A 98613-nucleotide genomic window follows, 5' to 3' on the forward strand; every position below is an offset into this window, starting at 1 on the left:
ACCGGGCGCCCCGCCTCTTCGTTTGGGGGCTTTTGGCGCAATTTTGAGGCTAGTGCCCCAGTCCGCCGGCGGAGCCGACCGACCGGTTGCCGCTTGAACGACGCCCGCACGACTGACCACGCGGCGCACATGACAACCGGCCCAGCGGCGAAGCCGGCCGACCGGTTGCCGTGCGAGCGACGCCCGCACGACTGACCACGCGGCGCACACGACAACCGGCCCAGCGGCGAAGCCGGACGACCGGTTGACGTATGCGCCGCGTGGTCAGTAGTGGAGATGATTTTGCTGCCAGACTTCTATGCTGGCCCAGGCACCAAACCGGCCCGGCGTAGCGTTGTGCCCCCACCGCCGCCGAACTTTACTCTATGACCCAACGCTACCGTTTGTGCTTTGCCTTTGTGGCCCTGCTCGTAGCGGTGTTGAGTTTGGCTGTTGGTCCGGCCCGGGCGCAGCAAGCGGCGCGCCCGGTGGTGGCGGCGCCCACCGAGCCGCCCAACAACCGCCGCTGCCGCTACTTGCGTTTGGCGGCCGGCCGCGACACCACCAGCTTCGCTATTAGTGATACGCTGACCGTGGTGCCGTCGTCGGTGACGGCCAATGGGCAGTCGGTGCGCTACGACCCGCGCCTCGACCGCTACGAACTGGTGCAGCCGGCGCGGCGCGACAGCAGCGGCGCGGCCCTGCCCGATTCGGTGCTGCTGTGCTACCGGGTGCTGCCGCTACCGCTGCTGCGGGCCCGCTACCGCCGCCCGCGCCGCCTCATGGACAGCCTCGATTTCCGGGACCGGCCCATGCTGTGGCTCGAAGATTTTTCGCAGCAAGAGCAGATTCTCAGCACGCCGGGCATCAGCAAAACGGGTAATCTGAGCCGGGGGATTTCCTTTGGCAATACCCAGAACGTATTTGTGAACTCGGCGCTCAACTTGCAGCTCGAAGGGCAGCTGACGGAGAAGATTCGCCTCACGGCGGCTATTTCGGACCAGAACGTGCCTTTTCAGCCCGAGGGGAATACGCAGACGCTCCAGCAGTTCGATAAAATCTACATCACCCTCACCGGCCCGCAGTGGAACCTGACGGCCGGCGACGTGGTACTGCGCAACAAGCCCGATTACTTCCTGCGCTACTACAAAAACATCCAGGGCGCGGCCGTGGAGGTGAACCTGGGCGCGCCCGGCCCGCAGCCGCTGCAAGCCGGCACCACCAATAACAGCGTGAGCAACGCTCCGCCCTCGTCGTTCACGACCTACACCAACGGCGTGACCAACAACAGCGCCGCCCCGCCCGGCGCGGGCGGCGTGGCCCCGCTGCTGGCGCCCACCGCCGCCGTGCCGGGCGGCCAGCCGCTGCCGGGCGCGCCGGTGGCCGGCACCGGCAGCGTCACGGTGCTCGACAAGCTGGGGCAGGTGCGCTCCTCCACGCTGGTGGCGGGCGGCGTGGCCAAGGGCAAGTTTGCCAGCATCGATATTGCGCCGATTGATAACGTGCAGGGGCCCTACCGCCTCAAGGGGCCCAACGGCGAGCAGTTTATCATTGTGCTGGCGGGCTCCGAGCGCGTGTACCTCGATGGCCGCCTGCAAACGCGGGGCTTCGATTTTGACTACGTGGTGGATTATAACCTAGCCGAAATCACGTTTTCGCCCCGCCACCTCATCACCACTAATTCGCGCATTAAGGTCGATTTTGAGTATTCCGACCTCAACTACGCACGCTCGCTCTACACGGCCAGCCACTACCAGCAGGTGGGCAGGCTAAACCTGCGCGCCAACTACTACCAAGAGGCCGACAACCCCGACAACGCCGCTAACCTCACGCTGACGTTTGCCGAGCAGCAGCTGTTGCGGGGAGCCGGCAACGTGTCGGTGGTGCAGGCCCCGGGTGGGGCGCGGGCGGCCTTCAACCGCACCATTGTGCAGTACAACCGCGTGGGCCGGCTCAACCCGCTCACTGGCCGGCTCGACTCGGTATTTGTGTTTGCCCGCGACTCGCTCAGCACCGTGTACACGGTGCGCTTCACGGATGTGGGCCAGGGACTGGGTGATTATAACCTGAGCACCAGCGACATAAACTCCAACGGCCGGGTGTATATCTACGCTGGCCTGGGCCTGGGCCGCTATAAGGCGGTGCGCACCCTGCCCACGCCGCTGCTCAAGCAAATGGTGAGCGGCGGGGCCACCTACCAGCTCGACCCCACGGCCGCCGTGTTTGTGGACGTGGCCAGCTCGCAGCTGCAACGCAACCGCTTCGCACTGGGCACCGAGGACAAGGGCGGGGCCGTGCGCCTGGGCTACACCGTGCAAGACCGCGCCCTGCCCAAGTGGGCCCCCGGGGCCTTGCAGAGCTACCGCCTGCGCTCGGCGCTCGACTACGAGCACACGGCCCCCAAGTTTGCGCCCATCGACCGCTACCGCGACATCGAGTTTGACCGCAACTGGAGCGCCACCAGCACCGCCAACGCCACGGCCGCTACCCCGCGCGAAGACAATATCCTCAACTTCGCCATCGGCCTCACCCGCGATGCCACCCACGCCGTGAACTACCGCGTGAGCCGTCGCAACCGGCCCGGCGAGGTGAGCGGCGTGCAGCAGTGGCTCGACGTGGCCCAGCAGGTGGGCCGCGTCGAGCTGCGCGGCTCGCTGTTTGTGCTCAATTCGCAGGCCGGGCGCTACCAGTCGAGCTGGGCGCGGGGCGAGGCCAGCGTGCGCTACGGCGGCGGCCGGCTCATTCCGAGCTACACCTATCGCTTTGATAAAAACCGGGTTATCTCGCCCCGCGGCGACACCATCCGCTCGGCCAACTACTTCGACGAGCACAATTTTGCCCTGCAAAGCCCCGACACCGGCCGCACCCGCTACGGCCTGAGCTACGCCTTCCGGCAAGACCGCACGCCCACCGCCGAGCAGAACAACCTGCAGGTGCACAACCAGTCGCAGACCGTGCAGGGCAACCTCAGCACCCGCCTCAGCAAGTACCAGGACTTGCGCCTCATCGCCACCTACCGCGACGTAAACCTGGTGAGCCAGCCCGACAGCGCCCGCCAGCGCAATATCCTGGGCAAGCTCGACCACACCCTGGGTTTGCTCCAGAATCAGATTCGCTCCGAGCTGAGCTACAGCGTGCAAACCGGCCGCGAGCTGCGGCGCGATTTCTCCTTTTTGGCCGTGCCCGCCGGCCAGGGTACCCACTACTACGCCGGCGACCTCAACGGCAACAATGTGCAGGACAAGGATGAGTTTCTGGAAGCGCAAACGGCTGATGCGCAGTACCGTACGTTTATCAAAGTGTACCTGCCCACCGCCGACTACCTCACCGCCTACCAAAACCGCCTCAGCTACCGCCTCACCGTGAACGCGCCCCGCGGCTGGCGCGAAGCCGGGGCCTGGCGCGCCGTGCTGGCCCGCCTCAGCACCGTGAGCAGCGTAACCGTGGACCGCCGCACCACCAGCCCCAACGTGGCGGCCCGCCTCAGCCCGTTCAGCTTCAGTAAGGAAGATGATAAGCTGCTGGCTTTTAATCAGTTATTACGTAATACGTTGTACCTCAACCGCGCCAATCCCATCTTCGGGGCCGAGCTGACGGTGCAGCAAACCCAGCAGAAAACGCTGCTGGTGCAAGGCTTCGACCTGCGCAACCTCACCACCCAGAGCCTGCTGCTGCGACGCACGCTGGCGCAGTCGTTTACGGGCCGCTTCAACGTGGCCCGCGACGTGCGCGAGGCCCAGGCCACGTACTCGGAAACCCGCAATTTTCGGCTGCTCATCTACACCGCGCAGCCCGAAGTCAGCTACCAGCCCAGCCCGGCGCTGCGCCTCACCGGCACGCTGCTGCACACCAGCAAGGCCAACACCCTGGCCGCTCGCAAGGCCGACAGCAACGCCACCTTCGACGACCTGGGCCTTGAAGCCCGCGTGAGCCAGGTGAGCAAGCGCACCGTTACAGCCGCCACGCACGTCACGCGGGTAGCTTTCGAAGGTGATTTATCGTCGGTGGTGGGCCTCGAAATCCTGCAAGCCCTGCGCCCCGGCACCAACTACACCTGGAACCTCAACCTGGAGCAGCGCTTGGCTAACGGCCTCAATATCAACGTGGCGTACGATGGCCGCAAGGCCAGCGGCCTGGGCATTGTGCACACCGGGCGCATGCAGGTGGCGGTGTTGTTTTGAGAAAACCCCCGGCCCCGTTGCCCAAAGCCAGCGCCGGCAGTAACTTGGAAATCCCTTTACCACTTGGCTAACTGGGTTTTGCCGATGATAACCTTCTTCCTCAACGACCAGCCCATTCACACCACCGAGCCGGCGGCCAGCGCCCTGCTCGATTTTGTGCGCTACCACGAGCACCTGGTGGGCACCAAAATCGGCTGCCGCGAGGGCGATTGCGGGGCCTGCACCGTGCTGGTGGGCGAGCTGGCCAGCGGTGGCCAACGCATTGCCTACCAGAGCATGACGAGCTGCCTCACGCCCCTCGGCAACGTCCACGGCAAGCACGTGGTCACGGTCGAAGGCATCAACCAGGCCGGCGGCCAGCTCACGCCCGTGCAGCAGGCCATCGTGGATAATAACGGCTCGCAGTGCGGCTTCTGCACCCCTGGCTTTGTGATGTCGCTCACCGGCCACAGCCTCAGCGACAAGCCCGCCACCGCCCAAAGTACCCGCGCCGCTATGGATGGCAACATCTGCCGCTGCACTGGCTACAAATCCTTGGAGCGCGCCGCCGCTGCCCTCACCCCCGAGCTGGCCGCGCGCCCCAGCACCAATAGCGTGCAGTGGCTTACCGAGAAGCAGTTCGTGCCCGCCTATTTTGCCGGAATGCCCGCCCGCCTGGCTGCCCTGCGCGCCGAAACGGTCGCCACCGAAGTGCTGGCCGCCAGTAACAACGGCCACCGCCGCAGCGCCGTTTCAACCTCGCCCAACGGCCACGCGCAAAGCCAGAACGGCCACGATAGCAGCGCCTTCCCCTACGCCACCCACCCGCTGCTCAGCGGCGGTACTGACCTGCTGGTGCAGCGCCTCGACGAGCTGCGCGCCCAGCCCGTGCGCCTGCTGTTCGACCAAAATGGCCGGCGCGGCATCCGCCACGAAGCCGGGGCCGGCCGCGTAGTGCTGGGGGCCGCTACCACGGCCGGCCAATTACTCGAATCGGAGTTGATGCGCGGCTTGCTGCCCCGCCTGCCCGAGTACCTCAAGCTGGTATCGAGCACGCCCATTCGCAACATGGGCACGGTGGCCGGTAACTTCGTAAACGCCTCACCGATTGGTGATTTAACTATCATGTTCCTGGCGCTGGGGGCCGATGTTACGCTGGCCGACGCCAGCGGCACGGGTCGTGTTGTGCCCTTGGCCGAGCTGTATTTGAGCTATAAGAAGCTAGCCAAAGCGGCCGACGAGCAGGTAACCGAAATCAGTTTCCCGGCCCCGCAATCGGGCGATTTTTTCAACTTTGAAAAGGTGTCCAAGCGCATGCACCTCGACATTGCCAGCGTGAATACCGCCGCCTGGCTGCGGGTTGAAAATGGCGCAATTACCGCCGCCCGGCTCTCGGCCGGTGGGGTAGGGCCGGTGCCGCTGCTACTCGTCCGCACGGGTGCGTACCTAGTGGGCCGCGAGTTGAGCGCCGCCACGGTAGCTGGCGCCAATGAGGTGATGCAGGAAGAAATCAGTCCCATCGGCGACGTGCGCGGCACAGCGGCCTATAAGCGGCTGTTGCTAAGGCAGTTGCTATTTGCGCATTTTTTGCGCTTTGCGCCGGCCATCACGCTGGCCGAGCTGCTGTAAAACGGAGTGGTACTCCGTTTGTCGTTCGCGCCACCAGGGCGCAAATACCTATTCTACTGCTTCGCCCGGCGCTTACGGAAACGGAGTGCCACTCCGTTCTACAAGCCATGAACCATCTCGACCCCCAGCGCCACGTGCGCGGCGAATCGCAGTACCTCGACGATGTGCCCGTGCAGCAGGGCACGCTCTACGCGGCCGTGTACGAGTCGCCGCTGGCCCACGGCGTGCTTAACAGCCTCGACCTGAGCGCCGCCCAAAAAGCGCCCGGCGTGGTGCGCATCCTCACGGCCGCCGACATTCCGGGCCGCAACCAAATCGGCGGCATCGTGCCCGACGAGCCGCTGCTGGCCGAGGGCCACGTGCACTTTCGGGGGCAGCCGGTAGCGCTGGTGCTGGCCCGCACCGAGGCCCAGGCGCACGCGGCGCTCAAACTCATCGCGGCCGATAGTACACCGCTGCCCATCATTACCGACCCGCGCCAGGCGGCCGCGCAAGGCGAGCTGATTGTGCCGCCGCGCACCTTCCGCATCGGCGATTCGGCGGGGGCGTTTGCGGGCTGCGCGCACGTGTTTGCGGGCGTGGCCGAGAGCGGCGGGCAGGAGCATCTGTACATCGAAACGCAGGGCGCGTATGCTCTCCCGACCGAGCTGGGCGGGGTCAAAATCATCTCTTCGACGCAGGGGCCGACGGCCGTGCAGCGGCACTGCGCCGTGGTGCTGGGCATCGGCATGCACCAGATTGAGGTGGACGTGACGCGCCTTGGCGGCGGCTTTGGTGGCAAGGAGGACCAGGCTACGCCCTGGGGCTGCCTGGCCGCACTGGGCGCTTTTCTGACCAAAAAACCGGTGAAGCTGGTGCTCGACCGCATGGCCGACATGCGCATGACCGGCAAGCGCCACCCGTACTCGTCCGACTTCAAAATTGGCCTGAGCGCGGACCTGAAAATCATCGCTTACGAGGTCACGTACTACCAGAATGCGGGGGCCGCCGCCGACCTCTCGCCGGCCGTGCTGGAGCGCACGCTGTTCCACACCACCAACGCCTACTGCATCCCGAATGTGACGGCTACGGCCAACTCGTGCCGCACCAATTTGCCGCCCAATACGGCCTTCCGGGGCTTTGGGGGGCCGCAGGGTATGTTCGTGATGGAGGCGGCCATTACTAGGGCGGCCGAGGCGCTGGGCGTGCTGCCGAGCGAGATTCAGCGGCGCAATCTGCTGCGCGAGGGCGACCTGTTTCCCTATCGCCAGCCAGCCCAGCTATGCCACGCCGAGCAGGCCTGGGACACGGCCGCCGCGCTGTTTGACCTGGCCGCCCAACGGGCGGCGGTGGCGGCGTTTAATCAACATAACCAGCTCTTTAAGAAGGGATTGGCGCTGATGCCCATCTGCTTCGGCATCTCGTTTACCAAGACGTTTATGAACCAGACGCGGGCGCTGGTGCACATCTACACCGATGGCTCGGTGGGCATCAGCACCGGCGCGGTGGAGATGGGGCAGGGCGTGAACACCAAAATTGCGCAGGTGGCGGCCCGCACGCTGGGCATTTCGATTAATCGCATCAAAATCGAAACTACCAACACCACCCGCGTGGCCAACACTTCGCCCAGTGCCGCCAGCGCCACCGCCGACCTCAACGGCAAGGCCACCGAGCTGGCCTGCCTGGCCCTGCGCGAGCGCCTGCTGCGCCACGCCAGCACCGAGTTTGCCACTGACTACGAAGGTATTACCATCGAAAACGAGCAGGTGCTGGCCGCCGGTATCCCGGCCGAAACCACTTGGGAGAAGCTGGTGAGCAGCGCCTTCGTGCGGCGCGTGGCCCTCACCGAAAACGCCCACTACGCTACGCCCGGTGTGCACTTTGATGCTGGCACCGAGAGCGGCCACCCCTTCGCCTACCACGTGTATGGCACGGCCCTCACCACGGCCACTGTCGATTGCCTGCGCGGCACCTACACCATCGACAGCCTGCAAATTGCCCACGATTTCGGCCAGAGCTTCAGCCCCGCCATCGACCGGGGCCAGGTGGAGGGCGGCGCGGTGCAGGGCATCGGCTGGATGACGCTCGAAGAAGTAAGCTACAGCGACGAAGGCCGCCTGCTCAGCAACTCGCTGAACAGCTACAAGATACCCGACCTGTATTCGGTGCCCGCCGTGCTCGACGTGCATTTTCTCAACACGCCCGGCCACCCCAACGCCATCCTGCGCGCCAAGGCCGTGGGCGAGCCGCCGCTCATGTACGGCATCGGCGCCTACTTCGCCCTGCGCGCCGCAGTGCGGGCCTTCCGCCCCGGCGTAGCCCTGCCGCTGGTGGCCCCCATGACCCCGGAAAGGGTGCTTGGCGGACTGTACCCGGCGTTTGTGGAGGCGGGGGCGGAAGTAGCAGCTTCGTGAGCAGCTTTCGAAGCTGGGTTTTACGTATTGTAAATAATCGTTTACAATACGTAAAAAGCTCCACTTAAAAGGTATTATTGAACTTGCTTCTACACGTAGAACAACTTTATATAATCTTGGCAGATAGGCACTATAGCTTGCCAGTCACTAGCTGCTGCCTGAACGAGCGCTAAGTCTTCAGTGAGGGTAGCCGTGATGGGCTGTCCCTGTCGATAGATAAATTCATAGCCTTGTTCTTCCAAGTCGAGAAAAGCGGCTGTAGCGTTTAAGCGGCTGCTCAGGTGTAAAAACCAGCCTCTAATACTAGGCGAAGCCTGAAAGAGCCTGCTCATAGTAGAACTTGCAGCCGTGAACTTGGCATACATGTATGGAGTAGCGGGCATTTGCTTCTTATCTAGATAAATACAGCCGATTCGCCCGGTGATATCGTCCGGAAAATACTCTCGGTGTTCACTTTTATGGAGCGGCAACCTACTTTTTAAACTATCTCCATTTATAGTCTCTGCCAGGTCTTCCAGGTAGGCCAATATCAACTCATCAAGTGGGAAGTCGAGAACAAGACAGGTACCTATTCCAGGTAACTCGTCGATTCTGCCAGCCTGAGAAAGGTGTTCAAATAGTGCCTGTTCCTCAGATTGTGGCAGGAGTAAAACAAAGCTATAAGTAAGTCCCATAAAGCAAAAGGGGTAAGAATAAATAAGGTAGCTCCTTATAATATATTATATTAATAGTCAATTTACAATGCATAGAAAACAGTTGCTTTTCCAAGCCTTGGGTTATAACACTTGTTGTGTTAAAGGGCCTTTATGAAGTTATGTGCTTTTTGAATGAGCACTACCCCAGCCCTTCACCAGCTTCTTACTTAGGTTTCTTCTTGGGTGCGGCGGGGGGCGGGCCCATCATACCGCTCAATAGCTTTTTCAGCTCGTCGGGGGTGGGGGGCTGCCTGACCAGTTGGGGCCGGGCGGCCAACTGCTGCTGGTACGCTTCGATAGAGGCGTTTTCGTCGGCCACGACGAGGGCGAGCTGGGCCAGGTTTTCGTTCACAATGTCCAGCTCGGGTGCGTCGGGGTCGTACTTGCCGAGGCCGGCGAAGTGACTGGGCATGCGCTTGCGGGTGCCGGCGGCTTTTTCGGCCAGGGCGGCGAGCAGCATTTCGTAGCCGGGGATGCTGCCGATGTCTTCGGGCGGGCCAGCGCGGCGGCCGTCGGGGCAGTGCACGGGGGGCAGGGGCGCGTTGGGGGCGAGCGGCGCGATTTTTTCGACCACCAGCTGGTGCTCCCAGTGGTCGCCCATGTCGTAGACGTAGCTGATTTTATCCTGCGGGGCGCGCAGAATTTCGGCCAGCGCTACCTGGCGCGGGTCGTGCCACCACTCGGGCAGGTAGTCGGCTTCGTCGGGCTGCATGGGGGGCGAGCCGGTGAGGAAATCGCCGGGGCTGCCCCGGCCGGTGCTAAACTCGAAGAGGTGCGCGTTTTCCCAGCCAAAAGCCAGCTGCAAGGCAAAGTGTAAGTCCCAGAACGTAAGCGTGTCGGGCAGCACCAGCCGCCGCCACACAGCTGGCTGCGTGTAGCGCAGCGTAGCCTTGAGGGTGAGTATGTTAGCCATGCGACGAAGGTAGGCCAGCGGGCACGCTATTCTGGGGTAAGGATAATGCCAAACAGGAACGTAATGCAGGCCGCAGGGCAGCATGACGTTCCTGTTTGGCCGTAAATAAAAGCCTTGTACCCAGCCAACCCGGCCGCCCGGCCCCGCGCCTAGCGTTGCCGCCAGCGGGCCACGTCGAGGCCCAGCGTCACGAGCAGCGCGTGGGGTAGCGTGACCACCGAGGCCACCAGCAAAGCCAGGCTGATGAGCGCCGGGCCGCTCGCCGCCCGCGCCCAGGCCAGGCCGTAGAGCACCGCCAGCGCCCCCACGCTAATGGCCAGCAGCGGGGCCGAGCGCCGCAAAAAGAAGCCCAGCTCGGCCCACAAGGCCCGCCCGTTGCTGGCGAAAGGCCGGCCCATTACGGCATTCATGCGCAGCACGTGCTGCAAGCTGTGCCAGAACACAAAGTACACGCTCGCCGACAGCACCGGCGGCAGCGCCACCAACAAGCAGCTGAGCAGCAGCGCTTCCAGCATGTCGGTAAGAGCCAGGGCGCTTTGCCGGGTCAGGCAATAGCTCGCCCACAGCAGCGCGTGGCCGGCCAGCACCAGCGGCCCCAGCCACTGCGCAGCTGCCTGCATAGCCGCCGTACTCACCGGCGCGGCCCCGGCTAGGGCGAGCAGGTCGTTGGTGAGGGCGCGTGTTTCGGCGGGCCAAAACCAGAGCGGCAGCGCAAAGATGAGCCCGCCGCGCAAGAGGCTGTGCGCCAGCCACTGCGCCCGGTAGCGGGCCGCGGCCGGCGCATCGCCCGAGCCCCAGTGCCAGGCCGACAGCCCGAAGAAAAAGGCCACCGCCAGCGCTGGCCACCACCACCACAGCAGCCCCACTGCCGCCGCCAGCCCCAGGTAGCCACCCAGGAAAATTACCCAGTAGCGCGCCCTATTGCGGGCCAGCGCCGGGTGGGTAGCCGGCACGACGTATTGGTCGCAGGCGCCGTGGGCCACGCCCAGCAGCACCAGCCCCAGCAGCAGCGCCGGCCCCAGCACCCAGGCGGCCCAGCCGGGCAGCAGCCAGCCCACGGCCGCAGCCGCCAGCACCACCCCGTAGGAGTAGCGCTGGGGCCGCGCCGTGGGCTGGCGCAGGCTGGGTGGCGGGCTAAGCCGTAGTGTAGCCATCGAGTACTTTCTGCTCGTCCAGGCGCTGGTCGAGCAGGCGCTTGCCTACCAGGTAGGCCACCACCGAGATGCCCACTTTATTGAACACGTCGAAGATGCTGAACGTGATGTGGATGTAGTTCAGGTCGATGTTGGTCATGGTGAGCATGTAGCCCAGCGGGTACACGCCCCAGGTAGTTACCGTGGTGATACCGATGAACTTGAAGCCCCAACGCTCGATGTCATTGCCGCGCTCGGCGAACTTCTTATACAGCCCATACAGCGCCACGACGGCCACTACGTAGCCCACCGTCGAGATGCCGCCCCACAGCAGCTTGCCGCTGGTAATGATTTCGCCCGCCGCCGTCAATTGCTGCTCGCCGATGTAGCCGGTCACTACCATAAACAAGTCGGCCAGCATCATCACCGTAATGGCCGTGGCGGCCTCGCTGTAGCGGATGCGCAGCATGGATGCGGCCTTGAGCAGCAGCAGGGGCGTGGTTACTGCCCAATCCATGTAGCGGTACTGGCCAATGGCCTGGTAGCTGTGCCGAATGAGGGCCGCCCGCGCCTCGGCCGACTCTAAGTGGCTGAGGTCTTGCAGCATACCGTGGTAAAACCGTGTGATGAGGTAGTACGACACGCCCGCCACAATGGCGATAACGCCCCCATAGGCCCGCGAAATGCGGTGCTCGGGCGCTACGCTCTGGTTGGTGAGCACGCTGAAAAACACGTTGCCCAAAAAGCAGTAGGCCGCAAACGTCATGAAGAAATACGTCAGCATCGGCAGCATGCCGACTTCCCCGGCGGTGGGAACAAATTCAGTAGCGAAAGTCATCGTAGGAAAAGGAGAAAGTGGTTAAGCAGCAAATCAGTAGCTTCCCGTCGTCCTACGCGCAGTGCAAAATGTAGTTTATTCATAACAATTTCATTTTCTGACTGTTAAGGGTACTTGTTTAATCAGGTTGCAGAAATTAAGCAAAACCTTAGAAAGAGCATAAAATACTAATAATCAACTAAAAAAGCCTTTCGCAGCAGCCGGTGTTTCCGGGCAGGAAACGCTGGCTGCTACGAAAGGCTCAGGAATGCTAAGAAACGGAATTGTGCAAAAAATGCGTTGAAATCACGTTGGTTTGCCCGCGCTACGACTTGCGCCGCCCTTGCAGAATGCGGTAGAACGAGCGGGTTTCGATTTCCTCCACCGTGAGGCCGGTGGGCACGATGTCTTCTTCCGAAATAGCGCCGCAGTTCAGGGCCTTGAGGAAGAAGTTGAGCAGGCCCTGGCCAGTGGCGGCATCGTCGAAAATATCGCCCGTGAGGGTCGAGATAGCGGCGCGGTCCACGAAGGTTTTGAGGCGGTGCACGGCCCCTTCGTAGGCGCTGAGAAAGAAATTGTAGGTGGCCGCGTAGCGCATGGGCAGCTGCGCGGGGTTGAGGTCCCAGCCCTGGTAGAGGCCGCCAATGAGCGAGTGCGTGGTGTGGTGGTAGGCCTGGCGCCAGCCGCTGTGCACGGCCTCCTGGTTTTCGCGCAGTTGCGCAAACGTCAGGTTATCACCCCGGTGCGGGCCAATAGGCATCACGTTAGTAGCGCCGTCGCTCAGCCAGATGCCGGTGCCGCCGAGCGCCACCTTGGTCATGTGGTGGGCAAAATCGCAAACGGGGTGCGCCATGGTCTGGTACTTGGCCGTGATACCGGCCGAGGCCGTGTAGTCGTAGGTGCCAAAGTGCGCCGCAATGCAGCGCCCCTCGCCGGCCCGGATGATGCGCAGGAGCGGGTTGCGGCCCTCCTCATCCATCACAATCTGGGTGGCTTCCACCATGGTTTCCATCTTCAGGGTATTGGGAGCCAGGTTGTTGGTCGTTTCCAGCAGCTCCAGCAGGCGCACCATCGTGGTCATCTGCTCGGGGATGGTGACCTTGGGCAGCATGATGACGAAATTGGCCGGCAGCTGGCCGCCGGTGGCTTCGAGCAGCGTGCTCAAGAAGATGTCGAGCGTGCGCACGCCCCGCGCCTTCAGGTCTTCGGTGAAGGGCTTGATGCGGATGCCGATGAAGGGCGAGAGCGTGCCCTGGGCCATGCCCTTGGCTACCTCCTGGGCGGCCTGCACGGCAGTGGCATCTTCCTCGGCATCGGGCCGGTTGCCAAAGCCATCCTCAAAATCGATGCGGAAGTCTTCGACGCCCTCGGTCTTGAGCTTCTGCACAACCTTGTTGTACACGGTGTGGGCCAGCCAGGCGGGCTGCTGGCGGCGCTCGGCGGCAGGTAGCTTGTCGAGGTAGTCGGTGAGGGCGTGGATATCTTTCTCTAAAACAGGTAGTTGCTCGTGGCCAGCGAGTTGGAGCACGCGGGCCAGCTCCACAAAATTGGGGGCGTAGGTCTGGAGGTTGCGCAAAGCAATTTCGCCCATCCGCACGCAGGTATCGGCCTTGAAGAGGTTGGCCCCGCCGTACACCGTGTGCACGGGCTGGCGGTCGGGCCGGTCGCCGGGGTAGGTCTTTTGGAAGGCCAGGTTGGCCGTGCCGAGCTGGTCGAGCAGGGCGGTAGTATCGGTGTCTTGAAGGCTGAGTTTCATGAGGTGGGAAGGTATAGCTAGGGTGAATGGCAGGGCAGTAGCGCGAACTTTCCAGTTCGCGCTACTCTCACGAGCCGCGGTAGGTGCTGTAGCCGAAGGGGTTAAGCAGCAGCGGCACGTGGTAGTGCTCCCCATCGGCCACGGTAAAGCAGATTTCCACGAACGGGTAAAAGTGCGGCAGCCCATCGCGCTCAAAATATTCCTGGGTGAAAAATTTCAGCTTGTACACGCCCATAGCCAGGATTTTATCGGGTGGCAGCAGGTCGGGAATGCGGCCATCGGCGTTGGTGCTGCCGCGCGCCATTTCGCGCCAGTCGTCGCCGGCCGGCTCGTAGAGCGCGATGGCCACGCCCGCCGCCGGCCGGCCCTTGGTAGTATCGAGAATATGGGTGGTGAGCTGGCTCATGCGAGTAGCTTTTCGAGGCGCAGGCGCGTGATTTTGGCCTGCTCGCCCATGGCGACCTGGATTTCGCTGTGCGGCTCGTGCGGCAGTCGGGCTTGCAGCAGCGCCAGCATCTCGGCGGCCGATTTGCCGGTGGCGCACACAATGAAGATGTAGCCGAACTTCCGCTCGTAGGCGTCGTTGCCAGCCGCCAGGGCCGCCAGGGTTTCGTCCGAAGCCTGGCGCACGGCGCCCTGCTCACTAGCCGCCCAGGCGGCCGTGCTGGCAAACTTCTCTTTTAGCGCAGCTACGCTCCCGATTTTTGGATGATGCAAAAAGGCCTCGCGCCAGTCGGCCTCAGTGAGGTTGTACCACGTGCGCTCGGCCGCTTCATGAAGTGCCGCCGCCGAGGCGAAGGGAAATTGCTGGTTCAGGGTGGTGACCCAGGCAGTGGCCCCGCAGCAGGTGGCCAGGGCCGCGGCGCGGGCAGGGGAGGGGAGGGTGTTGAGGTCGGGAAGGGTCATAAATGGTAGCGTGGACTCTGCGAGTCCGCGCGTAAAACAGTGAAAAACGAGCGGCTCAAATCCATCCACGCGCGGACTCGCAGAGCCCACGCTACCTCACACCACCGTCGGAAACCGGTTCACGTTCTTATAATAGATGTACACCGACGGCTCCTTGCCAATGGACGCGGCCCACTGCTGGCAAAACGGCGCCATCCAGATGGAGTCACCTTTTTTTATCGGATACCACTGCTGGTCAAGCATATAAATGGCCTGGCCCTGCAAGTAGAGCAGGCCGTGCTCCATGATGTGGGTTTCCACCATCGGTAGCTGGCCGCCGGGCTGATAGGTGAAAATGTTGACGGCCATGTCGAAACCCAACTCATTGGGCAACAGCTCCTGGATGCGCAGCGCGTCGTCGCTCATATAAATGGGCGCCTTGCTGTCGTCCTTTTCGCCCCAGTGCACGCCCGGCGTGGCCTGGCCCACCAGCGGCTCGTACACCTTGTGAAAGGTGAGCACCTGCGTGCCGGCCGTGGGGTTTTTGAAGGTATAGCTTTGGCCAACAGGCACGTATACAAACTTGCCGGCTGTGAGAATCCGGCTATCGTCGCCGATGGTGGCCTGCACCTGGCCCTGCACCACGTAGAAAAAAATCTGGCTGGCCTCGGTGGCTCCCGTCAGCTGCCCGGCGTCGGTGAGCGTGACGAGCGTTTGGCAGAGGCGCGCCCCCATTTGCTCATTAATGAGGACGTTGGTAGTGCAGCCCGTCCAACCGGGCACGTTGCTGTTGATGTAGCCATCGGGCGCAATAATGGCGTGGTTGCGCCGCACAACGGAGCGGGTCAGGGAGCCGAGTTCCATAAGGTCAGGATAGGGAAAGGAATGGATGGGAAAGTCGTTTGCCCTTGCGCGCGCAAGGACGGATGGCTCAATTGTGCGCATTTTTTAATTCCAGCAGAAACCGCTCGGCCACCTCCAGCGCCGCCGCCACATCGGTGGCCTCCACGGCTTCCAACGGGTTGTGGCTGATGCCTTTGTAGCAGCGAATGAAGGCCATGGTGGCCGGGGCCACCGCCGAGGCGGGCACCGCGTCGTGGCCCGCGCCGCTCACCAAGCGCACCACGTCGTGGCCGCTGGCGGCGATGGCCTGGGCCAGCAGGTCGTTCAGGCCCGCGTCGCAGGCGGTAGGCGCGGTGGCCTGCACCAGCTGCCAACCCAGCGCCACGCCGCGCCGGGCGGCAATGGCAGCGGCCTGCGCCTGCAAGTCGGCGTAGGCCGCCGCCAGCGGCGCGGCAGCGGGGCTGCGCAGGTCGAGGCTGTGCACCACCTGGCCCGGAATGACATTGCTGGCCGCGTATGGAATGTGCAGCTGGCCCACCGTGGCCACCAGCCCGTGGCCGTGGGCCAGGGCAAAGGCCTCAGTGGCCAGCACAAACTCGGCGGCGGCGGCCAGCGCATCCTGGCGCATGGGCATGGGCACGGTACCGGCGTGGCCGGCCATCCCTTGCCAGGTCAGCTCCACGCGCTGCTGCCCGGCAATGGCCGTGACGAGCGCCACCGGCACGCCGCTCTCCCAGAGCACCGGCCCCTGCTCGATGTGCAGCTCGAAGTAGCCCAGCCACTCGGCGGCGGGCAGGGCATCGGCGGCCAGGGTGGCGGTGCTGCCGCCCATCTCGGCAATAGCCTGGGCCAGGGTAATGCCGTCGGCATCAGCGCGTTGCAAAAGCACTGGGTCAAACGCCCCCGTCACCACCTTGCTGCCCAGGTAGGTGGTGTGAAAGCGCACGCCTTCCTCATCGCTGAAGGCAATCAACTCCAGGTTAAATGGTAAGTCAATGTGCTGATTAATAATGTCTTCTACCAAATCGAGGCCCATCAGCACGCCCAGCGGGCCGTCGTACTTGCCGGCATTTACCACCGTGTCGATGTGCGAGGCCAGCACGAACGTCTTGGCCCCCGGGCGGGGGCTGGCCCAGCGCCCGCGCAGGTTGCCGATGCCATCGAGGCGCGTGGTGAGGCCAGCGGCTTCGAACCAACCTTGCACAAGGTCGCGGCCTTTCACAAAGGCGGGCGTGCCAAACCGGCGCGTTACGGTAGCGCCCGTTGCGTCTTCGCTGATGGCGGCCAGCTGCTCGATGCGGCTGAGAATACGGGCGGTACGAACTTGGTAATCAGACATGTAAAGAATGTAGCGTAAGCTTTAGCTTGCGAGCGAGCACCTAGCGTAAGGCGGACGTCGGCCAACGCAAATGCTCGCTGCGCTCACTCGCAAGCTAAAGCTTACGCTACGCAAAAGCCGAAACCGCAAACATACACGCTCAGCGCGTCAGCATTTGCCCCCGATTCAAGTGCAGAAAATCAGGATGGCGAAAAACCTCCTCGCCCGCCAGAAAAGTATGCGTGACTACGCCCGTCAGCTCGCGGCCCAGGTAGGGCGATACCTTGTGGCGGTGGTGCAGCAGCGCCTCGGTCACGGTGAAGGTGGTGTCGGGGGCCAGCACCAGCAGGTCGGCGTCGTAGCCCTTGGTAATCTGGCCTTTGCGGTGGCTTTGGCCGATGAGCCTGGCCGGATTAGTACTGAGCCAGCGGGCCAGGTCGGGCAGGGTGGCCCCGCGCGCGCGCGCGGCGGTCCAGAGCACGGGCAGCGCCAGTTGCAGCGAGGCAATGCCGCCCCAGGCGCTGGCAAAGTCGCCGCTGGCCAGCTGCTTGAGGCCGGGCGGGGCGGGCGAGTGGTCGGTGGCCACAAAGTCGATGAGGCCGCTTTGCAGCGCTTGCCACAGCTGCTCGTTGTTGGCCCGCTCCCGAATGGGCGGCGCGCACTTGAACTGCGTCTGGCCATCGGCAATATCCTCGGCGTTGAAAAACAGGTAGTGCTGGCCGGTTTCCACGGTGAGCGGCAGGCCCTGAGCCTTGGCTTCGGCAATGGCGGCCAGCGAGTTGGCCGACGATAGGTGCACGATGTGCACCGGGCCGCCGTACTCGGCGCACAGCCGAATCAGGAGCTTGATGGCCTCATCTTCCCAGCTTTTGGGGCGCGAAGCCAGGTAATTGCGGTACGAGCGGGTATCGCCTTTCTTCCACTCGTCGTTGCCCCGCGCTAGCTCGCAGTGCACCAGCAGCGGCCGGCCATGACTAGCCAAAATGGGCATCACGCGCCGCAAATCGGTCTCCGTGGCATTGGGAAAATCGTCGATGCCCGAGTGCGTCAAAAACGCCTTAAACCCCAGCACGCCGGCCGCAATAAGCGGCTCCACCTCGGCCGCATTGCCGGGTACGATGCCGCCCCAGAAGCCCACGTTGGTGTGCAGCTGGCCCTGGGTGGCGGCCTGCTTTATCCGTAAATTCTCAACCGAAGTTGTAACTGGTGAGGAGTTCAACGGCATGTCTACCAGCGTGGTAAGGCCGCCGGCCAGCGCGGCGCGGGTGCCGGTATCGAAGCCCTCCCACTCGGTGCGGCCGGGCTCGTTGAGGTGCACGTGCGGGTCGATAACGCCGGGCAGAATGGCCGCGTTGCCGCAGTTGTGCACGGGGCCGGCCACGGCTGCCTCGTAGGGCAGCACGTCGGCGATGCGGCCGCCTTGCAGCACCAGCAGGGCCGGGCGCTGGCCGGTGGGCAGCACCACGGCAGTGCTTTGCAGGAAAGTAGTGGTCATGAGGCAGATGGCGGCTATATTGCCGCCCCGCAAGCTACGCGCCAATGCCTGCTAAACTACAGGCAAACACTGCGCGCTGGCTCTCCAGTGGCCAACCCAACCCGAGCTAGCGTAATGACTACAAATCAGCAGACTATTAAGGTATTATTGCAAGAAATAGCCAGCCCGAATCCAGCCTATTACCCCTTGCAGCCGGCTAGCCAGCAGGCCCTTGCTACGTTTGAGCAGCGGGCCATTGCCCGGGGGGTGCCCACCGGGGTAACCCAGCAGCTGGTGGCGTTTTACCAGGTTGCCAACGCTTTTTTCTATGATTCTTGCCTGGGGTTTTTCACGTGCGACGACGAGCTGATTTTTGAATGGTGGGAGGCGAAAGAGCTGTGGCTAAGCTTGATGCACATGGACGTAATTCGGTGGTCAGGGGGTAAGTTTTGCGTGGGCGATGCCAGCAACGTGAGCTATTCCCCTGCCCACGAACACGATACGCTGCTGGCGCTGCTGACAGGTTGCCGCGACGAGATTAAAGAAATGGAAGCGGCAGAGCCTGAGCCCGGCGACGACTTTTAGCCCCGGGGTTTTGAACCCGATAATTACCTGAAGCACCCGTACTATGCCCATCAAACTCGCTGCCAACGCCTATGGCAAAAACGCCGTGAATCTGTCGCGCGTCATTCGCCACGCCGACCACCACGAGTTCCGGCAGGTGTCGGTGAGCGTGCAGCTGACGGGCGACTTCGACGCGGCCCACACGCTGGGTGACAACGCGTTAATTCTGCCCACCGATACCCAGAAGAACACCGTGTACGCCCTGGCCAGGGAGCATTTTACGGGTACCATCGAAGCCTACGCGCTGGTGCTGGCGCGGCATTTTATCGCCCGCAACCCGCAGCTGAGCCAGGCGCGCATCGAGATTCTGGAGCACGGCTGGCAGCGCATGAATTTTGATGGGAAGGCGCATTCGCACAGCTTCACGGGCGGCGGCTCCGAAAAGCGCCGCGCCGTGGTGGTGCTGACTGCCGAGGGCACCTGCACCGTGTGGGCCGGCCTGAAGGGCCTCCTACTGCTCAAAACCGCCGGCTCAGGCTTCGTGGGCTATCCCAAAGACGAGTTCACGGTGCTGCCCGAAACCACCGACCGCATCCTGGCCACCGAGTGCGAAGCCGAGTGGGAATACACCAGCGCCGACCTCGACTTTGAGCCGCTGTACCAGAAAATCAGGACCGGTTTGCTGCGCACGTTCTCCGAACACCAGAGCCTTTCGGTGCAGCACACGCTGTATGCTATTGGTGAAAACATGCTGGAGGAAAACGCTGAGGTGAAGGAGGTTAGCCTTGTTATGCCTAACAAGCATCACATTCCGTTCAACCTCACGCCCTTCGGCCAGGAGAACACGAACGAGGTATTTGTGGCGACCGATGCGCCGTTTGGCTACATCACCGGCACGCTGGTGCGGGGTTGAGCTATTTGTCTAAGACTTGAGTAAAAACGCCCGTCATTGCTTGATGCGCAACATGCTCGCAATGACAACGGCTGACAGGTCGATACTACTCTCTGCTTCCCATGCCCACCCCGCCCCGCGACCTCCCCGCCTGGACCCTCGCCGCCGCCGCCCTGCGCGCCGGCCGGCCGGCCGCCCTGCTGTGCGTGGTGCGCAGCGCGGGTAGCAGCCCCGGCCGCCAGGGCTTCAAAATGACGGTGACGGCCGAGGCGGTGGCCGGCTCCATTGGCGGCGGCATCATGGAGCACAAGTGGGTGGAATTGGCCCGCCAGCGCCTGCGCGCCGGCGACCACGCGCCGCTGCTACGCCCTCAGATTCATCGGCGCGAGGCCCCGGCCGACCGCTCGGGTATGATGTGCGCTGGTGAGCAGGAGGTGCTGCTGTGGCCCTTGCAACCCAGTGACTTGCGGGTGGTAGCGGCCATCGAAACGGCCTTGCAGCAGCTGAGCAGCGGGGCCTGGGAGGTGAGCGAAACTGCGGGCCTGCGGCTGGCAAGCGAGGGGCCGGCCAACTTTTATGCCTATCAGCCCGGCCCCGGCTGGCACTACGGCGAGCGGCTGGGTTTCCGTGACCAGCTCACCATTGTGGGGGCCGGGCACGTGAGCCTGGCTTTATCACAAGTAGCTAGTAATCTGGGGTTTGAAATAACTGTGCTCGACGACCGCGCCGACCTGCCCACGCTAGTCGCCAATCACTTTGCCCACCGCAAGCATCAAGTTGATTACGAGGCACTAAGCGTGCCGCCCGGCCCGCGCCGCTACGTGGTAGTCATGACCGTGGGCTACCGTACCGACGTCGTGGCCCTGCGCCGCTTGCTGGGCCACGAGTACCGCTACCTCGGCGTGATGGGCAGCGCTACCAAAGTAGCCGAGCTGCGCCGCGTGCTGCAAACCGAAGGGTTTGATGTAAGTGGTTTGCGCGGGCCGATTGGGGTGGCAATAAACAGCCGCCTGCCCGAGGAAATTGCCGTGAGCGTGGCCGCTGAGCTGATTGCGGTACGCAATGCGTAGCGCGAACTTTCTGGTTTGCGCTACAAGCCCACCAGCCGCCGGGCCGCGCTGATAATGGCCAGTTCGGCTTGGCCGGCGGGCTTTTGGGCGGCGTCTAGCTGCCCTTTGGCGGCGGCCTGCCAGGGTGGTAGCAGGGGCTGGCCTTGGGTTAGCTGCGCGAGGCGCTGGTCGAGCAAACTCACTACTACCCCGAGCTGGGCGGCCAGCGGCGCGTACTCGGCCAGGCTGGGGCTGAGCACAAGCAGCGGCGGCAGCTGCTCGATAGCGCGCTGCCAGCCAGCAATCTGGCTTTGCAGGCTGGCGAGCTGGCGCTTGGCGGCAGCCGACAAAACGGGCGGCACGGCCGGAAACGTGGGCATCCCGATGCGGAGGCTGGCCAGCAGGCTGTCGGCCGTGGCCCCGAAGCGGCGGGCGGCGTCCGACTCGGCCGGGGCGGCATCGACGAGGCGCGTTAGGGGCGTTTCGGTGGTGTAGATAAGGCCCTGGAAATGACGCTTATACTCTTTAACCGGCTCAAGGAGGCCGGCCAGGGTTTGCAGCGCGGGCAGAGCGGCGGGGTAGGGTGCGGCCAGCTGCGCCAGCAGGGCGGCCGGGGCGTGGCGGTGGCGCAGGCCCAGGGCCTCCAGCTCGGTGCTCACGAAGGCTAGGCGGCGGTACATATCGGGCACGTCCTGGCTCAGGGCGGCGGGGCTCCAAAGGCGCTCGGCCACGGCGGCGGCGCGGGGCCACACCCGGCTGTCGTAGATGACGCTGTCGGCAAACTCGCTCCACATGGCGGCCTCGCCGCCCAGCACGCGGCCGGCCAGCGAGTCGGGCACGCCTTGCAGCGGGTCGGCGGCGTAATGGCTGGCGGCCGAGTAGTTGAGGTCAAGGTAGTAGCCGTGGGCGCGCAGGGCGGGGTGGCCCTGGCGCACGGCGTCGAGCACGCCCTTGGGGCCGCGCCAGGTTTCGACTATGATGGGCGTGGGCAAGCCGGGGCCCAGGATTTCATCCCAACCCACCATCGTTTTGCCCAGCTTTTGTAAAATGCTGAGCATCCGGCGGTTGAAGTAATTTTGCAGCTGGTGCTTGTCGCCGTTGCCCTTGGCATTTACGAAGCCCTTGGCCTTCATAAACGCCACAATGCGCGGGCTGCGGCGCCACTGCCGGCCGTCGTTCTCATCGCCACCAATGTGGAAATACGGGTCGGGAAAGAGGCCGCTCATCTCGGTCAGCACCGAGTCGAGCATGGTGTAGGTGCCCTCGCGGGTGGGGTCGAGCAGGGCCCAGTTCTGGCTGGTGCCCCAGCGCGTGGGCACCGCTTTTATAGAGTCGTTGCTGCCCAGGCGCGGGTAGGCGGCCAGCAGCGCGCCGGTGTGGCCAGGCAGGTCGAACTCGGGCACCACCCGAATGCCGAGCCGGCCGGCGTAGCGCACTACCTCGCGCACCTCGGCCTGGGTGTAGTAGCCGGTGGCGCCGGCCACGGTGTGCAGGCGCGGAAACAGCCGGCTCTCCACGCGCCAGCCCTGGTCGTCGCTCAGGTGCCAGTGCAGCACGTTGAGCTTCACGGCGGCCATCCCGTCGAGGTTGCGCTTGATAATGGCCACCGGCAGGAAGTGCCGCGCCGGGTCAATTAGCAGCCCGCGCCAGGCAAAGCGCGGCCGGTCCTGGATGTCGCACAGCTGCGCCCGCCAGCCCCGCGGCGTGCTCTCCAGCACCTGCCGAAACGTGGCCAGCCCGCGCTGAATGCCCAGCGGCGACACGGCCGTGAGGCTGGCCCCGGCGGCCGTTACGCGCAGCCGGTAACTTTCATCGGCAGAGGTGGCCGGGCCCGTAATGTGCCGGCGCAGCGCCAGCAGCGGCGCGGTGGCAAAGCGGTAGTGGCCGGCCTGCCAGGTAGCCTGCGCGGGCACCGGCAGCAGCGGGCGCTGGGCGCTGGCGCTAAGGCTGAGTAAAAGCAGCAGTAAAATCTTCGCGCAGAGTTGCGCAGAGTTAGCGGAGTTTCGCAAAGGCGAAGGGTGAAAAACGTTGCGAAACTCGGCCAACTCTGCGAAACTCTGCATTATCATATCAATCCCCTGGCCTTGAATTCCAGGTACTTATTTAGCGTGTTCACCGTCAGCAGGTGCGGTGGAGTGAGCAGGGCCTGGATGCCGTAGCGCTGCAATTCGAGCACTATCTGGCGTTTTTCCTGTTGAAATTTTTCGGCGATGGTTTGGTTGTACACATCGGCCGTGGTGTCGGCCGGCGCGTCGAGGAAGGTGCGCAGCTCGGTGTTTTCGAAGAATACTACCAGCAGCAAATGCGCCTTGCCCAAGGCCCGCAGGTAAGGCAATTGCCGTTCCATTCCCTGCAAGGTTTCAAAATTGGTGAACAAAATTAGCAGGCTGCGCTGCTTAATCCTGGCGCGCACCGTGGCGTAGAGGCGCTCGTAGTCGGTTTCGAGGTACTGCGTTTTCTGGTGAAAAAGCACCTCTAGAATGGTGCGCAGGTGGCCTGGCCGGCGCTCGGCGGGCACCATTGCGCCGGGCTTGTTGGCAAACGTAATCAGCCCCGCTTTGTCGTGCTTGAGGAGCGCGATATTGCTCATCACCAGCGTGGCGTTGATGGCGTAGTCGAGCAGGCTGAGGCCCGCGAAGGGCATGCGCATCACGCGGCCCTTGTCGATGAGGCAATACACTTGCTGGGCGCGCTCGTCCTGAAAGTGGTTGACTACCAGCGTATCGCTGCCCCCGCCGGCGCGCCGGGCGCTGGCCTTCCAGTTGATGGTGCGCGGGTCGTCGCCGGCCGCGTAGGGCCTGATTTGCTCAAACTCCGTGCTCTGCCCCACCCGCCGAATGCGCTTGATGCCCACCTCCGTGAGGCGGTTGTGGATGGCCAGCAGCTCGTACTGCCGCATCTGCAAAAAGGAGGGGTACACGGGCACCGTCCGGCGCTGGTCGAAGCGGAAGCGCCGCCGCACCAGCCCCAACGGCGAGGCCGCGTACACGTTGAGGGCCCCAAACTCGTAATCGCCGCGCTTGGTGGGCCGCAGCTGGTAAGTGATTATTTGCGTTTGGCCCGGCTCAATACGTGCCTCGAACAGCACGTCGCGCCGCTGAAACTGGTGCGGAATCTCGTCAATCACTTCCACTTGAATACCAAACCGATAGCGGCTTTCCAAGAAGAGCTGTACCTCATTGTCGTCGCCGTTCGAGAGCTTATCGCCGAGCACGCGCCGGCCCAGCACCGGGCTGGCCCCGCTCGCCGCCGGCGCGTAAAGCAGCGCCGCGTCGAGCAGCGTCAGCAGCCCGGCTGCACCCAGCAGGATGGACATGGGGCCCAGCAGCCAGGGCAGGAAAAACGCCACTACAAAGCCGGCGATGAGCGCGGCGAACAGATAGAAGAAGCGAGTTGTTAGAAAGAGGCTCATGCGCTGTTGTTCGGGAAGTTTACGCTGAGGTTCGCTGAGAATCGTCCAAGCCGTTGACTTTGCGCACGATGCCTTCTTTTAGGCGGGGCACGTTGAAGTTGATAAGCAGCCCAAGCTTGTGGCCCGATAGCTTGAGGTAGGTAAGTAGTTGCATGTGATGTACTTCCAGAATGGTTTCGATGGACTTAATTTCCACGACTACCCGGTTTTCAACCAGCAAATCCATCCGAAAGCCCACATCCATTCCCACGCCCTTATATACCATTGGCAACGAAACCTGGGCCTTCACCAAAAGCCCTGCTTGCAGTAGCTCATACTGCAAAGCGGTTTCGTAAACCGACTCCAGCAGCCCCGGCCCCAATTCGGTGTGCACCTCAAAAGCGGCCTTCCGAATCAAATAAGAAATATCGTTTTCCTGCATAAAAAACTCAGCGAACCTCAGCGTTTTACCACTGCGAACCTCAGCGGTAACTTCCCGAACATACCCCCAAAAAACTCTACCGCGGTACCTCCACGCTCTGCACAATGGCTCGCACTACCTCATCGGCCGTGCCGCCCTCCATTTCGCGCTCGGGCGTGAGCATGATGCGGTGGCGCAGCACCGGCGCGGCCAGAAACTGCACATCCTCGGGCGTTACGAAGTCGCGGCCGCGCAGGGCGGCCAGGGCCTTGGCCCCGTTGAGCAGCGCGATGCTGGCGCGGGGCGACGCGCCCAGGTACAGCGCCTTGTGCGCCCGCGTCTGGCCCACGATTTTGGCGATGTATTCGAGCACGTTAGCCTCCACGCGCTGCTGGCCCACTTGCCGGCGCAGGGCGGCCAGGTCCTCGGCCGTGAGCACGGCCTGCACCTTATCAAGCGGCGTGCCGCCGAAGCCGGCGTGGTGGCCCTGGAGAATCTGGATTTCCTCAGCCAGCGTGGGGTAGCCCACGTTCAGTTTGAAGAGAAAGCGGTCGAGCTGGGCCTCGGGCAGGCGGTAGGTACCTTCCTGTTCGATAGGGTTTTGCGTGGCCAGCACCACGAAGGGCGTGGTCATGCGGTGGGTGGTGCCGTCCTGGGTTACGGTGCGCTCCTCCATCACCTCAAACAGGGCCGATTGGGTCTTGGCGGGGGCGCGGTTGATTTCGTCAATCAGCACCACGCTGGCGAAAATGGGGCCGGGCCGAAACTCGAAGTCGCCCTGCGCCGGCCGGAAGATGCTGGTGCCCAGCACATCGGCCGGCATGAGGTCGGGCGTGAACTGGATGCGGCTGAACGGCACGGCCAGCGTGCGGGCCAGTAGCTTGGCGGTGAGGGTTTTGGCCACGCCGGGCACGCCTTCGAGCAGCACGTGGCCATCGGCGAGCAGGGCGGTGAGCAGCAGCTCCAGCAAGTCTTGCTGGCCCACTATTACCTGGCCTATCTGCTGGCGCACGGCCTCGGTGCGGGCCGTGAGGTGCGAGAGGTCGGTGCGCGGGGCCAAGGCGGGCTCGGGGGCCGCCGCGGTGGCGGGCAGCTGGTTGTCCGACGGTGAAAAAGGCGTTTCGTTTTCCATTACTAAAAGGGCCGGGTGGGCCAGTAGGCTACTTAAAAAATTGGGGCGAAGCGACGAAACCAGTGTGCCAGTGGCCTAACTTGCCGGCCCGCCAACGGCTCAAACAAGCCGAAAAACAACGAAAAAAGCCCTTTTAAACATCATAAAGGCACTTTATTAGAAAAGTACAATTCACGAAAAAGGCCATTTCCCGGCACAGTGCAAAAGTTGATTTTCACCGTGATTCGTGCTTGAAATCCTGGATGGCGCGGCTCAAAATAAGCAGTTCGCGGTCGGTGACGGCGGGGGCGGTGCGGGCAAAATTGATGAGCCGCACCAGCTCATCGACGCGGGGCCGGGCCACGCCCGACTTCTGGCTGAGGCGCTCGCGGAAGTCCTCATCGGCTAGGTTGGGCGCGGGCTCGTGGAAGCGGGTGCGCAGGTAATCGAGGAACAGCGCCGTTTTCTTTTCGGCAATGCGCGCGTGGTTGCGCCCCTGCTGGTAGAGGCCCGCCACGGTGCGCGTAAAAAGCAGCGTAGTATTGGGCAACGGCTTGATAGTGGGGATGATGCGCTGGCGGCGGCGCGCCTCCACCAGCACGAATAGCAGCCCCGTGAGCAGTAGCAGGTAGTAGGCCGTGCGCAGGGCCGGGTGGGCCATTACCACGCGCAGCAGCGACTGCTCGCCGGCGCGGCCCTGCTTCTGGTACTCGTCCCACCAGGCGGGGTGGCCGGCGGGCAGGCAGGAGAGCGCCGCAAACGCAAAGTCGGCGGTGCGGGGCCGCAGCACCCAGTAGTTGCCAAAGGCCAGCGGCACCGAGCACAGGTAAAAATGCCCGCGCCCGTGGTCGAGGCGCAGCAGCACCGGCCGGCCCTGCTTATCGGCGGCCAGGGTGGCCCCGCGGTGGGCGCGCCGCGCCGTGAGGGCCAGCCGGTAGCTGGCGGCGGCCGGACTGAACCAGAATATTGGGCTGCCGGGGCGCAGCAGGTGCAGCGCCACCGAGTCAGCCCGGCCCACGCCGGGGGCCAGCATCCGCGTAAACGAGGAGTCGGCGGGGTAGGTGCGGAAACCCAGCGAATCGGCCAGGGTGGGGCCGCGGCTGGTGCGCTCGAAGCTCTCGGCCGCGATAAACACGGTGTGGCCCTGTGCCACGAAGCGCAGCAGGGCATTGGTTTCCAGCGAGCTGGCGGTAAACTCCTGATTGATAAAGATGTACTGCGCCTGCGTGTTAGTCAGGGGCAGGGCGGCTGCCTCCAGCGCGGCAGCGGCCTGGTCGTTGGCGGTATCGGCCGAGTCGTTGTCGAACGTCACGTTGGCGGGCCGGCCGCCTTGCAGCCGGGGCTCCTCACTGCCCAGCAGCTGGTTGTAGATGGGCTGGCGCACGCTGGCTACCGAGTCGGTGCCCAGCACCTGCGGCAGGGCATCGAAAAGCACGAAGGTGCCGTACGGAATCTTGTCCTTGCTGCTGAGCGAGGGCGACCAGTCGAGCGGCTTGGGGCGGTAGTATTCGAGGGCCACGTAGGCCCCAAACAGCAGCACCAACCCCACCAAATACCAGCGAAAAGTAGTCACGTGCGAGAAGGTTAGCGGCCCAGTAAGTCTTGATAGATAGACAGATAGTCGGCCGCGGCCTGCGCCCAGCTGAACTGCCCGGCCTGCGCCTGGGCCTCGGCGGCGCGGGCGGGCGAGTGCCGGGCCAGCCCCGCGGCTAGCGCCCGCCGCATGGCGGCGGGCGCAAAGTCATCGAAGTAATACGCCGCCGCGCCGCCCACCTCGGGCAGCGAGGTGAGGCGGCTCAAAAACACGGGCTTGCCCAGCTGCATGGCCTCCACCACGGGCAGGCCAAAGCCCTCAGCCAGTGAGGGTTGCAGGTAGGCCTGGCAGTGCTGGTAATACCACGTTTTGTCGGCCTCGCTGATGCCGGTGAGCACCGTTACGCGGTCGGCCGCGCCGGCCTGCGCGGCGGCCGACCGGATGGCGGCCACGTACTCGGCCTCGGCAAAGCTGCCGGCAATAACCAATTCATTATCAGTATCTTGCAAGAGGGTGGGCAGCACGTGGTAGTTCTTCTTGGCATTGATGGTGCCCAGGGCGAAGAAAAACGGCCGGCGCGGCACGTAGGCCGGCGCGTGGCCGGCGGGCAGGGGCGCCAGGGCCTCTACGCCGCGCCGCACGTAGCGCAGGGGCTGGCGGCCGGTGTAGCCCAGCAGGTCGGCGTGGCGCAACACGTCCTGGCGCACGAAGTCGGAGATAGTAACCAGGTAATCCGCTCGTTTGATGTTGCGGCGCACCATGGCCAGCTGCCGGGAGTAGGTGCGGGTATTGGGCTTTTCGTGCAAAAAATTGAGGTCGTGAATCGTGAGCACCACCTTGGTGAAGGGGCTGGTGGGCACGTACCAGCTCAGCTGCGAGGTGGCGTGCCACAGCTGGTAGCCGTAGCTAGGCGGGTTGAGGTACTTGTGGAAGCTGCGCTGCGTGAGGTAGCGCACGCCTTGCCGGCCCAGCCCGCCCACCTCCCGGGGCGGCACGTAGCAGGTGAGCTGGTAGCGGTGGTTTTGGCGAATGAGCTCGTGGGCCAGCGGCACCACAAAGTGGCTGAAGCCACTGTTGCGGTCCTTCAGCGGCTCACAGTCAAGCAAAATTCGGGGAAGCGACATTTGGTAAGCTAATAGCTAATAGCTAATAGCTGCTAGCCGTTAGCTTTTATTATTGATAAACAGGCAGTTGTGCGGAAAGCGATGACAGTTTTGAACGTGAGCAGCGCAAAAAATCAGGCGGGTTGGGCGCGGGCGCCGCTCAATTGCTGGCTCAGTCGGTGCTGGTCGGCGCGCACGGCCTGGTAGCTGGCGGCCGACACCGGCAGCTCGCCGTACCAGCTGTAGGCAAACTGCCGCGTGAGCTGGGCAAACGCCGGGTGGGCGGCCGGGTAGCTGGCGGCCAGTTCGAGCAGGTAGGCCTGGTTGGTTTTGTCGGGTTGCCAGGCGATTAGGTCGCGGTCGGTGAGCTGCTTGAGCAGGTGCAGGTAGCCCAGGCGCCCGGCCAGCCGCAGGTTGCCGGTGGCCTCGGCCTGGGCAATGGCCTCGGCAAAGTTCAGCTCGTGAATGTTCTCCTGGCTGGTTTCGTAGGCCAGCGGCGCGCGGCGCGGCGCGCGCCCAAACATCCGCGTAATATCTACCTGCAAAAACTTGAGCACTGCAAAAACCACCCCCGCGCCCAGCAGGCAGTAGAAGATGGTGTTCCAGGCCACGCGGCCGCCCTGGGTGCTTTGCAGGCCGCCTACCTGCCGCAGCACCCAGCCCAGCAGCCGCTGCCACCAGCTGGCCGTGGCCGGCTCCTCGGCCACCTCGGTGTACTGAAAATCGCGCTGGCCGCGCAGCTCGCGCAGGCGCTCGGCGGCGGGGCGGCGCACGGTTGCGGGGGCCGCATCGGGCGGCAGGGGCGGGGCCGTGGCAGTATCGGCCCGCGCCTGGGCCAAGCGGCGCAGCACCGCGGGCGGCCCCTGCGCCCGGGCTGCCGGCGGGCCACTGGCTGCCAGGGCCAGCAGGAGCAGGGCGCGCCGGCCGCGTTTGGCTGAAATATTGATGTTACGCAAGTAATTGTTAGTCATAGGACTTACGCAAAAGCTGTAACTTGAAAGGAAAAGCGATGAAAGTGACCGCGCAACTTTACGGGCAGTTTTTGGTGAGCAGCCAAGTCAACTACACAGGCACGTACCTGGCCGACCATCTGGAGGGCCTGACGCACGACAATGTGCGTTACTTCCTCAAGACCAGGCGGTTCACGCCGCGCCAACTCTGGCAGCAGGTGCGTCCGCAGGTGGTACTGAGCCAGCGGGGCTACGTCTTGTTCGACGACACAGTGCTGGATAAGCACCACAGCCGACGCATCGAACTTGTTCGCCGTCAGTATAGCGGCAATGCCCACGGCGTGATTGCCGGCATCGGCCTGGTCACCTGCGTGTACGTCAATCCGGAAACCGACCAGTTCTGGCTCATTGACTACCGCCTCTTTGCGCCCGATACCGATGGCAAGACCAAGCTCGACCACGTGGCCGACATGCTCGGCCAGTTGGCCCCGCGCGGCATTCTGTACCGCACGGTGTTGATGGATAGTTGGTACGCCACCACGGCCCTGTTCAAGTGGCTGCTCAAAGCCGAAAAAACGTTTTACTGCCCGCTGAAAAGTAACCGCTTGGTGGACGATTCCGGTGGCCAGCAGCCCTACCAGCCCGTGGGCTGCCTGAGCTGGTCGACTGCGGAAGTGGCGGCTGGCAAAACCCTGAAAGTGAAGGGCATGCCGAAGGAGTGCAAGTTGAAACTTTTCCGCGTACTGGTGTCTCCCCACCGGACGGACTACCTCCTGACCAACGAGGTAGCGCCCCGCGCCACGGCCGCTGCCGAACAAGAAAGCAGCGTTCGCTGGACGATTGAGCAGTTTCACCGCGAACTCAAGCAGCTCACCGGCGTGCAGGCCTGTCAGTGCCGGCTGGCCCGCAGCCAGCGCAACCACATTGCCCTGGCCGTGCGGGCCTGGACCCGGCTCAAACAAGCTGCCTACCAGACCAAGCAGACCGTCTATCAGCTTAAACAAGGCTTTTTGGATGCGTATATGCGGCACGAGTTGATACAGCCAGTACTGGCTTTTGCGTAAGTCCTAAGTCAATAATTAATACTCACCTTCTTCTTCGGGTCGGTAGTAGCCCGACTGCGCCACCGGCGCGGCCTGGGGCTGGCCCAGCTGGTCCACGAGCAGGCGCAGGCCGCGGCCCTCGCGCTTCTCGACCAAGTTAAAATACTGAAACACCAGCGCCAGCATGGGCAGCGTGTAGGTAATGACGATGCCCACCGCGTAAAAACACTGGGCTATCAGGCCCAGCACGTCGGAACCGAGGCCCGGTACTTGCAGCATCTTGCCAAACGTAACGGCGTACTGCGGAATGGCGAACACCACGGCCAGCATCGATTGCAGAAATGTGGCTACCAGGATGAGCCCAAACGTGGCCCACCAGCGCCCCCGAATCAGCTGAAAGCACCGACCCACGCTCGCAAATACGCCCCGGTCTTCAAACCATAGTACCGGAAAAAATAAGCTCATCGCGATGGATGCATAAATAATCAGGAAGTAGAGTACTGGTATCAGCAAAAACCCCCAGGCCAGCCCCGACGAGCCGGTGCCCAGTAGTTTGCCGATGCCCACGGCCCCGCCCACCAGCACCAGCACGCCCACCACCAGCGCCACGTAGCCGCCCACCAGCAGCCCGATAATGGCTAGCATGCGGCCCAGGCGGGCGCGCAGCTCGGCCCACACCTCGCGGGGCGTAACGGGCACGGCGGCCGGCAGCCGCAGCCGCGCCCGCACGTAGCCGTGCACCGTGCCCACGAGCAGCAAAAACGCCAGCAGGCCGCCCAGCATAGCCAGCCCCAGCCCGCTAAAGCCCGCTGCGCCGAACTGGTCAAACGGGTTGGCGGCCCTGGGTACCACCCCCGCCCGCTGGGCGGCCACGGCGTGCCCAGTAAAGTTGAACATGGTGTTGGTGAAGATGCCCAGCCCAATGCCCATGAGCAGCGTGCCTGGCAACACAAAGTAAACCAGGCACTTACCCAAAGGCCGCCAGTGCGCCCCAATAAAATCGAAGGCCGCCGAAATCTTAGCGCCAAAGTCGCGCTCTTGCCAAAAGTCGGCCGGGCTGGTAAAAGTATTCTTCATAGAGGCTGGTAAAAAGCTGGGTGTGAATAACTTGTTGATAACTTAGGCGGGGCGGGCCAGCCGCTGCACCCGGCGCGGGTACACGCCAAAGTACCAGCCCATAAACGCCGCCGAGCCGCCGATGATGCTGAGGCTCAGGGCCAGCGGCATTTCGGTGTGGCGCGTTACGAAGCCTTCGAGAAAGGCGGCCACCACAATGATGGGCACCAGGCCCAGGGCCAGCTTCACGGCGTCGCGGGCGGCGCGGGCCAGCGACTCGCGCCGCGAGTAGGTGCCCGGAAACAGCAGCCCGCCGCCCAAAATGAAGCCCGCCCCGCCGGCCAGCACAATGCTCGGGATTTCGAGCGTGCCGTGAATCCAGATGGTGAGCAGCGAGGGTAGCAGCACATGCTGCTGGTAGAAAAAATACTGAAACGCCCCCAGCATCAGGCCATTAGCAAAGAGCGAGTACAGCGTGCCCAGCCCCAGCGTGAGGCCCAGGGCAAAGGTGCGCAGGGCCACCAGCAGGTTATTGGCGGCAATGCCCACAAACATGGCCGCCGAGCCGCCCGACTTATAAATGGCCATGGGGTCGCCGCGCCGGATGTTGGCCAGCGTCTGGTTCACGTAGTCGTCGCCGAGCACCACGCGCAAAAAATCGGCGTCGTAGGCCGCCGACAGCACCCCCAGCGCCGTGAACAGCACAAATAAGCCCATGGCCCAGGCCAGCGCCACTTGGTGCCGGGCCACCACCAGCGGCACCTCCACGGCCCAAAACTGCGCAATGCGGCGCGGCTGCTCGGCCTTGTTGCGGTACAGCGACTGGTGCAGGCGGCCAGCCAGCGCGTTGAGGTACGCCGCGGTATCCGAGCCGGGGTAAAAGGTTTGGGCGTAGGCCAGGTCGTCGGTGAGGGCCACGAAGCGGGCGGCCAACTCGTCGGGCGTGGCGGGCGGGCGGGCGTCGTACTGCTGCCAGCGCTCCTGGTTTTGACGCAAAAAAACGGCTTCGCGCATAAGTTGGCGGGGTTAGGGCCTAAAGGTAGGCAGCGGCCGAATACGCACTTAGCTGGAAAGGCGTATTTTTCGGCTCATTCCAGCATAGCGGGCTTTATGGCAACCATTCGCATTCACACCACCCAAAACGTTACGCTCGAATATGAGGTGGCCAGCATTGGCAGCCGCATCGTGGCCACCATTCTCGACTACCTGATACTGCTGGCCTGGAGCGGGCTGTGGCTGGTTATCGCGCTTGCCGTAGTCCTGGCTACCAGCGGCAAGGGTGGCCACAGCAACCTCAGCTACCGCAACCCGGCCGAGCTGCTGGGGGTAGCCCTGGCCGTGCTGCTAGGCATTATTATCGTGGCCCCGTTTTTCTTCTACAACCTGGCTTGCGAGATATTCTTCAACGGCCAGAGCCTGGGCAAAAAGGCGCAGCACCTGCGCGTGGTGCGCCTCGATGGCACCGCGCCGCGCCTCGGCGACTACTTTCTGCGCTGGCTGCTGCGCATCGTCGATTTTGGGTTTGGCTACGGCGTTATCGCCGTTGTCACCATCGCCCTCAACGGCAAGGGCCAGCGCCTCGGCGACCTGGCCGCCGGCACCAGTGTTATCAGCCTGCGCGCCCGCCCCGGCCCGCTGGCCGACCTGGCCCCGCCCGCCGCGCCAATAGGCTACGAGCCGGTGTTTGCCCAAGCCGCCGACCTCAGCGACCACGACGTAACGCTGCTGCGCCAGCTGCTGGGCCGCGGCCTGCAACACGAAAACCACCTGCTGCTGCACGAGACGGCTACCAAAATAAAGCAGCTGCTGCACGTGAGCAGCGACCTGCCCGATGAAGCCTTTCTGCGCACCATCCTGCGCGACCATGCCCACCTGGTAACGCAGGCGTAAGTATTTGGCTGTTAGCTGCTAGTCTTTCTGCTTAGGACTTACACCAAAGCGTTTGTCATTGCCGCGCTCCACTGCGTTGCGCTCGCAATGACAAACGCTTTGGTGTAAGTCCTGGCCAAATACCCCAACTAAAAAAGGCTTACCCACACGTGGGTAAGCCTTTTTGCTTGAAGCGCGAACGCTACTTGCTAGTTGCGGGTCATGGCCTGGTTGGTAGCCAGCTCACTGGCCGGAATGGGCCACACGTAGAGCGAGTTGTTGGGCTCCACGGTACCCACCGGGCCTTTGCCCGGGATGGTGGCGTTGAGGCGCATCAGGTCGTTGTTGCGCAGGCCTTCGCCCAGAAACTCGATGCGGCGCTCCAGCACCAGCGCATCGGCAGCGGCGCTTGCCGAGCCCAGGCCAGCAGCCGTGTAGGCCGTAGCCCCCGAGCGGCTACGCACGGCGTTGAGCAGCAGCAGCGCCTGGGAGTCGACGTTATTGGTAGAGCGCACGCGGGCCTCGGCCAGGTTCAGAAGCACCTCGGCGTAGCGGATAACCGGGGCCTTATCGGTGTAGGGCGTGCCGGTGGGGTACTTCTTGAGGAACGTTTCGGTACCAGACTTTACCACGAAGTTGGTGCGGCGGGCATCGGCAGTTTCCCAGCGGGTATCGACTACGAGGCCCCCAGCGGTGGTGTTCAGGCCATATTCACCATTGCCGCCCAGGGAGGAGGGTAGGTAGTAGTAGGCCAGCTGGTTTTGGGTGCCGGGTGCGTCCTGGGCCGTGAAGGGGAAGGACATAATGCTCTCGGTAGTTTCCTGCGGCGTGGCAAACACGGCTGCTACCGAAGCGTTGAGCGCATTGGCTACGCCCGTAGCAGCGGCAAACGGGGCCGTGGCCGGCACTATCTTATTGGCTTCCGTAATAACGTCGGCGTAGCGGCCCATGCTCAGGTATACCCGCGTTTTGAGGGCGATGGCCGTGTTGCGGTGCGCCCGCGTCACGTTCAGGGTAGTGGCCGTGGCACCGTAGGTCAGGGGCAGGTTTTGCTCGGCAAAGGTGAGGTCGTCCAAAATCTGGGCGTACACCTCGGCTACCGTGCTGCGGGCCAGGTTGTTGTTGTCGGAGCCGGTTTCGCCCTTCAGGCGCAGCGGTAGGCCCGGGCGGGTGCCCCCGCCGTCGGTATAAGGCCGGGCGTAGAGCTGAAGCAGCGAGTAGTAGCAGAGGGCCCGCAGCAGCCGCGCCTCCCCGCGGTAGTTGAGCACCGTGGCGGCGTAGGTGCTTGGGAACGTGGGCACTACGAACTTGCTGGCATTGGCATCGAGGCCGGCCAAAAACACATTGACCTGGTTGATAGCCTGGTAGCCGTAGGCCCAGGCGTTGGTCACGTCGTTCTGCGACTGCTCAGTCTCGGTGTGGTTCCACACGCTGAGGCCCGTTACGGCGTTGGACATCCGGTTGAGAAAGTCGTTGGCCCGAATGTCGCCGTAAATCTGCATCCGGCCCCCCAGGAAGTTGCCCGTTTTCACGAAGCCATACAAGCTGTTGACCTGCAAGGCAATCCGGTCGGGTGAGCTGAATACCACCTGGTCCGAAAACTGAATCTGGGGCGTGGGGCTCAGTAAGTCGTTCTGGCAAGAGAAAGTGCCAAGCGCCAGCAGGGCGGTGCATACTACGGCCGTAGTCTTTTTTAGTGCGAATTTCATTATAGAATACGATTAGAAGCCGATGTTGAAGCCTGCGGTATAGGTGCGAGCCTGACCTACCGAGTTGCGGTCAACGCCCGCGCCCGTGTTGCTGGCCCCGTTGGTGGAGATTTCGGGGTCGATGCCCGAGTACTTGGTCACCAAAGCGGCGTTTTGCACCTGCACATACACGCGGGCGCTGGCCACGCTCAGGCGGCTGAGTAGGGTGGAGGCGAAGGTGTAGCCCAGCTGCACGTTGCGCAGGCGGGCAAAGTCGCCGCGCTCCACGTTGGATGACATAATCAGGGCCGAGCCGTTCGACACGTTGTCGCCATACACCACGCGGGGGTAGGTGGCGTTGGGCGTTTCGGTGGGCGAGGTCCAGTGGTTCTTGATATCCGAGGCATTGTTCCAGAAGCGCTGGTCGTGCAGGCCGGCCTTAGTGCCGTTGTAGATGTAGTTGCCCCCCGAAAACTGGATGAACACGCCCAAATCCAAGCCCTTGTAACGGAAGGTATTATCCAGGCCGCCGTACCAGGTAGGCAACACGGGGCCGTAGTACAGGCCGTCGCCGAGCTGCGTGGGAGCCGTGGTGTTGGTGCCGTCCGATACCTTGGTCCAGCCCGTCGAGCCGGCACCGGTGGTGCCCTGGTAGTTGTACTGCACCAGGGTGCCGTCGAGCTTTTTGATGATGCGCTGGCCGTTGGCGGGGTTCACGCCGAGCGACTGCACGGCCAGGATTTCGCCCACCGAGTGACCCACCTGCGTGTAGTTTACCGTTTCGAGGCCCGAGGTAGCCGTGCCAATGGCCGGCTGCCCCTCGTAGGCCAGCGACCGGATGCGGTTTTTGAGCGTCGTGATGTTGCCGCTCACCGTCCAGGTAAAGGCTTTATTCTGGATGGCGTTGAAGCGCAGGTTAAACTCAATGCCTTCGTTCGACATGGCGCCCACGTTGGCCGGGATGGTGGTGCCCACGTTGGCGGGGCCGGGGGTCGTGCTGTTCGGAATGCCCTTGGAGGGTGCCTGCGGCACGTCCAGAATCAGGCCATCTACGAGGTTGTGGTAGTAGGCGAAGTCGCCCGTCAGGCGGCTCTGAAGCAGGCCAAACGAGAGGCCAACATCCGTCTTTTTGCTCACTTCCCAAGTCAGGTTGCTATTACCCGCGCTGGCATAGTAAATGCTGGCATTGGCGCCATAAAGGCCCGAGCCATAGGTTTGGAGCGAGGCAAAGTCGGCAATGCCCTGGTTGTTGCCCACGCTGCCGAAGCTGCCCGTCACCTTTAGAAAGTCAACTACCCGGCCCACGCCGGAATTTTTCCAGAAGTCTTCCTCCGACACGGCGTAACCCACCGAGGTGCCGTAAAAGTTACCAAATTTCTTGGCCCAGGCCGAGTAGCCGTCGCGGCGCACGTTAAAAGTCAGCAGGTACTTGCGGGCGTAGTTGTAGTTGACGCGGCCGAAGAACGACACCAGGTAGCTGGTGCCCTGAAAATTGCCCGCCGCCGCAATGTTGGTATAGTTGCCTTGGAAGGTAGTGAAGAAGGGGTCGGCTACCTGGGTGCGGGTGGCACCCCAGCGCAGCACGTCGGTTTTTTGCTGCTCGTTGCCAAGGAGCACCGACAGGTTGTGCTTCTCGTTGAAGGTATGGTCATACTGCAAGGTGTTCTGCCAGTTCCAGCGCTTATTGGTGCGGAAATAATTGCTGGCCGAGCCGCCGGTCGAGAAGCCGTCGCCGGCAATGGCGGTGGCAAATGACTTGTCCTCAAACGAGATGTTGTCGATACCAAACGTAGTGCGCAGGCTCAAGCCCTTGATAATCTCATAGTTGGCATACACGCTACCCTGAATGGTATTGTTCTCCGACGTAAAGTAGTTGTTGTCCAGGTCCACTACGGGGTTGTAGTAGCTGGGGAACAACGGTGCTTGCGTGGGGCTAGTGGGGTTGATATTGGCCCCCGGTCCAATGCCGGCGTTACCTCCCGGCACGAATAGGCCTGCGTTGTAGTTACCGTCGGCGAGGTAGGGTGCAATGTTGGGGGGCAGCACCAAGGGCAGGCGGCCCAGGCCGGCCGTGCCAAAAGCGCCATCGGCTACCGAGCCCGAGTTAGGGGCGGCGTTGCGCGAGTTGGAGTAGTTGAAGCGCACGCCCGTAGTGAAGCGGTTAAACAGCGTGTGGTCGACGTTGAGGCGGGCGGCGTAGCGGCGGAACTCATTGTTTTGCAACATGCCCTTCTGGTTCGAGTAGTTCACCGACGTGTAGTAGGTGGTTTTGTCGGTGCCGCCCGAGAAAGTGAGGTTGTGGTTGGTCGAAACCCCCGTGCGGTAGATGTAGTCGTACCAGCGCGTGTCTACTGGGCTGCCGTTGGCATCCAGGGTGGGCTTAAAGCTGCCTTCGTTGTTGGTGGCGGCTGCCCCAATGGCCCGGCGGTTGGCATTGAGGTTGCTCACGGCCTCGTTCTTAATGGCCATGTAATCGGCTGCGTTCAGCACGTCGTATAGGCGCACGGGCTTGGTCACGCCCACCCAGGTATCGTAGGAGATGTGGCCCTGGCCCTTTTTACCGCGCTTGGTGGTTACCAGAATAACGCCGCCCGCGGCCCGCGAGCCGTAGATGGCCGTGGCCGAGGCATCCTTGAGCACGTCCACGCTCTCAATGTCTTCGGGGTTGATGCTGGCGAGCGGGTTGTTGGGCACGTTGCCCACGGCCGAGTTATTGCCCGAGTAAGTGGGGATGCCGTCGATAACGAACAGCGGCGACGAGCTGAGCGAAATCGAGTTCACACCCCGGATGCGGATAACGGGCGGGTTGTTGAGCACGCCGTTGGGCGTGGTGATGTTCACGCCCGGCGCGCGGCCCTGCAAAGCCTGGTCGAAGCTTTGTACCGGGGCCGTGGCAATCTCCTTGCCCGAGATGGTAGCCACCGAGCCCGTAAGGTCGCGGCGCGACTGCGTGCCGTAGCCCACTACCACTACCTCGTCGAGGCCGGTTTCGGTGCTTGCCATCGCTACGTTGATGCTGCTCTGGTTGCCAATGGCTACCTGCTTGGTGTCGTAGCCTACGTAGGAGAAAATGAGGGTGGTGGCCGTAGTCGGCACCGATAGGTCGTATTTACCGTCGGCATTGGTGGAGGTGCCCAGGCTGGTGCCTTTTACCAGTACCGTAACGCCCGGAATGCCTGCACCATCGGCCCCGGCTACCGTGCCCGATACCGAGCGGTTCTGCGCCCGTAGGTCAGTGGCCGTCAGCGCAAAGACCAGTGAGAAAAACAAGAGTAAGAGTTTCTGCATGAGTAGGTTTTGTGAGCGTTAAGTGAAAACTGACTCGGCGAATATACTGGCGTAATTCGCGCATCTGCACGCATTTTTTTTGAATAACGGTCTTTTACTAAGGCTTTTACGGTAGGTGGTGTTAAGTAACAAATTGACTAACAATAAATTGATACCGAAAAAATCAAATTTGCATTAAGTGATGAAAAAAATTACTCGCTACATGAGTAAGCAAACACCTGCCAATGAGGCGCTATTAATCAGGGCAGAGCCAGGTATTCTAACGCCGTATTTGGAGTCTTTTTTGGGGCGCGTTGGGTAGCCAGGAACGCATTAGCCCACTAGCAAGGCCGGCCCCACCCGGGGCCGGCCTTGCTAGTGGGCTATATTTTTAAGCAGCGGTGCTATTCGGTGAGCGCCACCTGGCGGGTGCCAGCGGCCTGGCCGTCGAAGCTGAGGCGGAAGAAATAAAGGCCGGCGGCCTGGCCGTGGCGGCTCCAGCGCAGGGTCTGGGGGCCGGCGGCGAGCTGGCCGGCATCTACCTTGTCCACGGTGCGGCCGAGGGCGTCACTCACGATGAGCTCGACGCGGGCGGCGCGGGGCAGGCCAAAGCTGAGGCTGGTGGTGCTGGCGGCCGGGTTAGGATAGAGCGTGAAGCTGGTAGCCAGCTCCGTAGCGCGGCTGGACGTAACCACGCCGGTAGCGGCGGCAATGGCAATGTCGCGGGCGGCTATGCCGTTGCCGATGGCCCCCACCAGGGTTGCGGCCCCGGTGGTCAGGTTCACGGTGTAGAGCGACGTGTTGGCCGAAGTGCCGGTGCTGGCCACCAGGTAGGCCGTGTTCGTGCCAGCCACGGTGCTGTAGATGTCGAGCGAAACGGTAGGCGTAGCGGCGTTCACCGTGATGCCCGAGGCACCTACGGTCGTCAGCTGGCCGTCGGCGGGTGGGTTGGTGGTGGCCTGGGTATTGAGCAGGTTCAGCACCTGGTCGTAATTGTAGAGCGTGGTGGCGGTAGTGCCGCTGAAGCTATTGGTGTAGGCTACTGTGCCAATGGTGGGCGTATTAGTACCCGCAGTATAGGCCACCACCCCATCGGTGAAGGCTAGCGCGCCGGTGATGGGGTTGAGGCGGTAGTTGGTGCGGTTGGTCCCCACCACCCGGATGCGGTCCACGGTCGGGTTAAAGTCGAAACCCACGTTGCCCGTGCCCAGCTCCAGGCGGATAGCCGTGCCGATAGCAGAAGCCACGCCCGTCACAGCGTTAATAGTGTAAATCTGCGAGTTGGCAACGCCGGCGGCGGCCGTGGCATTGTAGCCCAGGGCGTAGAGCGCGTTATTGAGCGGGCGCACATCCATACCCACCAGGGTCTGGGCGGCATCCACCCCCGTAATGCCCGTCGAGGTGCGGATGGCGGTGGGCAGGGCCGTGTCAAACGTGAGCAGGTTGGTGCCGGCCAGGGCGTAGGCCAGCTGGCCCGTGATGGCCGGCAGCGTGGCCGGGCGGGCAATGGCGAAGGCAATATCCGTAACCAGGGTACCGGCCGGGCCCACGGCTCCTACGGCTACCATATTGGCCCCCGTAATAAAATCGAGGGTGTAGAGCTGGGTAGTGGCGGCGGCGGCGGTGCCGGTCGCAATGGTGAGGTAGGCCGCGTTGGCGCTGGTAGTAGGGTTGAAATAAATATCCAGGTCGGTGGCCAGGGCCGTGGCCGTATTCACCGTCAGGGCCGTGCGGCTGTTGAGCACGCCATCGTTGGGCGGGTTCTGCACCGTGTAGAGGCTTTTGGCCTCGTCGATGTCATAGAGCACCGTGGTAGTAGCCCCAATGTAGGAGTTGCCGTAGGCCACCGACCCGATTACGGGCGTTTGGCCCGCGTTGGCGTCGGCGGGTACTACCGGAGTCGCCGTGGGGTTGCCGGGGTTATAGGCCAGGTTGCCATCGGTGAACGCCAGCGCGCCGTTGTTGGGGTTGAGGCGATAGTTGGTGTTGTTGCTGCCCGTAACCCGGATGCGGTCCACGGTGGGGTTAAAGTCGAAGCCAATTCGGTTGGTGGTCGTGCCCAGGTTGAGCGTAGTGAGCGCGGCACCTACGGCGGTCAGGGCACCAGTGGTAGCGTTCAGGCTGTAAAGCTGCGACTGCGTGCCGGTGGGGTTGTAGCCCAGCGCAAATAGCTGGCCCGTATTGGGGCGCGTGTCGAGCCCCACCAGGGTTTGGCCGGCGGTGAGGCCCGTAACTGGCAGCGTAGCCGTGAACGTACCCGGGGCCGTTGCGCTGAAAGTTACCAGGCTAACGGCACCTGTTGTAGCCACAGAAAGGCCATAAACGGTTTGGGCGGCGGCGGGCAGGGCAGTGGCCCCGGCCAGTAGTAAGCCCAGCGCTAAGCCGCGGCGGGTAGCTGCTCCAAAATCGAAAGTAGAGAGTGCACGCATGAATTGATGAGAGGAGTAAAGGGTGAAAATCAATAAGTTGCCTAGCTCATTGAGCTTAGATTGAAGCCACTTACGCCAAAACATACGCACTTGGATGAACTATTTATGAATTTTAATCCCAATTTAATCACCCGCCTTTCGGCCCCTCCCAGCGCTGAGCCGCGGGCCGGCGTCGTTTTTTGAAAGCTACCCGCACAGTGTGGGCCAGGCGAAGCGCCTGAACATAGAAAAAGCACGTCAATAACTGCGTGAATCAGCCTGACGTGCTCTTCTAAAAGTGGTTATTACCGTGCTTACCTAGTTGGCTGCGGGGGCCTTGCGGCGGCTGGGCCGCGCGGCGGGCTGGCGCTCCTCGCCCTGGGCCAGCAATTCGTCGTCGCGCTCGGTTTTCTTGGGTATCCAACTCACGCCATAGAGGTCCTTGCGGCGGTCGCGCAGGTTGCGCACGGCGCCGCTGGTGTTCAGGTCTTTAAGTAAGTCAAGGTCGAGGTCAGCGATGAGGGTCATCTCCGTATTGGGCGTGGCCTCAGCCACGATGGCATCGTGCGGGAAGGCAAAGTCGCTGGGGCTGAACACGGCCGACTGCGAGTACTGAATATCCATGTTCTCGACGCGCGGCAGGTTGCCCACCGAGCCCGTAATGGCCACGTAGCACTCGTTTTCAATGGCCCGGGCCTGGGCGCAGATGCGCACGCGCTGGTAGGCGTTCTTGGTATCGGTCCAGAAGGGCACAAACAGGATTTTCATGCCCTCGTCGCTGAGAATGCGGCTCAGCTCCGGAAACTCCACGTCGTAGCACACCAGAATGCCGATTTTGCCAAAATCGGTGTCGAAACACTTAATTTTGTCGCCGCCCCGCATGCCCCAGTAGCTGGCCTCGTCGGGGGTTACGTGCAGCTTGTACTGCTCGTCCACGGTGCCGTCGCGGCGGCACAAGTAGCTCACATTGTAGAGCTTACCATCTTCATATACCGGCATCGAGCCGGCAATTACGTTGATGTTGTGGCTCACGGCCAGCTCCATCATACGGTTTTTGATGGGCTCGGTGAAGGCCGCCATGCCCCGGATGGCTGCCGAGGCTGCCTTCTCGCCGGTGAGGGCCATCATGGGGGCGTTGAAAAACTCCGGAAACAGCACGCAGTCAGCCTTGTAGCCGCTCACGGTATCCACGAAGAACTCGATTTGCTGGAAAAAGTCTTCCAGGCTGGCCGTGGCTCGCATTTGCCACTGCACAATGCCGATGCGCACGTTCGACTTCTGGTTGCCGATGAGCTTGTCAAATTCCTCATCGTAGTACACGTTAATCCACTCCAGCAGCGTGGCATAAGCCTTCGACTCCGAGTCGTAGGGCAGGTAGCCGCGAATGATTTTACGCACGTAAAACTCGTTCGAGAGCTGAAACGTGAGGATGGGGTCCACGAGCTCCTTGTTGCGCACCATCTCCACGTACTTGGCGGGCGTCATGTCGCTGGCGTAGGCGGCGTAGCCGGGAATGCGGCCGCCGGCCACCATGGCGCGCAGGTTGAGGCTCTCGCACAGCTCCTTGCGGGCATCGTAGAGGCGGCGGCCCAGGCGCAGGCTGCGGTACTCGGGGTCCACAAACACGTCGACGCCGTAGAGGGTGTCGCCCTCCGAGTCGTGGGTATCAAACTTGCCGTTGCCCGTGATTTTGGCGTAGGTATGCTTGTCACCAAACTTATTGTAATCCACGATGATAGCCAGCGCGGCGGCCACCAGGCGGCCGTTGTCCTCAATGCCAATCTGGCCCTCCGGAAACTTGCGAATGAGCGCTGCAAACTCGTCGGCGGCCCAGGCGCCTTCCATGTTGGAATACACCTTGTCCATTATTTCCTCGATGGCCTTAAAATCGGAGCGGCGCAGCTGGCGCAGCACCAGCTTGTGGGCTGGCACGGCGGTGGGCGTGAGGCGCTCATCGAGGGTGGGCTTGCCGTTTTTTTTGTGGTGGGCGCCGCCAGGAGCGGCCTTGGTGCTAGCAGAAGTAGCCATAAATACGGGTAGAATCAACAAAAAATAACTGGCCAACCGCGAGGTCAGCCAGTTAGTTAAACCACGTTTAGCCCAAAAAGGATGCGCCGGCCCGCCAAGCGGCCCTTTTGCGCGGGCTACACGCCCATCATTTCGGGCACTTCGTCGTCGGGCACGGGCACCACCAGGCGGCCGGCGGTGGCGGCCCGTATCTGGGCTACCGACACGCCGGGGGCGCGCTCGCGCAGCACAAAGCCGTCGGGCGTCACGTCGAGCACGGCCAGCTCGGTCACTATTTTTTTCACGCAGTGCAGGCCGGTAATGGGCAACGTGCAGTCGGATAATAACTTAGAAGAGCCGTCGCGCGCCACGTGCTGCATGGCCACAATGATGTTCTTGGCCGAGGCCACGAGGTCCATGGCGCCGCCCATGCCCTTCACCATCTTGCCGGGGATTTTCCAATTGGCGATGTCGCCGCGCTCGCTCACCTCCATCGCGCCCAGGATGGTGAGGTCCACGTGCTCGCCCCGAATCATGCCAAACGAGTCGGCCGACGAGAAGAGCGACGAGCCCGGCAGCGTGGTTACCGTTTGCTTGCCCGCGTTGATGAGGTCGGGGTCTACCTCGCTTTCGGTAGGAAAAGGGCCCATGCCGAGCAGCCCGTTTTCGGATTGCAGCTCCACGTCGATGCCGGCCGGAATGTAGTTGGCCACCAGCGTGGGAATACCGATGCCGAGGTTAACGTAGGAGTTATTCTGTACTTCTTGCGCGATGCGCTTGGCGATGCCGTGTTTGTCGAGTGCCATCTTATAGGGTCATCCTGAGCTTGCGAAGGACCTTTTCACGCCCCCGCCGCATAGTTGTTAATTCTGCCGAAAGCCGCCGTGATAAGATGCTTCCTTCGTCAGCAGGACAAGGCTTGTTAGGACGTGCGGACGGTGCGCTGCTCGATGCGCTTCTCGTAATCTTCGCCCTGAAAAATGCGCTGCACGAAGATGCCCGGCGTGTGAATCTGGTTAGGGTCGAGCTCGCCGGCGGGCACCAGCTCCTCCACCTCGGCCACCGTGATTTTGCCGGCCGTGGCCATCATGGGGTTGAAGTTGCGGGCCGTGCCCTTGAAGATAAGGTTACCGGCGGTGTCGCCCTTCCAGGCTTTTACGAAGGCAAAATCGGCGGTGAGGCCGGTTTCGAGCAGGTACATCTTACCGTTGAACTCGCGGCTTTCCTTGCCCTCGCCCACCTCGGTGCCGTAGCCGGCCGGCGTGTAAAAGGCCGGAATGCCCGCCCCACCCGCCCGGCAGCGCTCGGCCAGCGTGCCCTGCGGAATCAATTCTACCTCCAGCTCGCCGGCCAGCAATTGCCGCTCAAACTCGGCATTTTCGCCCACGTAGCTCGAAATCATCTTGCGCACCTGCCGCGTTTGCAGCAGCCGCCCAATGCCGAAATCATCGACGCCCGCGTTGTTGGAAATGCAGGTGAGGTCCTTCACGCCGAGGCGCAAAATCTCCTGAATGGCGTTTTCGGGGATGCCGCAGAGGCCGAAGCCGCCGAGCATCAGGGTCATGCCATCGGCCAGGCCCGCGAGGGCGGCCTGGGCGTTGGCTACAGTTTTGGTTATCATGGGTGGGAAAGGGAAGCCGGGGACTGGTAATTCACGGGCAAAAATTCACCTATTTTTTCGAAATCCCCGGTAGTTTCGTTAGGGTGTACGGCTGGCAGGTAGCGTAGGTAGCTTTTATTCGGGGCGGCACGGAGCATAGCCTGCGACGGCGTTAGGGCGTTGCCTTGGTAGCAGTAACAGCCGCCGCCGGGTCGTAGTCAAACGGCAGAAACTCGCCAATTTTTTCAAAGCCCCAGTACTCGCCGGTCGACACGGCCGACGAGTTGCGCAGCGAGCCGTTGGGCTGAATCTCGGCCTCGCGGCCCTGCAAGCGGATGCGCGATACCTGGCGCTTGGCCGGGTAGGGCGACTTGCGCGGCTCGGGCCCGATGGTGGACATGGCCTGGTCGTAGCGCGGGTCGGGGGCCTCGCCGAAGTGGCACACTTGCAGCTCCTGCGTGAAGCGCAGGTAGGTGTGGCGGCCATCGGCCGACACGTAGCGCACGCTGTCGATGGGCCGGGCCGTCGGGTAGAGCGTGGCTACCACCGGGGCCGCATCCTCCCACTTGGTGAGCGAATCGCGCTCGGCCGAGGTGAAGTTGCCATCGGCCCGGCGGCGCTGCAAGCGACGGCGCAGGCTATCGGTGAGCTCGAAGCGGCGGTTGGGCACCAGGCGCACCTGCTGGGTCAAAAAGCCGTCGGCCTTGAGGCGGTTGTTGTACACGCTGCGCAAAAACTGCCGAAACGAGCCCGTGTAGGCCGCCACGCGGTTCTGCTGCCACTGGCGCTGCTGGGCGGCATCGCGCGGCGTCATTTCCTCAAATACCGGCTGGCCGCTGAAGCCAACAAAATCAGTATCAGGGTTATAGGTGAAAAACATGCCGAAGTACTTGAGCCGGTAGCCCAGGGCCTGGTTCTCCACTTGCACAAAGTTTTTGGCCGAAGCCGTCAGCTCCTTGGTCGAGTCGTTGGTGTACACCACGATGTCCCGGGGGTTGGTAATCTCGCACTGCTGCGAAAACGTGCTCTGACCAAGAAACAGGTCACTGAATTTCTTATAATCCTCCGGCCGGTGGGCGCTGGCTTGCACCACCACCTCTTCCAGCTGCGGCCCCGACGAGCCGAGTAGTATCGTTATTTCCTGCGGCGCCTTGGGGTTGGTGACGGTGACCACCTGCTTGCCCAGGCGGTAGCCCACGTAGGAGCCTACCACGTCGTAGGTGCCCGCCGGCACCTTGAGAAACTCAAACTGCCCCTGCTCGGTGGTGGTGGCCCCGAGCGTGGTATTGGCCAGAAACACGCTCGCAAACGCCAGCGGCTGGTGGGTAACCGAGTCTTGCACCACGCCCGTAATGCGGCCCTGCGCCTGGGCCCCGCCCGCCAGCGCCAGCCAGCAGCCGACCACTAAAATAAATTGTAATACCTTCATTAATAATAAGTTAGTTCAGTGCGAAAAGCGGCGGCCCTATTGGGCCAGCGCCGCGCGGGTAGCCAGCGCATCGAGCGCCAGCTGCGCCGTGAGGGCGGCGAGGCCATCGTATTTTTCCTCGCCCCGCAGCCAGGCAACGAATTCCAGGGTCAGTAATTGCCCGTAGAGGTCGCCGCTGAAGTCCAGGATATTCACCTCAATGGTCTGGGCCAGGTCGGCCCCGATGGTGGGCCGCACGCCAATGCTGAGCATACCGGGGTGCCGCGTACCGGCCGCCGTAGTCACCCACACCGCATAGATACCCAGGGCCGGCACCAGCTTTAGTTTATCGCTAACGTGCAGGTTAGCAGTGGGATAACCAATGGTGCGGCCGAGTTGCTGGCCCGTCACCACCACGCCCGTGAGTGGGTACTCGTAGCCGAGGCAGGCGGTGGCGGTGGCCACGTCGCCGCCCCGCAGCGCCCGCCGGATGAGGGTGCTGCTCACACCCACGGCGTCCACGTCCTGACGCGGAATTTCTTCCAGCGTGAAGCCGTAGCGCCCGGCATTTTGGCTGAGGTAATCGAAGCCGCCCTCCCGGTTTTTGCCAAAGCGGTGGTCGTAGCCAATCACTAAGTGCTTGGTATGAACCGTTTTAAGTAATAGATCCTGGATGTATTCCTCCGAGGTCCACTGCGCAAATTCGCGGGTGAAGGGCATCACCAGCAGGTAATCGACCCCAAATTCGGCCAGCCGGGCAATGCGCTCCTCCAGCGTGTTGAGCAGCTGCAATTCCAGCAGCTCGGGGTGGGAGGGGGGCGGCCCCAGCACCAGGCGCGGGTGGGGCCAGTAGGTGATAACCACGGCCGGGCCGCCCACCGCATCGGCCACCTGCCGCAGCCGCCCCAAAATGCGCTGGTGCCCCCGGTGCACGCCGTCGAAGGTGCCGCTCGTAACCACGGCGTTGGCAAGGGGAGGGAATTCGGCGGGGTCGGTGATGACTACCATGAATCGCAGATTACGCAGATTTTGGGATTACGCAGATTCGGACGATTGGGGCGATTCGGAGTGCTGCGCGGCATCTGCTGAATCTGGGGCCGGGGCCGGCGCTGCCGGGGCTTCCGGCTGATTTTCGGCCTGCTGGCTGGCATAATATTCGAGGCCCACGCGGGCTACTTTGAGGCGTTCGCGGCGGGGGCGCTCGGGGCGGTCGGCGGCGCCTTCGGCCTCGGGGCGGGGCGGGCGCAGGGCCTCGATTTGGGGCACCGTCCAGGCGTCGGCCAGGCGGTGCTCGCCGATGCGGGTGCGCACCAGGCGCGTGAGGTGCGCGCCGCAGCCCAGCGCCCCGCCCAGGTCGCGGGCCAGGCTGCGGATGTAGGTGCCCTTCGAGCACACCACCCGAAAGTCGATGTCGGGCAGCGCCACGCGCGTCAGCTCAAATACCTTAATATCAACGGTTTTCGGCTTGATAACGGCTTCCTCGCCCTTGCGGGCCAGCTCGTAGGCGCGTTGGCCATCCACTTTCACGGCTGAGAATACCGGCGGTATCTGCTCGATTTTGCCCACGAAGGTGGCCACGGCCGCCCGTATTTCGGCCTCCGTGAGGTGGGCGTAGGGCTGCTCGGCATCCACGGGCGTTTCGAGGTCGAAGCTGGGCGTGGTCTGGCCCAGCCGGAAGGTGCCTTCGTACTCCTTTTCCTGCGCCTGAATGAGGTCTATCTCCTTGGTTTTCTTGCCGGTGCACAAAATGAGCAGGCCGGTGGCCAGCGGGTCAAGGGTGCCGGCGTGGCCGATTTTGCGCGGGCGCAGCGTGTTCTTCACCTTGCGCACCACGTCGAACGACGTCCAGGTCAGCGGCTTATCAAGGAGGAGTACCACCCCTTCTTCTAAGCTTTTAGCTGATAGCTGCTGGCTGTTAGCTTCTTGCATACTTTATACTATAGCGGAAAAGCCAACAGCTACTAGCCATCAGCCAACCGCTCAAAAAATTATACCAACTGTAGATTAAGGCCCATCCCAATCATGAGCAGCAACAAGCCGCCCACAATAATGCGGTAAATACCGAAGGCCCGGAAACCGTATTTCGCCACAAAGCCCACGAATAGCCGGATGGCCAGCAGCGCCACCACAAAAGCCACCACGTTGCCGAGCAGCAGCAGCTTTATTTCTTCGCTCGAAAACAAGTGCCCCAGGTCAATGCCCTGGGCATGAGCCTCTTTGTAATAATCATAAATGTCTTTTACCGCCGCTGCCGCCATGGTAGGCATGGCCAGAAAAAAGGCAAATTCGGCCGCCGCCTTGCGCGTGAGCTTCTGGGTGAGGCCGCCGATGATGGTGGCCGCCGACCGGCTCACGCCCGGCACCACGGCCAGGCACTGAAACAGGCCAATTATAAACGCCTCCTTGTAGCTGGGATTCGTGACGGGGTGGCCGCCCGCCTGCGCTTCTTCCTGCGGAAACCACTTATCCACAAACAGCAGCACGATGCCGCCCAGCAGCAGCATCACGGCCACCGTCGTTACCGATTCGAGCAGCGCGTCGATGTGCTTTTTGAGCAGCAGCCCCACCACCACAATGGGCATAAAGGCCGCCAATAGCTTGAGATAGAAGTCGATGCTCTGAAAAAAGCGTTTCCAATACACCACCAGCACCGACAAAATAGCCCCGAGCTGGATGACGACCAGAAATAGCTTTACAAACGGCGTAGCCTCCATACCCAGTAGCTTGGAGGCGATAATCATGTGGCCGGTGCTCGACACGGGCAGGAATTCGGTGATTCCTTCCACAATGGCGAGCAGCAGCGCGTGCCAGTAGGTCATTTCCTTGTAATTAGCTAAAAATCAATATTATATACCGTCCGTCCTTGCGAGCGCAACATTCTGCGCATTAAGCAGAGATGGAGCGCGGCAATATTTCCTGGTCGTCATTATCACTGGGTTAGTAACCCGACCGTGAAGGAAATATTGCCGCGCTCCATCTCTGCTCAATGCGCAGAATATTGCGCTCGCATTGACGTTTTTTGGCTGACTGCCAACTGCTTAGCTGGGGCGCTTATAAGCAGGCCGGGCCGACGTGGCGGGCGGCACAATCACTACTGGCGTGGCCAGCGGCTGGGCAGTCACCACGGGTGGTGCGGCCACGACGGGGGCCACCGGCGCCAGCTCGCCCGGATTGCTGCGCACCATAATGGCGGCAAACTCAATCACGAAGCCCACAAACAGCAAAATCGGCCCCAGGGTGAGGCCCAAAAAGCCTTCGCCATACTCGGCCTTGTCGAGCATCATGGTGATGAAGCCCGCGGCCAGCACGGCCAAGCCCAGCCACATCAGGCGAAAATTGCGGGGGCCAAAGGCGAAGCGAGGAGTGGCAGAAGTTGGTTGCATAAATGATAATTGACAAAAAAACGTCATGCTTACCTGTCGTCCGCACAGTGAAGCATTTCGCACGGGGTAGTAACTCAGTCGTTTTAGCGAAGCGAGCAGGGAGCTTCGGCAAGCGGACGCCAGGTAAGCATGACGTTCTTTTTGGCCTAGTAGAGTTCGTCGAGCGAAACGTTGAGGTATTTATTAACGGCCCAAAACGAGCTGAAAAAGCCGATGGCCGTACCCAGGCCCAGCACGCCGGCCAGCAGCAAGCCAATGAGGTAGTCGTCGCGTAGCAGGCGCAGCTGGGTTATCTCATAATACGCGTATTGCAATAGCACCAGCAGCACCAGCGCGGCCAGAAAGCCGCTGGCAAATCCCTGCCAGGTAGCGCGCCGGATAAACGGCTGCTTGATAAAGAACCGCGTAGCGCCCACCAGTTGCATGGACCGGATGAGCAGCCGCTGCGAAAACATGGCCAGCTTAATGGTATTGTTAATCAAAATGACTACCACCACCACCAGCACCGCCGCGAAGCCCACCAGCAGCAGGCTCACCCGCGCCAGGTTCTGGTTGATGCTGGTAAAGAGGCTCTTAGGATACTGCACCTCAAACACGCCGCGCATTTGGCCCAGGCTGCGGCCCAGCTGGCGCAGGCTGGCGGTATCGGTGTGCGTGGGATTGACCTTGAGCACGTAGGCATCGCGCAAAGGATTGTCGTCCAAGAAGTTGTGAAAGTCCTCGCCGGTGGTTTCGAGCAACTGGCGGGCGCCTTCCTCCTTGCTCACGAAGCGCACCTGGGCGCGGCCCGCTTTTTCGGCCACGTAGGGCTGGTGCTCCAGGTCTTGCTGGAGGCGCAGCAGTTCGGTTTCGGGCAGGTTGCGCTCCAGATATACCTGTACTTCCAGGTTTTCGCGCACTGTCTCGCCCAGCTTGTGGGCGTGGAGTAGCAGCAGGCCAAACAGCCCGATAACCACCAGCGCCAGCGTAATGCTGAACACCACCAGTAGGGTAGGATAGGAGCCAAGTGTCTTTTTGCGGGGCCGGGCCATAGGGGGCAAAGGTACGCTTGGCTTTAATTGGGAAGGAAGAATTAAGGAGTGAGTATTGCTGCCTTTCGCATTCTTACTGCCTAAGCGGTGTTTCCTCGCCCGCCACGCGTTAGAAAATGCCATGCGGCGAACGGCGGCCCCGACGCCTGCGAGCCCCCGACGCAGAGGCGGGCTTTGTGGCGAAAAGGCCCCAGTCTATGATTGAGCACAGGAAATTTGCCCTTACTGCGGGCCAGCCGGGCTGCAAGAAAAGGGGTGCCTAGGGCCAAGGCCCGGGTTGCTAGTAAGTAAACTGATAGGGGTCGGGTTGCCCCATTAATTCGTGCCAGCGGGCGCTGATAAGCTTGGCGTAGCGCAAGGCGTTGAGCCCGTAGTGGCCCAGGGCGAAGCCATCGTTGCACTCCACCACCAGGGTGCGGCCGTCCGAGGTCACGCCAAAATCGAGGCTGCACCCGGCGGGCTTGGTAGTCCACGCGGCCAGGGCGGCGCGCACCACGGCGGGGTCCGGAAAAAGGTCCCAGCGGCCACGGTAGCCGCGCAGGTCGTAGAGCTGGCCGTGGCGCACAAACCCCCGCCACTCCGACTCAAACGCTACTACTTCGGAGCAGCTAACGGGCTGGTCGTAGTTTTGAAAAGCGGTGCCCTGCAGGTCGTGGGCCGTGCGCACTACGCGCCCGGTAAAGCCTTTCTGGGTGGCAGACTTCACAAAAACGGGCCACGTTTCGGGCTGGTTAGCCACCTGGGAAAGGACGGTAGACCAGATGCGCCGGCCGTAAAAAGCAGCTAGCTCCGCCGGGTAATCGAGGGGCGGCGGCGGCGACAGGCCCAGCTGAGCGAAGGCAAACGCCGCGTCGCGGAGATACCCCACCACCATATCGCCCGGCCCCAGCTGGGCTTGCAGCTCGGGAAGCGAGTCGAAAAACCGCACTTCGCAGCCCAGCTCCTGAAAGCCAGCCAGCGCGGCATAGCCATTTTCGCTGGCCGGAATGCGCAGCCCCAGCACCTTGTCGAAGCGAGTATGAATATGGACCGTAAACATGGGAAAGTCAGCCGGGTGTTGAAAAGACAGCTGGCTAAGTGACAAGATATTAACTACTTGTTAATTAATAAGTTAAACTGCTAGCAAAGGAAGGCCAGGTCAATTCTGAGTAAGTAGTTAACCCAAGTTGCGCGCTATGCTCCCCGGTGCGCCGGTCCTCGTCCACGGTCAGCACTTCGCGCGCGCGTTGAGCATCGCGGTCGCGGCGGCTTCGGTTTTCGCGGCCGAACAGTTCGTTCAGGTTGTTGAATTCCTTGGTGTGCAGCAGCGAAATGCCGGCGCGGGGCTGGTTCACGCTGGTCACGATGTTGTCGCGCGGGGTGGTTTCGTAGCGCAGCTTGGCCCGAAACTTTCCGTCGGAGCGCAGGAAATACTCTAGGCTGAAATCACCGATGAGTGACGATTGCGTGGCCGAATAAGGCAGGCCAGTGGTGGGGTTGATGGCCGAGCTGGTGGAGTTGCTGATGCCGCCCTCGCGGGTGAGGCGCAGGCGGCCATCGAGAAACGAGTAGCTTAAGCGCACTTGCAGCGCCTGGAGCTGGTTGGCGGTGAGGCCGTTGATATTGAAGTCGATTTCGAGGTTTTGGTCAATCTGCGAGGTGAGCACCCCAAGCTGCGACGAGATAATCTGGCCCAGGCTGTTCTGCACCGCGTTACCCTGCCCCGTGAGCGAGATGCCACTGAAGCTGTTGCTATTCGTGGGCGACAAAGTGCGGAAAACAAGTAAGCTAAATACCTGGCGGTTAAGTTCTTGCTCGTCATTGCGCAGCAGCGCAATGAACGCCGCCAGGTCGTTTTGCAGCGAGCTGGGCGCATCGTCAAATTCCAGCGCCAGCTTGATAACCGGCAGTAGCAGCGGCCCAGACAGGTTCATAACGGCCGTAACGGGCACTACCGCGCCGCTGGTGCCCGAGCCGCTGGTAGACAGAATAGGCGCCAGCGAGGTGCGCTGGGTATAGGTGGCCGTCACGTTCATCTGGCCGTCAAGCGGGTCGCCGTTCCAGGTGATAACGCCGCCCGGCTGCACCACAAACTCCTTATTGACAAGGCCTTGCAGCGTAAAGTTGTAGGCGCCCCGCACAATCTCCACCTGCCCGTACATGTTGAAGTCGCCGCGCGTGTCGATGGCCAGTCGCAGCTGGCCGGTGGCGGTGCCCCGAATCACGTCGCCGGTGGCCTCGTCTAGCAATATTTCCAGGTACGCATCGGGCGTCACCGTCAGATTCATGTTGAGCTGAATACCCGATAAATCGACCTTGGCCTGGGCCGCCACCACGGCCGCCTGCCGGGCCTGCTGGCGGCGCACCGAGTCGGGCAGGTTGCGGTTGACGAACTTGATGTAGCTGGCCTGCTGCGCTTTAGCCGCATTGTCGAGAGGAAGGGCCAGGCGGGTGCCGGCCTCCGAGTTGGCGGTCACGTTCACCACCAGGTCGTCGGCGGGGCCGCGCACGGTGGCCGTGCCGCTGGCGTAGGCCGTACCAAAGTACATGTCGTTGTCGCGCCGCGTGGTGCGCAGCACCTGAAACTTGCGGAAGCTGGCGCTGATGTCCAGCACCATGTTCTGAAAGCCCTGGTGCCGGATAATGCCATCCACCGTGCCCAGGTTGCCCTGCGCGTCGCGCAGTTGAATTTTACTAAACGCTATCGAAGTGGTAGTGAAGCTAATACGGTCGTTGAAGCGGTACGTGGTGCCCAGGTAGCCGAAGGTGAAGCGGCCATCTTTCACGTCTACGGCCCCGGCAATGGTGGGCGCGCTAAACAGGCCACCCAGCTGCAAGCGGCCCCGCCCGGTGCCACCCAGGTTTTGTAGAATACTCCCCAAAAATGGCTGCGCCAGCACCACCGGCGCATCGTTCAATTCGCCTATCAGGTTGAACTGCTGGGTGTTGGAGCGCGGCGCGAGGTAGCCCGTCACGGTGAGTACGCGCTGTTGCTCGCGGGCCACGTCGAGGTTCACGCGCAGCTGGCCGCTGGGGTTGTCCCACTCGCCGCGCCCGGCTACCTGCCCAATGGGCGTGCCCTCGTACACCAGCGAGTCCACGGCCAGCGTACTATTGACCGCCAGCTGGTTATATACGCCGCTCACGGTGGCCTGCATGTTCAGCCGCCCGCCCAGCCGCTGATTGATAACCGAGTTGAGCGAGGCTAAATCGAGGTTGGCAATGTCCAGCTTGAGGGGCGGCTGGTCGGCATCGGGCGAGATGATGCCCTGGGCACTCAGGCGCTCGCGGCCGCTGGTGAGGCTGAAATTCTGAATATCCAGCACTTTACCATAGTCGCTGATTTTGACCGAGTTATCGGCCGCAATCACGTAGTCGCGGTCCAGCAGGTGCAGGCCGCTGCGCCGAAAAACCACCTGCACCGCCCGCGGCAAAAACTCCAGCGCCCCGTTAATATCGGCCCGGTTGGCGGTGCCGCTCTGGGCCAGCGAAGTCGAAAAGTTGATGCGCTGCTGGTCCCACACGCCTTCCAATACAAATTTCTCGGTGCGGCCCAGCGCGGGAATCAATTGGCGGTCAGACGTTAAGCTGGCCTGGGCCAGTACCTCGGGCTGGTAGGGCAGCTTGGAAGTGGTGAAGTCAAACTCGGTGGCCACGGTGTGCACCGGTCCGTACCAGATGCTGTCAAACTTGCCCCCGAGTTGCAAAATCGACGTTTCGCCCTGCCGGAACGAGCCGTCAAGGTGGCTGTGGTCGGCAATCTGCAAGTCGGGCTGAAACAGGTTCAGCAACGGGTTGATATGCTTGAGGTTAACATCCAGCTCAATGGCATACACCGGCAAGCGCACCTGGCGCTTGCGGCGGTAGTAGTCGGCCGTGGCCGCAGCGTTGCTCTCAAAATTGAGCCGGTACTCGTGCCAGAGCGTCTGCAAATCGCGCGACACGGCCGCCAACTCAAAAGCCCCGTTGGCGGTGAGGTCCAGCAGCTCCGAGCGCAGCGTTACCTGGCGCTGGCCGCGGCTGCTGCGCGTGCTGAGCACGTCCAGGGTGTCGAGGTCGAGGCTCTGGCCGCGCAGCGTAAAGTGCGAGCCGCGCAGCTGCGCCGTGCCCAGCAGCGAGTCGAGCTGGGTGCCGCGCAGGTTCACGCGGGCCGTGGTGCTCACCGTCAGCGGCAGGCTCGTGAGGCCCAGCGTGGCCAGGTTGGCATGCGCGATAGTGGCCTGCACGTCAATGCGTTGGTGGCGCGGGTCGAGGTTGAAATTGCCGTTGGCAGTGAGGCGCACGGCGGGGTCGTTGGCCGTTACCTTGCCTTTAAAGCCCTGCCCGGCAAAGTCGCCGTCGAGGCCAATGTTGTGGTAGCGGTAGCCGTTGAGCCAGATGGCGGGCACGCTCACCACGGCGTGGCCCTTGGCAATGGGCGGCACAAAGCCCGTGCCGCGCACCCTGCCATTCAGCGTCACATCCCGGATAACCGACTCATCGCCAATGAATTTGCCCAGGTTAAAGGCCTTGCTGCGAATGGTGCCCTCGTACACGGCGTGGTCAAAATCGCTCTTGGTTTTGAGGTTTACGTCGGTCGAAAGCGCGCCCAGCGCCGTGTTAAAATTGGCCTTACCCACAAAGTCGTTGTAGAAGCCCACAAACTGCCCGTCGAGCTTGATGAGGCCCAGGCGCTGCACCAGCTTGTTGGCCGAGGCGGGCAGGAAGCGGCGCAGGTCAGCCGCATCTACCTGCGAGGGTTGCAGGCGCAGGTCAAGGAGGCTTTCGCGCCAGCGGGGCAGGTTGCTGGCCGAGGCCCGGCTGGCCACCAGGTGCGTGCGCCGGCCGTAGCGCAGGTCGAGATTTTTAATCTGAAAATCACGCACATAGCCTTTGGCATCGCCCGAGATAAAGACCGAATCCTTCAGCGAAGCGAGGTCGGGAGCAAACTTGGCAATGTCGTCGGTATAGAGTTTGGTGCCGCGCAGTTGCGTCACCACCCGCATCGAGTCGTTGAAGTCGGAGAAGTTGCCAAACCGCTTGTACTCAAAGCGCAGGTACTTGCGCAGCTCGCTCCGGCCCAGCCGCAGGGCCAGGTCACCAAATTCCCAGAAGTGCTTGTTATACTGAATGTTAGCCGTAAGCTCGCGCAGGTGCGTGTTGGAGGGCACCTCCACGGCTCGCAGGCCGGCCACGCGGGCGCGCAGGGTGTCGGTTTTCCAGTTCAGCGCCGAAATATCGGCGTAGATGCTATCGACCTGCATGTGCGCATAGTCCACGGCCTTGCCGTAGTACTTATCGCGGGGCCGGTCGGGCCGCTCCAGCGTAAACTGCCCGTTGCGAATGGCCACGTCGTGCAGCTGAAAATCGAACGGCTTCGAGGCCGTCGTATCGGCCGGCCCGGTGAGGCGCCTGATGGCTCCCAGCAGCTGGTCGAGCGTGGTAGAGTCGGGCTGCCCGGCCACGTCGCGCAGCGCAAAGTGCGGCTCGGTGAGCGTGAGCGTACCCACGTGCAAATGCCGGGGGTCGAACACCGAAAAGAGCTGAATATCAGCGTCGGCACGGCCCACGGCCAGCAGCTCGCCGCCGCGGCGGTCCAGCACCCGCACGCCCTCCAGCAGCACGTGCGAAAACGGCCGCACATCGACGCTGCCAATGGTAACCAACTGCCCCAGCTTTTGCGATAATACTTCAGCTACCTGGTGGGCCACGCGCGTTTGCACGCTCGGCACGCGCAACGCCAGCAGGATGCCGCCCACCGCCAGCACCAGCACCACGGCCAGCCCAAGCAAGATTTGGAGCAGAATACGAAGAACGCGACGCACGAAAAACAGCGGAAACAGGTTGACAAATGCGCTCGAAACAAGCGTACCCTAACGCAAAGGTGCGGCTTTTAGCGCGCACCGGTTGCGCAAACGCGCGCGGTAGTGCCCGGGTTCGCCCGACCTTTGCGGGCCGCCTGTCATCCTGAGCTTGCGAAGGACCTTCTGCCCGTTGGGGTCGCGAGGACTATCCCCACGATTTTACCCACCGTGATAAGGTCCTTCGCAAGCTCAGGATGACGGGCGGCTTTACCTACTAAGTATTTTCCAAAGAAAATGACCCTTCTCGCCATCGAATCGAGCTGCGACGACACCGGCGCGGCCGTGTTCCAGAACGGCCAGCTGCTGAGCAACGTGGTGGCCGGCCAGGCCGTGCACGCCCAATACGGCGGCGTGGTGCCCGAGCTGGCCTCGCGGGCGCACCAGCAGCACCTGCTGCCTGTGGTGACGGCGGCGCTACGCCAAGCGGGCATCAGCAAAAACGACCTCGATGCGGTGGCCGTTACGCAGGGGCCGGGCCTGCTGGGCTCCTTATTAGTAGGTAATTTATTTGCCAAAACGCTGGCCCTGGCGCTGGGCAAGCCGCTGCTGGCCGTGAATCACATGCGGGCGCACATTCTGGCGCATTTTATTCGGGAGCCGCGGCCGGCATTCCCGTTTCTGTGCCTCACCGTGAGCGGCGGCCACACCCAGCTGGTAGTGGTGCGCGGCGCGGCCGAGATGGAAATTCTGGGCCAGACCATCGACGACGCAGCCGGCGAGGCGTTCGACAAAACGGCCAAGCTGCTCGGCCTACCTTACCCCGGCGGCCCGCGCCTCGATAAGCTGGCCCAAACCGGCAACCCGCACCGCTTCCCCTTCCCCGAAGGCGCGCTCGAAGGCTACAATTTCTCCTTCAGCGGCCTGAAAACGGCGGTGCTCTACTTCCTCAAAAAGCAAACCGCCGCCAACCCCGACTTTATCCAGGAAAACCTGGCCGACCTCTGCGCCAGCATCCAGCACACCATCGTGCAAACGCTGCTCAAGCAGCTCAAGCGCGCCGCCCAGGCCACCGGCCTGCGCCAAGTGGCGCTGGCGGGCGGCGTGGCCGCCAACTCGGGCCTGCGCCTGGGCTTGCAGGCGCTGGCCGAAACCGAGGGCTGGGTCGTTTTCATTCCCGACTTCGAGTTTTGCACTGATAATGCGGCGATGGTGGGCCAGGCGGCGATTTTTCAATACGAAGCCGGCGACTTCGCCAGCCAGCTCACCAGCCCCGACCCGCGGTTGAAATTGTAAGTGCGGTAAGCTTTAGCTTGCCACCGGCCGCGCCGAAAGCCCTGACGACTGGCAAGCTAAAGCTTACCCTACATGCCCATTCGCACCTGAATCCGCGAAATCCGCGTAATCAGCAGTAATCTGCGATTTATGAAAGACAAGACCCCCGCCAACATCAACATCAAAAACCGCCGCGCCGGCCACGATTATACTTTCCTGGCCAAGTACGACGCGGGCATGATGCTGCAAGGCACCGAAATAAAAAGCATCCGCGCCGGCGAGGCCAACCTGCAGGACGGCTACTGCACCTTCGACCACAAGGGCGACCTGTGGGTGCATAGCGTGCGCATAGCGCCCTACACGCTAGGCACTTACAACAACCACGACGCCATGCGCCCCCGTAAGCTGCTGCTCAACAAGCGCGAGCTCAAGCAGCTGGCCGGCAAAATGGATACCGGCCTCACCATCATTCCCTTGCGTCTCTTCGTAACCGACCGCGGCTTCGCTAAAATCGAAATCGCGCTGGCCCAGGGTAAAAAGCTCTTCGACAAGCGCGAAGACCTCAAAGCCAAAGACCAGAAGCGCGAAATAGAGCGGTTTATACGGTAAATGAGTAGGTGAGTAAATGAGTAAAGTGTCTTTTGGAACTTGCTCATTTACTGATTTTTGCCTCATTTACTCATCTACCCATTTACTAGTTTACAGAATTGAACCACGGTATTTGTGCGCTGAGCGCCGTTCCCATTCGCGCCGAGCCCACCGACCGCGCCGAGCTGGTCACCGAATTGCTGTTTGGCGAATGCTACACCGTGCTGCAAGCGCAGGGCAACTGGCTCCGCATCGAGGCCGCCGCCGATAAGTACCTGGGCTGGATGGACGCCAAGCAGCACCGCCCGGTGAGCCCCGACTATTTCCGTGCCTGGGGTGCCCAGGACCACCCCCGCGCCCTCGATGTGGTGCAGGTGGTATCGAGCGCCGCCATGCGGCAGCCCATTACGCTGGGCTGCCGCCTGCCCTTTTTTGATGGCATGACGCTCAAGCTGGGCGATGATGCCGCGCTGTTCTACAACGGCACGGCCACCAACCTGGCGCAGTCGTGCCTGCCCGAGCGTCGGCTGGTGCTGCTGCGCAAAATGGGGCAGCAGTTTTTGCGGGCGCCTTACGTGTGGGGTGGTAAAAACGTCTTCGGCATCGACTGCTCGGGGCTGATGCAAACGCTATTCGGCATAGTCGGCATCCAATTGCCGCGCGATGCCAAACAGCAGATTGCGCTCGGCGCGCCCGTCGATTTTGTGACCCAGGCCCAGCCCGGCGACCTGGCTTTTTTCGATAACGCCGACGGCGCCATCGTGCACGTAGGCCTGGTGCTCGACGAAGGCCTGATTTTGCACGCCCACGGCGAAGTGCGCCTCGACCCGCTCGACCACCACGGCATCTTCAACCGCGAGCGGCAGAAATACAGCCATAAGCTGCGCCTGATTAAAAGATTGCTGTAGCGTAAGCTTCAGCTTGCGAGCGAGCGCAGCGAGCATCGTCGTGCGCACCGTCCGGCCCCGCCTGCTCGCTGCGCTCGCTCGCAAGCTAAAGCTTACGCTACAGCATCCCTACCACGTTATCGCCGCCTCGCCTTGCTTCGCCAACCAATTATTGGTTTGGCTAAAGGGTTTGGAGCCGAAAAAACCCCGGTCGGCCGAGTAGGGCGACGGGTGCGCTGCCTTGAGAACCAAGTGCTTGCTTTCGTCAATCAGCTCCGCTTTTTTCTGGGCCGAAGCACCCCACAGTATGAACACCACGTGCGGCCGGCCCGCAGATACCTGCTTGATAACGGCATCGGTAAATTCTTCCCAGCCTTTTTTCTGGTGCGAGGCGGGGGTGGCGGCCCGCACGGTGAGCGTGGCGTTGAGCAGCAGCACACCTTGTTGCGCCCAGCGGTCGAGGTTGCCATTGGCGGGGGCTGGCGTACCGGGAATATCAGCTTGCAGCTCCTTGAAAATATTTTGCAGCGACGGCGGCGTGCGGATGCCCTCATTCACCGAAAAGGACAGGCCGTGCGCCTGGTTTTTGCCGTGGTAGGGGTCCTGGCCCAGGATAACGACCTTCACCTCGTTGAAGGGGCAGGCGTCGAAGGCGTGAAAAATCTGCGCGCCCAGCGGGTACACGGTGGTGGTGGCATACTCGCCGCGCACCCAAGCCGTGAGCTTTTGAAAGTAGGGTTTTTCAAATTCGGCGGCGAGCACGGGCTGCCAGCTTTCGGCAATTTTAACCATTTGAGAAGGGAAATAGGAAAAGGATAACGGGCGATAACTAAACGGCCTCGCCCGGCGTTGAGGCTACAAAACCGAACTTGCGGGGCGACTGTTGCCCCGGCAGCGTAATTTCGTGGGCCGCCCCTATGCCAACTACCACTACGCAGGGCGTAACCGTTACGGTTACGACCAACTACTTGCCCGACTATTCGAGCCCCGCGCAGGAACACTTTGTGTTTGCCTATCGCATTGATATTCGCAATGATAGCGAATACACGATTAAGCTATTGCGGCGGCACTGGTTTATTTCCGACGTGGGCACCGTGCTGCGCGAGGTGGAGGGCGAAGGCGTAGTGGGCCGCACGCCCGTGCTGGAGCCCGGCGAAACGCACCAGTACGTGAGCGGCTGCAACCTCAAATCGGGCATGGGTAAGATGCGCGGCACCTACCTCATGGAGCGCTTGGCCAGCGGCGAGCACTTCCAGGTCAACATCCCCGAATTCACCCTCATGGTGCCGTTTCGGATGAACTGATTCTTGTGAGCTGTTAGCTGTTAGCCGTTAGCTAGTAGCTTTTTAGCCCCGCCTCCTGGGCGAAGCTAACAGCTACTAGCTAACGGCTAACAGCTCAATTTTGTACCAACTCTTCGCTTACCTCCGCTACTGGCTGCTGCGCTCTGGCAATGCCCACGGGCTGCACTCGCCGTTTGTGTTCGGGCTCTACACTACTGTTATCCGGCATACGGGTGACTACCAGGCATTTGCGCGCATTGAGGAGCGGCGGCTGGCGCTGCTGGCCAGCGAGCAGGTGCTGGACGTAACCGACTTTGGGGCCGGCTCGCAGGTAGCGGGCGCGGGCGGCCGCCGCCGGCCGGTGCGCGACATTGCCCGCCACGCGGCCAAGCCGCCGCGCCTGGCGCAGCTGCTGTTTCGGCTGGTCAACCACTTCCAGCCCGCCACTATTTTGGAATTGGGCACCTCGCTGGGCCTTACCACCGCCTACCTGGCGCTAGCTGACTCGCGCAGCCAGGTTATCACCTTCGAGGGCTGCCCTAACACGGCCGCCGTAGCCCGCCAAACGTTTGCCGAGCTAGGTATTCAAAACGCCCGCCTCGTGGCAGGCAACCTCGACCAGACGCTGCCCGCCACGCTGGCCAATCTGGCCCAGCCGCTCGATTTCGTGTTCTTCGATGGCAACCACCGCTACGAGCCCACGCTGCGCTACTTCGAGCAATGCCTGGCTAACGCCCACGAAAACAGCGTGTTCGTGCTCGACGATATTCACTGGTCGGCCGAGATGGAGCGGGCCTGGGTGGCCATCAAAGCGCACCCGTCGGTGACGGTCACGATTGACCTGTTCTACGTGGGGCTCGTATTTTTTCGTAAGAAGCAGCGCCGCGAAGATTTTTGGCTGCGGTACTGAGAGCTAAACTTCATTTGTGGGTAACTTCGTTTTCTGACCCGCCCTCAACACGTAATTCATGCCTACTCCAGACCAGCGCCTTGACCAATTGGAGCCCATCATCAGTGAAATGCTGGCCCGCCAAGATGAACTAAGCGCCAAGCAGGATGAGCTAAGTGCCCGGCAAAATGAGCTGGGTGCTAAAGTGGAGCGCGTGTCAGCACAGGTGCGGCAACTTACCGTTACCGTTACCAACTCGCTGACTGTTCAGAGCAGCAATATTGAGTTTCTGCTCGTTAGAACTGATAAGCTTGAGCAAAATCAACTTGAGCTACGGAGTGAGATGGACCAGCGCTTTGACGCTGTAGACCAGCGCTTTGATGCTGTAGACCAGCGCTTTGACGCTGTAGACCAGCGCTTTGACGCTGTAGACCAGCGCTTTGATGCAATGGGCCAGCGCTTTGATGCCGTGGACCAGCGCTTCACTCAAATAGACCAGCGCTTCGAGCAGCTATTCGATTTCCTGAAAGAGAAGTTGAAATAAACTACAGCCCCTGCGGCTCCACGTCGCCGGTGGGGCGCACGGCTTCGCGCACGCGGGTGAGGCGCTGCAACAGGGCTTCGAGTTGGTCGAGGGGCAGCATATTGGCCCCGTCGGAGAGGGCGGTGGCGGGCGTGGGGTGCGTTTCGATAAACAGGCCGTCGGCCCCCACGGCGATGGCCGCCTTGGCAATGGTTTCGATGAGGGCGGGCTGGCCGCCGGTAACGCCGCTGGCCTGGTTGGGCTGTTGCAACGAGTGCGTTACATCCATCACCACGGGCACGCCGAAGCTGCGCATGGTGGGCAGGTTGCGGAAGTCGACCACTAAGTCGCTGTAGCCGAACGAGTTGCCGCGGTCAGTGAGGATAACGTTGGGGTTGCCGGCGCCCTGCACCTTGTCCAGGGCCCAGCGCATGGCCTCGCCGTTCAGAAACTGGCCCTTCTTGATATTCACTACTTTACCGGTTTTGGCGGCGGCCACCAGCAGGTCGGTCTGGCGGCAGAGGAAAGCCGGAATTTGCAGCACGTCTACGTACTCGGCAGCCAGGGCGGCCTCGTCCGATTCGTGGATGTCTGTGACGGTGGGCACGCCGATTTCGCGCCCCACTTTTTGCAGAATGCGCAGCGCCGTTTCGTCGCCGATGCCCGTGAACGAGTCGAGCCGCGAGCGGTTGGCCTTGCGGTACGAACCTTTGAAAATGAACGGAATCTGGAGCTTATCGGTGATGTGCTTGATGCGCTCGGCAATGCGCAGGGCCATGTCTTCGCCCTCGATAACGCAGGGCCCGGCCATCAGAAAAAACTGGCCGGAGTTGGTGTTGCGGAAGTGGGGGAGGGCCTGGGCCAGGGAGGTAAGCATCGGTAAAGGAGTGAATGAGTAACTGTGTAAACTGTCATTGCTGCACAGGCTCGCCATGACGGGCGTTTTCACCTTTTTTGCAGGCAAATAAACAGCTCGCGGCCGGCGCGGGCGGGCAGCGAGTTGTGCGCCGTATCGAAATGGACGAACTCGAAATACGGTTGAAAGTAGGCGGCGTACTCTTCGCGGCTACCGCCAAACGGCGGTTCGGTAGCGCCCGCAAACTCGGCGTCGAAGAGCAGGCCCACCAGCTTGCCGCTCGGGCGCAGCAGCGCGGCGCACTGCCGGGCGTAGGCGGGCCGCAGGGCGGGGTCGAGGGCACTCACGAAGGTTTGCTCGATAACCAAATCAAAGGGCTTGGGGGGGGAAAGCGCGAAGAAATCTGCTTGCTGCAGGTTTTCTTTCGGAAAATCGGGCACGCGGGCGGCCAGCGCGGCCAGGGGCTCGGCGGCCAGGTCGGCTACTACCACGTGCCGGAAGCCCAGGCGGTGCAAATATTCGGCCTCGTAGGCGCGGCCGGCCCCCGGAATCAGAATGCGAAATTCCTGATTAACTGGTAGTTGGTCGAAATAGGCGCGCATGGGCGGGGTAATGCGCCCGGCATCCCAGCCGGCGCGGCCGGGAGTGGCGTAGCGGGCCTGCCAATAGGCGGCGTCGAAGGCCGGAAAAACCGTTTGCATGAGAGCTAATTATAACGACGACCGGAGCCGATTGGAAATTTCGCCTATTTTTACCCATCACAAAGGTAGGTACCGGCCCGGTCGCCCGGGGTTGCCTACCCTTTTCCCGCCACTTCTTTCCCCCAGAACCCCTTTTATGGAGCCTCAACAGGAATACACCGAACCCCGCAAAAACAATAGCCGCGTGTTGCTATGGGTAGCGCTCGTTTTGGTGCTGCTCGGTATCAACGGGGTGCTGTTTTACCTTAACTCGCAGAAGAAAACGGAGAACGAGCAGCTTACTACCCAGGTGCAGGCCAAGGATACCAAGCTGCAAGCCCAGATAAAGGAGTACGAGGACCTCAAAACCAGCTACGAGCGCCAGAGCCAGGACCTGCAAAAGCTGGGCCTCAGCAACGACTCGCTCGAAGCCCGCATTTCGGGCATCAATGCCGACTTGCTCAAGCTGCGCTCCTTTAAAGCCGGCTCGTTTTCGGTGGCCGAGCAGCGCCGTTTCAAGCAGCGCGCCCTCAACCTGGAAACCCAGCTCAAGCAGAAGGACGACCAGATTGCCGACCTGAAAAAGTCGAACGAGGACCTCTACGTGGAAACCACGACCCTCAAGGAAAAGCAGAATAAGCTGACTGACACCATCAGCACGATTGCCAAAACCAACCGCGACCTAAGTGAGAAAGTGACTGTGGCCTCACGCGTGCAGGCCAGCAATATCCGCGTGAGCGTGCTCAACAAAAAGGATAAGGAGAAGGAAGACGACAAGGAGGAGTTCAAGGCCAAGAAGGTGGACCGCGTGAAAGTAGCCTTCGCGCTGTCGCGCAACGACGTGACGGCCAAGGATACCAAAACCGTCTACATGCGCATTCTGGAGCCCGACGGCGCGGCTCTTTATAACCTGAGCACGGGCGGCGGCACCTTCACCGTGGACGGCCAGGAGGCTTTCTACACCATGAAGCAGGATGTGGTGTTCGATAACACCAAGCAGGCCCTCAACTTCGTGTATGCCAAGGGGGCCGACTACAAAATTGGCCAGCACACGGTAGAGCTTTACGAAGGCGGTGCGTTGATGGGCAAAGCTACGTTTACGCTTAAGTAATTGCTGGATAAATAGTTGCGTTATAGAGAACGTCCGGCTGCGCACTGCGCAGCCGGACGTTCTTTTTGGTTATTCGGGCTGTGCGGTAAGGTTTCGCTTGCCGTTTTAGCGTTATTCTTCCTACCCACGGCAAGCGAAAGCTTGCCGCACATTTCGTTCGCCTCACTTGCTGCTCAAAAAATACCTGCTGCTGCTTTTGCTGGCCGTGCCGCTGCTGGCCCCCGCCCAGCGACGCCCAATTGCCCGCCCGCGCCCAAAACCGGCGGCTGTTATCACCAAAAAAAGGCCTCCCAGCGGCCAGCAGCCCGCCTTTCTGCGCTACCTGCACTCGCCGTGGGTCGATAGCCTGATGCGCACGCTCACGCCGCGGCAGCGGGTGGCGCAGCTGTTTATGCTGGCCGCATACTCCAATAAGCCAGCTATTTACCAAGACTCCATTTCCACGCTGATAAGGGATTATGGCATTGGCGGGCTGATATTTTTTCAGGGCGGGCCGGTGCGGCAAGCGCGGCTGCTCAACCGCTTTCAGGCCCAAAGCCGGGTGCCGCTGCTGGTGGCCATGGATGGTGAGTGGGGCGCGGGCATGCGCCTCGACAGCGTGCTGAAGTTTCCGTACCAGATGAGCCTGGGCGCGGTGCCGGCCGCCGATTCGGGGCTGGTGTACGATATGGGGCGCGAGGTGGCGCGGCAGTTTACCCGCCTGGGCATGCAGGTCAATTTTGCGCCAGTAGTGGATGTTAATAACAACCCCGCCAACCCGGTTATCGGCTTCCGCTCGTGGGGCGAAAACCCGGCGGCCGTGGCGCGCCTTAGTCGCCTGTATATGAAGGGAATGCAGGATGCGGGCGTGCTGGCCGTGGCCAAGCACTTCCCGGGCCACGGCGACGTAGATGCCGACTCGCACCTGGCCCTGCCCGTGGTGCGCGTAGACCGCCAGCGCCTCGACACCCTGGAACTGCCGCCCTTCAAAAGCATGATTGCCAACGGGATAGGCGGCATGATGGTGGCCCACCTCAACGTGCCGGCTCTCGATACCGTGCGCGGCCCCAGCACACTCTCCAAGCCCATTATCACGGGCATCTTGCGGCAGCAATTGGGCTTCAAAGGCGTGGTGTTTACCGACGCCATGAACATGAAGGGCCTGCTCAGCCAAGTGCCGCCCGGCGAGGCCGAAGTACGCGCCCTGCTGGCCGGCAACGACGTACTGGAGTTCAGCAAAAATGTGCCACTGGCGCTGGCCAGCGTGCTGGCCGCCGTAGACAGCGGCCGCATCAGCCAGGCACGCATTGACGAAAGCTGCCGCCGGGTGCTGGCCCTCAAGCAGTGGGCGGGCTTGCGTAAGCGGCCGGTTATCAGTGAGAAAGACATTATTGCGGACCTCAACCCGGCCCACGCCCGTTACCTGGCGCACCGCCTCACGGCCCACAGCCTCACGCTGCTGCGCAACCAGGGCAATATGCTGCCCGTGCAGCGGCTCGATACCCTGCGCATGGCCACGCTGGTGCTGGGCGGCAACCCCGCCGACACTACCGATTTTCAAAAAGCCGTGGCCAGCTACGCGCCCATGGCGCACTTTCACCTGCCCGCCGCGCCCACCCTGGATGAGCTGGTGGACATCCGGGCCCGGCTATTTGGCTACGATGTGGTGCTGGTGGCGCTGCAAAGCCTGGGCCGGCTGCCGGCCACCAGCTTTGGCATTGCGCCCGAGGCCAACCTGCTGCTACGCGAGCTTACCAAGCCCGGCCAGCGCGTGATTCTCAGCATCTTCGGCTCGGCCTACGCGGCGGCCAAGGTGCGCGATTTTGACCGGGCCAGCGCCGTAGTAATGGCCTACCAGGAAAGCCCCGAGGCCCAGGAGCTGGCCGCGCAGCTCATTTTTGGTGGCATCGGGGCGGTGGGTAAGCTGCCCGTAACGGTAGCCAACAACCTGCCGGCCGGCTTCGGCCTGCGCACCCAGCCCGGCCTGCGCCTGGCCTACGCCCACCCCGAAGATGCGGGCCTGGATGGCCGCCTCGAAGCCCGCATCGATAGCGTGATGGCGCAGGCGCTGGCCGCCGGGGCCACGCCGGGCGGGCAGGTGCTCATTGCCCGGCGCGGCGTAGTGGTGCTGCGCAAAAGCTATGGTTACCAGGCAGCTACGAACGGCGCGACGTTGCCAGCAAGCCTATCCGCAAGCCCAGCGGCCAGCTCGGCGGCGAGTGGTTTTGGGAGCGAGCCGGGCGCGGCCGCCGGCGCGCCGCCCGCGCAAGCCGCGCCGGGCGCTGGGCCGCAGGGGCCGCGCCGGGTGCAGAATACCGACCTCTACGACCTGGCTTCCTTAACTAAAGTGCTGGCCGCCACGCCGGCCTTGCTCAAGCTGCAAGAGCAAGGCAAATTCAGCCCCGATAGCACGCTGGGCCAGCTATTTCCTTTCTTGCGCAAAACGGATAAGGCTGGGTTGAAGCTGCGCGACGTGCTAACCCACCAGGCTGGCCTGCCCGCCTGGATTCCGTTCTGGAAGGACTTTGCCAAGACCGATGGCACGCTGCGCCGCCGCTGGTTCCGGCCCGATTCGTCGGCGCGGTTTCCGCTGCCGGTGGCGCGCGGGCTGTGGGGTCGCCGGCAGCTGCCGGCGCGCATTTACGGCCGCATTGGCGACGCGCCGCTCAACGCCAAGCCGGGCTACGTGTACTCCGATTTGTCGTTTTACCTCTACCCCGAGCTGGTGCAGCGGCGCACGGGGCAGTCGTTTGAGCAGTTTTTACAAAAATCAGTCTATCAGGTACTTGGCTCGGGCCTGCATTTCCAGCCGTTGCACCACGCAGCCGAAAACCGGATTGCGCCCACCGAGTACGACTCGCTGTTTCGGCGCCAGCTGCTGCGCGGCTACGTCGACGACGAGGGCGCGGCGCTACTAGGCGGCGTGTCGGGCCACGCGGGTTTGTTTGGCTCGGCCAACGACGTGGCGCAGCTGGCGCAAACGTATGCTTGGGGCGGGCGCTACGGCGGCCAGCAGGTATTCAGTAAAGAGATTCTGGCCGACTGGACGCGCCAGCAATTTCCCGGCACCGCCAACCGGCGTGCCCTGGCTTTTGACCGGCCCAGCGCCCCGGCCGCCGGCAACACCGCTCCGGGCGCGTCGGCGGGCAGCTTTGGGCACTCGGGCTTCACGGGTACGTATTTCTGGGTCGACCCCGCGCGGGAATTGGTGGTGGTGGTGCTCACCAACCGCCTCAATCCCTCGCGGCGCAACAATAAGCTGAGCGACCTCAACGTGCGCACCCAGATTCAGCAGGTGGTAATTGAGGCCGTGCGGTAGGAATGCAACCATTTTGCAGAAGATGATAACCCCATAGTTGTATAAAAGCTGGCCATACAACCCTGATGAAAAATCTCCGCTACCTAGTGGCTGCCACTAGCGCTATGCTCCTGGTAGGCTGCACCAACTCTCCCGAAGAATACCGCCTCACCAGCAAGCAATTGGCTTGGCAGAGCTACCAGGCGGGGCAGGTGCTCCGCTTCGCGCAACGCCCGGCCGGGCCCGTGCGCACCTACCGTATCACGGGGGTAGAAGACCACTTGGAGCGGCAGCCTACGGGCATAAACTTCACTATCCTTCCCAGCCGTAAAATTGACTGTCAGCACGTGACAGTTACCGCGCAACGTACTGATACTACGGCGCTGGAAACGATGGTGCTGGATTTTAGGCTGAGCTATTATGCCGGGAATATAAATTTTCGGCCGGCTATTGGTTGGCAGGGCGTTGAGGCGTCCCGCGAAATGCCGATAGACTCTGTCAACAAAGGCGCTGCGTTCGATTCTTTGCAATATCCGGGTGTGCAGTCGCTGAAAACGATATCCCTTGGCGGAACTACTTACGCCCCGGTGCTACGAATATCACCTTTTGCCTTGCCTGCCACTCCTGCCAACGGAACATTACGGATGCTATACTATGCTAAAGGTGCGGGCGTGGTGGCCTTTGAGGAAGTGGGAATTGGGCTGTGGTATCGTTTGCCCTAGCGTAGCCCAATGCGCGGCGTGGCTGCTATCTTCCGCCCCGCAACTTCCCACTCCTCCTTTGCCCCGTTTATGCTCGGACTCATGATGCAAACGCCCCTGCGCATAGCGGGGCTGCTCGAACACGCTGCCCGCTGGCACGGTACCACCGAAATTGTGTCGCGCCTGCCCGAAGGTGGCCCCCTGCACCGCTATACCTACGCCGCCGCCCACCGGCGCGCCAAGCAGCTGGCCAACGCCCTCACCCGCCTGGGCATTGCGGAGGGCGACCGCGTGGGCACCCTGGCCTGGAATACGCATCGGCATTTTGAGCTGTATTACGGCATCTCGGGTATTGCAGCGGTGTGCCACACCATCAACCCGCGGCTGTTTTTTGAGCAGCTGGTTTACATCATTAACCACGCGCAGGACCGGCTGCTGTTCTTTGATTTGACGTTTCTACCGCTCGTCGATAAGCTGGCGCCGCACTGCCCTTCGGTAGAGAAATGGATATTGATGGCCGGCCCCGAGTACCTGCCCGCCGACTCGGCCCTGCCCGGCCTGGCCAGCTACGAAGGCTTATTAGCGGCTGAAAGTGTTGATTTTGAGTGGCCTACGTTTGACGAAAACACGGCTTCCTCGCTCTGCTACACCTCCGGCACCACCGACGAGCCCAAGGGCGTGCTCTACTCGCACCGCTCCACGCTGCTGCACGCCTACGCCGCCTCGCTGCCCGATTGCTTCAACTGCGGCGCGCGCGATACTATTTTGCCCGTGGTGCCCATGTTCCACGTCAATGCCTGGGGCGTGCCCTACCTGGCGGCGCTCAACGGCTGCAAGCTGGTGCTGCCCGGCCCGGCCCTGGACGCGGCCAGCCTCTTTGAGCTATTTGAGAATGAAGGCGTTACGTTTTCGGCCGGGGTGCCCACCATCTGGTTTGGGCTGCTCACCTACATGCGCGAGGGCGCGCGCCGGTTCAGCACGCTGCGCAAGATGATAGTGGGCGGCGCGTCGTGCCCGCCGGCGCTGCTGCGCGCCTTCGATGAGGAGCTGGGCGTGGAAATCCGCCACGCCTGGGGCATGTCCGAAACCTCGCCGCTGGGTACCGTAAGTACCCTCAAGGCCTCGCAGCTGGAGCTGCCCGAGGAGGCGCAGTTCTTTTTGAAAATCAAGCAGGGCCGCCTTATTTTCGGCATCGACATGGAGATTGTGGACGGTGAGGGCCAGCCGCTGCCCCACGATGGCGTGGCCTTTGGCGACCTGCTGGTGCGCGGGCCATTCGTGGTGAGCGACTACTTTGGCGCGCCCGGCGCCAGCCAGCTCACGGCGGGCGGCTGGTTTCGCACCGGCGACGTGGGTACCATCGACCCCGAAGGATTCCTGCACATCACCGACCGCTCGAAGGACGTGATAAAATCGGGCGGCGAGTGGATTTCCAGCATCGACCTCGAAAACCTGGCCATCGCCCACCCCGGCATCGCCGAGGCGGCTGTTATCGGCGTGCCCCACCCCAAGTGGAGCGAGCGCCCCCTGCTGATAGCCGTGCGCAAGCCTGGCCACGAGGTGACGGGCGAGGAGCTGCTGAAGTTCCTGGATGGCAAAATCGCCCCCTGGTGGCGGCCCGACGCCGTGGAGTTTGTGGCCCAGCTGCCGCACACTGCCACCGGCAAACTTCTTAAAACGCAGCTACGCAAAGATTTTGCGGACTACGAGCTAAAAGCTTAATAAAGTTGTAGATACAATGAAAAAAGTGTTAGTTGTGCTATTGGCGCTGGGTGGCTACGCCGTGCCCGCCGCCGCCCAGGCCCCCGCCGCCGACCGTGACGGCCTGACGCGCTACGCGGCCGCCAACCAGGCGCTGCCCGCCCCGCAGCCCGGCCGGCCGCGCGTAGTGCTGCTTGGCAACTCCATCACCGATGCTTGGCCTCGGGCCGATTCGGCCTTTTTTGCCAGCAAGCGCTACGAGTACGTGGGGCGCGGCATTGGGGGGCAAACGTCGCCGCAGCTGCTGGTGCGCTTCCGGCAAGATGTGCTTGACCTGCACCCCGTGGCGGTGGCCATCCTGGCGGGCATCAACGACATTGCCGAAAACACCGGACCCTACGACCCGCAAGCCACGCTCAACAACGTGAAGTCGATGACCGAGCTGGCGCAGGCCAGTGGCATCCGGGTCATTCTGTGCTCGGTGCTGCCCGCCTACGACTTTCCCTGGCGCAAAGGCCTGATGCCCGCACCTAAGGTGCTGGCACTGAACCAACTGCTGAAAGCTTACGCCGCCCAGCGGCACGCCACCTACCTCGACTACCACTCGGCCATGGCCGACAGCCGCCAGGGCCTGCCGCCCGCCCTCGCCAAAGACGAGGTGCACCCCACCCTGGCCGGCTACCGCATTATGGGCCCGCTGCTGGAGCAGGCCGTGGCCACGGCGCTGAATAAGAAGTAGGTAGAGTGTCAATTCATTAGCCCACAAAAAAGGCCCCGCCGACAGCAAGTCGGCGGGGCCTTTTTTGTGGGTTGGCTACCTACTGCGCGCCTTGCCGCAGGTAGGGCTCCAGCACGTCGTAGGCCTTTTTGGCGCGGGCTTCGTCCTTCACCTGGGCGGCGGCCTGGTACACGCTTTGCAGCATGTAGAGGTACTGGCGCTGGCTGTCGTCGAAGAGGGCGGCGTCGTGGGTGTTGTAGTAGCTCAAGGTGTTGAGGCTGCGGGCGGTGAGCTTGTCGAGAATGGCGTTGGCCTTCTCCTTCTCGCCCACGGCGTAGAGCACCGGCACCAGCTGCGGGGTGTAGAAGTCGAAGGGCACCGCGTTATCGGGCATCACGGCTAAGCACTTGTTAGCCACTTCTTTGGCTTTAGCCAGGTCGCCATCAGCGAGGTAGGCGTTGGCGAGGCGGGCAAACTTATCGCGGTAGTTGGCCGGGAAGCGCAGGTTGTTCTCGTCGTAGAATACGCTGGCGTTGTCGAGGCCGCGGTACTGAAATTTGTTCATCAGCACGTCGTAGCAAATAGACTTCTCCACGTAGCCTTCGTCGCCGCGCGGGGCGTAGTTGGGGTCGCGCAGCGGCAGTAGGCGGTAGGCCATGCCCTCCAACTGGAAGTAAGGCTGCAGGTTCATGTAGTCGCTGGGGGCCACCGTAGAGCTGAAGTAGATGGGCCGCTTCCAGTTGTTGGTGGCAATCATGTCCAGAATCACCAGGTTTTTCTTCTCGATGGCGCGCTTGCCCATGCTCCAGTCGAGGCGGCTCACGAGCTGGCCCTTTCGGTCTTTAGGAATGATACCCAGTGCCTTAACCGCCGCCGTGTCCACGTTCAGGAAAAACTTGGGCGTGGGGAAGGTCATGGTCGAGTAGGTACCTTCGGTGTATTTGAGCAGGGGGCTGCCCTGGCCCACGAGGCTGATAAACTGCTTGAGGTCGAGGCTATCGACCGAGGGGTTGGGCGAGAAGGGCAGCATGTCGTTGTTGCCCTGCGCATAGGTGGCGTCGCTCATCGTAACCGGCAGTGGGTCAGACTTATACGAGCGGCGCTTCATCTGCTGAATGTACCAGTCGGTGTTCAGGTACGAGAGGACGGCCACGCGCACGTCGGTGCGCACGCCCTCCACTTCCTGCATGTACCAGAGCGGGAAGGTGTCGTTGTCGCCGTTGGTGAACAGGATGGCGTTGGGGGCGCAGCTGTTGAGCAGGTTACGGGCCGAATCGGCCGAGTTGTAACGGCCCGAGCGGTTGTGGTCGTCCCAGCCCTGGGCTAGCAGAATGCCGGGCGAAATCAGCCCGAGCAGCACGGCCACGCTGGCGCGCAGGTTTTCGGCCTTGAGGGCGGCGGCCAGCGCCTGGCCCACGCCAATCACGCCGAGGCCAATCCAGATGGCGAAGGCAAACGTGGCCCCCGTGAAGGTGTAGTCGCGCTCGCGGGGCTCGATGGGCGGCTGGTTGAGGTACACCACAATGGCGATGCCCGTGAATAGGAACAGCAGGCCCACTACCAAGGCATCGTGCCCGCGCTTGCGAATCTGCACAAATAAGCCTATCAGCCCCAGAATGAGCGGGATAGCGAAGAAGTTGTTGTGCGCAAAGCTGCCGCCGATGCGCTCGGGCAGCACCGAAGTGCTGGGGCTGAGGGGCCCGATAACGCCCGCCTGCTGCACATCAGACTCGCGCCCGATGTAGTTCCAACCGAAGTAGCGCCAGAACATGTGCCCAATCTGGTACTTGAACAGGAAGCCCCAGTTGTCGGCGGCCGACAGCGGGTAGTATACCTCCTGGCCGGTTTGCGGGTCTTGGTAGCTGCGAATATCAACCCCCCACTTCTTATACTCTTGAATATGATTGGGTTCGGGGCTGTAAATGCGGGGCAGCAAAACCTTGTCTTTGGCGGCGTATGAGTACTCCGGCTGCCCGGGTATCTCCTTATACTTGCCATTTACCCGGGTGTAGCGCGGGGTGCCGTCGGTAGTAATGGGCCGGCCGCTGTCATCGCGGGCCACGTCGGCGTTGAACTGTGGGCCGTAGAGCAGGGGCCGCGAGCCGTACTGCTCGCGCTTGAGGTAGCTCACGAAGCTTAGCACATCCTCGGGGTTGTTCTCGTTGATGGTGGGGTGAAACGACGAGCGAATCGGCACAATCAGGTAGGTCGAGTAGCCGATGAGGATGAACACGAAGCACAGCATGCCCGTGTTCAGCAACTGGCTGCGGCGCTGGTACGAGAGCCGGAAGCCCGCGTAAATCAAGCCCACAAACAGGAGCAGGAAAATAACCAAGCCCGAATCGAAGGGCAGGCCAATATTATTGATGAAGAACACCTCGAAGCCGCCGGCTAGCGTAGGCAAGCCCGGAATGATGCCCACCAGCACCGAGCCCACGATAACGAGGCTGATAACCAGCGTAATAATGCCGCCCACCACGCTCGGGTTGGCCGAGCGGCGGTAGTAGTAAATGAAGGCCAGCGCCGGCAGCGCCAGCAGGTTCAGCAAGTGCACGCCGATGCTGAGGCCAATAACGTAGGCAATGAGAATGAGCCACTTATCGGAATCGGCCTCGCTGGCGTGCTCCTCCCATTTCAGCATAATCCAGACTACAGCGGCGGTGCAGAGGGCCGACATGGCATACACCTCACCTTCTTCGGCGTTGAACCAGAACGAGTCGGAGAACGCGAACGAGAGCGCGCCGACCACGCCCGCGCCCAGAATGAGCAGCGTTTGGTAGCCGGTGGGCTCGGGCGTTTCGGTTTCAAACTCGCTCCGCGCCAGCAGCAGCTTACGCGCCAGCCGCGTGATTATCCAGAACAGGAATAGCACCGTGAACGAGCTACTCAGGGCCGAGAGCGCATTGACCAGCACGGCCACCTTGGTTACATCGCCGAAGCTGAGCATCGACATTAGGCGGCCCAGAATAAGAAAGGTGGGCGCGCCCGGCGGGTGCGGCACCAGCAGCTTGTAGGAGCAGGCAATGAACTCGCCGCAGTCCCAGAACGAGGCGGTGGGCTCTAGCGTGAGCAGAAAGACGGCGGTAGCGATGGCAAACACCACCCAGCCGACCAGGTTATTCAACCGTTGAAATGAACGCATACGGGGCAAAAAAGGCCGGTCGCCACTGCTAAAAGCAAGCGCCGCCGGACCAGCGGGAAATTCCGGAATAACTAAAGCCTTGCCACTTGGCAAGAATCCCCCAAAAGTAGGCATTAACCTACTAGGGGTTGCAGGGACAAGGGAGCAATTAAAAATTCTGAATTAAAAAGTAGAAATGGGTGGAGAGGCATATGCACCAGTTGGTGACACACGCTCCCTCCACCCATTTCTACTTTTAATTCAGAATTTTTAATTTTCCTACAGCAGCGTCAAGCGGTTGGTGCTCACGGCTTTGTCATTTACCAATAGCGAGCAGAAGTACAGGCCGGCCGGCAGGCCCGTCACGTCTAGGGGCAGGCCGGTGGCGGCGGCGGCCAGCGGCAGGGGCAGCAGGCGTACCTCGCGGCCGAGCACGTTGCTCAAGCGCAGCTTATAATCGGGCCCGTGCTGGGCCGAGAGCTGCACCGTGAGTAATCCACGCGCAGGGTTGGGAAACACGCTCAGCGAAGGCGCGCCCGTCTGGGTGGGCGCCGGCAGAGTAGCCGCCAGCGCCGCGTGCAGGCTGGGAGCCGTGAACGTAGCCGGGCTGGCTGGCGCAAGGAAAGCCGCCATGCCCGGAATCGGGCTACCGGGCGTCCAGGTGGCGAGCGGGTTGTCGAGGCCCGTGGGGCGCGCGCCGCGGGCCCACACCAGGCGGGCCGTAGTGTGGGCGATAGTAGCCACCTGGGAGGGCAACTGCTGCGGCGCGGTCACCACAGCCGGCACGGCCCCCAGGTGCGCGCCGTAGGTGGCGGCAAAAGTGGGTAGCAGCGCCAGCGCCGTGAGTGCCAAAGACAAAAAAGTAGTAGCTAAGCGCATGGGTACGAAGGAAGTAGCGTGGAAGAACCAGGGCTGGTTCAAAAGTAACGAGTTACCAGTGAATTACTACTGAACAAGCACCGTGCCGGGCCCTTAAGTTTCCAAAAGCCTTGCTTAATCGACCAGCCCCGCCCTTTGCTCGATCGGCAGGCAAGCGCCCGCCAAGGCCGCCTGCCCGCGCAGTCAAGACGACCAGTTGGCCCAAAAGGCTGCATTGGTGCTGGTTTTTTGTTGTCGCTGCGTGGTGAAGTGCTGTTTTGAAGGGTATTGCTGGTTTAATCTGCTTGTTGCGCTGTTGCTACCGCTTTGGGTGCGGCATGCTGCCGAGTTGGCAAGGAAAGTGGTTTGCTTGGGCAGCGCCGCCAATGTTTTATGACAGAAAGGCCTGCGTCCACGCTACCGCGCATACGGCTACCGCACGCGCACCGTGCCAGCTCCGTTATAAGAATGATATTCAGCATTATACATGGCATCGGCGCTCACGGGGCCTAGCTTGAAGGTGCCCTTGCTCACGGCCCGCACCAGGTAGTAGAACACCTTGGGCTTGGTGGTGACGGTGGTGAAGATGTTGAGGCGGTCGTCGCGCACGTCGAGGTAGTCGGGCTGGTCGGCGTTGGCCACGAAGGCGATTTCGCGGGTCACGCCCAGGCGCGGGTTCTCGATTTCGAGGCCGGCGGGCAGCAGGTCGGTGATGGCCACGTTCTTGACCTCGCCGGCCGCGTCGGCGGCCTGAATGGTGAGCTTCACCACTACCAAATCGTTCTGCCGGATGCCGGCCGCGCCCACCGGCTGCCCGGTGCGGGTCAAAAACTGGCGGCGCACTTTCAGGTAGCTGTCTTCCTCGCGCACCTGGCCGCCGGCCGAAATGCCCTCGGCCTCCCAGAAGTAGTAGAGCGTGCCCGCACCGCTGGCTTTTATAGTCAGCTTGCGGTTGGTTACGTTGTTCACGGTGAGGTCTTTGCCATCGAACTTGCCGATTTCCTTGCCATCGGCAAACAGCGTGGCGACGGCCGTGCTGGCCAGGCTCTTGCGGGCAATTTTGCCCAGCGCCAGCAGGCCGAAGGCGCGCTCCTGGGTGTTGAGGTAGGGGGCGGTTTTCATCTGGCGGCTCAGCTGCCGGGCTATGCTGGCTACCTGCGGGTTGGTGGGGTCGGCTTCCAGCAAGGCATTGAGGGCCAGGGCTTCATCGCGAATGGGCGAGGAGAACGAGCCGCCCAGCTCGCGGCTCGATTTCTCGGCCGTGAACTGCGTGGGCAGCACCTCGCGGAAGGCCCGCTGCTGCCCGCCCAGCGCAAAGGTGCTGGCCAGCAGGAAGCGCGCATCGGGCGTGAGCAGCGGCCGGTTGGCCTTGTAGTAGTTGAGGGCCACGGCATCCTGGCGGCCGGCCAGGGCCAGCACGTAGAGCGAGTAGGTGATTTCGCGCTTGGCGATGATGCGCTGGCGGGCCAGCCCATCGACCGTGAAGTACTGGTAGGCTTCCGTTTCGCGCTTCTTGAGGCGCAACTGCAAGTAGCTCAGTACTTTGTTCAAGGTGCTTTGGTTCACGGCGAAGCCGGCCTGCTTGGCCTCGATGAGGAAGTGGGCGGCGTAGGCGGTGGCCCACCAGTTGTCGTAGTCGCCGCCCGGCCAGTAGCTGAGGCTGCCGTTGTAGAGCTGCATACTCTCTATTTTGCGGATGGCCTCCTGCACGTTGTAGTTGGGGTTGTAGCGCTGGGCCTTGCGGCCGGTGCCTGTTTTCTGGGCCAGCGTGGTCGCCAAATCGCCGAAATACAGCTGCGGGAACGCGGCCGATACGGTTTGCTCCAGGCAGCCGTAGGGGTAGTCGAGCAGGTAGCTCAGGTCCTTGGCAAACTGCGTGAGCGGCGAGCGGCTCAGCACCAGCTTACTATGCTGCGAGCTCGGCAGGAAGTCGGTGCGCAGGTTAAGCGTGGCGGGCGCGCTGGCCGTAGCCTCGCCGCTGCCCGTGCGCATTTCCAGCGGCGAAGCTGGGCGAATGGGGATTTCGATGGTTTCGGAGAAAGTCTCAGTCGTGCCTTTTACTCCAGTAACAACAACCTTCACTGTCCCGTTGCCGACTCCTTTCGCGCTAACGTGAAAAAGTTGGCGATACTCTGCTCCAGGACGTAGTGGCACAATCCATTCTTCGGGTATATATCGTATTCCGTGTGGTCCAACAACCTCAGGTTCTGCTGAAACAAGAGGGCCGCTAAGCTGCTTGACGACCTTGGCAAAAATCTGATTCTTGGTCGTATTCGTCAGTGTCACCGGCACGTCAATCGTGTCGCCGGGACTCATAAACCGCGGCAACGCCGTGCTAATCACCACCGGGTCAGCCACTTTCATCGTCTGCTCGGCGTTGCCGAAGGCGTCGTCTTTGTAGGCCACAGCCATCACGCGCAGTGCGCCGCTGAACTGCGGCACCCGGATTTTATAGCGCACCAGCCCCGAGGCGTCGGCGGTGAGTAGGCCGCTCCACATGGCCACCAGTTTCACGCGGCGGCTGGGCACGGGCGAAGTGCGCTTGGCCATATCGGCCGCGTCGCCGCCGCTGCTGCTGCTACCCAGCTCGGGCAGCAGGAAGGGGTAAATGTCGAAGGCCGATACTTCGAGGGCCCGCTTCTGGTAGAAGTAGCCGTAGGGGTCGGGCGTCTGGTAGTTTTTGCGCTGCAAAATGCCTTCATCCACCACGGCCAGCGTTACCTGGGCGCGGGGCGCCGTGCGCACCTCAATGGTCTGGAAGGTTTGCGAGCGGCTTTTGGCGGCCACGGTCAGGGCCACGGGCAGGTGGGTGCTGGGCTTCTCTACGATGAGCGGCACGAAGCCGCGCGCCACTGTGAGGGGCAGCGAGTTATCGGTAATAGGCCGGATGGCGGTGGCCGTGATATACACGTTGGGCGCGTAGCCGGGGCGGATGGGCACGCGCACCTTGGCCGATTTCTGGTCGGTATCGACGTAGAAATGCTCGAACACCCGGTTGCGCTCCACCGTGATGAGCACCCGGCCGGGGAAGGGCGTTTTGAGCAGCAGCTGGGCCGTTTCGCCGGGCTCGTATTTGGGCTTGTCGGCCTCAATGGTTACCTCGCCTTCGTTGTTGACCTCGAACGAGTTACCAGCCGTGTCGCCGTTGCCGTAGGCGTAGAAGTGGGCCGCCACGTAGGTGCCCGCGCCGGGCCGCGACAACCGGATTTCGTACTCGCCCGAATACGTGGGCGTGAACGTGAGCGCGCTATTGGCGTCCACCATAACTCCCTGGTTTTGCAGCACTTGCTCGCGCTTCTGCGAGTTGTACACCAGGCGCCCGCCCTGGCGCTCCAGCACGGTTTCCCAGAGCAGGCGCACTACCTGCACCTGCGCCTCGGCCTGCACGGGCCGGCCGGCCGGCGTGAGGGCCGCCAGCTTCACCGATAATTCCTGGCGTGTGCTCACCAGGTCGCTCACCTGCTCGATGCCAAACATCACGGCCTGCGTCTGCACCTCGAAGGTGGCCAGGCGGTTCACGGGCCGGCCCGTTTCGTCAAAAATCGTGGCGAAGGCCACGCCTTCCAGCGTGCCCAGGTCGCGCACGTCGGGTAGGGTATAGTCGGCGGTGCCGCGCCCGGTGGCGTCGGTTTCGCCCTGGCGCACCTCCTTCTGGAAGCGCTCGGCAATACCCGATATCATGGAGGCGCTGCGCCCCGTGCCGCTGCGCAGCGAAAACGAGTAACCGTCGTATTTCGGGGCCGAAAAGGTCTTTTCCTTCAGCGAAAACTCCACCTCAAACTTGCGCCCCACGGCCGGCGGCCCAAACAGGTTCTGGGCCTGCACGGTGGCCGCCACGGTCTGGCCGGCGCGCAGCACGGCGGGCGCGGCGGCCACGCTCACCTTCAGCCGGTCGGGAATAAACTCCTCCACACTCACCTGCTTGGAGGTCAGCAGCACGTCGTTACCAGTCAATACTTCCAGCGAATACAGGCCCGTCATCACGGTGGCGGGCAGAATAAAGCGCGACGCGACCACGCCGGTGGCGCTCAGCTTCTCGCCCAGGCTGGCGTATTCCTTGCCGGTGGGCAGCAGCAGGCGCACCTTCACGGGCAGGCCGGCGGCGGGGGTGCGCCAATCGTCGGTGCGCACCACCACATTGGTATGAATGGTGTCGCCGGGCCGGTACAAATCGCGGTCGCCGTAGAGAAACGCCTGGTAATGAGCGGCGTTGCTAGTGAGGCCGCCCACCTCGAAGCGCGAGGTTTCGACCCGGCTCTTGGGCAGGCTGATAAAGGTGAAATCGCTGCCCTGGGTGGCCGTCACCATGCCCAGCTTGAGGCGGCTACCGGCCACGCTGTCGTAGCGGGCCACGCCCTGGCCGTTGGTGGTGGCGGTGCCCATCACCTGGTTGCTGGTGCTGATGAAGCGCACCGTGGCCCCGCCCACCGGCCGCGCCGTACGCAGGGAGTTCAGAAACACAACAGCCTCGCCACTAGCGTTTTGGCGCGCAATCATGCCGAGGTCGGTAAAGGTCACCAGCTTCTCTTCGCGCAGCCAGAGGTGCTCGGTATCCTGCACCCGTATCACGTACAGGCCCTTGAGCGGGGCGCTGAATTCCAGGTCTTTGAGGTTGAAATTGAGCAGGTGCATCCCGTTTTGCTTCACCAGGCCGGCCGTGGCGTAGGTGCGGGTGAAGAGCACGTCGCCCCGGTTTTCGAGCTCGTAGTACTGGTAGCTGTGGTCCACGTATTCGCCATCTTCCCCGCCGCCCTCGTCGCCTTCCTCCCCGCCGCCGCCATCGGAGCCGTACTGCTTGTCGCCGCGCAGCACATCCTGAATGTTGCTGGCGTAAATCTTGGCCACCGTCACCTGCACATTAGCCACCTCATTGAGGCGCAGGCCGAGGTTACGGCTGCCCATCGCATTCAAATACAAGGCTTTATCGGAGCTGGCAAAGCTGATACTCGGCTCGCTGTTGCCGAAGCTCACGCTCTGGTTAAAGCTCTCCGTGAGCTGCCCGCCCAGCGCGCCGCGCAGACCCGGCGTAATTTTTATCTGGTAATCCTTGCCCACCTCAAAGCCGCCGCGCAGCAACAGGCCGCTTTCCAGCGCTTCAATCTCGAACGGCACCGACGGCGACACGCTCAGCAGCGGCTGAATATCGGCCACCGACACCGGCTGGTTGGTGAGGATGGTGACCGCGGCCTGGCCGTTGAGCACCTGGCCGGTGAGCTCGCGCACTTGCAGGGTTTGCTGGTCGGGCACCTCGGCCTCGGCTTGCAGCGGGCCGGCGGTGGGCTGGCTGCCGGCCACGGCTTGCAGGCCGCCGCCAATCTCGAAGTGCAGCGGCTGGTTGACATCCACTTCCTGCGTGATGGTGAGGGCCAGCGTGCGGCCTGGCTCGGCGGTGGTGAGGGTGAAGGCGACCGGCCGGCCGCCCTGGCTCAGCTGCAAAAGCGGGCGCAGGTCGGCGGGCCGCACGGCGTAATTAAACAGCACGTTGGCCCGCAGCTCGGCCCCGCCCGCCCGGCGGCTGCGCCCATAAAATACCTGCGCAGCCTTGAGCTCCAGAAACGGCGTGTGAAACTTGCTGCGGCTCAGCGTCAGCTTTTGCTTGCCCGAGGGCAGCGTGGCGCTGCGCAAATTGGCCGAAAACGCCGTGCTGGGCCGAAACGGCTCCAGGGGCGAAAATACCAGCTCGCGCCCGTCGTTCATCCACTTAAACTTGCCCTTGATAGCGGGCTCAAACTGCACGTAGCGCGTAGTATCCCAGCGGTTTACCTGGCTGGCGTTTACCACGGGCTCGTCGAAGCTGAACACCAGGTTCTGGTACGGGTCAATCTCCTCACCGGCCGCCTGGGCCTGAGCATCGGCCTGCGTTTGCGCGTCTTTTTTAGAGCAGGAAAACGTGGCGAGTAAGGCCAGCAGTAGAAGCGGTAACAGGCGGCGTTGGCGCATAGCAGAGGAGTAGGTGAGCGGTGCGTGAAAGGTAGGGCATTGGTAGCTAAAAAGCAGAACTGCTAGCGTTTAAAGAACGTCATGCTGAACGCAGTGAAGCATCTCGCTCGCGCCGCTGGGTTGGTAAGCCAGTGGCGCGGTAGAGATGCTTCACTGCGTTCAGCATGACGTTCTTTACAGTGCTCATTGATGCCGAGTCCCTGCCATGCTTTCCCACCCGCACGAAGTGTTCCTAGAAGTGGCTCAGCGCCTGAGCTTTACCAAAGCCGGGCAGGCGCTGTTCATTAGCCAGTCGGCCGTGAGCAAGCAGGTAAAGGCCCTGGAGGAGCACTACCAAACCGGCCTCTTCGAGCGGCTGGGCGGCAGCGTGCAACTCACGCCGGCCGGCCAGAAGCTGTACCAGAAGCTCTTGCAGGCCAAGCAGTTGCAGCAAGAGCTTCAGCAGGAGATGAGCGAGCTGAGCCCGGCCTTTGCCCCGGCCGTGCACTTGCTGCTGGGGGCCAGCACCACCATTTCGCTCTACGTGCTGCCGGCCGTGGTGGCGGCCTACCTGCGCCAGCACCCGCAGCACCAGCTCAGCCTCAAAAACCGCAACAGCGACAACATCCTGCGGGCGCTGCTCGACCACGAAATCGAGCTAGGCATCATCGAAGGCATTCACAAAGTCAGCAACGTTACCTATACGCCGCTGCTCACCGACGAGGTGGTGGCCGTGTGCGCCGCCGACAACCCACTGGCCGGCCGCGAGCTGGTAGTCAGCGACTTGCTCAGCATTCCGCTGGCCCTGCGCGAGGTGGGCTCCGGCACGCTCGCCGTGCTGGAAGAAGCGCTGGCCAAACACCAGCTGCGGCTGGCTGCCCTGCCGGTGCGGGTACGCATGGGCGGCACCGAGGCCCTCAAAAATTTCGTGCGCGTGGAGGCCACCTGCCTGGCTTTTTTGCCCCGACAGGCGGTGGTGAAAGAGCTGGCCAGCGGCGAGCTGGCGGCCGTAAAAATCAAGGACTTGTTTTTAGAAAGGAAATTCAATTTCATTCAGCGTAAGGGCACCGAGAACAACGGGCCGTACCGCGATTTCCTGCGCTTCACCCAGCGCTACTATTCCGCTAAGGAATAGGCTATGCGAAAACACCATTTCGCGCAGGCATAGCAACCGGTTGGCGCCCGCCAGACCTTTGCTGCATGAACCAAGTAGCCACGTCCTCCCAATCGCGGGTCAATGCCCTGCACTGCGCCAAATGCGGCGCGGCCTACTCGCCCTTTCAGCTGCAGGCGGTGTCATCGTGCTGCCAGCAGCCCCTGGTGGCCCACTACAGCCTGCGCCAGCCGCTCAGCCGCGAGGAAGGTATCGACCTGGCCGACAACTCGATGTGGCGCTACGGCGCGCTGCTGCCCTTGCTCGATGAGGCCAACAAAGTGACCCTGGGCGAAGGCATGACGCCCCTGCTCAAGCTGCCGCGCCTGGCGGGCCACTATGGGTTCGACGCGCTTTTCATCAAAGACGAAGGCACGAACCCCACCGGTTCGTTCAAGGCGCGGGGCCTGAGCATGGCCATTTCCAAAGCCAAAGAGCTGGGCGTGACGGGCTGCATCATCCCCACGGCCGGCAACGCGGGTGTGGCCATGGCCGCCTACTGCGCCCGCGGCGGCCTGGCCGCCACCGTGGTTATGCCGCGCCACACGCCCGAGGCCTTCAAGGAAGAATGCTATTGGTATGGTGCTCAGGTAGAGCTGGTTGACGGCCTCATTAACGACTGCGCGGCCCGCGTGCGCCAACTCAACGCCGGCGGCAAGCTGCTCGATATCTCGACCCTTAAGGAGCCCTACCGCCTCGAAGGTAAGAAAACGATGGGCTACGAAATAGCCGAGCAAATGGGCTGGCAGCTGCCCGACGTGCTGTTGTACCCCGCCGGCGGCGGCACCGGCCTCATCGGCATCTGGAAGGCGTTTCAGGAGATGAAATCCCTCGGCTGGCTGGCTCCCGAAACTAAGCTGCCCCGCATGGTGGCCGTGCAGGCCGAAAACTGCTGCCCGCTGCTCGAAACCTACCTCGGCCGCCAGCCCAACTGCCACGCCTACACCGGTCGCCCCTCCCTGGCCAATGGCCTGGCCGTGCCCCGCCCCTTAGGTGAACCCTTGATGCTAAACGTATTACGCGAATCAAACGGCACCGTAGTAGCCATCAGCGAGGAAGACATGCTGGAGGGAATGCGCCACCTGGGCCGCCACGAGGGCATGTTCGTAGCCCCCGAGGGCGCGGCCGTTTGGATGGCCGCCCGCCAGCTATTAGCCAGCGGCTGGCTGCACGCCGACGAGCGCATTCTGCTCCTCAACACCGGCAACAGCCAAAAATACATGAGCAACGTGGCCGGCCGCGCCTGGGCCTAGCACAGTAGCGCGAAGCTTTCGCTTCGTGCGCGAGCGCAGCGAGCATCGTTGTTCGCGCCGTGCGGTGCCGCCTGCTCGCTGTGCTCGCGCACGAAGCGGAAGCTTCGCGCTACTGCCCGACCTTTGCGGCATGCGCATTCTGCACGTATTGTCCGCCAACTTCTTCGCTGGCTCGGTAGCCTACGCCGTTGCCCTGGCCGAGGCTCACCACCGCGCCGGCCACCAAGTATGGCTGGCCTCCGACGCGGCGGCCCTGCCCACGGTGGCCGCCCAGGTGCAGCTGCCTATCAGCCAGCGTAAGTACGGCCAGCGGCTGCGCAATATCAGGGCGCTGCGCCAACTGGTGAAAACGTACAATATTGACGTGGTGCACGCCCATTCGCGGGCCGCCAGCTGGGTAAGCTACTTCGCTTTAAAGGGCCTGAAAGTGCCGTTGGTGAGCACTGCGCACGGCCGCCAGCACCTGCACGCATCTACTTCATTATTTGATGTTTATGGGCAAAAGGTAATTGCTATCTGCGAAAACCTGGCGCAGCACCTGCGCGAAGAAGTGAAGATGTCCCCCACCAAAATAGTGGTGGTACCCAATGGCATAGCGTTTGAGAAAGAGGAATTAAAAATTAAAAAGGAAGAATTAAAAATAAATAACGCTGAGCACGCCAAGGCGCCAACAGCCGTTTTTACTTCTCTCCGCGTGGCCTTTATCGGCCGCTTCAACGGGCCTAAGGGCGAGCGGGCGGCGGCCCTGCTGCAACACGTGTTTCCGGCGCTGCTGCAAGAGTTTGCGCAGTTGCGCGTTGCCCTCATCGGCGGCGAATTGGAGCAGCTGCCCGCCGCCGGCAAAGCGGTCCTGGTGCAGCTGCAAAGCCAGTATGGCGAGCGGGTTGAAGTAGTAGGCTTTACGGATGACGTGACCGGCTGGCTGCGTAAAATCGACCTCGTTATCGGGGCCGGGCGGGTGGTGATGGAAGCCCTGGGCGAGGGCCGCGCCGCGCTGGCGCTGGGCGAGGCCCTCTACGCCGGCCCCGTCACGCTGGCCAACTACGCCGAGGCGGCGGCCTCCAACTTTGGCGATATTCTGTCCCGGCTGCAACCCGGGGCGGGCTTTGACCCCGCCCTGTTACTGGCCAATGCGCAGGCCTTTCTGCGGCAGCCCTACCGAATAGCCCCCGCCTTGCAGCAGCGCGTGCGCCACGACTACGACCTGGTCCGCGTGGCGGCGCGTGTGCTGGCTGTGTACGAGTCGGCGCGCATGGCGCTGGCCGTGCCCGACTTCATGCCGGTGCTCATGTACCACAAAATCCCGGATGCGGCCATCGCCACCAAGCACCAGATATTCGTCACGAAGGAGCATTTTACCAAGCACCTGGCGTATTTCAAAAGCCACGCTATCAGCCCGATAACCTTCCAGGATTACCAGGATTTTGCCAGTGGCCGCCGGCCGCTGGCCGAGTTTCCGCGCCGGCCCATCGTGCTCACCTTCGATGATGGCTACCTCGATAACTACACCAACCTGCTGCCGCTGATGCAGCAGTACGGCTACCGGGGCGTCATGTATTTGCTCGGCGATTTTGAGGTGCGCTACAACCAGTGGGACCTCGCCACCGACCCCACCGAGCCCCGCGCCGAGCTAATGGATACCGCTCAGAAACAAGCATTTGTGGCGGCCGGCTGGGAAATCGGGGCGCACACCCAAACCCACGCCCACCTCACCCAGCTGCCCCCCGCCGAAGCCGCCGCCGAAATCGCCGCCAGCAAAGCCGCCCTGGAGCAGCGCCTAGGCACCGAAATCAGCTCCTTCGCCTATCCCTACGGCGACCTCGATGCCACCACCAAGGCGCTGGTGGCCGAAGCTGGTTTCCGCTTCGCCGTGGCCACCGACACGGGCGGCCTGCATCTGGAAGACGACCGGATGCAGATTTTCCGCATCAACATATTTCCGCACGAAACGGCCAGCAGCCTGTTCAAAAAAACGTCCTCCTGGTACCGGCGCTACTACCGCTGGAAGCGCAAGAAGTAGCCCGCCTGCCGCGCTACCCCACCTGCGGTACGCGCCGGTTCATCACCCGAAACCAGAGCGGCGGAATGGTGGCCAGCAGCATCATGCCGGGGTAGCCGGTGGGCATTTGGGGGCTGGTCGGGTGGAAGCGCAGCGTTTGGTAGGGCCGGGCGGCCTGGTAGTGGTGGTCGGAGTGGCGCGTGAGCTCATAGAGCACAATGCGGCCCAGCAGGTGCTCCGAGTTCCAGGAGTGGTGGGGCTGCACGCGCTCGTAGAGGCCCTCGGCGGTGCGGCGGCGCTGTAAGCCGTAGTGTTCCACGTAGTTAACCAGCTGTAATATTACTACGCCCACTACGGCCGCGCCCAGCCAGGCCAGCAGAGCCGCTAGCCCAAACAGGCTCAGGACCAAACCCATTGCCACCGCCTGCGCCAGCAGAAAGCCCAGCAACTGGTTGCGGCCCGACCACACCCGCCGCCCGGCGCGGCGCAGGCGGGTGGCCTCCAGCTGCCCGGCCGAGCGATATTCGCCGGCCAGGACGCGGGGCAGAAAGGCCCAGAAAGGCTCGTGCAGGCGCGAGGTGGCGGGGTCGAGGGGCGTGGCCACGTGGCGGTGGTGCCCCCGGTTGTGGGCAATGAAAAAATGCAGGTATAAGCAGCTCAGCAGCAGCACCAACGCCAGGCGCTGCTCAGCGGGGCGGCTACGGTGGCCCAGCTCGTGCGCCACGTTAATACCCAGCGCCGCCAGGCAAATGCCCATCGTCACGATGGCCCCGGCCGTGGCCGCCGGCCCAAAAGACCCGCTGTGCACGCGTAGCAAAAAGTACCCCAGCAGCGCCAACAGCAGCGGCACATTGAGGTACAGCAGCCCGTCGAAAAAAAGGGAGCGGCGGCCCTTGGGGTCGGCTGGCGCATGGGCGCGGGGCGGCGCGGGGCGCACCAGCCACTCCAGAAGCGGCATCAGGCCGAAGGTGCAGGCCGGCGCGGCCCACGCCCAAGCCCCGCCCAGGCGCAGGCCCAGGAAGGCAGTGGCGGGCAGCACGTAGGCCACTAGGTAGCGCAGGTCGCGGGCGGGCAGGAGCATAATTAGGAAGCTAGTAGCTTTTAGCTGCTGGCTGGTAGCTTTTATTCTGGTTAACAGGAGGTTGTGGGTAAGGCGATGGCAGGTTGATTCCGCTTGACTACTATTCGACAGGTACTGGGCGGGCTGCCGGGGTTGAGTCCGCTGTCCGCCCAACGCCGCCATTCGGCCATTGCCCCACCCTGGAAAGGATGATTGACTGGGCGAAATACGGTGAGTATTTTCGCATTACCTAATCTGTACAGCGCCCGCTAAAGTCCTTTTAGATATTTGTTAACTACTTGATAATAAATAGTATAACTAGTTAAAAAATCCCCGCTAAAGTCTGTCTCGGCAAACAATAAAGTGGGGGCGCTGGTAGCCTTGGCCCAGGAGTAACCAGGGCAGCGGCCGGCCACGCGCTAGCTCAGCGCAAACAACCAGGTGTACGCTACCGTGCCGTATAAAAACGTCATAAACAGCTGGTTATACAGCTGCCCGTCGCTGTCGAGCCCCAGCATAGCCAGGGCCACGCTCAGCGCGCCCACGGCCGCCAGCGCCCAGCCGGCCCAGCGCGAGTAGCGCTGCCGCTGGGGCTGCCCGGCCAGCCGCTCGGTGCCCACTAATGGAAACAGCAGCCCCAGCGCCACGAAAGCTAGCGTGCCCAGCCCCGGCACCGGCAGCAGCAGCATGCCCAGGCCGGCCGCCGCCGCCAGCCCCAGCAGGGCTAGAAAGTGCGTCGAGTGCAGCGTCTGGGCCGGGCTGAGGGCGTAGCGCCCGTAACGGTTCACGCGCAGCAGCGAGTTGAAGAGCGCGTCCTTAAACCAACTCAGGTAGGCAAAAACCAAGTACACGGGCAGCAGCACCGGCACGAAGTGCGCCACCGCGTAGGCCCCGATAAACAGCCCCAGCCGCAGCCGCGCACCCAGCGAACTCACCCAGTACATAAACCGCATAAACGTGCGGTACACCCAGTGCCGCGCCTTGAGCGCCTCCACCAGCCCCTGGCGGGCAAACTCGGAGGTGGGGTCGAGGCGCAGGGCTTCGCGGAAGTTTTCGAGGGCCTCGGCGGGGCGGTTGGTTTCGAGGGCCACCCAGCCGGCCTGGGCCTGCACGCTGCTGCTTTCGGCCCCGTGGCCCAGGGCGGCGCGGGCGGCGGCGCTGGCCGCGGCCCCGTGGCCCTGGCGGGCCAGGGTGCGGGCCTCCAGGCTGTGCAGGCCGGCGTGCTCACTGTCGAAGCTGAGGCCGGTGCGGGCGGCTTGCAGGGCGGCCGGCAGCTGGCCGCTTTGCAGGCGCAGCGAGCCCAGCAGGTGGTGGTAGTTGGCATCGGTGGGGTCGAGGGCCAGCGCCTGGTTGATGGCCGCCATCGCCTCCTTAAGCCGGTGCTGCCGGTGCTGCACCAGCGCCAGCGCATAAAAGGCAAAGTCGTACTCGGGGGCCAGGTGAATGGCCAGTTCGGCTTCCTGCTGCGCGGTGGGTAGCTGGGCTTCCTCATCGAGCAGGCACACGGCCAGCAGGGCGTGGGCCACCGGCTCGTGCGGGTCGCGGGTGAGGTGGCGGCGCAGCTCACTGGCCGCCTGGTCGGGGCGGCTCTGCTGCATCAGTAGCTGGGCGCGGGCCAGCCAGTCGGAAGAGTAATCCATAGAAACGGGTGGCCGGGGGCCACCGAGAGGTTTTTTAAGAATGCGAGTGCTTGTCAATCTGCTTTTTAAGGAAGAGAATGCTCAAGTAAAACAGCAGGCCGCCGGCTGCCAGGCCTAGCATCTGCGGCATACTCAACGGCTTGCTGGCATCAAACAGACCCACGTAATCGCCCAGAAATGCCAGCACCGGTACCACTATCACCAGCGCCAGCCACAGCTTCAGGCGCAGCTGCCACAACTGGGCGGGCGAAAGCCGGAACAAGGGGTCGTGCCGCGTGCGCCACCAGCCCCGCACCCAAAAGATAGGCAACATCACCAAGGTAGCCCCGCCCCGATAGCTGAGCACATGTTGCCCCTGCCACTCTTGCCGCAGCTGCTGCCGCCGGCCCACCAGCCAGCCGGGCCAGTGCTGCTCGCGCCGCGCCCGGCGCAGCAGGGGCACGAGGTCGGTACTGCGCGTGGGTGCCAGCCGGAGCGCCGCCGCCAGGTGCGCCTCCGCGGCGTGAAGCTCGCAACGCCGGAGCAACTGCTTGCCGCGCTGGGCGTGCGCCAGTGAGCTGTTGGGCGCGAGGCGCAACAGCTGCTGAAAAGCGTGGTCGGCCGCCGCTGGCTGGCTCAGCTGCTCTTGGGCCAAGGCGCGCCACAGCAGGCAGTCGGTGTGCCGGGCATCCAGGAAAAGCCCGCTGTCGGCAGTGGTAACCGTTTCGTCGGGCCGGTGCAATAGGTACTGTAGCTCCGCTAACAGCGCGTAGCTAGTGGCATTCATGGGGTTGAGCCGCAGGGATTCCTGAATGGCATCGACTGCGGGCCACAGCTGGCCCTGCTGCCCGTACACCCGCGCCAGCGCCGCAAAAAGGGCGGCCGACTGCGGGGCCTGCGCCACGCCCTGCCGGGCAGCGGTGAGGGCTTCGGGCAGGCGGCCGAGTTGCCGTAGCGCCTCGGTGCGGCCCCATAATGCCTGCACCGAGGTCGGGTTTTGGGCTAGCACTTGCGCCGCCTGGGCCAGCGCCAGGGCCGGCTGGTTCAGATTCAGTAATTGCCAGATGCGCCGCGCTGCCAGCAGCTCGGGAGCGGATGGTGCTTGCATGGCCCCTAGCTGCCCGGCTTTTTCACCCCCAAGTACACCAGAATATCATCGTACAGCCCGCCCTCGTTCGAGTACAGCGCGTAGTTGCGGGCCGTGGCAAACCACTCTTTGGTGCTGGCCTTCACCAGTTTGGTGGCGTCGAGCAGGTCGCTTTGCTCGATGGGCAGCGGGCGGCCGGCGCGCATGGAGAGGCGCAGGCGCGTGTCTACCGCGCCATCGACCACGGCCTTGAGGTCGGCCCCGCTGAGGCCGGCGGTGCGGGCGGCCACGGCGGCGGCTTTTACGCTGCTATCCAGGGGTTTGCCCTTCAGGAGGATGTCGATAATGCTGGCGCGGGCGGCCTCGTCGGGCGGGGTTACGAGCACGATTTTATCGAAGCGGCCGGGGCGGCGAAAGGCGGGGTCGAGGTGCCAGGGCGCGTTGGTGGCGGCCATCACCAGCACGCCCTCGTTGGAGGCCGATACGCCATCGAGTTCCTCCAAAAATTGGTTGATAACCGTGCGGCCCGCGCTCTGGCGCAGGTCGTGGCGGTTGGCGGCCAGGGCATCTACCTCGTCAAAAAAAAGCACGCACGGCGCTTGCGCCCGCGCCAGCTCAAAGAGCTGGTGCAGGTTTTTCTCGCTATTGCCCAGCCACATATCCAGGATTTCGGCAATGCCTACGCTCAGGAAGTTGGCCTGCACCTCGCCGGCCGTGGCGCGGGCCAGGTAGGTTTTGCCGCAGCCGGGTGGGCCATACAGCAGCAGCCCGCCGCCGCTGGCCTTGCCAAAGGCCTTGTACAAGTCGGGAAAGTGCAGCGGGTGAATGATTTTGAGCCGGATTTCCTCCTTCACCGCCTCCATGCCGCCCACGTCGGCAAAGGTGATTTTGGGCTTTTCGAGCCCGGCTCCCAGCGCGCTCGGCGGCAGCGTAGGGAAATCCGCGCCAGCATCGGTGGCGGGGCCGCTGGCGGGTACCCGGCGCGGGGCGCTGGCTTGCAGCTCCTGGCCCAGGGTGGCGTCGGCGAGGCTGGGGTCGAGGTGCAGGGCCTGGGCGTAGGCGTCGCGGGCGGCGTCGGGCTGCTGGGTGGCGGCCAGCAGGCGGGCGTGCAGCAGGTGCGCCGGCCCCAGAGTATCGTGTTGATTCAGAAGCTCTTCCACTACCACGAAGGCGGCCGAGGTCTTGCCCAGCGCGAAGTACGCATCGGCCAGGCCCAGCTGCAAGGCGGGGTCGGTGGGGTGGTAGCGCAGGCCCTCACGGTACAGGTCTTCGGCCTGCTGGTGCTGGCCGGCCTGGCGCAGCAGCCCGCCCAGGTGCTGGCGCAGCGGCAGGTTATCGGGCGAAAATTGCAGGGCGGCGAGCAGCGGTTGCAGCGTGGCGTCGGACATAAGGCGGCAGGGTCAAAAACGGACCTGCGAAAGTACGGCGGCGGGCTGCCCGGCGCGTCAGGCGCGGTAGCGGGCCAGCACGGCGGCCCCGGCCTCGTCACTCAGGCCGCTTATCTCCACCTTTTTAAAGGGCGCGGTATGGCCGCTCAGTAGCGTGACATCGCGCTTGGCCACGCCAAACACGTCGGCCAAAAAGGCCACTAGCACGGCGTTGGCTTGGCCGTTCTGCGGCGGCGCGGCCAGCCGCACGAACCAGCGCCCAGCGGGGCCGGGCAGCAACTGGTTGTGGCGCGCATTAGGCTTGGCCTGGAGGTGGAGAATCAAGGGGTAACGGGTAATGAGTAAAAGAACGTCATGCAGACCGCAGGGAAGCATCGCACATGGGGCAGTAACTCAATCGTTAGCTCCGCTAATCTTCCGTTCAACGACGCGCGCCAGATGCTTCCCTGCGGTCTGCATGACGTTCTTTTACTCATTACCCACTGCCAATTGCCCTACCGGGCATACGTCCAGCATCACGCACCTTCCGCAGGCGGGCGAGTGAAAAAAGCAGCATTTTTGCCCGTGAAACATGAGCGCTTCGTGGTGGTCGTACACCTGCTGGGCCGTCCACTCGGGCGGGAGCAGGGCGGCCAGCAGCGCGTGGGCCGGGCCTTCGCCCACCTTGGGGCCGATGAGTCCCAGGCGCTGGGCCACCCGGTGGTGGTGGCTATCGACGGGCATGGCGGGCAGCCGCAACGTGCTGAATAGCAGTGTAGCTGCGCTGGTTTTGGGCCCCACGCCCGTAATGCTTTCGAGCCAGGCGCGGGCCTCCGGAATGGGTCGGTCGGCTAGGAAGTCGAGCGAGCAGGGCGGCAGATTTTCGTCGCCGCAGCGGCGGCTTATTTCGAGTAGCACGGCTTGGATGCGGGGTGCCTTCTGCTCGGGCCAGGTGCAGGCGCTCAGGGCGCGCTGCACGTCGATGGTGGGGGCATCGCGCACGGCTTCCCAGGTGGGGAAAGTGGCGCGCAGCTGCTGGTAGGCGCGGTGCGAATCGGTGTTTTTGGTGCGGTGCGAAAGCAGGGCGCTTATCAATTCGCTCAGCGGGTCCTTGTCGCTGAAAAACGGAAATGGCGCGCCGTACGCGGCGCACAGCCGCTCGTGGGCCAGCAGGGCCAGCGCGCGGCGCGCCTCAAAAATAACGGAATCGACGGGCGCGGCCGGGCGGGAAGAAGGCATAAAAAAGCGTACTGCAAACTTGGGTCAGAGGTTCGCAGTACGCCCGTTTTAAGTGCCAATGGCGCTAGGTTACCTAGCCCCGCTATTGTAAAGCGCAATGGCCTGGCGCTGGGCCGAAGCCTGCTTGCCTTGCAGTACCAGCGGCACAATGAGCACCGGAATAGCCGCGTACAGCGCCGGCGAAATACCCGTGCTATTGGCCTGAAACGACTGGAGCGCCCCGTACACCAGTAGCGCGCCGCCCGCCACGTAGGCCGCAATCACGCCCTGCTGCGAGCGCCGGGCCTGGGCCAGCAGCGCCTGCGAGCCGGCATTGTCGGTAGTGGCCAAGGATAGGTTGCGGTTGTTGAGGCTTTGTACCGGGCCGTTGTCTTTGGAGAAATACTCCGTTTTGGTGGTGCGGTAGCCGCCGTAGGGCGAGCCACCAAACCCGCCGTAGCCAAAGCCGCCCATGCCCCCGTAGCCGTAGCCCGGCATGCCAAAGCCGCCCGGCGAGTAGCTGGTGTTGTAGGTGGCGTAGAGGCTGATGCGGCCCACCTTTTCACGGCGTAGCGTGGCCTCGCGCGACGAGTTTGGCAGCGTAGTGCGCACAAAGTGGCCGTTCTCGTTCTCATAAAAGCCCACCTCCGTCAGGTCCACGCGGCGCTGGCCGTCGAGCAGCAGGAAGTTGCGCCCAAATAGCGGCTGCTTCACCTCCACATCGTACACGTTGTAAACAGCCCCGCTTTTGAGGCCTACCTGGTAGCGCGTGGGGCGCGTAGAGCCGCCCATGATGTAGGGCCGGTTGAAGGGGCTTTCGCCAGGCTGCGGCGCGGTGGCCGGGGGCGCGGCCTCGGGTGCAGCCACCACCGGCGCGGGCCGGGCCGAATCGGGCGCGGCTACGGCAGCAGCGGGCACGGCCTCCAATTGCCGGGGCGTCGGGGCGGGCGCTACCTGGCGCGGGATAGGCGCGGGCGCGGTAGGAGCCCCGCCGAGCTGCCGCGGCGCATCCTGAGCCAGGGCCGGAAGCCCGGCGGCGCTCAGCCCCAGGCCCAGCACCGCAACAAACGGAAATTTCATGCAGGCAAATAAAAGCTACATCGGCCAACTGCGGCCGGTGAGCAGCTAACGACGCCCTGCCTCGCAAAAGTGCCCGCGCCGGGGCGAACTATTTTATTCGGCAAATGCACATGCTGCAAATATTATAAATAATTGAAAATAAGCTACTTAAGCAACTTTTCTAATAAGCTTAGACTATCGGCTAGGTCGTCGCCGCTGGCGAAGTCGAGGGGCTTTAAAATGTAACCACTCACGCCCAGCCGGGTGGCTTCGTCGCGGTCCAGGTCGAGGCCCGAGGTAGTGGTGATGAACACCGGAATGTGCGCCAGCGCGGGCGTGGCCCGCACCACTTCCAAAAACTCGAAACCGTTCATGCGCGGCATATTCAGGTCGAGCAAAATGACCTCGGGCAGCGGCTCCACGGCGAGCGTGCCATTGCGGCCCAGCAGCATATCCAGCGCCTCCTCGCCGTTGAAGGCCGTCAGCAACTCGTGCGGCACACTGAAGCGGCCAAAGGATTTCTGGGCCATCATGGTATCAAAAACGTCGTCTTCTACAAGTAATACGGAGCGCATAATTTTTTATGAATGGTTTTAGTACTAGTTAGTTGAGGGTGGCTGTCATTGCGAGCACAGCGAAGCAATCGCGTGTGAACGAGTTGTTTGGGTATCGTGCGGGTGCGATTGCTTCGCTATGCTCGCAATGACAACCGCTTTAAGCAAATAATTAAGAGTTCTTAGGCCAGGTGAATACGAAGGCCGCGCCCTGCCCCAGGGCCGACTCCACGCGGATGCTGCCCTGCTGGTCGTCGATGAGCTTCTTCACGATGCTCAGGCCGATGCCGGTGCTTTCGGCGGTGTGGCGGTCGCGCAGGGTTTGGAAGAGCAAGAATATTTTCTGGTGGTGCTCGGGCGCAATGCCGGGGCCATTGTCCTGCACCCGAAACTCGTAGGCGCGGCCCAGGTCCTGGGCGCTCACCGCAATGCGCCCGCCGCCATCGCCCACGTAGTACTTCACGGCGTTGCTGAGCAGGTTGGTAAATACCTGCTGCAGGCTCAGGCGGTCGGCCACAAAGGTAGGCAGATCGGGGGCCAGCGTGAGGGTAAAGCTGGGCGGCACCACCAGCTCGGCTACCTCGCGCACCAGCTCGGCCACGGCTACGGGGCCCAGCTGGCGCTCGGTGCGGCTGGCGCGGGCGTAGGCCAGCAGGCCGTTGATAAGGTCGTCGAGGCGGCTCAGGCGGCCCTTCATCTGGTCGAGGTAGGTGCGCAGCTGCGGCGACAGCTCGTTAGTTAGCTCTTCCTCAATCCATTGCACAATAGTGCTGAGGCCGCGCAGTGGGGCCTTCAGGTCGTGCGAGGCCACGTAGGCAAACTGGTCCAGCTCCTTGTTGCGGTTTTCGAGCGCCCCAAAGGCCGTGTCGAGCGCCTGGGTCATCTGGTTGAGCAGGGCAGCCAGCGAGGCCAGCCGGTCGGGCTGCTGGCCAGTATCGGTAATCTTGACCTTGTAATCGCCCTGCACCACCTGCCGCGTCAGGTATTCCATGGCCCGGATGCGCTGGGCCGTCTCCAGGTTGGTGCGGGTGAGAGTCAGGCGCAGCTCGTCGTTGGCCCGCAACTCGTTGACTATCTTGCTAAACAACCACAGCACAATAATCACCGCCAGGATAGCCGACACCACAATGGCCGACGGGGCCAGCTTCTGAAACAGCCCCTGCTGGCGGTTGCGCTGGCGCAGCAGGTTGTCTTCGTACTCCCGCACGCGGGTTATCAGGTTCTTGATATGGTTAAGGGGCACTTGCTCACTCAGTTGCAGCGACTGCGCCGCCGGCGGGGTAGGGGGAAAGGTGCGAAACGTGGCCAGCTCGCGCAGCTGCCCCGCAATGAGCCGGCGTAGCGAGTCGGTGCGGGCGTGCTGGGCGGGGTCGTCCACCACCAGCGAGTCTAGGGTGCTCACTTCCTGCTGCGCCAGCCGCGCGTTGCGGCGGTACACGTCGAGGTACGAGCTATCGGCCAGCAGCAGGTAGTTGCGCACGCCACTCTGCGCATCGCGCACGCTAATGCGCAGGTCGCCAGTTTGTTGCAGCACCCGGTACGAGTGCTCCACCAGCCGGGTATAGCGGCTTAGCTGCTGAATGGCCACGTAGGAGGTGAGCGACGTGCCCGCCAGTACCGACAGGGCAATGGCGAAGCCGAGTAAAATCTTGGTATTGAGCCGAATAGCCACTAAAATGCGAATAAAGGAAGAACTGCGCCCGGCCCGCGCCCGGCGAAGGTAGGCGGCGGCCCGCCCCGCCGGGCCCCGGTAGCCTGCCCCCACCCCGTAACTTTGCTCCATGTACGCCGCCCGCCCAACCCAGCCCGACCGCATCACCAGCCTGCACAACCCGCGCATCAAAGACGTGCTGCGCTTGCAGGAAAAATCGGCCGAGCGCCGCCGCCAGGGCCTCACCCTGGTTGAAGGCTACCGCGAGCTGGCCAACGCCCGCCAGGCTGGCTGGACCGTGGCCACGCTCTTCGTGTGCGAGGAGCTGGCCGGAGCTGAAATCACCCAAGAGCTGCTGGCCCCCGCGCAGCTCGTGCCGCGCCCCTACGAGTACCTGCCTGTGAGCACCGCCGTGTTTGCCAAGCTGGCCGTGCGCGAGCGCTCCGATGGCGTGCTGGCCGTGCTGCGCACTCCCAGCCGCACCCTGGCCGACTTGCAATTGCCTGATAACCCGCTGGTTATTGTGCTCGAAGCCGTGGAGAAGCCTGGCAACCTCGGGGCCATCCTGCGCACCGCCGATGCCGCGCCCGCCCACGCCGTACTGGTCGGCGACCCGCGCACCGACCTCTACAATCCCAACGTTATCCGGGCCAGCCTGGGCGGCATCTTCACCGTGCCTACCGTGGCCGCGCCCATGGTCGAAATCCTGGCCTTCCTGAAGGAGAAAGGTATTCGCACCTTCGCCGCTGCCCTGGCCGACGATGCCAAAAGCTACACCGCCACCTCGCTTAGCGGCCCCACGGCGCTGGTGCTCGGCACCGAAGCCGACGGCCTCACGCCCGCCACCCGCGCCGCCTGCGACGAAACCGTCATCATCCCCATGCGCGGCGTGCTCGACTCGCTCAACGTGAGCGTGGCGGCGGCTGTGCTCACCTTCGAGGCCGTGCGCCAGCGCGGGTAGGATGGTTTAATAAACTGTGAGGGTAAAGCCCAGTTCTTTAGCTAGTTGGCGAGTTTTCTCAGCCTGGGCATCCGCAACCAGGCTCAGCGGGTATGAGTCGCTGTCTAGGCTTAGCAATACCAGCGCCAGACCAAGTGGCTCCAGGATATCTTGCACCATATCAAGTAGTTCGGGGCCAGTTGCTGGTCGTCGGCTGGCCAGGCTTAGGCGCTCCGGCCGGCCCTGCTGCGTCAGGATGTCATTGAGGCCCTCGGCGGTATCGGCGGCTTGGTCCTGCCAGTCACTTTCCCACAGCAAGTCCGCGCTCAGTAGCGCATCAATGAGCGCCACGTCGCGTAGTTCTTGCGCAGGCAGCTCCGTCACGATATCGCGCTCGGCTAGCTCCTCGGTGTATTGTGCCTGGTAAGCGGTCGGGTCACCAAGCGACAGCGCCAGCCGCGCCTCAACGCGCTGAGTAGCCGCCTCATCGGCGAGGGTGAAAAATTGAATAAACCGGGTAAGATTTGCCTGACTCATAAAAAACGATTGCTACTCGATGGGAAAAGAAAAAGGCGCGACCAAAGCCGCGCCTCTCTCAAAAACAACTCACGCCCCAATCTGCGAAATCACAAAAATCAGCGTCAATCTGCGATTTACTCGGCCGTCTTGGCGTAGCGCAAGCGCTCGTTTTCGTCGAGCAGAATCTTACGCATGCGTACCGACTTGGGCGTTACTTCCAGGTACTCATCCTTCTGGATGTATTCCATGGCTTCCTCCAGCGAGAACTGGCGCTTGGGCACAATTTTGGCGTTGTCATCCGTACCCGAGGCACGCATGTTGGTCAGCTTCTTGCCCTTCTGAATGTTGATGGTCAGGTCGTTGGGGCGGGTGTGCTCGCCGATAACCTGGCCAGCGTACACTTCCTCACCCGGGTCCACGAAAAACGAGCCGCGGTCCTGCATCTTGTCGATGGTGTAAGCCGTGCCGGGGCCGGTTTCCAACGAAATCAGCGAGCCCGCGATGCGGCCCGGAATTGGACCTTTGTGCTCTTCGTAGTCCATGAAGCGGTGGTTCATGATGGCCTCGCCGCCGGTGGCCGTCAGCACGTTGTTACGCAGGCCGATGAGGCCGCGCGACGGAATGGTGAATTCCAGGTGCTGCAAGTCGCCCTTCGGCTCCATGATGGTCATTTCGCCTTTGCGCATGCTCACCAGCTCGATAACCTTGCCGGCCGATTCCTCGGGCACGTCCACTACCAGCAGCTCGATGGGCTCCAGGCGCTTGCCTTTCTCATCTTCTTTGAACAGCACCTGGGGCTGGCCCACTTGCAGCTCGTAGCCTTCGCGGCGCATGGTCTCAATCAGTACCGACAAGTGGAGAATACCACGGCCAAACACGAGGAAGGTGTCCTCTTTATCGGTAGTCTCCACGCGCAGGGCGAGGTTTTTCTCGGTTTCCTTGAACAGGCGGTCACGCAAGTGACGCGAGGTCACGAACTTGCCTTCCTTACCGAAGAACGGCGAGTTGTTGATGGTGAACAGCATGTTCATCGTCGGCTCGTCGATGCTGATACGCTCCAGCTGCTCGGGGTTGTCGAAGTCGGCCAGCGTATCGCCAATGTCGAAGCCTTCGATGCCCGAAACGGCGCAGATTTCGCCGCTGCTTACCGAGTCCACTTTTACGCGGCCCAGGCCTTCAAATACGTGTAGCTCACGCACTTTCACTTTCTTCACGCTGCCATCAGACTTCATCAGGCTCATGTTCGAGCCTTCCGTGAGCGTGCCGCGGTGCACGCGGCCAATGGCGATGCGGCCTACGAACGCCGAGTAATCGAGCGACGTAATCTGCATCTGGGGCGTGCCCTCCAGCACCGGGGCGGGCGGGATGGACGAGAGCACCGCGTCGAGCAGCGGAATGAGGTTGTCGGTCTTCACCTTCCAGTCGGTGCTCATCCATCCTTGCTTCGACGAGCCATACAGCGTCACGAAATCAAGTTGGTCTTCGGTAGCCCCGAGGTTGAACATGAGGTCGAAAACCTGCTCGTGCACCTCGTCGGGACGGCAGTTTTCCTTGTCTACTTTGTTTACCACCACGATGGGCTTGAGGCCCAGGTCGATGGCTTTGCCCAGCACGAAGCGGGTTTGCGGCATGGCGCCTTCGAAGGCATCCACGAGCAGCAATACACCGTCGGCCAGCTTCAACACGCGCTCTACCTCACCGCCGAAGTCGGCGTGACCAGGCGTGTCGATAATGTTGATTTTCACGCCATTATAGCGTACCGACACGTTCTTCGATACGATAGTAATGCCGCGCTCGCGCTCCAGGGGGTTGTCGTCGAGGATGAGGTCGTCGAAGTGCTGGTGGGCATCGAAAATCTTGGATGCGTGGATAATCTTATCCACCAAAGTCGTCTTGCCGTGGTCAACGTGGGCAATGATGGCGATATTCCGAATGTTCTGAGTCATACGTATGTTTTTGCGGCCGCAAAGGTACGGAGTTTCTGCTAGAAAACCGAGTTGCGTTTTTATTATCCTGAAACTCAACGCCCGGCGGGCTGCCAAACGTTCCGGCCCGACTGCTTACCCGCCTTGGCAAGCCCACGTTGTAAGGTTGGCTGCTGGTCCGCGTCTAACCATTCGGCATCCGAACGCGGCGCCATTTTCGTTTGTTTACCCAACGTACTCCTTTGTCACTTACTTCCCATGCGCCTTTCCCTTCTTTCCCTGCTGCTGAGCGTGGCCGCCCTGTCGCCCGCCTGCTCGCAAAGCCACGCCGACCAGCCCAACACCGTGGCCGCCGTGCCCACCGGCTCTAAAGGAGCTACTGTCACTGCCGCCAAATATCCCGTGGCCCAGCCGGTTACCGGCAAGCCCGGCGAGTATGCGGTAGTAAAAACCGATGCCGAGTGGAAAAAGCAGCTCACCGGCCCGCAGTACTACATTTTGCGCGAAGAGGGTACCGAACGGCCTTATACGAGCAAGCTCAACGACAACGAAGCCGCCGGTAACTACTACTGCGCCGCCGACCACAACCTGGTGTTTTCGTCGGCTACCAAGTTTCACTCGGGCACCGGCTGGCCGAGCTTCTACGCCCCCGCCACGGCTGCTAGCCTCAAGGTAAAGTCCGACGGTAGCTTCGGCATGAGCCGCGACGAGATTGTGTGTGCCAAGTGCGGCGGCCACCTCGGCCACGTGTTCAACGACGGCCCCAAGCCCACCGGCCTGCGCTACTGCATGGACGGCGACGCGCTCACGTTCGAGAAGAAATAGCGGCCAACTCCTTCGCCCGCAATCCGTTTAACAACAGGGCGGCCCACCACGGGCCGCCTTTTTGCTGCTCCGCATGTATCTCCGTTATTCTTTGCGCGCTGCCGCCCTGGGCCTGCCGCTGCTGCTGGCCGCCTGCACCGCTTCCGAGCGCACCGCCGAAACCGCCGCTCCGCGCTCCATCCCTACCGAGGTGAGTACCGACGCCGACCGCCGCGCCATCTACAACGCCAACGCCCCGCGCGGTGCCTCTACCACCAGCCCCGCGCCCGACGCCACTCCCAACACCCTGCGCCTGGGCGAGCAGGCCTCCGACATCAATCGCGCCAAGCGCCCCGAAACGCTGAACACCAACGACGCCAACAATACCACCACCGAAACCCGCCTCCAGCGCATCGACCAGACCCTGCCAGACCCTGCGCCCCGGCCGTAGGCAGAAGCAGCTGAAATAAAAGAGGGGGTTGCGGCCCC

At 62.6% G+C, this 98613-nt stretch carries 75 protein-coding genes; 25 read left to right on the forward strand and 50 right to left on the reverse strand.

The annotated features are described in order from the left end of the window. The first annotated feature begins 365 nt into the window (after positions 1-365). The 3 genes from QMK33_RS07840 to QMK33_RS07850 all read left to right on the forward strand — a co-directional run bounded on the left by QMK33_RS07840 (position 366) and on the right by QMK33_RS07850 (position 8161). Positions 366-4160, forward strand: a complete 3795-nt coding sequence (locus tag QMK33_RS07840; RefSeq protein ID WP_283564018.1) for a DUF8818 domain-containing protein — start codon at positions 366-368, stop codon at positions 4158-4160. A gap of 63 nt (positions 4161-4223) precedes the next feature. Then, complete coding sequence (locus tag QMK33_RS07845) at positions 4224-5768, forward strand: 2Fe-2S iron-sulfur cluster-binding protein (RefSeq protein ID WP_349361707.1); 1545 nt, start codon at positions 4224-4226, stop codon at positions 5766-5768. Between the two features lie 107 nt (positions 5769-5875). Further along, positions 5876-8161 (forward strand): xanthine dehydrogenase molybdopterin binding subunit, encoded by a 2286-nt coding sequence (locus QMK33_RS07850; RefSeq protein ID WP_283564019.1) that lies wholly within the window; start codon positions 5876-5878, stop codon positions 8159-8161. A gap of 89 nt (positions 8162-8250) precedes the next feature. Here the strand turns inward: QMK33_RS07850 and QMK33_RS07855 are convergent, their stop codons facing one another. From QMK33_RS07855 to allB, 10 genes are all read right to left on the reverse strand, one after another. Continuing rightward, positions 8251-8835, reverse strand: coding sequence for a hypothetical protein (locus QMK33_RS07855; RefSeq protein ID WP_283564020.1), 585 nt, complete (start codon positions 8833-8835; stop codon positions 8251-8253). Positions 8836-9019: 184 nt separating this feature from the next. Beyond that, a complete protein-coding gene (locus QMK33_RS07860) occupies positions 9020-9769 on the reverse strand; it encodes a plasmid pRiA4b ORF-3 family protein (RefSeq protein WP_283564021.1) in 750 nt (249 codons plus the stop codon). Positions 9770-9918: 149 nt separating this feature from the next. Then, positions 9919-10923: a Brp/Blh family beta-carotene 15,15'-dioxygenase gene (locus QMK33_RS07865; RefSeq protein ID WP_283564022.1), complete on the reverse strand. Its 1005-nt coding sequence runs from the start codon at positions 10921-10923 to the stop codon at positions 9919-9921. Continuing rightward, positions 10904-11740, reverse strand: a complete 837-nt coding sequence (locus tag QMK33_RS07870) for a bacteriorhodopsin (RefSeq protein WP_283564023.1) — start codon at positions 11738-11740, stop codon at positions 10904-10906. Before QMK33_RS07870 ends, QMK33_RS07865 begins: the two co-directional genes overlap by 20 nt. Before the next feature lie 304 nt (positions 11741-12044). Continuing rightward, positions 12045-13475: a DUF6986 family protein gene (locus QMK33_RS07875; RefSeq protein ID WP_283564024.1), complete on the reverse strand. Its 1431-nt coding sequence runs from the start codon at positions 13473-13475 to the stop codon at positions 12045-12047. Between the two features lie 67 nt (positions 13476-13542). Continuing rightward, entirely contained in the window at positions 13543-13881 is a 339-nt protein-coding gene (gene uraH / locus QMK33_RS07880; RefSeq protein ID WP_283564025.1) for a hydroxyisourate hydrolase, read from the reverse strand. Next, a complete protein-coding gene (uraD, locus tag QMK33_RS07885; protein WP_283564026.1) occupies positions 13878-14381 on the reverse strand; it encodes a 2-oxo-4-hydroxy-4-carboxy-5-ureidoimidazoline decarboxylase in 504 nt (167 codons plus the stop codon). The genes uraH and uraD overlap by 4 nt, the downstream gene beginning before the upstream one ends. Before the next feature lie 96 nt (positions 14382-14477). Continuing rightward, complete coding sequence (allE, locus tag QMK33_RS07890) at positions 14478-15224, reverse strand: (S)-ureidoglycine aminohydrolase (protein WP_283564027.1); 747 nt, start codon at positions 15222-15224, stop codon at positions 14478-14480. A gap of 67 nt (positions 15225-15291) precedes the next feature. Then, the gene (locus QMK33_RS07895; RefSeq protein ID WP_283564028.1) at positions 15292-16542 is read right to left on the reverse strand and encodes a M20 family metallo-hydrolase; all 1251 of its coding nucleotides are present in this window, start codon (positions 16540-16542) and stop codon (positions 15292-15294) included. Positions 16543-16681: 139 nt separating this feature from the next. Further along, positions 16682-18016, reverse strand: coding sequence for an allantoinase AllB (gene allB / locus QMK33_RS07900; RefSeq protein ID WP_283564029.1), 1335 nt, complete (start codon positions 18014-18016; stop codon positions 16682-16684). A gap of 114 nt (positions 18017-18130) precedes the next feature. Between allB and QMK33_RS07905 the strand changes: the two genes are divergently transcribed. The 3 genes from QMK33_RS07905 to QMK33_RS07915 all read left to right on the forward strand — a co-directional run bounded on the left by QMK33_RS07905 (position 18131) and on the right by QMK33_RS07915 (position 20521). Next, on the forward strand, positions 18131-18580 hold the full coding sequence (locus QMK33_RS07905) for a hypothetical protein (RefSeq protein WP_283564030.1): 450 nt from the start codon (positions 18131-18133) through the stop codon (positions 18578-18580). Between the two features lie 43 nt (positions 18581-18623). Beyond that, positions 18624-19472, forward strand: a complete 849-nt coding sequence (pucL, locus tag QMK33_RS07910; RefSeq protein WP_283564031.1) for a factor-independent urate hydroxylase — start codon at positions 18624-18626, stop codon at positions 19470-19472. Positions 19473-19573: 101 nt separating this feature from the next. Further along, positions 19574-20521 carry an XdhC family protein gene (locus tag QMK33_RS07915; RefSeq protein WP_283564032.1) on the forward strand — a complete coding sequence of 316 codons (948 nt, stop codon included), beginning with the start codon at positions 19574-19576 and terminating at the stop codon, positions 20519-20521. A gap of 20 nt (positions 20522-20541) precedes the next feature. Here the strand turns inward: QMK33_RS07915 and QMK33_RS07920 are convergent, their stop codons facing one another. From QMK33_RS07920 to QMK33_RS07950, 7 genes are all read right to left on the reverse strand, one after another. Continuing rightward, entirely contained in the window at positions 20542-22509 is a 1968-nt protein-coding gene (locus tag QMK33_RS07920; RefSeq protein WP_283564033.1) for a beta-N-acetylhexosaminidase, read from the reverse strand. A 56-nt stretch (positions 22510-22565) separates the two neighbouring features. Next, positions 22566-23912, reverse strand: coding sequence for a DUF58 domain-containing protein (locus QMK33_RS07925; RefSeq protein WP_283564034.1), 1347 nt, complete (start codon positions 23910-23912; stop codon positions 22566-22568). A 19-nt stretch (positions 23913-23931) separates the two neighbouring features. Then, positions 23932-24333 carry a GxxExxY protein gene (locus tag QMK33_RS07930; protein WP_283564035.1) on the reverse strand — a complete coding sequence of 134 codons (402 nt, stop codon included), beginning with the start codon at positions 24331-24333 and terminating at the stop codon, positions 23932-23934. 76 nt (positions 24334-24409) lie between these two features. After that, positions 24410-25444: an AAA family ATPase gene (locus QMK33_RS07935; protein WP_283564036.1), complete on the reverse strand. Its 1035-nt coding sequence runs from the start codon at positions 25442-25444 to the stop codon at positions 24410-24412. A 214-nt stretch (positions 25445-25658) separates the two neighbouring features. Beyond that, positions 25659-26996, reverse strand: coding sequence for a DUF4350 domain-containing protein (locus QMK33_RS07940; RefSeq protein WP_283564037.1), 1338 nt, complete (start codon positions 26994-26996; stop codon positions 25659-25661). 11 nt (positions 26997-27007) lie between these two features. Further along, positions 27008-28081: a glycosyltransferase family 4 protein gene (locus tag QMK33_RS07945; RefSeq protein ID WP_283564038.1), complete on the reverse strand. Its 1074-nt coding sequence runs from the start codon at positions 28079-28081 to the stop codon at positions 27008-27010. Positions 28082-28194: 113 nt separating this feature from the next. Further along, a complete protein-coding gene (locus QMK33_RS07950; protein WP_283564039.1) occupies positions 28195-29031 on the reverse strand; it encodes a DUF4129 domain-containing protein in 837 nt (278 codons plus the stop codon). A gap of 38 nt (positions 29032-29069) precedes the next feature. Here QMK33_RS07950 and QMK33_RS07955 point away from each other — a divergent pair, with 38 nt between their 5' ends. Continuing rightward, positions 29070-30074 carry an IS701 family transposase gene (locus tag QMK33_RS07955; protein WP_283564040.1) on the forward strand — a complete coding sequence of 335 codons (1005 nt, stop codon included), beginning with the start codon at positions 29070-29072 and terminating at the stop codon, positions 30072-30074. 15 nt (positions 30075-30089) lie between these two features. Here the strand turns inward: QMK33_RS07955 and QMK33_RS07960 are convergent, their stop codons facing one another. Together QMK33_RS07960 and QMK33_RS07965 are read right to left on the reverse strand one after the other, a co-directional pair. Further along, positions 30090-31130 carry a hypothetical protein gene (locus QMK33_RS07960; RefSeq protein ID WP_283564041.1) on the reverse strand — a complete coding sequence of 347 codons (1041 nt, stop codon included), beginning with the start codon at positions 31128-31130 and terminating at the stop codon, positions 30090-30092. 42 nt (positions 31131-31172) lie between these two features. Further along, entirely contained in the window at positions 31173-32123 is a 951-nt protein-coding gene (locus tag QMK33_RS07965; protein WP_283564042.1) for a stage II sporulation protein M, read from the reverse strand. Positions 32124-32219: 96 nt separating this feature from the next. Here QMK33_RS07965 and QMK33_RS07970 point away from each other — a divergent pair, with 96 nt between their 5' ends. Further along, positions 32220-32999, forward strand: coding sequence for an RDD family protein (locus QMK33_RS07970; RefSeq protein ID WP_283564043.1), 780 nt, complete (start codon positions 32220-32222; stop codon positions 32997-32999). Between the two features lie 188 nt (positions 33000-33187). On the opposite strand, the gene QMK33_RS07975 is transcribed toward QMK33_RS07970, so the two are convergent. From QMK33_RS07975 to QMK33_RS08040, 14 genes are all read right to left on the reverse strand, one after another. Continuing rightward, a complete protein-coding gene (locus QMK33_RS07975; RefSeq protein WP_283564044.1) occupies positions 33188-34687 on the reverse strand; it encodes a RagB/SusD family nutrient uptake outer membrane protein in 1500 nt (499 codons plus the stop codon). Positions 34688-34699: 12 nt separating this feature from the next. Continuing rightward, positions 34700-37954 (reverse strand): SusC/RagA family TonB-linked outer membrane protein, encoded by a 3255-nt coding sequence (locus QMK33_RS07980; protein ID WP_283564045.1) that lies wholly within the window; start codon positions 37952-37954, stop codon positions 34700-34702. A 383-nt stretch (positions 37955-38337) separates the two neighbouring features. Then, complete coding sequence (locus QMK33_RS07985; RefSeq protein ID WP_283564046.1) at positions 38338-40362, reverse strand: DUF4394 domain-containing protein; 2025 nt, start codon at positions 40360-40362, stop codon at positions 38338-38340. Positions 40363-40659: 297 nt separating this feature from the next. After that, positions 40660-42207, reverse strand: coding sequence for a carbon-nitrogen hydrolase family protein (locus tag QMK33_RS07990; protein ID WP_283564113.1), 1548 nt, complete (start codon positions 42205-42207; stop codon positions 40660-40662). A gap of 278 nt (positions 42208-42485) precedes the next feature. After that, complete coding sequence (locus tag QMK33_RS07995; RefSeq protein ID WP_283564047.1) at positions 42486-43154, reverse strand: 3-oxoacid CoA-transferase subunit B; 669 nt, start codon at positions 43152-43154, stop codon at positions 42486-42488. Between the two features lie 116 nt (positions 43155-43270). Next, complete coding sequence (locus QMK33_RS08000; RefSeq protein WP_283564048.1) at positions 43271-43969, reverse strand: CoA transferase subunit A; 699 nt, start codon at positions 43967-43969, stop codon at positions 43271-43273. A 151-nt stretch (positions 43970-44120) separates the two neighbouring features. Further along, positions 44121-45377, reverse strand: a complete 1257-nt coding sequence (locus tag QMK33_RS08005; protein WP_283564049.1) for a carboxypeptidase-like regulatory domain-containing protein — start codon at positions 45375-45377, stop codon at positions 44121-44123. A 36-nt stretch (positions 45378-45413) separates the two neighbouring features. Continuing rightward, positions 45414-46364: a bifunctional riboflavin kinase/FAD synthetase gene (locus tag QMK33_RS08010; RefSeq protein ID WP_283564050.1), complete on the reverse strand. Its 951-nt coding sequence runs from the start codon at positions 46362-46364 to the stop codon at positions 45414-45416. A 27-nt stretch (positions 46365-46391) separates the two neighbouring features. Beyond that, the gene (gene truB, locus QMK33_RS08015; protein WP_283564051.1) at positions 46392-47285 is read right to left on the reverse strand and encodes a tRNA pseudouridine(55) synthase TruB; all 894 of its coding nucleotides are present in this window, start codon (positions 47283-47285) and stop codon (positions 46392-46394) included. A gap of 59 nt (positions 47286-47344) precedes the next feature. Next, positions 47345-48175, reverse strand: a complete 831-nt coding sequence (locus QMK33_RS08020) for an undecaprenyl-diphosphate phosphatase (RefSeq protein ID WP_283564052.1) — start codon at positions 48173-48175, stop codon at positions 47345-47347. 219 nt (positions 48176-48394) lie between these two features. Then, the gene (locus QMK33_RS08025; protein ID WP_283564053.1) at positions 48395-48739 is read right to left on the reverse strand and encodes a DUF3098 domain-containing protein; all 345 of its coding nucleotides are present in this window, start codon (positions 48737-48739) and stop codon (positions 48395-48397) included. 146 nt (positions 48740-48885) lie between these two features. Continuing rightward, the gene (locus tag QMK33_RS08030) at positions 48886-49770 is read right to left on the reverse strand and encodes a cell division protein FtsX (RefSeq protein ID WP_283564054.1); all 885 of its coding nucleotides are present in this window, start codon (positions 49768-49770) and stop codon (positions 48886-48888) included. A 280-nt stretch (positions 49771-50050) separates the two neighbouring features. Further along, positions 50051-50809: an ATP-grasp domain-containing protein gene (locus QMK33_RS08035; RefSeq protein ID WP_283564055.1), complete on the reverse strand. Its 759-nt coding sequence runs from the start codon at positions 50807-50809 to the stop codon at positions 50051-50053. 64 nt (positions 50810-50873) lie between these two features. Continuing rightward, the gene (locus QMK33_RS08040) at positions 50874-55553 is read right to left on the reverse strand and encodes a translocation/assembly module TamB domain-containing protein (protein WP_283564056.1); all 4680 of its coding nucleotides are present in this window, start codon (positions 55551-55553) and stop codon (positions 50874-50876) included. 273 nt (positions 55554-55826) lie between these two features. Between QMK33_RS08040 and tsaD the strand changes: the two genes are divergently transcribed. From tsaD to QMK33_RS08055, 3 genes are all read left to right on the forward strand, one after another. After that, a complete protein-coding gene (gene tsaD / locus QMK33_RS08045) occupies positions 55827-56825 on the forward strand; it encodes a tRNA (adenosine(37)-N6)-threonylcarbamoyltransferase complex transferase subunit TsaD (protein WP_283564057.1) in 999 nt (332 codons plus the stop codon). Between the two features lie 129 nt (positions 56826-56954). Next, on the forward strand, positions 56955-57413 hold the full coding sequence (gene smpB, locus QMK33_RS08050; RefSeq protein ID WP_283564058.1) for an SsrA-binding protein SmpB: 459 nt from the start codon (positions 56955-56957) through the stop codon (positions 57411-57413). A 98-nt stretch (positions 57414-57511) separates the two neighbouring features. Next, positions 57512-58300 carry a C40 family peptidase gene (locus tag QMK33_RS08055; protein ID WP_283564059.1) on the forward strand — a complete coding sequence of 263 codons (789 nt, stop codon included), beginning with the start codon at positions 57512-57514 and terminating at the stop codon, positions 58298-58300. 108 nt (positions 58301-58408) lie between these two features. Here the strand turns inward: QMK33_RS08055 and QMK33_RS08060 are convergent, their stop codons facing one another. Then, positions 58409-59071 (reverse strand): uracil-DNA glycosylase, encoded by a 663-nt coding sequence (locus tag QMK33_RS08060; protein WP_283564060.1) that lies wholly within the window; start codon positions 59069-59071, stop codon positions 58409-58411. A 125-nt stretch (positions 59072-59196) separates the two neighbouring features. On the opposite strand from QMK33_RS08060, the gene apaG reads away from it, so the two are divergent. The 3 genes from apaG (at position 59197) to QMK33_RS08075 (ending at position 60995) form a co-directional block, all read left to right on the forward strand. After that, positions 59197-59583, forward strand: a complete 387-nt coding sequence (gene apaG / locus QMK33_RS08065) for a Co2+/Mg2+ efflux facilitator ApaG/CorD (RefSeq protein WP_283564061.1) — start codon at positions 59197-59199, stop codon at positions 59581-59583. 100 nt (positions 59584-59683) lie between these two features. After that, the gene (locus QMK33_RS08070; protein ID WP_349361708.1) at positions 59684-60472 is read left to right on the forward strand and encodes an O-methyltransferase; all 789 of its coding nucleotides are present in this window, start codon (positions 59684-59686) and stop codon (positions 60470-60472) included. Between the two features lie 88 nt (positions 60473-60560). Next, positions 60561-60995 carry a hypothetical protein gene (locus tag QMK33_RS08075; RefSeq protein ID WP_283564062.1) on the forward strand — a complete coding sequence of 145 codons (435 nt, stop codon included), beginning with the start codon at positions 60561-60563 and terminating at the stop codon, positions 60993-60995. A gap of 1 nt (position 60996) precedes the next feature. On the opposite strand, the gene kdsA is transcribed toward QMK33_RS08075, so the two are convergent. Beyond that, positions 60997-61851: a 3-deoxy-8-phosphooctulonate synthase gene (gene kdsA / locus QMK33_RS08080; protein WP_283564063.1), complete on the reverse strand. Its 855-nt coding sequence runs from the start codon at positions 61849-61851 to the stop codon at positions 60997-60999. Positions 61852-61919: 68 nt separating this feature from the next. After that, on the reverse strand, positions 61920-62531 hold the full coding sequence (locus tag QMK33_RS08085; RefSeq protein WP_283564064.1) for a methyltransferase domain-containing protein: 612 nt from the start codon (positions 62529-62531) through the stop codon (positions 61920-61922). Between the two features lie 136 nt (positions 62532-62667). Here QMK33_RS08085 and QMK33_RS08090 point away from each other — a divergent pair, with 136 nt between their 5' ends. The 5 genes from QMK33_RS08090 (at position 62668) to QMK33_RS08110 (ending at position 70039) form a co-directional block, all read left to right on the forward strand. Further along, positions 62668-63621: a DUF8428 domain-containing protein gene (locus QMK33_RS08090; protein ID WP_283564065.1), complete on the forward strand. Its 954-nt coding sequence runs from the start codon at positions 62668-62670 to the stop codon at positions 63619-63621. A gap of 166 nt (positions 63622-63787) precedes the next feature. After that, positions 63788-66919, forward strand: a complete 3132-nt coding sequence (locus QMK33_RS08095; RefSeq protein WP_283564066.1) for a serine hydrolase domain-containing protein — start codon at positions 63788-63790, stop codon at positions 66917-66919. Positions 66920-67023: 104 nt separating this feature from the next. Continuing rightward, a complete protein-coding gene (locus QMK33_RS08100) occupies positions 67024-67620 on the forward strand; it encodes a hypothetical protein (protein ID WP_283564067.1) in 597 nt (198 codons plus the stop codon). Positions 67621-67689: 69 nt separating this feature from the next. Continuing rightward, positions 67690-69321, forward strand: coding sequence for a 3-(methylthio)propionyl-CoA ligase (locus QMK33_RS08105; RefSeq protein WP_283564068.1), 1632 nt, complete (start codon positions 67690-67692; stop codon positions 69319-69321). Between the two features lie 16 nt (positions 69322-69337). Beyond that, positions 69338-70039, forward strand: a complete 702-nt coding sequence (locus QMK33_RS08110) for a GDSL-type esterase/lipase family protein (RefSeq protein ID WP_283564069.1) — start codon at positions 69338-69340, stop codon at positions 70037-70039. Positions 70040-70118: 79 nt separating this feature from the next. On the opposite strand, the gene QMK33_RS08115 is transcribed toward QMK33_RS08110, so the two are convergent. From QMK33_RS08115 to QMK33_RS08125, 3 genes are all read right to left on the reverse strand, one after another. Continuing rightward, positions 70119-73160, reverse strand: a complete 3042-nt coding sequence (locus tag QMK33_RS08115) for a glycosyltransferase family 117 protein (protein ID WP_283564070.1) — start codon at positions 73158-73160, stop codon at positions 70119-70121. A gap of 258 nt (positions 73161-73418) precedes the next feature. Then, the gene (locus QMK33_RS08120) at positions 73419-74060 is read right to left on the reverse strand and encodes a T9SS type A sorting domain-containing protein (RefSeq protein WP_283564071.1); all 642 of its coding nucleotides are present in this window, start codon (positions 74058-74060) and stop codon (positions 73419-73421) included. Between the two features lie 369 nt (positions 74061-74429). Further along, positions 74430-79937 (reverse strand): alpha-2-macroglobulin family protein, encoded by a 5508-nt coding sequence (locus tag QMK33_RS08125; RefSeq protein ID WP_283564072.1) that lies wholly within the window; start codon positions 79935-79937, stop codon positions 74430-74432. Positions 79938-80142: 205 nt separating this feature from the next. On the opposite strand from QMK33_RS08125, the gene QMK33_RS08130 reads away from it, so the two are divergent. From QMK33_RS08130 to QMK33_RS08140, 3 genes are all read left to right on the forward strand, one after another. Continuing rightward, complete coding sequence (locus tag QMK33_RS08130) at positions 80143-81051, forward strand: LysR family transcriptional regulator (RefSeq protein ID WP_283564073.1); 909 nt, start codon at positions 80143-80145, stop codon at positions 81049-81051. 65 nt (positions 81052-81116) lie between these two features. Continuing rightward, positions 81117-82322, forward strand: coding sequence for a threonine synthase (locus QMK33_RS08135; RefSeq protein WP_283564074.1), 1206 nt, complete (start codon positions 81117-81119; stop codon positions 82320-82322). Between the two features lie 130 nt (positions 82323-82452). Beyond that, on the forward strand, positions 82453-84342 hold the full coding sequence (locus QMK33_RS08140) for a polysaccharide deacetylase family protein (protein ID WP_283564075.1): 1890 nt from the start codon (positions 82453-82455) through the stop codon (positions 84340-84342). 13 nt (positions 84343-84355) lie between these two features. Here QMK33_RS08140 and QMK33_RS08145 read toward each other — a convergent pair whose 3' ends face one another. The 9 genes from QMK33_RS08145 to QMK33_RS08185 form a co-directional block, all read right to left on the reverse strand. Continuing rightward, entirely contained in the window at positions 84356-85402 is a 1047-nt protein-coding gene (locus tag QMK33_RS08145) for an alkane 1-monooxygenase (RefSeq protein ID WP_283564076.1), read from the reverse strand. 398 nt (positions 85403-85800) lie between these two features. Beyond that, positions 85801-87021, reverse strand: coding sequence for a tetratricopeptide repeat protein (locus tag QMK33_RS08150; RefSeq protein WP_283564077.1), 1221 nt, complete (start codon positions 87019-87021; stop codon positions 85801-85803). A 34-nt stretch (positions 87022-87055) separates the two neighbouring features. After that, a complete protein-coding gene (locus QMK33_RS08155; RefSeq protein ID WP_283564078.1) occupies positions 87056-88108 on the reverse strand; it encodes a tetratricopeptide repeat protein in 1053 nt (350 codons plus the stop codon). A 5-nt stretch (positions 88109-88113) separates the two neighbouring features. Next, positions 88114-89475, reverse strand: coding sequence for an ATP-binding protein (locus QMK33_RS08160; protein ID WP_283564079.1), 1362 nt, complete (start codon positions 89473-89475; stop codon positions 88114-88116). A 57-nt stretch (positions 89476-89532) separates the two neighbouring features. Beyond that, positions 89533-89799 carry a DUF167 domain-containing protein gene (locus tag QMK33_RS08165; protein ID WP_283564080.1) on the reverse strand — a complete coding sequence of 89 codons (267 nt, stop codon included), beginning with the start codon at positions 89797-89799 and terminating at the stop codon, positions 89533-89535. Positions 89800-89943: 144 nt separating this feature from the next. Next, positions 89944-90693, reverse strand: coding sequence for an endonuclease III domain-containing protein (locus QMK33_RS08170; protein ID WP_283564081.1), 750 nt, complete (start codon positions 90691-90693; stop codon positions 89944-89946). A gap of 69 nt (positions 90694-90762) precedes the next feature. Continuing rightward, positions 90763-91752, reverse strand: a complete 990-nt coding sequence (locus tag QMK33_RS08175; RefSeq protein ID WP_283564082.1) for a hypothetical protein — start codon at positions 91750-91752, stop codon at positions 90763-90765. Between the two features lie 143 nt (positions 91753-91895). Continuing rightward, the gene (locus QMK33_RS08180; protein ID WP_283564083.1) at positions 91896-92306 is read right to left on the reverse strand and encodes a response regulator; all 411 of its coding nucleotides are present in this window, start codon (positions 92304-92306) and stop codon (positions 91896-91898) included. Between the two features lie 151 nt (positions 92307-92457). Further along, the gene (locus QMK33_RS08185; protein ID WP_283564084.1) at positions 92458-93957 is read right to left on the reverse strand and encodes a sensor histidine kinase; all 1500 of its coding nucleotides are present in this window, start codon (positions 93955-93957) and stop codon (positions 92458-92460) included. A gap of 109 nt (positions 93958-94066) precedes the next feature. Between QMK33_RS08185 and QMK33_RS08190 the strand changes: the two genes are divergently transcribed. Continuing rightward, positions 94067-94897, forward strand: a complete 831-nt coding sequence (locus tag QMK33_RS08190) for a TrmH family RNA methyltransferase (RefSeq protein WP_283564085.1) — start codon at positions 94067-94069, stop codon at positions 94895-94897. Positions 94898-94903: 6 nt separating this feature from the next. Here the strand turns inward: QMK33_RS08190 and QMK33_RS08195 are convergent, their stop codons facing one another. Together QMK33_RS08195 and typA are read right to left on the reverse strand one after the other, a co-directional pair. After that, positions 94904-95413 (reverse strand): DUF6630 family protein, encoded by a 510-nt coding sequence (locus QMK33_RS08195; protein WP_283564086.1) that lies wholly within the window; start codon positions 95411-95413, stop codon positions 94904-94906. A 116-nt stretch (positions 95414-95529) separates the two neighbouring features. Beyond that, positions 95530-97341 carry a translational GTPase TypA gene (gene typA / locus QMK33_RS08200; protein WP_283564087.1) on the reverse strand — a complete coding sequence of 604 codons (1812 nt, stop codon included), beginning with the start codon at positions 97339-97341 and terminating at the stop codon, positions 95530-95532. Positions 97342-97578: 237 nt separating this feature from the next. On the opposite strand from typA, the gene msrB reads away from it, so the two are divergent. Together msrB and QMK33_RS08210 are read left to right on the forward strand one after the other, a co-directional pair. Then, entirely contained in the window at positions 97579-98145 is a 567-nt protein-coding gene (msrB, locus tag QMK33_RS08205; protein WP_283564088.1) for a peptide-methionine (R)-S-oxide reductase MsrB, read from the forward strand. Between the two features lie 73 nt (positions 98146-98218). Then, positions 98219-98575: a hypothetical protein gene (locus QMK33_RS08210; protein ID WP_283564089.1), complete on the forward strand. Its 357-nt coding sequence runs from the start codon at positions 98219-98221 to the stop codon at positions 98573-98575. Positions 98576-98613 lie beyond the last annotated feature (38 nt).

The organism is Hymenobacter sp. H14-R3, assembly GCF_030063445.1.
Classification (GTDB): Bacteria; Bacteroidota; Bacteroidia; order Cytophagales; family Hymenobacteraceae; genus Hymenobacter.

Excerpts from the sequence above, each read along its gene's own strand:
- QMK33_RS07985 (WP_283564046.1), bottom strand. The coding sequence starts at position 40,362 with ATGCGTGCACTCTCTACTTTCGATTTTGGAGCAGCTACCCGCCGCGGC.
- QMK33_RS07875 (WP_283564024.1), bottom strand. The coding sequence starts at position 13,475 with ATGAAACTCAGCCTTCAAGACACCGATACTACCGCCCTGCTCGACCAG.
- QMK33_RS07955 (WP_283564040.1), top strand. The coding sequence starts at position 29,070 with ATGAAAGTGACCGCGCAACTTTACGGGCAGTTTTTGGTGAGCAGCCAA.
- QMK33_RS08110 (WP_283564069.1), top strand. The coding sequence starts at position 69,338 with ATGAAAAAAGTGTTAGTTGTGCTATTGGCGCTGGGTGGCTACGCCGTG.
- uraH (WP_283564025.1), bottom strand. The coding sequence starts at position 13,881 with ATGAGCCAGCTCACCACCCATATTCTCGATACTACCAAGGGCCGGCCG.
- QMK33_RS08000 (WP_283564048.1), bottom strand. The coding sequence starts at position 43,969 with ATGATAACCAAAACTGTAGCCAACGCCCAGGCCGCCCTCGCGGGCCTG.
- kdsA (WP_283564063.1), bottom strand. The coding sequence starts at position 61,851 with ATGCTTACCTCCCTGGCCCAGGCCCTCCCCCACTTCCGCAACACCAAC.
- QMK33_RS08125 (WP_283564072.1), bottom strand. The coding sequence starts at position 79,937 with ATGCGCCAACGCCGCCTGTTACCGCTTCTACTGCTGGCCTTACTCGCC.
- QMK33_RS08035 (WP_283564055.1), bottom strand. The coding sequence starts at position 50,809 with ATGTTTACGGTCCATATTCATACTCGCTTCGACAAGGTGCTGGGGCTG.
- QMK33_RS08135 (WP_283564074.1), top strand. The coding sequence starts at position 81,117 with ATGAACCAAGTAGCCACGTCCTCCCAATCGCGGGTCAATGCCCTGCAC.
- QMK33_RS08085 (WP_283564064.1), bottom strand. The coding sequence starts at position 62,531 with ATGCAAACGGTTTTTCCGGCCTTCGACGCCGCCTATTGGCAGGCCCGC.
- QMK33_RS07895 (WP_283564028.1), bottom strand. The coding sequence starts at position 16,542 with ATGTCTGATTACCAAGTTCGTACCGCCCGTATTCTCAGCCGCATCGAG.
- QMK33_RS08130 (WP_283564073.1), top strand. The coding sequence starts at position 80,143 with ATGCTTTCCCACCCGCACGAAGTGTTCCTAGAAGTGGCTCAGCGCCTG.
- QMK33_RS07945 (WP_283564038.1), bottom strand. The coding sequence starts at position 28,081 with ATGTCGCTTCCCCGAATTTTGCTTGACTGTGAGCCGCTGAAGGACCGC.
- QMK33_RS08010 (WP_283564050.1), bottom strand. The coding sequence starts at position 46,364 with ATGGTAGTCATCACCGACCCCGCCGAATTCCCTCCCCTTGCCAACGCC.
- QMK33_RS07905 (WP_283564030.1), top strand. The coding sequence starts at position 18,131 with ATGACTACAAATCAGCAGACTATTAAGGTATTATTGCAAGAAATAGCC.
- QMK33_RS08020 (WP_283564052.1), bottom strand. The coding sequence starts at position 48,175 with ATGACCTACTGGCACGCGCTGCTGCTCGCCATTGTGGAAGGAATCACC.
- QMK33_RS08210 (WP_283564089.1), top strand. The coding sequence starts at position 98,219 with ATGTATCTCCGTTATTCTTTGCGCGCTGCCGCCCTGGGCCTGCCGCTG.
- QMK33_RS07925 (WP_283564034.1), bottom strand. The coding sequence starts at position 23,912 with ATGAGCCTCTTTCTAACAACTCGCTTCTTCTATCTGTTCGCCGCGCTC.
- truB (WP_283564051.1), bottom strand. The coding sequence starts at position 47,285 with ATGCAAGAAGCTAACAGCCAGCAGCTATCAGCTAAAAGCTTAGAAGAA.
- QMK33_RS08100 (WP_283564067.1), top strand. The coding sequence starts at position 67,024 with ATGCTCCTGGTAGGCTGCACCAACTCTCCCGAAGAATACCGCCTCACC.
- QMK33_RS07935 (WP_283564036.1), bottom strand. The coding sequence starts at position 25,444 with ATGGAAAACGAAACGCCTTTTTCACCGTCGGACAACCAGCTGCCCGCC.
- QMK33_RS08005 (WP_283564049.1), bottom strand. The coding sequence starts at position 45,377 with ATGAAGGTATTACAATTTATTTTAGTGGTCGGCTGCTGGCTGGCGCTG.
- apaG (WP_283564061.1), top strand. The coding sequence starts at position 59,197 with ATGCCAACTACCACTACGCAGGGCGTAACCGTTACGGTTACGACCAAC.
- QMK33_RS08025 (WP_283564053.1), bottom strand. The coding sequence starts at position 48,739 with ATGCAACCAACTTCTGCCACTCCTCGCTTCGCCTTTGGCCCCCGCAAT.
- typA (WP_283564087.1), bottom strand. The coding sequence starts at position 97,341 with ATGACTCAGAACATTCGGAATATCGCCATCATTGCCCACGTTGACCAC.
- QMK33_RS07860 (WP_283564021.1), bottom strand. The coding sequence starts at position 9,769 with ATGGCTAACATACTCACCCTCAAGGCTACGCTGCGCTACACGCAGCCA.
- QMK33_RS08060 (WP_283564060.1), bottom strand. The coding sequence starts at position 59,071 with ATGGTTAAAATTGCCGAAAGCTGGCAGCCCGTGCTCGCCGCCGAATTT.
- uraD (WP_283564026.1), bottom strand. The coding sequence starts at position 14,381 with ATGACCCTTCCCGACCTCAACACCCTCCCCTCCCCTGCCCGCGCCGCG.
- QMK33_RS07950 (WP_283564039.1), bottom strand. The coding sequence starts at position 29,031 with ATGACTAACAATTACTTGCGTAACATCAATATTTCAGCCAAACGCGGC.
- QMK33_RS07915 (WP_283564032.1), top strand. The coding sequence starts at position 19,574 with ATGCCCACCCCGCCCCGCGACCTCCCCGCCTGGACCCTCGCCGCCGCC.
- QMK33_RS08105 (WP_283564068.1), top strand. The coding sequence starts at position 67,690 with ATGCTCGGACTCATGATGCAAACGCCCCTGCGCATAGCGGGGCTGCTC.
- QMK33_RS07965 (WP_283564042.1), bottom strand. The coding sequence starts at position 32,123 with ATGCGCGAAGCCGTTTTTTTGCGTCAAAACCAGGAGCGCTGGCAGCAG.
- QMK33_RS08030 (WP_283564054.1), bottom strand. The coding sequence starts at position 49,770 with ATGGCCCGGCCCCGCAAAAAGACACTTGGCTCCTATCCTACCCTACTG.
- QMK33_RS08115 (WP_283564070.1), bottom strand. The coding sequence starts at position 73,160 with ATGCGTTCATTTCAACGGTTGAATAACCTGGTCGGCTGGGTGGTGTTT.
- QMK33_RS07865 (WP_283564022.1), bottom strand. The coding sequence starts at position 10,923 with ATGGCTACACTACGGCTTAGCCCGCCACCCAGCCTGCGCCAGCCCACG.
- QMK33_RS08175 (WP_283564082.1), bottom strand. The coding sequence starts at position 91,752 with ATGAAATTTCCGTTTGTTGCGGTGCTGGGCCTGGGGCTGAGCGCCGCC.
- QMK33_RS08195 (WP_283564086.1), bottom strand. The coding sequence starts at position 95,413 with ATGAGTCAGGCAAATCTTACCCGGTTTATTCAATTTTTCACCCTCGCC.
- QMK33_RS08190 (WP_283564085.1), top strand. The coding sequence starts at position 94,067 with ATGTACGCCGCCCGCCCAACCCAGCCCGACCGCATCACCAGCCTGCAC.
- QMK33_RS08170 (WP_283564081.1), bottom strand. The coding sequence starts at position 90,693 with ATGCCTTCTTCCCGCCCGGCCGCGCCCGTCGATTCCGTTATTTTTGAG.
- QMK33_RS07960 (WP_283564041.1), bottom strand. The coding sequence starts at position 31,130 with ATGAAGAATACTTTTACCAGCCCGGCCGACTTTTGGCAAGAGCGCGAC.
- QMK33_RS08140 (WP_283564075.1), top strand. The coding sequence starts at position 82,453 with ATGCGCATTCTGCACGTATTGTCCGCCAACTTCTTCGCTGGCTCGGTA.
- QMK33_RS07970 (WP_283564043.1), top strand. The coding sequence starts at position 32,220 with ATGGCAACCATTCGCATTCACACCACCCAAAACGTTACGCTCGAATAT.
- QMK33_RS08090 (WP_283564065.1), top strand. The coding sequence starts at position 62,668 with ATGGAGCCTCAACAGGAATACACCGAACCCCGCAAAAACAATAGCCGC.
- QMK33_RS08150 (WP_283564077.1), bottom strand. The coding sequence starts at position 87,021 with ATGGATTACTCTTCCGACTGGCTGGCCCGCGCCCAGCTACTGATGCAG.
- QMK33_RS07870 (WP_283564023.1), bottom strand. The coding sequence starts at position 11,740 with ATGACTTTCGCTACTGAATTTGTTCCCACCGCCGGGGAAGTCGGCATG.
- QMK33_RS08145 (WP_283564076.1), bottom strand. The coding sequence starts at position 85,402 with ATGCTCCTGCCCGCCCGCGACCTGCGCTACCTAGTGGCCTACGTGCTG.
- QMK33_RS07995 (WP_283564047.1), bottom strand. The coding sequence starts at position 43,154 with ATGGCACTCGACAAACACGGCATCGCCAAGCGCATCGCGCAAGAAGTA.
- QMK33_RS07980 (WP_283564045.1), bottom strand. The coding sequence starts at position 37,954 with ATGCAGAAACTCTTACTCTTGTTTTTCTCACTGGTCTTTGCGCTGACG.
- tsaD (WP_283564057.1), top strand. The coding sequence starts at position 55,827 with ATGACCCTTCTCGCCATCGAATCGAGCTGCGACGACACCGGCGCGGCC.
- msrB (WP_283564088.1), top strand. The coding sequence starts at position 97,579 with ATGCGCCTTTCCCTTCTTTCCCTGCTGCTGAGCGTGGCCGCCCTGTCG.
- QMK33_RS08155 (WP_283564078.1), bottom strand. The coding sequence starts at position 88,108 with ATGCAAGCACCATCCGCTCCCGAGCTGCTGGCAGCGCGGCGCATCTGG.
- QMK33_RS07975 (WP_283564044.1), bottom strand. The coding sequence starts at position 34,687 with ATGAAATTCGCACTAAAAAAGACTACGGCCGTAGTATGCACCGCCCTG.
- QMK33_RS07990 (WP_283564113.1), bottom strand. The coding sequence starts at position 42,207 with ATGGACAAGGTGTATTCCAACATGGAAGGCGCCTGGGCCGCCGACGAG.
- QMK33_RS07840 (WP_283564018.1), top strand. The coding sequence starts at position 366 with ATGACCCAACGCTACCGTTTGTGCTTTGCCTTTGTGGCCCTGCTCGTA.
- allB (WP_283564029.1), bottom strand. The coding sequence starts at position 18,016 with ATGACCACTACTTTCCTGCAAAGCACTGCCGTGGTGCTGCCCACCGGC.
- QMK33_RS07855 (WP_283564020.1), bottom strand. The coding sequence starts at position 8,835 with ATGGGACTTACTTATAGCTTTGTTTTACTCCTGCCACAATCTGAGGAA.
- QMK33_RS07850 (WP_283564019.1), top strand. The coding sequence starts at position 5,876 with ATGAACCATCTCGACCCCCAGCGCCACGTGCGCGGCGAATCGCAGTAC.
- QMK33_RS08160 (WP_283564079.1), bottom strand. The coding sequence starts at position 89,475 with ATGTCCGACGCCACGCTGCAACCGCTGCTCGCCGCCCTGCAATTTTCG.
- pucL (WP_283564031.1), top strand. The coding sequence starts at position 18,624 with ATGCCCATCAAACTCGCTGCCAACGCCTATGGCAAAAACGCCGTGAAT.
- allE (WP_283564027.1), bottom strand. The coding sequence starts at position 15,224 with ATGGAACTCGGCTCCCTGACCCGCTCCGTTGTGCGGCGCAACCACGCC.
- smpB (WP_283564058.1), top strand. The coding sequence starts at position 56,955 with ATGAAAGACAAGACCCCCGCCAACATCAACATCAAAAACCGCCGCGCC.
- QMK33_RS07930 (WP_283564035.1), bottom strand. The coding sequence starts at position 24,333 with ATGCAGGAAAACGATATTTCTTATTTGATTCGGAAGGCCGCTTTTGAG.
- QMK33_RS08180 (WP_283564083.1), bottom strand. The coding sequence starts at position 92,306 with ATGCGCTCCGTATTACTTGTAGAAGACGACGTTTTTGATACCATGATG.